General features: G+C 67.9%; 90 protein-coding genes and 2 pseudogenes. 36 read left to right on the plus strand and 56 right to left on the minus strand.

Annotated features, from left to right (window positions below):
* Both GVN21_RS10780 and GVN21_RS10785 read left to right on the plus strand, forming a co-directional pair.
* Window positions 1–277 (plus strand): beta/gamma crystallin-related protein (locus GVN21_RS10780; protein ID WP_166574747.1); only part of this gene is annotated, 277 nt, incomplete at its 5' end.
* 96 nt (window positions 278–373) lie between these two features.
* The gene (locus GVN21_RS10785) at window positions 374–1,357 is read left to right on the plus strand and encodes an endonuclease/exonuclease/phosphatase family protein (protein WP_166574748.1); all 984 of its coding nucleotides are present in this window, start codon (window positions 374–376) and stop codon (window positions 1,355–1,357) included.
* Here GVN21_RS10785 and GVN21_RS10790 read toward each other — a convergent pair.
* From GVN21_RS10790 to gyrA, 7 genes are all read right to left on the minus strand, one after another.
* On the minus strand, window positions 1,354–1,914 hold the full coding sequence (locus tag GVN21_RS10790) for a phosphohydrolase (RefSeq protein WP_166574749.1): 561 nt from the start codon (window positions 1,912–1,914) through the stop codon (window positions 1,354–1,356). The two genes, GVN21_RS10785 and GVN21_RS10790, sit on opposite strands and share 4 nt — an antisense overlap.
* Before the next feature lie 4 nt (window positions 1,915–1,918).
* On the minus strand, window positions 1,919–2,383 hold the full coding sequence (locus tag GVN21_RS10795) for a peptidylprolyl isomerase (RefSeq protein WP_166574750.1): 465 nt from the start codon (window positions 2,381–2,383) through the stop codon (window positions 1,919–1,921).
* Window positions 2,384–2,484: 101 nt separating this feature from the next.
* Window positions 2,485–3,336, minus strand: coding sequence for a peptidylprolyl isomerase (locus tag GVN21_RS10800; protein WP_166574751.1), 852 nt, complete (start codon window positions 3,334–3,336; stop codon window positions 2,485–2,487).
* 22 nt (window positions 3,337–3,358) lie between these two features.
* Window positions 3,359–4,216 (minus strand): peptidylprolyl isomerase, encoded by an 858-nt coding sequence (locus GVN21_RS10805; RefSeq protein ID WP_166574752.1) that lies wholly within the window; start codon window positions 4,214–4,216, stop codon window positions 3,359–3,361.
* Window positions 4,217–4,353: 137 nt separating this feature from the next.
* On the minus strand, window positions 4,354–5,406 hold the full coding sequence (locus GVN21_RS10810) for a hypothetical protein (protein WP_166574753.1): 1,053 nt from the start codon (window positions 5,404–5,406) through the stop codon (window positions 4,354–4,356).
* Window positions 5,403–5,897, minus strand: a complete 495-nt coding sequence (gene coaD / locus GVN21_RS10815) for a pantetheine-phosphate adenylyltransferase (RefSeq protein WP_276608508.1) — start codon at window positions 5,895–5,897, stop codon at window positions 5,403–5,405. The genes GVN21_RS10810 and coaD overlap by 4 nt, the downstream gene beginning before the upstream one ends.
* Before the next feature lie 51 nt (window positions 5,898–5,948).
* Window positions 5,949–8,720, minus strand: a complete 2,772-nt coding sequence (gene gyrA / locus GVN21_RS10820; RefSeq protein WP_166574754.1) for a DNA gyrase subunit A — start codon at window positions 8,718–8,720, stop codon at window positions 5,949–5,951.
* A gap of 113 nt (window positions 8,721–8,833) precedes the next feature.
* Between gyrA and GVN21_RS10825 the strand changes: the two genes are divergently transcribed.
* Window positions 8,834–9,379 carry a superoxide dismutase family protein gene (locus tag GVN21_RS10825; protein WP_166574755.1) on the plus strand — a complete coding sequence of 182 codons (546 nt, stop codon included), beginning with the start codon at window positions 8,834–8,836 and terminating at the stop codon, window positions 9,377–9,379.
* Between the two features lie 47 nt (window positions 9,380–9,426).
* Here GVN21_RS10825 and GVN21_RS10830 read toward each other — a convergent pair whose 3' ends face one another.
* Window positions 9,427–10,326 (minus strand): DMT family transporter, encoded by a 900-nt coding sequence (locus GVN21_RS10830; RefSeq protein WP_166574756.1) that lies wholly within the window; start codon window positions 10,324–10,326, stop codon window positions 9,427–9,429.
* 47 nt (window positions 10,327–10,373) lie between these two features.
* Between GVN21_RS10830 and GVN21_RS10835 the strand changes: the two genes are divergently transcribed.
* A complete protein-coding gene (locus tag GVN21_RS10835) occupies window positions 10,374–10,646 on the plus strand; it encodes a type II toxin-antitoxin system Phd/YefM family antitoxin (RefSeq protein ID WP_166574757.1) in 273 nt (90 codons plus the stop codon).
* Window positions 10,647–11,021: a PIN domain-containing protein gene (locus tag GVN21_RS10840; RefSeq protein WP_166574758.1), complete on the plus strand. Its 375-nt coding sequence runs from the start codon at window positions 10,647–10,649 to the stop codon at window positions 11,019–11,021. It abuts the gene before it with no gap.
* Between the two features lie 4 nt (window positions 11,022–11,025).
* On the opposite strand, the gene GVN21_RS21370 is transcribed toward GVN21_RS10840, so the two are convergent.
* The 9 genes from GVN21_RS21370 to GVN21_RS10885 all read right to left on the minus strand — a co-directional run bounded on the left by GVN21_RS21370 (window position 11,026) and on the right by GVN21_RS10885 (window position 19,327).
* On the minus strand, window positions 11,026–11,856 hold the full coding sequence (locus tag GVN21_RS21370; RefSeq protein ID WP_166574759.1) for a DUF4253 domain-containing protein: 831 nt from the start codon (window positions 11,854–11,856) through the stop codon (window positions 11,026–11,028).
* A 2-nt stretch (window positions 11,857–11,858) separates the two neighbouring features.
* Window positions 11,859–12,365, minus strand: a complete 507-nt coding sequence (gene ssb, locus GVN21_RS10850) for a single-stranded DNA-binding protein (protein WP_166574760.1) — start codon at window positions 12,363–12,365, stop codon at window positions 11,859–11,861.
* A gap of 156 nt (window positions 12,366–12,521) precedes the next feature.
* Entirely contained in the window at window positions 12,522–12,905 is a 384-nt protein-coding gene (locus GVN21_RS10855; RefSeq protein ID WP_166574761.1) for a hypothetical protein, read from the minus strand.
* Window positions 12,906–12,937: 32 nt separating this feature from the next.
* The gene (locus GVN21_RS10860) at window positions 12,938–13,630 is read right to left on the minus strand and encodes a hypothetical protein (RefSeq protein ID WP_166574762.1); all 693 of its coding nucleotides are present in this window, start codon (window positions 13,628–13,630) and stop codon (window positions 12,938–12,940) included.
* A gap of 64 nt (window positions 13,631–13,694) precedes the next feature.
* The gene (locus GVN21_RS10865; RefSeq protein WP_346764248.1) at window positions 13,695–16,430 is read right to left on the minus strand and encodes a hypothetical protein; all 2,736 of its coding nucleotides are present in this window, start codon (window positions 16,428–16,430) and stop codon (window positions 13,695–13,697) included.
* A gap of 66 nt (window positions 16,431–16,496) precedes the next feature.
* Entirely contained in the window at window positions 16,497–17,051 is a 555-nt protein-coding gene (locus tag GVN21_RS10870) for a GNAT family N-acetyltransferase (protein WP_166574763.1), read from the minus strand.
* Window positions 17,052–17,071: 20 nt separating this feature from the next.
* Entirely contained in the window at window positions 17,072–17,908 is an 837-nt protein-coding gene (locus tag GVN21_RS10875) for a flagellin (protein WP_166574764.1), read from the minus strand.
* 177 nt (window positions 17,909–18,085) lie between these two features.
* Window positions 18,086–18,370: a flagellar protein FlaG gene (locus GVN21_RS20855; protein WP_166574746.1), complete on the minus strand. Its 285-nt coding sequence runs from the start codon at window positions 18,368–18,370 to the stop codon at window positions 18,086–18,088.
* A gap of 126 nt (window positions 18,371–18,496) precedes the next feature.
* A complete protein-coding gene (locus GVN21_RS10885; RefSeq protein ID WP_166574765.1) occupies window positions 18,497–19,327 on the minus strand; it encodes a flagellin in 831 nt (276 codons plus the stop codon).
* A gap of 296 nt (window positions 19,328–19,623) precedes the next feature.
* On the opposite strand from GVN21_RS10885, the gene GVN21_RS10890 reads away from it, so the two are divergent.
* On the plus strand, window positions 19,624–20,706 hold the full coding sequence (locus GVN21_RS10890) for a TIGR03032 family protein (protein WP_166574766.1): 1,083 nt from the start codon (window positions 19,624–19,626) through the stop codon (window positions 20,704–20,706).
* A 260-nt stretch (window positions 20,707–20,966) separates the two neighbouring features.
* Window positions 20,967–24,230: an autotransporter domain-containing protein gene (locus GVN21_RS10895; RefSeq protein WP_166574767.1), complete on the plus strand. Its 3,264-nt coding sequence runs from the start codon at window positions 20,967–20,969 to the stop codon at window positions 24,228–24,230.
* 60 nt (window positions 24,231–24,290) lie between these two features.
* Here the strand turns inward: GVN21_RS10895 and GVN21_RS10900 are convergent, their stop codons facing one another.
* The 5 genes from GVN21_RS10900 to GVN21_RS10920 all read right to left on the minus strand — a co-directional run bounded on the left by GVN21_RS10900 (window position 24,291) and on the right by GVN21_RS10920 (window position 31,465).
* Window positions 24,291–24,977 (minus strand): MgtC/SapB family protein, encoded by a 687-nt coding sequence (locus tag GVN21_RS10900; RefSeq protein WP_166574768.1) that lies wholly within the window; start codon window positions 24,975–24,977, stop codon window positions 24,291–24,293.
* Between the two features lie 90 nt (window positions 24,978–25,067).
* Window positions 25,068–25,898: a flagellin gene (locus GVN21_RS10905; protein ID WP_166574769.1), complete on the minus strand. Its 831-nt coding sequence runs from the start codon at window positions 25,896–25,898 to the stop codon at window positions 25,068–25,070.
* A 230-nt stretch (window positions 25,899–26,128) separates the two neighbouring features.
* Window positions 26,129–27,046 carry an alpha/beta hydrolase gene (locus GVN21_RS10910; protein WP_166574770.1) on the minus strand — a complete coding sequence of 306 codons (918 nt, stop codon included), beginning with the start codon at window positions 27,044–27,046 and terminating at the stop codon, window positions 26,129–26,131.
* Between the two features lie 11 nt (window positions 27,047–27,057).
* Window positions 27,058–30,078 (minus strand): TonB-dependent receptor, encoded by a 3,021-nt coding sequence (locus tag GVN21_RS10915; protein ID WP_205690030.1) that lies wholly within the window; start codon window positions 30,076–30,078, stop codon window positions 27,058–27,060.
* Window positions 30,079–30,109: 31 nt separating this feature from the next.
* Entirely contained in the window at window positions 30,110–31,465 is a 1,356-nt protein-coding gene (locus tag GVN21_RS10920; protein WP_166574772.1) for a dicarboxylate/amino acid:cation symporter, read from the minus strand.
* A gap of 219 nt (window positions 31,466–31,684) precedes the next feature.
* Between GVN21_RS10920 and GVN21_RS10925 the strand changes: the two genes are divergently transcribed.
* Together GVN21_RS10925 and GVN21_RS10930 are read left to right on the plus strand one after the other, a co-directional pair.
* The gene (locus GVN21_RS10925; protein WP_166574773.1) at window positions 31,685–33,496 is read left to right on the plus strand and encodes an ATP-binding protein; all 1,812 of its coding nucleotides are present in this window, start codon (window positions 31,685–31,687) and stop codon (window positions 33,494–33,496) included.
* Window positions 33,496–34,851, plus strand: a complete 1,356-nt coding sequence (locus tag GVN21_RS10930) for a sigma-54 dependent transcriptional regulator (RefSeq protein WP_166574774.1) — start codon at window positions 33,496–33,498, stop codon at window positions 34,849–34,851. The genes GVN21_RS10925 and GVN21_RS10930 overlap by 1 nt, the downstream gene beginning before the upstream one ends.
* On the opposite strand, the gene GVN21_RS10935 is transcribed toward GVN21_RS10930, so the two are convergent.
* Complete coding sequence (locus GVN21_RS10935; RefSeq protein WP_346764249.1) at window positions 34,825–35,253, minus strand: NUDIX hydrolase; 429 nt, start codon at window positions 35,251–35,253, stop codon at window positions 34,825–34,827. The two genes, GVN21_RS10930 and GVN21_RS10935, sit on opposite strands and share 27 nt — an antisense overlap.
* A gap of 138 nt (window positions 35,254–35,391) precedes the next feature.
* Between GVN21_RS10935 and yghU the strand changes: the two genes are divergently transcribed.
* Window positions 35,392–36,291 carry a glutathione-dependent disulfide-bond oxidoreductase gene (yghU, locus tag GVN21_RS10940; protein ID WP_166574775.1) on the plus strand — a complete coding sequence of 300 codons (900 nt, stop codon included), beginning with the start codon at window positions 35,392–35,394 and terminating at the stop codon, window positions 36,289–36,291.
* A gap of 60 nt (window positions 36,292–36,351) precedes the next feature.
* On the opposite strand, the pseudogene GVN21_RS20860 reads toward yghU, so the two are convergent.
* Window positions 36,352–36,600, minus strand: a pseudogene (locus GVN21_RS20860) (hypothetical protein); the annotation flags it as partial.
* 553 nt (window positions 36,601–37,153) lie between these two features.
* Between GVN21_RS20860 and GVN21_RS10950 the strand changes: the two are divergent.
* The 3 genes from GVN21_RS10950 to GVN21_RS10960 all read left to right on the plus strand — a co-directional run bounded on the left by GVN21_RS10950 (window position 37,154) and on the right by GVN21_RS10960 (window position 38,779).
* A complete protein-coding gene (locus tag GVN21_RS10950; RefSeq protein ID WP_166574777.1) occupies window positions 37,154–37,642 on the plus strand; it encodes a hypothetical protein in 489 nt (162 codons plus the stop codon).
* 6 nt (window positions 37,643–37,648) lie between these two features.
* On the plus strand, window positions 37,649–38,236 hold the full coding sequence (gene pseH / locus GVN21_RS10955) for a UDP-4-amino-4,6-dideoxy-N-acetyl-beta-L-altrosamine N-acetyltransferase (RefSeq protein ID WP_166574778.1): 588 nt from the start codon (window positions 37,649–37,651) through the stop codon (window positions 38,234–38,236).
* Between the two features lie 69 nt (window positions 38,237–38,305).
* On the plus strand, window positions 38,306–38,779 hold the full coding sequence (locus tag GVN21_RS10960; RefSeq protein ID WP_166574779.1) for a hypothetical protein: 474 nt from the start codon (window positions 38,306–38,308) through the stop codon (window positions 38,777–38,779).
* Here GVN21_RS10960 and flaF read toward each other — a convergent pair.
* Complete coding sequence (gene flaF / locus GVN21_RS10965; RefSeq protein ID WP_166574780.1) at window positions 38,776–39,138, minus strand: flagellar biosynthesis regulator FlaF; 363 nt, start codon at window positions 39,136–39,138, stop codon at window positions 38,776–38,778. The two genes, GVN21_RS10960 and flaF, sit on opposite strands and share 4 nt — an antisense overlap.
* Entirely contained in the window at window positions 39,098–39,523 is a 426-nt protein-coding gene (flbT, locus tag GVN21_RS10970; RefSeq protein ID WP_166574781.1) for a flagellar biosynthesis repressor FlbT, read from the minus strand. The genes flaF and flbT overlap by 41 nt, the downstream gene beginning before the upstream one ends.
* A gap of 134 nt (window positions 39,524–39,657) precedes the next feature.
* On the opposite strand from flbT, the gene GVN21_RS10975 reads away from it, so the two are divergent.
* Both GVN21_RS10975 and GVN21_RS10980 read left to right on the plus strand, forming a co-directional pair.
* A complete protein-coding gene (locus GVN21_RS10975; RefSeq protein ID WP_166574782.1) occupies window positions 39,658–41,481 on the plus strand; it encodes a tetratricopeptide repeat protein in 1,824 nt (607 codons plus the stop codon).
* Window positions 41,482–41,531: 50 nt separating this feature from the next.
* Complete coding sequence (locus GVN21_RS10980) at window positions 41,532–42,014, plus strand: hypothetical protein (protein WP_166574783.1); 483 nt, start codon at window positions 41,532–41,534, stop codon at window positions 42,012–42,014.
* A 63-nt stretch (window positions 42,015–42,077) separates the two neighbouring features.
* Here the strand turns inward: GVN21_RS10980 and GVN21_RS10985 are convergent, their stop codons facing one another.
* The 4 genes from GVN21_RS10985 to GVN21_RS11000 all read right to left on the minus strand — a co-directional run bounded on the left by GVN21_RS10985 (window position 42,078) and on the right by GVN21_RS11000 (window position 47,893).
* Entirely contained in the window at window positions 42,078–42,686 is a 609-nt protein-coding gene (locus GVN21_RS10985) for a TetR family transcriptional regulator (RefSeq protein WP_166574784.1), read from the minus strand.
* 106 nt (window positions 42,687–42,792) lie between these two features.
* The gene (locus GVN21_RS10990; protein WP_166574785.1) at window positions 42,793–44,139 is read right to left on the minus strand and encodes an MFS transporter; all 1,347 of its coding nucleotides are present in this window, start codon (window positions 44,137–44,139) and stop codon (window positions 42,793–42,795) included.
* Window positions 44,136–45,329 (minus strand): CoA transferase, encoded by a 1,194-nt coding sequence (locus tag GVN21_RS10995; protein ID WP_166574786.1) that lies wholly within the window; start codon window positions 45,327–45,329, stop codon window positions 44,136–44,138. The genes GVN21_RS10990 and GVN21_RS10995 overlap by 4 nt, the downstream gene beginning before the upstream one ends.
* Window positions 45,330–45,499: 170 nt before the next feature.
* Window positions 45,500–47,893 carry a TonB-dependent receptor gene (locus tag GVN21_RS11000; RefSeq protein ID WP_166574787.1) on the minus strand — a complete coding sequence of 798 codons (2,394 nt, stop codon included), beginning with the start codon at window positions 47,891–47,893 and terminating at the stop codon, window positions 45,500–45,502.
* 227 nt (window positions 47,894–48,120) lie between these two features.
* Between GVN21_RS11000 and GVN21_RS11005 the strand changes: the two genes are divergently transcribed.
* From GVN21_RS11005 to GVN21_RS11020, 4 genes are all read left to right on the plus strand, one after another.
* Window positions 48,121–49,866 (plus strand): AMP-binding protein, encoded by a 1,746-nt coding sequence (locus GVN21_RS11005; RefSeq protein WP_166574788.1) that lies wholly within the window; start codon window positions 48,121–48,123, stop codon window positions 49,864–49,866.
* 11 nt (window positions 49,867–49,877) lie between these two features.
* Complete coding sequence (locus tag GVN21_RS11010; protein ID WP_166574789.1) at window positions 49,878–50,300, plus strand: MerR family transcriptional regulator; 423 nt, start codon at window positions 49,878–49,880, stop codon at window positions 50,298–50,300.
* Window positions 50,301–50,469: 169 nt separating this feature from the next.
* Complete coding sequence (locus GVN21_RS11015) at window positions 50,470–51,336, plus strand: MoxR family ATPase (protein ID WP_166574790.1); 867 nt, start codon at window positions 50,470–50,472, stop codon at window positions 51,334–51,336.
* A gap of 102 nt (window positions 51,337–51,438) precedes the next feature.
* On the plus strand, window positions 51,439–52,296 hold the full coding sequence (locus GVN21_RS11020; protein WP_166574791.1) for a hypothetical protein: 858 nt from the start codon (window positions 51,439–51,441) through the stop codon (window positions 52,294–52,296).
* Window positions 52,297–52,320: 24 nt separating this feature from the next.
* Here GVN21_RS11020 and GVN21_RS11025 read toward each other — a convergent pair whose 3' ends face one another.
* Window positions 52,321–53,235, minus strand: a complete 915-nt coding sequence (locus tag GVN21_RS11025) for a LysR substrate-binding domain-containing protein (protein ID WP_166574792.1) — start codon at window positions 53,233–53,235, stop codon at window positions 52,321–52,323.
* A 130-nt stretch (window positions 53,236–53,365) separates the two neighbouring features.
* Between GVN21_RS11025 and GVN21_RS11030 the strand changes: the two genes are divergently transcribed.
* Window positions 53,366–56,101 (plus strand): FG-GAP-like repeat-containing protein, encoded by a 2,736-nt coding sequence (locus GVN21_RS11030; RefSeq protein WP_166574793.1) that lies wholly within the window; start codon window positions 53,366–53,368, stop codon window positions 56,099–56,101.
* 2 nt (window positions 56,102–56,103) lie between these two features.
* Here GVN21_RS11030 and GVN21_RS11035 read toward each other — a convergent pair whose 3' ends face one another.
* Both GVN21_RS11035 and GVN21_RS11040 read right to left on the minus strand, forming a co-directional pair.
* Window positions 56,104–56,478: a hypothetical protein gene (locus GVN21_RS11035; protein ID WP_166574794.1), complete on the minus strand. Its 375-nt coding sequence runs from the start codon at window positions 56,476–56,478 to the stop codon at window positions 56,104–56,106.
* Between the two features lie 25 nt (window positions 56,479–56,503).
* Window positions 56,504–57,316, minus strand: coding sequence for a universal stress protein (locus tag GVN21_RS11040; RefSeq protein ID WP_166574795.1), 813 nt, complete (start codon window positions 57,314–57,316; stop codon window positions 56,504–56,506).
* A gap of 165 nt (window positions 57,317–57,481) precedes the next feature.
* Between GVN21_RS11040 and GVN21_RS11045 the strand changes: the two genes are divergently transcribed.
* From GVN21_RS11045 to GVN21_RS11055, 3 genes are read left to right on the plus strand one after another with little or no spacing between them, the layout of a single operon-like run.
* Window positions 57,482–58,057 (plus strand): HD family hydrolase, encoded by a 576-nt coding sequence (locus GVN21_RS11045; RefSeq protein ID WP_166574796.1) that lies wholly within the window; start codon window positions 57,482–57,484, stop codon window positions 58,055–58,057.
* On the plus strand, window positions 58,054–58,566 hold the full coding sequence (locus tag GVN21_RS11050) for a hypothetical protein (RefSeq protein ID WP_166574797.1): 513 nt from the start codon (window positions 58,054–58,056) through the stop codon (window positions 58,564–58,566). Before GVN21_RS11045 ends, GVN21_RS11050 begins: the two co-directional genes overlap by 4 nt.
* A 43-nt stretch (window positions 58,567–58,609) precedes the next feature.
* A complete protein-coding gene (locus GVN21_RS11055) occupies window positions 58,610–59,563 on the plus strand; it encodes an NAD regulator (RefSeq protein ID WP_166574798.1) in 954 nt (317 codons plus the stop codon).
* Window positions 59,564–59,567: 4 nt separating this feature from the next.
* On the opposite strand, the gene GVN21_RS11060 is transcribed toward GVN21_RS11055, so the two are convergent.
* The 3 genes from GVN21_RS11060 to GVN21_RS11070 form a co-directional block, all read right to left on the minus strand.
* Window positions 59,568–60,512 carry a sterol desaturase family protein gene (locus GVN21_RS11060; protein WP_166574799.1) on the minus strand — a complete coding sequence of 315 codons (945 nt, stop codon included), beginning with the start codon at window positions 60,510–60,512 and terminating at the stop codon, window positions 59,568–59,570.
* On the minus strand, window positions 60,509–60,913 hold the full coding sequence (locus tag GVN21_RS11065; protein WP_240902872.1) for a hypothetical protein: 405 nt from the start codon (window positions 60,911–60,913) through the stop codon (window positions 60,509–60,511). Before GVN21_RS11065 ends, GVN21_RS11060 begins: the two co-directional genes overlap by 4 nt.
* A 114-nt stretch (window positions 60,914–61,027) precedes the next feature.
* A complete protein-coding gene (locus tag GVN21_RS11070; protein ID WP_166574800.1) occupies window positions 61,028–61,552 on the minus strand; it encodes a porin family protein in 525 nt (174 codons plus the stop codon).
* A gap of 253 nt (window positions 61,553–61,805) precedes the next feature.
* On the opposite strand from GVN21_RS11070, the gene GVN21_RS11075 reads away from it, so the two are divergent.
* The 5 genes from GVN21_RS11075 to rutC all read left to right on the plus strand — a co-directional run bounded on the left by GVN21_RS11075 (window position 61,806) and on the right by rutC (window position 67,050).
* Window positions 61,806–62,927, plus strand: coding sequence for a beta-ketoacyl-ACP synthase III (locus GVN21_RS11075; RefSeq protein ID WP_166574801.1), 1,122 nt, complete (start codon window positions 61,806–61,808; stop codon window positions 62,925–62,927).
* A 55-nt stretch (window positions 62,928–62,982) separates the two neighbouring features.
* A complete protein-coding gene (locus GVN21_RS11080) occupies window positions 62,983–64,572 on the plus strand; it encodes an alkaline phosphatase D family protein (protein ID WP_166574802.1) in 1,590 nt (529 codons plus the stop codon).
* Between the two features lie 77 nt (window positions 64,573–64,649).
* Window positions 64,650–65,726, plus strand: a complete 1,077-nt coding sequence (gene rutA, locus GVN21_RS11085; protein WP_166574803.1) for a pyrimidine utilization protein A — start codon at window positions 64,650–64,652, stop codon at window positions 65,724–65,726.
* On the plus strand, window positions 65,710–66,444 hold the full coding sequence (gene rutB / locus GVN21_RS11090) for a pyrimidine utilization protein B (protein ID WP_276608510.1): 735 nt from the start codon (window positions 65,710–65,712) through the stop codon (window positions 66,442–66,444). Before rutA ends, rutB begins: the two co-directional genes overlap by 17 nt.
* Window positions 66,445–66,660: 216 nt before the next feature.
* A complete protein-coding gene (gene rutC / locus GVN21_RS11095) occupies window positions 66,661–67,050 on the plus strand; it encodes a pyrimidine utilization protein C (RefSeq protein ID WP_166574804.1) in 390 nt (129 codons plus the stop codon).
* 158 nt (window positions 67,051–67,208) lie between these two features.
* Here the strand turns inward: rutC and GVN21_RS11100 are convergent, their stop codons facing one another.
* The 3 genes from GVN21_RS11100 to GVN21_RS11110 are packed head-to-tail and all read right to left on the minus strand — an operon-like array spanning window position 67,209 to window position 72,967.
* Entirely contained in the window at window positions 67,209–68,609 is a 1,401-nt protein-coding gene (locus GVN21_RS11100) for an efflux transporter outer membrane subunit (RefSeq protein WP_166574805.1), read from the minus strand.
* Window positions 68,606–71,755 (minus strand): efflux RND transporter permease subunit, encoded by a 3,150-nt coding sequence (locus tag GVN21_RS11105; RefSeq protein ID WP_276608511.1) that lies wholly within the window; start codon window positions 71,753–71,755, stop codon window positions 68,606–68,608. The genes GVN21_RS11100 and GVN21_RS11105 overlap by 4 nt, the downstream gene beginning before the upstream one ends.
* A 12-nt stretch (window positions 71,756–71,767) precedes the next feature.
* Window positions 71,768–72,967, minus strand: coding sequence for an efflux RND transporter periplasmic adaptor subunit (locus tag GVN21_RS11110; RefSeq protein WP_166574806.1), 1,200 nt, complete (start codon window positions 72,965–72,967; stop codon window positions 71,768–71,770).
* A gap of 155 nt (window positions 72,968–73,122) precedes the next feature.
* Here GVN21_RS11110 and GVN21_RS11115 point away from each other — a divergent pair, with 155 nt between their 5' ends.
* Window positions 73,123–73,758, plus strand: a complete 636-nt coding sequence (locus GVN21_RS11115) for a TetR/AcrR family transcriptional regulator (RefSeq protein WP_166574807.1) — start codon at window positions 73,123–73,125, stop codon at window positions 73,756–73,758.
* A gap of 37 nt (window positions 73,759–73,795) precedes the next feature.
* Here GVN21_RS11115 and GVN21_RS11120 read toward each other — a convergent pair whose 3' ends face one another.
* The 10 genes from GVN21_RS11120 to GVN21_RS11165 all read right to left on the minus strand — a co-directional run bounded on the left by GVN21_RS11120 (window position 73,796) and on the right by GVN21_RS11165 (window position 82,112).
* Window positions 73,796–74,155, minus strand: a complete 360-nt coding sequence (locus tag GVN21_RS11120; RefSeq protein WP_166574808.1) for a hypothetical protein — start codon at window positions 74,153–74,155, stop codon at window positions 73,796–73,798.
* Between the two features lie 536 nt (window positions 74,156–74,691).
* A complete protein-coding gene (locus GVN21_RS11125) occupies window positions 74,692–74,856 on the minus strand; it encodes a hypothetical protein (protein ID WP_166574809.1) in 165 nt (54 codons plus the stop codon).
* A 47-nt stretch (window positions 74,857–74,903) separates the two neighbouring features.
* Complete coding sequence (locus GVN21_RS11130) at window positions 74,904–77,003, minus strand: catalase (protein WP_166574810.1); 2,100 nt, start codon at window positions 77,001–77,003, stop codon at window positions 74,904–74,906.
* 59 nt (window positions 77,004–77,062) lie between these two features.
* Entirely contained in the window at window positions 77,063–77,860 is a 798-nt protein-coding gene (locus GVN21_RS11135) for an RNA methyltransferase (protein ID WP_166574811.1), read from the minus strand.
* Window positions 77,861–77,873: 13 nt separating this feature from the next.
* The gene (locus GVN21_RS11140) at window positions 77,874–78,818 is read right to left on the minus strand and encodes a nitronate monooxygenase (RefSeq protein ID WP_166574812.1); all 945 of its coding nucleotides are present in this window, start codon (window positions 78,816–78,818) and stop codon (window positions 77,874–77,876) included.
* Complete coding sequence (locus tag GVN21_RS11145) at window positions 78,815–79,756, minus strand: formylglycine-generating enzyme family protein (RefSeq protein ID WP_166574813.1); 942 nt, start codon at window positions 79,754–79,756, stop codon at window positions 78,815–78,817. The genes GVN21_RS11140 and GVN21_RS11145 overlap by 4 nt, the downstream gene beginning before the upstream one ends.
* Window positions 79,753–80,394 carry a TetR/AcrR family transcriptional regulator gene (locus GVN21_RS11150; RefSeq protein WP_166574814.1) on the minus strand — a complete coding sequence of 214 codons (642 nt, stop codon included), beginning with the start codon at window positions 80,392–80,394 and terminating at the stop codon, window positions 79,753–79,755. Before GVN21_RS11150 ends, GVN21_RS11145 begins: the two co-directional genes overlap by 4 nt.
* Window positions 80,387–80,794: a hypothetical protein gene (locus GVN21_RS11155; protein ID WP_166574815.1), complete on the minus strand. Its 408-nt coding sequence runs from the start codon at window positions 80,792–80,794 to the stop codon at window positions 80,387–80,389. The genes GVN21_RS11150 and GVN21_RS11155 overlap by 8 nt, the downstream gene beginning before the upstream one ends.
* Entirely contained in the window at window positions 80,794–81,210 is a 417-nt protein-coding gene (locus tag GVN21_RS11160) for a DUF1330 domain-containing protein (protein ID WP_166574816.1), read from the minus strand. The genes GVN21_RS11155 and GVN21_RS11160 overlap by 1 nt, the downstream gene beginning before the upstream one ends.
* Entirely contained in the window at window positions 81,207–82,112 is a 906-nt protein-coding gene (locus GVN21_RS11165; RefSeq protein WP_166574817.1) for a haloalkane dehalogenase, read from the minus strand. The genes GVN21_RS11160 and GVN21_RS11165 overlap by 4 nt, the downstream gene beginning before the upstream one ends.
* 111 nt (window positions 82,113–82,223) lie before the next feature.
* Between GVN21_RS11165 and GVN21_RS21375 the strand changes: the two genes are divergently transcribed.
* From GVN21_RS21375 to GVN21_RS11180, 3 genes are read left to right on the plus strand one after another with little or no spacing between them, the layout of a single operon-like run.
* The gene (locus GVN21_RS21375) at window positions 82,224–83,396 is read left to right on the plus strand and encodes a DsbA family protein (RefSeq protein ID WP_166574818.1); all 1,173 of its coding nucleotides are present in this window, start codon (window positions 82,224–82,226) and stop codon (window positions 83,394–83,396) included.
* Between the two features lie 2 nt (window positions 83,397–83,398).
* Window positions 83,399–84,472, plus strand: a complete 1,074-nt coding sequence (locus tag GVN21_RS11175; protein ID WP_166574819.1) for an MBL fold metallo-hydrolase — start codon at window positions 83,399–83,401, stop codon at window positions 84,470–84,472.
* Window positions 84,473–84,497: 25 nt separating this feature from the next.
* Entirely contained in the window at window positions 84,498–86,150 is a 1,653-nt protein-coding gene (locus GVN21_RS11180; protein WP_166574820.1) for a sulfatase-like hydrolase/transferase, read from the plus strand.
* Here GVN21_RS11180 and GVN21_RS11185 read toward each other — a convergent pair.
* The gene (locus GVN21_RS11185) at window positions 86,147–86,845 is read right to left on the minus strand and encodes an anti-sigma factor (protein ID WP_166574821.1); all 699 of its coding nucleotides are present in this window, start codon (window positions 86,843–86,845) and stop codon (window positions 86,147–86,149) included. The genes GVN21_RS11180 and GVN21_RS11185 overlap by 4 nt on opposite strands.
* Entirely contained in the window at window positions 86,842–87,405 is a 564-nt protein-coding gene (locus GVN21_RS11190) for a sigma-70 family RNA polymerase sigma factor (RefSeq protein WP_166574822.1), read from the minus strand. Before GVN21_RS11190 ends, GVN21_RS11185 begins: the two co-directional genes overlap by 4 nt.
* Before the next feature lie 221 nt (window positions 87,406–87,626).
* Between GVN21_RS11190 and GVN21_RS20570 the strand changes: the two genes are divergently transcribed.
* The 3 genes from GVN21_RS20570 (at window position 87,627) to mdoH (ending at window position 91,717) form a co-directional block, all read left to right on the plus strand.
* Entirely contained in the window at window positions 87,627–88,844 is a 1,218-nt protein-coding gene (locus GVN21_RS20570; RefSeq protein ID WP_205690032.1) for an acyltransferase family protein, read from the plus strand.
* Window positions 88,841–89,524 (plus strand): DUF998 domain-containing protein, encoded by a 684-nt coding sequence (locus GVN21_RS20575; RefSeq protein ID WP_205690033.1) that lies wholly within the window; start codon window positions 88,841–88,843, stop codon window positions 89,522–89,524. The genes GVN21_RS20570 and GVN21_RS20575 overlap by 4 nt, the downstream gene beginning before the upstream one ends.
* Window positions 89,525–89,722: 198 nt before the next feature.
* Window positions 89,723–91,717, plus strand: a complete 1,995-nt coding sequence (gene mdoH, locus GVN21_RS11200; RefSeq protein WP_166574823.1) for a glucans biosynthesis glucosyltransferase MdoH — start codon at window positions 89,723–89,725, stop codon at window positions 91,715–91,717.
* Here the strand turns inward: mdoH and GVN21_RS11205 are convergent.
* The 5 genes and pseudogenes from GVN21_RS11205 to GVN21_RS11225 form a co-directional block, all read right to left on the minus strand.
* Window positions 91,714–91,897 (minus strand): annotated as a pseudogene (locus tag GVN21_RS11205) (hypothetical protein). The gene mdoH and the pseudogene GVN21_RS11205 sit on opposite strands and share 4 nt — an antisense overlap.
* Complete coding sequence (locus GVN21_RS11210) at window positions 91,894–92,430, minus strand: MarR family winged helix-turn-helix transcriptional regulator (protein ID WP_240902873.1); 537 nt, start codon at window positions 92,428–92,430, stop codon at window positions 91,894–91,896. Before GVN21_RS11210 ends, GVN21_RS11205 begins: the two are co-directional and overlap by 4 nt.
* 67 nt (window positions 92,431–92,497) lie before the next feature.
* The gene (locus tag GVN21_RS11215) at window positions 92,498–93,142 is read right to left on the minus strand and encodes an inner membrane-spanning protein YciB (RefSeq protein WP_166574825.1); all 645 of its coding nucleotides are present in this window, start codon (window positions 93,140–93,142) and stop codon (window positions 92,498–92,500) included.
* 3 nt (window positions 93,143–93,145) lie between these two features.
* Entirely contained in the window at window positions 93,146–94,075 is a 930-nt protein-coding gene (gene ftsY, locus GVN21_RS11220; RefSeq protein ID WP_166574826.1) for a signal recognition particle-docking protein FtsY, read from the minus strand.
* A 66-nt stretch (window positions 94,076–94,141) separates the two neighbouring features.
* On the minus strand, window positions 94,142–94,312 hold the full coding sequence (locus GVN21_RS11225) for a hypothetical protein (RefSeq protein WP_166574827.1): 171 nt from the start codon (window positions 94,310–94,312) through the stop codon (window positions 94,142–94,144).
* Window positions 94,313–94,385: 73 nt separating this feature from the next.
* Here GVN21_RS11225 and GVN21_RS11230 point away from each other — a divergent pair.
* On the plus strand, window positions 94,386–94,905 hold a 520-nt coding region (locus GVN21_RS11230), incomplete at its 3' end, for a trimeric intracellular cation channel family protein (RefSeq protein ID WP_166574828.1).

Genomic DNA, 94,905 nt, shown 5'->3' on the forward strand with positions numbered 1-94,905 from the left:
CGGCTGGGGCGGCGGCGGCAACGGCCCGGTCGGGCTGGTGATCTTCGCCGACCCCGATTACCGCGGCTACAGCCTGCAGGTTCGCGGCTCGATCGACAGCCTCTACGGCTCGGGCCTCGATGATGAGATCACTTCCGTCAGGGTGATCTCCGGCCGTTGGGAGCTGTGCAACAACGCCAACTTCGGCGGTCAGTGCGTGGTCGTCGATCGCGACACGCCGAACCTGAAGACCGTCAACATGAACGACCGGGTCAGCTCGATCCGCCGTCTTCGCTGACAATGTGAGGGCCGTGGTCTCGTGACCACGGCCCTTTCACCAAATCTGCACCGGTCCTGACGGACACCGGCGTTTCCCGATGGTATCGCCGATCCCGTGACCGCCTTTCTCAAAGCCCTCGCCGCCCTGACCCGTTTCGCCGGCTTCACCATGGCCGCCGCAGGGGTGATCGGCGCGCTCGCCGCGCAGGGTGGGCAGGTCAGCGATCGCCTGGATGTCTTCGCCCATTTCGCGCCGTTCTGGCTGCTGTTGGGCGTGGCCGGCCTCGTCGTCTGGCTGATCGGCGGCGGCCGCTCGCTGAACCGAACGACCCCGATCGTGGCCGCGGTCGCCATCCTGGCCGCCGGCGGGCTGATGCTTCCGGAACTGACCCGCTCGAAGGGCCCGCGCCCCCCGGCCGAGGGCGAGACGTTGAAGCTGATCCAGTTCAACATCTGGGGCCGGGCCGGCGATCCGGACGGCATCGTCGAGTGGGTGCAGGCTCAGGACGCCGACATCCTGGTCTTCGAGGAGGCCTTCGCCCGCAGCGGCGGCGTGGCCCGCGCCCTGGCCAAGGACTACCCCTACCAGACCACCTGCGCCGAGCCCCTCCCTTGCTCGACCATGATCCTGTCCCGCTACCGGCCAATCGCCCAGCAGGGGCTAAACGGATCGGTGTCGCGGACCAACCTGCAGGCCGCCTTGGCCACCTACCGCACCGCCGGCGGCGACTTCAGCGTCATCGGCGTCCACTACACCTGGCCCTTGCCGGCCGGGCCTCAGCAGCAGCAGACCCGGCGCCTGGCCGCAGTGATCGACACCCTGCCGCGCGGCTCGACCATCGTCTCGGGGGACTTCAACTCGACGCCCTGGTCCTTCTCCTTGCGCCGGCAGGACAAGCAGTTCGGCCTCCTGCGCCGCACCCACGCCCTGCCCAGCTGGCCGGCGGCGCCCTTCACCCGCCAGCACATCGCCTTTCCCTTCCCGTTCCTGCCGATCGACCACGTCTATGCGGGCAGCGACTGGAAGACGGTCAGTGTCAAGCGGGGTCCTAAGCTGGGTTCAGACCACTATCCCGTCGTGGTGACCTTGCGGCGTTAAGCCTCCAGCCCGGCGATTTCGCGGGCGATGTTGGCCCGCGCCTGAACTTCCAGACGGTCGCGGAAGGTCGGGTCGGCATACAGGACCGGCGCCTCCAGGAAGTGGCGCATCACCCGCGCCCGGCCGGCGCGGAAGGCGTCCTCCGGCACGTGGCCGTATTCGTGGCGAACCCCGGCAACGTAGGCGTCGTAGGCGGTGGTATCCGCGCCAAGGATCGACAGGTCGATGGACACCAGGAGGGCGCCCAGCCGATCACCCTGCGCCACAGCATGGCCCTTGGTCAGCAGGATCAGCCGGGCCACCTCGTCGATGTCGGCCTTATCGGCGCCCATCGCCGCCAGATCGCGGCGCGCCAACTCGGCGCTGACGTCTTCGTTGTCAGCGCGACGGGGGTCGTAGACAGCGTCATGCCACCAGATGGCCCAGTTCAGCAGCCGGCGGTCTCGTTCCGAAAGGTCCGGGACCGCCGCCAGCTCCCGCAGGCAGGCCTCGATGTGCGCCCGGCCGTGGTAGCGGCGGTGCGGTTCCGCATAGGCCGCTTCCAGGGCCGGGGTCATCGGATCAGACGTCCGCCGCGACCCGGGCGCTGACGATCTTGCCGGGGGTGCGCGGCGGTTCGCCCTTGGGCAGGGCGTCGACCGCCTCCATGCCGTCGATGACCTCGCCCCAGGCGGTGTACTGGCCGTCCAGGAAGGTGGCGTCGTCGAAGCAGATGAAGAACTGGCTGTTGGCCGAGTTGGGGTTAGACGAGCGGGCCATCGAGCAGACGCCGCGCACGTGCGGTTCGCGGTTGAACTCGGCCTTCAGGTCCGGCTTCTTCGAGCCGCCCATGCCCGTGCCGGTCGGATCGCCACCCTGGGCCATGAAGCCGGGGATCACCCGGTGGAATACGACACCGTCATAGAACCCTTCCCGGGCCAGCTCCTTGATGCGCTCGACATGGCCGGGGGCCAGGTCGGGGCGGAGACGGATCGTCACCGTTCCGGTGTCGAGGGTCAGGATCAGGGTGTTTTCGGCGTCGGCCATCGGAGGCTCCTTGTGATGTTGGGGCGCTATGTAGGGGTTCGGCCTCGCCAAGCCTAGCCGTGGATCGAACGAGAAGCGGCCGCGCCGGTTTCGTCGGCCGGCTATTTCACCTCCACCGGCAGGTCCAGGTCGCAGACCGAGAAGTCCGCGCCCTTCTCCGTTTTCACCTGGGCGACGTAGGCGGCGAACCAGGGGCTCTTGGCGTCGACGATGCGCACCTTGGGCCGCTCGGCCTCGGGGATGTCGGCGAGCACGCGGACGGTCTGCATGACATCTTGCGGCGCCTCGACCGGCTCGCCGGTCTTGATGGCGCGGATCACGTCCTGGCCGGAGATGACACGGCCGAAGGCGGTGTAGCGCTTGTCCAGCGAGGGATAGGCGTAGCGCATCATGAAGAACTGGCTGGTGGCGCTGTCGGGATTTTCGTCGCGCGCCATGCCGACCACGCCGGGACAGTAGGTGCCCCAGGCGGCGACCTTCTTGTCGGCGGTCATCTCGGTATAGCTGATGTGCTGGCTGATCACCGGCAGGCTGAGCAGCAGGCCAGTCTCCGTGCCCTGCGGGGCGTTCACCGCCACGAAGCGGCTGTCGGCGGCGCGGCGGAAGGTGAACTCGGCTTTCAGGGTCGGGACGGTGTCCTTGCCGTCGCCGGGACCGGGCACGTCGCCGGTCTGGACCATGAAGCGGTCGATGACCCGGAAGAAGGTGCGGCCGTCGTAGGCCTTGTCATGGGCCAGCTTGAGCATCTGCTTGACGTGCTCGGGGGCCACCTCCGGGACCAGCTCGACGACCACCCGGCCCTTGTTGGTTTCGATGACCAGGATGTTGGCCGGATCGGGCGTGCGCCAGTCTGTTTCCTTGGGCGCCGGCGGGACCTTCGGCGCTTTCGGGGCTGCGACGGCGGTCGAGGCGGCGATGGCGGCCGCGGCGGTCAGGACGATCAGGCGGCGCATGGCCCCTCCCCCAGAATGAACTTCAGCCGACCTTAGCCGGAATCTCGACGTCGCAAACGGTCAGCGCGCCGCCGACCCTGGCCTTCTGAGCGGCGACCAGAGCCTGGAAGCCCGGCGAGCGAGTGTCGACCACCTGGATCTTCGGCCGATCCTTCTCGGGCATGTCGGAGAGCAGCCGCACGGTGCGCATGACGTCGCGCGGTTCCGCCACCCGGCCCTCCTGGGGGCCGGTCTTGATCTTGGCCAGAACGTCCTGGCCGGCGATGACCCGGCCCCAGACCGTGTACTGGCTGTTCAGCGGCGGGTTGGTCTCGAACATCATGAAGAACTGGCTGTTGGCGCTGTCGGGCGAGCCGGCCCGGGCCATGCCGGCCACGCCTGGGCAGAACAGCCCCCAGCCGTTGGTCTTGCCGTCGATGGAGGCCATCATCTGCATCGCCGGCCCGGTGCGCACCGGCACCACGCCGTAGAAGCCGGTCTCGGTCACCCCCGTCCCGCCGCCGGCCGGCAGCCGCTCGTACAGCACGAAGGGATCGGCCGGGCCGCGCCGGAACTCGAACTCGGCCTTGAGGTCCGGAAGCTCCGAGCCGCCGGTGCCGTCGTTCTTCGGGTCGCCTGTCTGGGCCATGAAGCCGGCGATCACCCGGAAGAACTGATGGCCGTCGTAGAACTTCTGCCGGGCCAGGGTGCGCACCCGCTCGACGTGGGCGGGCGCAAGTTGCGGGGCCATCTCGAGGATGACGCGGCCCTGGCTGGTGTCGATGATCAGGATGTTTTCCGGGTCGGGCGTGCGCCAGTCGGACGCGCTGAGCGCCGGCGCCTGGGCAGAGGCTGCGAGCGGCGCGAGGACGAGGGCGGCGGCGATCAGGGCGGATTTCATGGAACCGGCGGTAGCGGCGGGTTGAGGCGATCGCAAGGCCGAAATGGCGCGCGTTCGCGAAGCTGAACGCCATTGTACCGTGGTCGGCGGGCTACGCATAAAGGCGGCGTCGGGGTTTCAAATGGCAATTTCGGTGCTCAGCGTCGCTTGGCGAACGGCTGGATTGTCCAGTCGGTGAGACGCCAGATGTAGCGCTTGTCCTTGGTCCAGGTCTGGCTGAACGCGGCTTCGACGGTCTCGTCTTCGCCGCGCTGTTCGGACAGCAGGCCGGTCACCGTGACGCCCTGTTTCGAGGCGGTGGCGGACTGGATCCACAGCCTGGCGCGGCCGGGGTTCTGCGTCCGCTTATGCCAGGCCGAGGCGACGGCGGTCGGCCCCTGCGACGCCGGTTGGTCCGGCCAGCGGACGGTCAGGTCGGGGGCCATCATGGCGGAGAGATCGTCCAGCGCCGTTTCGCCGGGGCGTGCGAAGACCCGTCCGCTGAGGCGGTTGTGGATCTCGGCCGCGTCGTAGGGGGTGTCGCCCATGAGCGAGGCGCAGGCGACCAGCCGGGTGCTGTCGTTGCGATAGAGGGAGGCGTCGAGCGCCCAGCAGCCGTCCTGGCCATTCAGGGCCGTCGTCGAAAGCAGGTAACCTCCGTCGAAGACCGGGTCGTCACCGCAGGCGGTGCGAATCCGGCGATGCACCCGCCCCGCGTCCAGCACCTCGGTGATCGAGACCCAGGCGTGGAGACACATCACCGGCGGCGCAGGCGAGCCGTCCGCCGCGGGCGGCCCATAGCGGCCGACCCGTTCCTCGGAGGTCCGGGTCAGGCGCATCAGGGTGCCGACCGATTCCACCGTCCAGCGGTTTGCCGGAGCGGTCATCACGCGGAAGCTGTCGCGGGTTAGCACGCGGGTCTCGAGGACCGGCGCGGCCGTCTTGTCGGCCCAGAGCACCGAGATCAGCGGCATGTCGCGGCTGTAGCCATCGACCATGAACACCCGCACGCCCTCGACGCCCCGGCCGGCCAAAGCTTCCGCCGGCTCCACCCCAAACCGTCTGCGGATGTCCGCGCGTACCGCCTCGTCGCAGAGGTCACGGCCATATTCGTCACGGCAGGCGCGGTCGAAGTCAGCGGGCGCCGGAGCGGGCTTGGCCTCGGTCGCCGGCGCCGCCAGCAGCATGGCCGCCAGCGCCAGGGCGATCATCCCTGCCGCACCTTGGCCATCAGTTCAGCCTCGATGCCCGGCGGCACGAAGGCGGAGACGTCGCCGCCGAGGCGGGCGATTTCCTTGACCAGGCGGCTGGCCACGGCCTGGTGGCGGGGGTCGGCCATCAGGAAGACGGTCTCGATCTCGCGATCCAGCTGCTGGTTCATCGCGGTCATCTGGAATTCGTATTCGAAGTCGGCCACGGCGCGCAGGCCGCGGATTATGATCCCGGCCCCGACCTCGCGGGCGAAATGCATCAGCAGGCCCTCGAAGGGGCGGATCTCGATCTCGGTCAGCGCCTTGAGGTGTTCGGTCTCGCGGCGGGTGATCTCCACCCGCTCCTCGAGGCTGAACATCGGCCCCTTGGTGCTGTTGATGGCCACGCCGATGACCAGCTTGTCCACCAGCTTCACGGCCCGGCCCATGATGTCCAGATGACCGTTGGTCATCGGATCGAACGTGCCCGGATAGAGTCCGACTCTCGCCAACCGCACCACCCCTCTGCGCATCCCGGCCAGCGGCCGGGAAGGGTTCAATTGTTACTCAGCGGCGGGGATCTCGTCGTCCCCGTTCTCGCCGTCGCTATCCGTATCGCCGCCGCCGGCTTCCGCCAAGCGTTCGACGCCGACCACATGCTCGTCCTTGCCCGTCCGGAACACGATCACGCCCTGGGTGTTGCGGGCGGCGATGCGGATCAGGGCCACAGGGCAGCGGATTAGCTGGCCCTGGTCGGTGACCAGCAGGATCTCGTCGGTCTGCTCCACCGGGAAGGCGGCGACCAGCTTACCGCCCTTGCGGGTCAGGTCCTGGGCCATCAGCCCCTGGCCGCCCCGGCCGGTGCGGCGGAAGTCGTAGGCGCTGGAGCGCTTGCCGATGCCCTCGGTAGACATGGTGAGGATGATTTCCTCGGCCGCCCCCAGCTCGGCGAAGCGTTCGACGCTGAGGGCGGTGTCGGAAACGGCTTCCTCTTCCTCCTCCGCCGCGACCTCGATGTCCTCGCCCTCCTCGCCGGCCTGGGCGCGCAGCATGGCGCGAGACTGCTTGAGATAGGCGGCGCGCTCGTCCGGCGTGGCGGAGACCGCTCGCAGGATGGCCATGGAGATCACATAGTCGTCGCCCAGCAGGCGGATGCCGCGCACGCCGGTCGAGCCGCGGCTCATGAACACCCGCACGTCGTCGGCCTCGAACCGGATGGCCCGGCCGCCGGCGGTGGTCAGCAGGATGTCATTGTCGCTGGTGCAGAGGCCGACGCCGACGATCGCATCGCCCTCATCCAGCTTCATGGCGATCTTGCCGTTGCGGTTTATCTGCACGAAGTCGCTGAGCTGGTTGCGTCGGACGTTGCCGCTGCGGGTGGCGAACATCACGTCCAGGGTATCCCAGGTCGCCTCGTCTTCCGGCAACGTGAGGATGGAGGTGATGGTCTCGCCCGGCTCGATGGGCAGCAGGTTGACGAAGGCCTTGCCGCGGGAGGTGGGCGTGCCGAGCGGCAGGCGCCAGACCTTCAGCTTGTAGACCTTGCCGCCGGAGCTGAAGAACAGCATCGGGGCGTGGGTGCTGGCGGAGAAGACGCGGGTGACCGCATCGTCGTCCTTGGTCGCCATGCCGCCGCGGCCCTTGCCGCCGTGGCGTTGCGAGCGATAGGTCGACAGCGGGGTGCGCTTCACATAGCCGCCGTGGGTGACGGTGATCACCATCTCCTCGCGGGGGATCAGGTCCTCATCCTCGATGTCGCCCTCGCCCTCGATGATCAGGGTGCGGCGGGGGACGGCGAAGCGCTCCTTTACCTCAACCAGCTCCTCGCGGACGACGCGCATGATGTTGGCCCGGTCGGAAAGCAGCTCGAGCAATTCGGCGATAGCGCCAGAGAGGGCGCCGGCCTCGTTGTAGATCTCGTCACGGCCCAGGCCCGTCAGGCGGGACAGGGTGAGCGCCAGAATGCCGCGCGCCTGTTCGTCGGTCAGGCGGATGGCCGGGCCATCCTCGATGACCGTGCGCGGGTCCTGGATCAGGTTGACCAGGGGCATCATGTCGCCAGCCGGCCAGGCCTTGGCGACCAGGCGCTCGCGCGCCTCGGCCGGGTCGGCCGAGCTGCGGATGATGTGGATGACCTCGTCGATGTTGGCCACGGCGATGGCCAGGCCGACCAGGGTGTGGCCCCGGTCGCGGGCCTTGCCGAGTTCGAACTTGGCGCGGCGAACGACGACTTCCTCGCGGAACTCGACGAAGCAGCGGATGAGCTCCTTCAGGCCCATCTGCTGGGGCCGGCCCTTGTCCAGCGCCAGCATGTTGACACCGAAGCTGGTCTGGACGGCGGTGAAGCGGTGCAGTTGGTTCAGCACCACCTCGGCGCTGGCGTCGCGCTTCAGTTCAATGACCACGCGCAGGCCCTGGCGGTCGCTCTCGTCGCGCATCTCGCCGATGCCCTCGATCCGCTTGTCGCGGACCATCTCGGCGATGCGTTCGATCAGGGCGGCCTTGTTCACCTGGTAGGGCAGCGAGGTGAAGATGATGGCTTCGCGATCCTTGCGGATCTGCTCGATGGTTGACTGGCCGCGCATGATCACGCTGCCGCGGCCGGTCATCAGCGCCTGGCGGGCGCCGGAACGGCCGACGATCTCGCCGCCGGTCGGGAAGTCAGGCCCAGGGACGATTTCCAGCAGGGTCTCGAGGCTGACGTCCTCATCGTCGACCATGGCCAGGCAGGCGTCGACGATTTCCCCTAGGTTATGGGGCGGGATGTTGGTGGCCATGCCCACGGCGATGCCGCCCGAGCCGTTGACCAGCAGGTTGGGGATGCGCGATGGCAGGACGACGGGCTCTTTTTCCTTGCCGTCGTAGTTGTCCTTGAAGTCGACCGTGTCCTTGTCGAGGTCCGCCAGGATGGCTTCGGCGGCCTTGGTCAGGCGGCACTCAGTGTAGCGCATCTGGGCCGGGGGATCGTTGTCGACCGAGCCGAAGTTGCCCTGGCCGTCGATCAGCATTAGGCCCATCGAGAAGGGCTGGGCCAGGCGCACCAGGGCGTCGTAGATCGATTGGTCGCCGTGCGGGTGGTACTTACCCATGACGTCGCCGACCACCCGGGCCGACTTGACGTAGGGCTTGTCCGGCGTGTGGCCCTGCTCGTTCATGCTGAACAGGACGCGGCGGTGCACGGGTTTCAGACCATCGCGCGCGTCCGGCAGGGCGCGGCTGACGATCACGCTCATGGCGTAGTCGAGGTAGGACTTGCGGAGTTCGTCCTCGATGGCGATGGGGCTTACCGCGCCCCGCCGGCTGTCATCGGGCGGCGTATTGGTGCTGTCGGTCAAGGGAGAGAAATAATCCCGTAGGAATCATGGGGGAACGTAGGGGCCATAGTTAGCATTCCAGTGCCGGTGGCGCCACCCGCGCGGCCGGTTTAGCCCTGTACGGAGCCCTTCCCATGCGCCTCATTCTGTCCGCCGTCGCTGTCTGCGCCATCGCCCTGCCCGCCCTGGCCCAGCCGGCCTCGGTCACCGTGCCGCTGAAGGGCGCCAAGGGCGAGGACATGGGTGCGGTGACCTTAACCGAGGCCCCCAAGGGGGTGTTGGTGAAGGTGGAGGCCAAGGGGCTGACCCCCGGCTGGCACGGGCTGCACTTCCACGAGAAGGGCGACTGCGGCACGCCGGACTTCAAGTCGGCGGGCGGGCATGTTCATGGTGCGGGGACGGTGGTCCACGGCCTGTTGAAGGACGGCGCCAACGAGGCCGGCGACCTGCCCAACCTGTGGGTCGGGGCCGATGGCGTCGGCAAGGCCGAGGTGTTCAGCCCGTGGACCTCGATGAAGGGTGCGGGCGGACGGCAGGCGCTGCAGGACAAGGACGGCTCGGCGGTGGTGATCCACGCGAAGGCGGACGATCACATGAGCCAGCCGATCGGCGGCGCTGGGGATCGGGTGGCCTGTGGCGTGATCAAGGGTGGGGACCACGCGGGGCACGCAGGGCACTAGCTTCTCAAGATCTACCGCTCACCCCGGCGACCCAAGGGGCGGTGCTGTCAGGTTGCGCTGGAAGCCTGACGCGCCGCTCGCCGCTCGGTCAGGGCCACCAGCGCCACGCCGACCATAGTGGCCAGGCCTCCGGCGATCAGCTGAGGGGTGACCCTGTCGCCCATGAGACCGACCCCGATGGTGCAGCTGACTAGCGGGGTGAGCAGGAACCAGGGTGTTACGCGGCCGGCCTCGCGCCGCTGGACCAGCCAGAACAGCAGGGCCGTCGCCCCGACTGTGGAGGCCAAGGCGGCGAAAAGCACCAACCCCCAGACGAATGGGGTCGCGGCCACGGCCTTATCGACCACGCCGGGCTCGAAGGCGAAGGAGGCGGCCAGCAAGACCGGGGCCGCGGCCAGGGAGGTGATAGCCTGCATCTTCAGCGGCCGGATGCTGGGCGCCTTACGCATCAGCACTGTCGCCCAGGCCCACAGGCCGCTGGCCAGCACGCCGATGGCAATGCCCGGTAGGTCGGCGGCGCCGTGTGGATCGAGGCTCATCCAGGCCACCCCGACAAAGGCGATCAACATGCCGACGACCGCGGGCCAGGGCATGGTCTCCTTGAGGACCAGCCAAGCCATCAAGGCGGTCATCGGGATCCACAGCTGCAGCGCCACCACGATGGGGCTGAGGTTGTGGACCATGGCGAAGGCTACATAGACGAGGCCGAAATGCAGGGGGCCGGCCAGCAGCACCAGCGGCAGCATCTGTCGCCACGGCGGCCACGGGGGTTTGAGGAACGGCAGCAGGAAAAGCAGCGCCACCAGGAACCGCACCCCGCCCATAAACAAGGGCGGCAAAGCCTCGGTAGCCAGCTTGGCGGCGGCGTTGTTAAGCCCCCAGACCAGGATGATGCCGAAGATCGCCGCCCATTCGGCGCCGGTGAAGGGGGAGCGAGAAGAGGTCACGATGCGGTTGCCTTGACATGTACATGTACCGAGGTCAACATGTACATATGACCAAGATCACGCTGACCGAGCTGCGCAAGGACCTGTTCCGGCTGGCCGACAGGGCGCTGGAAACGGGCGAGCCGGTGGTGATCGAGCGCAATGGCCGGACCATGGTGCTGATGGAGGCGGGGAAGCCGTTCGAGCGTGCGGGGAAACTGACCCATGCGGAGAAGGTGCGCGCGTTCTGGAAGACGAAGCCGCCCTTCCCTCCCATGAACCTGTCTCTGGAGGAGATGGAAGGCGGCGGAGGCTACGACTGGTCGCCGGACGACAACTGAGTGTTCCATCTCGACACCAATGTGGTCATCTGGATGGCGGACCGCGCCGTTGATCGCATATCGGGGGCCGCCCTGGCGGCCATCGAGACCGGGCCCGTCAGCGTATCCCCGATCGTTTTGCTCGAACTTCAGTACCTGCACGACATTGGACGCGCCACAACCAGCCCAGACAACATCCTCCTGGACCTCGCGGGTTTGGTCGATCTCACGATCAGCGACGTCTCCTTCGCAGCGGTCGTCAGCCATTCTCTGCGCCTGACCTGGACCCGTGATCCCTTTGATCGACTGGTCGTCGGAGCCGCGTTGGCGGAGCAGGCTCGACTGGTCACCGCCAACCGGCTCATCCGAAAAAACCTGCCGGGCGCTGTCTGGTAGGCTTTTAGTCCCACCAGAAGAGCCAGCTTTCGCTGACCATCAGCGCAGCTGCGTAGTTGGAAAGGGTCTCTAGGCCCTGGTCGATGGTGTCGTTGCAGTAGGCATGAAGCTCGCGGGCCAGCGCGAGCGCTTCCTCGCGCGTTGCAGGCCGTCGAGGGACACGCAGTTCGATGGTGTCGAAGGTGCAGGCGACAATCTCGGCGCCGTAGCGGTCGCGAAGGCTCCGCAGAGTCGCGACATGCGCTTGCGGCGGCGGGCAGCTATTGTAGCCGCCGAACCTAAGATAGGCCGGGACCTCGGTCGGATCGCTTGTGGGCAGCAGGGCGATATGAATGCGGTCACCAGGCGACATCGTCGGGTACCCACTCAACGCCTCGACCCCGTCGAAGGTGGGCGGCCATTCGCCTACCGCGGGGCCCGCTTCGAATTCATCCAGTATGGCTGGATCGATGCTCGGATCCGCCCGAAGCATCGCAAGCAGCTCGGCCCGCTCCGCCGCCCGATCAGCCTTGACGTCTTCAGGATAACGGAAGGTGGCGGCGGCCTTGAGAATCTCGGCCGGCGGAGCACCAGCGTCCGAAAGCGCCCCGGCAACGCGGCCGGCCGAGAAGTCGTCGCCGATCACCACCGGCCACCCTCGGCCCTCCCTGCGCAGCCGCTCGACCGTCTCCATCACGACGGCGCCGTAAACGGCGACTAGGGGGTAGGGAAAGGCGCCGAGGTCGAGCATTTCATCTTCCGCAGCCGACTGCCCAGCAACGGCAAACGCCGGCCGCAGGCCGATCACCGCCAGGACCGCACCAACCATCCCTGCGATCGAGCGGCGCGTGACCACGCCTAGAACGGAATCTCGTCGTCCAGGTCGGCGCTGAAGTCTTCGCGCGGACCCGACGGCTGGTTGCGCTGGCCGCCGCCGAAGCCGCCGCCGCTGCTGCCGCCGCCCGAGTAGCCGCCGTCGCCATAGTCGCGGTCACCGCCGGCCCCGCCGCCGTCACGGCCGCCCAGCATGGTGAGTTCGCCGCGGAACTTCTGCAGCACGATCTCGGTCGAGTACTTCTCGACGCCCTGCTGGTCGGTCCATTTGCGGGTCTGCAGGGCGCCCTCGATGTAAACCGTCGAGCCCTTCTTCACGTACTGCTCGATCACCTTGACGATGTTGTCGTTGAACACCACCACCCGGTGCCACTCGGTCTTTTCCTTGCGCTCGCCCGACTGGCGGTCGCGCCAGGTTTCGGAGGTGGCGATCGACAGGTTGGCGACGCGATCGCCGGAGTTGAGGGTGCGGATTTCCGGATCGCGGCCGAGGTTGCCGACCAGAATGACCTTGTTGACGCTGCCCGCCATGGGACCTTCTCCATCTCGCCCGGCGACCAGACGCGCCGGAATCTGAAGCCGACTGTTAGGCCGCGACCCGAGGAGCCGCAAGCCTGCGTTCCCCATATGTTCTGAATTCCGCCGGCTTGTCCACAGCAATCGTTAACGCCCGCCAGCAGCGCGGGATCAGTTGATCGGCATGGCCCCGGGCTGGGCCAGGCGCCCGTCGCCGGTGCGTTCCAGCATCAAGTACTGGCCGCCGTTCCACTTTTCGCGGCGGAAGATGCCGCGCGGGTTGGCGATCAGGTAGCTGCCCTGATAGGCGCCGATGAGTTCGCGATTGCCGCCGCCCAGGGCCAGGAACCGCTGGCGCATGCCCTCGAGTTCGGCGGCGCAGTTCTCGATCTGCGGCACGTTGGACTTGATCTTGTTGAACCGGAAGGTCTTGCCGCCGTCCTTGGTCACCGCGTGCCAGCAGACGCCCTTGTCCCAGGGCGCCTCCGGCGACTTCTCACAGGCGGCGAGCGGCAGAGCGAAGAGGGCCAGCAGGGCGAGGGCGTGCTTTGACATGCGTAGACCCTACCTCGCCTCCCCTGTCCGGCTCAACCCACCGGATCGATGACGCAGTCGCGGCTCTGGCGCGCCAGGGTGCGGAAACGGCGGTTGTCGTCGGAGATTTCGACCTTGCCCGGAACCAGGCGCAGGGTCTGCTGGCCCCACCGCCCATAGGTCGCACGGCCGCTGCGCTCGCATTTGCCAGCGTAAAGCCGCTGCACGCAGGCGCTGAGGCTCATGGTCTCCAGCTTCGTCCAGTTGGCCCCGGCATAGCTCCAGCAGGCGGCGCCGTCCGCCGTGGGCGCCGGGGCGGGCGTGGAAGGCGTGGCCGGGCCGGGCGCCTGGGTCGGGGCCTGGGCGATGATCGGGGACTGAGGTTCGCTCTGAGGCGGCAGAGGGGCGACAATGGCGCCGGTCTGGCCCGAGGCGGCCAGGGCGCCGGTCTCATCGACGCCGACGTCCAGCGCGCCGGTGGCGACGCCGTTGCGCCTGGCGCATTCGGCCAGGGTGATCTCGCCGACGAACTGGCCCTCGACGAAGCAGCGGATCGGCCGGGCGGCGTCCAGCTTGGTGTCGTCATCGCGGCCCTGCTCGACGACCAGGCCGCCTTGCGAGGCCGGCGGCGGGCCGTCCGGCTCGTCCGAGCCACGGGCGATGGCCAGGGCGATCAGCGCGCCCAGCACGATGGCGGCCAGGGCGCCGAGGCCCAGGACGACGCGGCGGTCCTTGAACAATTCCATGGCGATCAGCGCTACCGCGACAATGCGACGCTTTCAAGCACAGGAGCGGTGCAGGCGAGCGGCGTTATCCGCCCAGACGCTGCAGGGCGGCCTGATAGTTGGCCAACTGGTTGCTCAGGTACTCGGGGACCGGGCCGCTGGCGCTGGCATTGGTCACGGAGGCCGGCTTGGCGGCGGTTTCCAGGTCCCTGTAGGCGGTGCGGATGGAGCTCATCGCCTTGGACAGCACCAACTGGGCGTTGCGGACCGCATCCTCGCTGGCCAGGTTGATGTCCCCGGCCAGGTTCAGGCCGTAGACGTTGCCGCCGCCATTGGCGCTGACCGTGCGGCCGGCGTCGTTGACCTTGGTCAGCCGCACCACCCCCTCGGCCAGGCCGATGGATTCCAGCATGTCCTTGCCGTTCTTGCCGGGCAGGATCTCGACTTGGGCGTTTTCGTTGGCCGGGGTGATCTTCAGGCGGCGGAAGCCGGTTTCGCTGACGATCTCGACCTTGGCGCGGAAGCCGGCGGCGCGCTTGACCTTGGCCATCAGGGTTTCCAGCGTGTCGTTGGCCGCCAGGGTGACGGTGGACAGGGCGCCGCCCTCGCGGGTGCGGATCTGGAAGCTGTCGCCGGCCCGGGCTGAGGTGGCCGAGGTGATCATCTGGCTGTCGGTATAGGCCAGCGTCCCCTTGGGCAGGCCGAGGCGGTCGAGGGCCGTGGCGCCGGTGGCGTCGACTGCAATGGCGGTTGGGGTGACGTAGCCGTCCTTGCCGGTGATCCGCTGGGCAGAGCCGAAGGTCCCGGCCGCCACGTCCAGCTCGACGATGTAGCCGTCCTGCTTGCCGATGGGCTCGGCGCCGTCGGGCATGCCCTCGCCGGCCAGGCCGGTCAGCCAGACCTTGCCGCCGGCCACGGCTATTCCGGTGACTGTGTCTTCGTTGGCCCCGCCGTAGTAGGCCAGGGCGTCGGAGGCGGTGCTGGACAGGTCGGTCGACAGGCGGGCGGCGAAGCCGTCCATGCCGGCGCTGTAGGCCCGGGTCGGCGTCCCCAGGGCCAGGGCCCCGTTGCGGGTCGAGCCGCCGATATAGAGTTCGCCGCCGTCGATCTTCATCCCGGCCAGGGTCCCGCCCATCAGGTCGCCGAGGTTACGGGTGGCCCCGGCCGCGGCGACGCCGCCGGTGACGTCGAAGCTGCGCAGGACCGCCTTGTTGTCCTCCATCGAGCCGACGATCACCTGGTTCCCGTTGACCACCAGGTCGCTGACCGCCTCGTTGCCCGCCCCGCCGATCGCCTCGGTGAACAGGGTCTTGGGCGCGCCCTTGGCGTCGGTGGTCAGGGCGGTGAGGTAGCCGTCCCAGCCGCCCAGCCCGCCGGTCGTGCCCGGCATCGAGGACTTGGCCTTGCCGCCCACATAGACCGTGCCGTCGGCGCCGAAGGCCACTGCGGTGGCCTCGTCGTCCTGCAGGGCGCCGCGACGGCTGGTCCAGGTCTCGTCGCCCTTGGCGTCGAACAGGGTCACGAAGCTGTCGGTCAGCTTCGAGGTGGGGCCGGAGTTGATCGGGCCGTTGGACGCCCCTTCAAGCTGGCCGGTGATGGAGCCGGCGATGGCCACCTTGCCATCGGCCGAGACGGCCAGGGCGTTGGCGGTGGTCTCGCCGACGGCGCCCAGGGTGCGGGCGAACATCAGCTTGCCCTGGGAGTCGTATTTCAAAAGGGCGACGTCCTCGCCGGACTTGATCGCCTGACCGTCGATGTCGCCCGACACCTCGGCCAGCATGTAGACCGAGCCGTCGGGACCGATCTCCTGCGCCTTCACCGCGGAGATGGTCTTTTCCAGGCCGTTGGAGAAGACCTTGGTTCCAACCCCGCCGCCGGTCCCGGCCTCGGTCTTGGTCAGGCTGGACGCATAGACCGCGTCCTTGGTCTTGCTGTCCTTGTCGGGGTCGGGGTTGCCCGCCGTGGTCGCAACATAGACCGCCGGCTTGGCCGTCGAGGCGGCGAAGGTGACGGTCTCGACCGAGTCCCCAACCACCTTGAACGCGTACTTGTCGCCGGTGGCCGGCAGGGTGACCGTGGTGCCGCCGGTCTGCACGGTCTTGGTCTCGCCAGCCGTGCGGCTGACCTGGAACTTGGTGGCCACCCCGGCGGCCGACAGCTTGCCGTTGATGAAGGCGTTCACATTGCTCATCGAGCGGGTGGTCGCGCCCATCTCCGACAGGTCGATGCTGATCGTCTGGGTGGTGTTGAGTTTCTTGACCTGGATGTCGAACTGCACCGCCCCGCCGAAGGCCGCCACGGCCTCGGTCGAGGTTCCGGTGTGCAGGGTTGCGGTGGTGTAGCTGTAGTCGGCGCGCGGGATGCCGACCTTGGACTTGTCGGAGGTCATCGCCTCGCCGCGGGTCAGGCGAAGCTGCTCCAGCTTCAGGCTGTCGGCATAGGCCGTGGTCTCGGCCAAGCCCTTGGCGAACACCTTCTGGATCTTACTCTTCTCGGCGTCGGTGACGCCGCGCTCGCTCATGCGTTCGGCGAGCCCCGTGAGAGCGTTCAGCCCCTGGAACAGGGAAAACAGCTTCTTGTAGTCGGCGCTGGACCCCGGCAGGTCGAGCACCGCCGCGTTCTCGTCGATGAACCGCCGCCCCATCATGACCGACTCGACCAGGGCGCTGGCCCGCGGCGCCACCGAGGTGGTCGCCCAGGGGGCGGTGGGGGCATACTTGGTCTTGCCCGTGCCGGTGGACCCCGTCGACAGGCTGGACGCCTGGCCGGTTCGCGCCTGGTAGTAGCCCAGGAGAACGGAGGTATCGAGGGTGATCGCCACGGGTGGTCCAACGACGCGGACAGGCGTCCGCGCGCGGAGTATCGCGCGCCCGAGCCTTACAGGGGGTTAAGCGGCGATCAGCCGCGCCTGGACCAGGTCGCCGCGAGCCCGCTCACGGCGGCCGGACCAATCGGGGGCCAGGATGCCAAGCAGGACGACGTCGCGGCGCTCACCGCTCTTCAGAGCGTGATCCCGCAGGTAGCCTTCTCGGACGAACCCTGCGGCGGTCATCATCTTCAGAGCGTTGTCGTTGTGGGCCATGACCTCGGCCCAGACCTTGTCGAGGCCCATTTCGCAGAAGGCCTTGTCCAGACCCAGCACCTGGGCGGCGCGGCCGACCCCACGGCCCCGGGACGCCGGATCACCGATGAACCAGTTCCAGCTGGCGCGGCGATGGTGGCTGGCCAGACCCGTCAGGGTCATCAGCCCGGCCGGGGCGCCGTCGCGGAGGATCATCCAGCCACGGCCGTCGGCGCCGGCCAGCAGATCGACGAACCAGCGCTGGTGAGCCCCGCGGTCGGGCACGGCGGCGTCGGACATCCAGCGGTCGACCAGCGGGTCCTGGCGCCAGCGGTAAAGCTGCTCCTCGTCGCCGGGCTCCAGGTCGCGAAGGCTGATCATGCGGCCGGTCTAATTCAGCTTTAGCCGCCTTGGAACAGGCTCAGCACGATTTGCGGCGCCTGGTTGGCGATCGACAAGGCCTGGGCGCCGAGCTGCTGCTGCACCTGCAAGGCCTGAAGTCGGGCGCTTTCCTTGGCCAGGTCGGCGTCGACCAGGTTGCCGATGCCGCTGTTCAGCACATCGGTCAGCTTGGAGATGAAGGTGTTGTGCGCCTGGATCTGCTTGGACTGCGCGCCGAGGTCGCCGAGCGCCTGGTTGACGTTGGCGATCGAGGCGTTGATCTGGCTCATCACGCTGGTGGCCAGGGTGGCGGTCGAGATCGACGCGGTGCCGGCGACGGTCAGGATCGAGCCACCCAGCGACATGTTCTTCACTGACAGGGTGATGTAGGCATTCGCGTCGGCGTTGGCCAGGAAGCGGATGTTGGTGGTCAGCGAGCCGTTCAGCAGGTTCGCGCCGTCGAAGTTGGCGTTGGTCAGGGCCTGGGTGATCTGCTTCAGCGTGGCCTTGAAGTCGGCGTCCAGCGCCGTGCGGGCCTGGGTGTCGATGGACGGGTCCATCGCCGCGGTGACCTTTTCCTTCAGGGTGTTGAGCAGGTCCGAGACCGACTCACCGGCGGTGAGCGCCACGTCGGAGATCGAGGTCGCGCGGTCGAGGCTCATCTTGACCGCCGACAGGGCGCCGATATCGGCGCGCTGCGCCTGGGCGATGCCCCAGACGGAGGCGTTGTCCTTGGCGCCCTGAACCTTCAACCCCGTCGAGATGCGACCCTGGACGCTCTCCAGGTTGTCGTTGGTCTTGTTGAGGTTCTGCAGGGCAATCAGGGCCGACTGATTGGTATGGACGCCGATGGTCATGGACCGCCTCCCGGTGCGTCTTCGACGCGCGGCGTCCGCCGATTCGGCCGCCTGTTCCCTGACAGGCTAAGGGGGCGATGGTGTGCGTATGGTTAACGCCGCAGAAACCATGATGGCCGCCGTCGCGAGGGGCGACGTCGGTTAAAGTGTTCGAATCGGCGCCTCGGCCGGATGTCGTCAGTCCCGCGTGTCGACCACCATGCCCGGGTTGTAGTCGTCTGAAGTCATCGCCTTCAGGACGCTTTCGCGGGGCAGCTGCTGGACCACTTCGCCGGTGCGGCGGTCGAGGGTCTTGTAGACGAAGGCGCCGGTGGCCTCGTCTTCCTCGATCACCAGGCGAAGGTCGGCGGTCTGACCCTGGCGGGCCGGGCCGACGGTTTCAGCGGTGGGTTCGACCGGCCGGGCGATCATCGCCGCGACGGGCTCGGGAACCTGTCGAATTGAACCTATGCTGTTGCTCATCTCTCCCAAATCGCCAGGTCCTTGCGGATCGGCGTCTCCTGCCAAAGCGCCCGAGGTTTACGTCCCGGGCGAACGCGCATGGTTGGGGGCGAGCGCCGAGACGCCCGCCCCCGCCCATGGAGCCGTTTAGCGGAACAGACCCAGCAGCGACGAAGCCGAGGAGTTGGCGATCGACAGGGCCTGCACACCGAGCTGTTGCTTGGTTTGCAGCGCCTGCAGGCGCGCGCTTTCCTTGGCCAGGTCGGCGTCGACGAGGTTGCCCACGCCAGCGTCCAGGCTGTCCTGCAGCTTGCCGATGAAGCTGGCATGCGCCTCCAGCGCCTTCGAACCGGTGCCCAGCTTGGCCAGGGCGGCGGAGACGTTGGTGATCGAGGCGTTGACCAGGCCCAGCGCCGTGGCGGCGGTGGTGGCGGTGGAGAACGAGGTGGTCGCGGTGACCGTCACGTTAGAGCCGCCGAGGGCCAGGGACTGAGCCGCAACCGTCAGCTTCGAGGAGCCGTCGGCGTTGGCGAGCGCGGCGATGGTGGTGCCGCTGGCCTTGATCATGTTGGCGCCGTTGAAGTCGGCGTTCGAGACGGCCTTGCCGATCTGGTCGCGCAGGGCCTTGAAGTCTTCGTTCAGAGCAGTCCGGCTCGCGGTGTCCAGCGAGGTGTCGGCGGCCGCCAGAGCCTTTTCCTTCATCTGCGACAGCAGGTCGGAAACCGACTCACCACCGGCGATGGCCACGTCGACCACCGAGATCCCGCGTTGCAGCGAGTCCTTGACGGCGTTCAGGGCGTTGGAAGTGGCGCGCTGGCCTTGGGCGATGGCGAAAACCGCGCCGTTGTCCTTGGCCGAAGCAACCTTCTTGCCAGTGTTGATCCGGCTCTGGACAGTGTCCAGCTCACGGTTCGTGGCATTGAGGTTTTGCAGGGCGACCATAGCGCCCGAGTTCGTGTTAACGCTGTTCAGCGCCATGACGATAGTTCCTATTCAAGGTGTCCGACGTCGTTTTGACAGCCGGGAGCATTTTGCTCGGGTCGTTTGGCTGCAAGCGGCGGGCCACCGAGCCCGTCGCAGGGAAAAGCTCTAAGCGTTTGATTTTACGGCGTTATAGGTGTGTTAGGCATGCCGCCGGTCGGCAGATCTTGCCGAGCCCCATGCACGGCGGGCAAATTTTGCCGGGTGTAGGTGGGCAGAAACGCACCAGCGGCGCCGTGCGTTGACAGCGCGCGCGGCGGGCGGCACAGCCTGCGGCCGCAGGTCGCACCAGGATGAGTAACAGTATGTCGATGCCGCCGCCCCTACCCACCGCCCTGTCGGTGTCACGCGGCCTGGCCGGGTGGATGCTGCAGAACCGATGCAGCCTCGCCTTCACCTCCTACCAGACCGGCCAGCTTTTCCTGGTCGGGACCACACCGGCGGGGGTGGTGTCTTTCCACCAGCAGAATTTTCAGCGCGCGATGGGCGTGCACGCCCGTCCCGGCCGGCTGTATCTGGGCGCGTTGCACCAGATCTGGCGCTTGGAAAACGTACTGGGGCCGGCCCAGCTGGCCAATGATCACCACGACCGGCTGTTCGTGCCGCGCAACGCCCAGACGGTGGGCGATGTCGATATCCACGAGGTCGCCGTCGACCGGGGCGGACGGCTGGTGTTCGTCAACACCAAGTACAGCTGCCTGGCGACCGTCAGCCCGGTGCATGGCTTTCAGCCGCTGTGGAAGCCCAGCTTCATCTCCCGTCTGGCGCCGGAGGATCGCTGCCACCTCAACGGGCTGGCCATGGAGGACGAGGCCCCCGCCTACGTCAGCGCCGTCAGCCGCAGCGACGTACTGACCGGTTGGCGTAGCCGCCGGCACGAGGGCGGGGTGGTGATCGATGTGCGTACCGACCGCATCGTTACCGACCAGCTGTCGATGCCGCACAGTCCGCGCATTCATGACGGCCAGCTCTGGGCGCTCGACTCCGGCCGGGGCTACCTGATCCGGATCGACCGCCAGACCGGCGCAACGGAGAATGTCGCCTTCTGCCCCGGATTCCTGCGCGGCCTGGCCTTCCACGGGCCGTTTGCGATGGTGACCGTCTCACTGCCACGCCACGAGGGAACCTTCACCGGCCTGGACCTGGCCGACACCCTCTCCGCCAAGGACAGCGATCCGTGGTGCGGGGTCTTCATCATCGACACGCGCACCGGCGACACGGTCGAGTGGATCCGCCTTGAAGGCGCCATCACCGAACTCTTCGATATCGCCGCCTTGCCGGGTGTGGCGTGCCCGATGGCTGTGGGAATCGATTCGCCGGACATGCAGACGATGATCACCTTCGATCCGGAATTCGGGCCGCTGGCGCCTGCGTGAACACAAGCTTCCAAGAAAATTTTTCCTGACTAGGGAACAACCAGGCGTGGCGTCAGTTATGGGCGAGCGAACAAGAGAGTTGCCTCTTGTGTCGCAGACCCGACACAGTCGGCTACACTGCGTAGCCGGCTGGTATTTGTGTTCATATTACAAATATTCTGTTGTTGCTTTATTTTACGATTGTGGCGAATATTGTTGACGGCCCTGTTCAAACTATGGCCATACGGCGCTCAGTTATTGTGCTGTGAGGGCTTCCCTAAATGTTTGACTCCACCCGGCTGCGGCGGCGTATCGGCCTGCTCGCCTCCTCCTCTCTGGTCGCCGTAGGCGCCATCATCGGCGCGGGGGCTGTCAGCCTCGCGCCCTCCTCGGCCCTGGCGGCCGACGAATGCGGCGATCCCGCCGCCAACGGCCTGGCCGATGACGTTCTCGTCTGCGCGCCGGGGACCTACCCGACCGGAATCGTCTACCCGATCACCGCGGGCGACCTGACGCTGGCGTTCGACGAGACCGCGGCAGGAGCGGTTGTCACGACCACGGGCGGCGTTCAGGTGAACGGACTGCTGGGCGACAACATCACCCTGATCCGCACCCTGGGTCCGGCCGGCTCGGCTGGCACGGGTGACCTGACCGTCGTGAACACCGCCGGCAACGGCGTGACGGTGCTCAGCCCCGACAGCGACATCACCATCGACCTGACCGACGTCGACACCGGCGATACGGCCATGTCGATCACCGGCTCGACCAACGGCCTGGTGGCGATCAGCGGCGCGGGGAACGTGTCGGTCGTCCTGTCGAACGGCACGGTGACCGGACAGGCCGGCAATGGCGTGGTTGTCGCGGCCGGTCCGGCCGACGCGGCGGTCGTCAATCTGGGCGGCGCCACGGTCAACGCCACCAACACCGGCGCCGGCAACAACGCTTACGGTGTCTCTGTGACAGGCGGCACGGTCAACGTGACCGGTACGGGCGCGGTTAACGCCACCGCCGGCAACTTCGCCATCGGCGTCTATGCCAGCAGCCCGGGCGCGATCGTGGTCAACCAGACCGGTCCGATCACCGCTTCGGCGACCGGCGGATATGCTTGGGGCGTCTACGCCATCAACACCGGCGGCTCGTCGATCAGCATCACCACCGGCTCGGTCACCGTGACCCAGGCGGGCGGCCTGCTGGGTGGCGGCAAGGGCATTTCGGCCTACACCACCGGTGCGGTGACCATCAATTCGGGCGCCATCACCACCAGCGGCCTCTACGCTGACGGCATCTTCGTCGGCGGCGTTGGCGGCATTGCCGGCAACACGACGATTGTGGCCAGCGGTGCGATCACCACCACCGGCGCGGAAAGCGACGGCATCGACGTGGGCTCGCAGGGCACGGTGAGCATCACCAGCGCCGCGATCACCACCAGCGGTGCGAACAGCAACGCCATCGAGGCGGTCAGCGATCTGTCCACCGTCACGGTCACTACCAACGGCGCCGTCAACGCCACGGGGACCGGCAGCGTCGGCATCCTGGCCAGCGGCCAGACCGGCGTCACCATTACGACCGTCGGCGCCGTGACCGCCAACACCAACGCCATCAACAGCACGGTGACGGGGGCCGGCAACGGCCTGATCAACATCGGCGCGGGCTCCGTGGTCCGGGCTCCCGGAACCAGTGGCGCCAACGCGGCGGTGCAGGTCCAGACCCTGGCCGGCAACATCACCTCGATCAACAACGCCGGGACCATCCGCTCCACCAACGCCACGGTGGCGGGCGCGGCGGCCGACCTGGCCATCCAGGGCGGCGGCGGCAGCGTCAATGTGAACAACACCGGCCGCATCGACGGGCGAGTGAACTTCGCGGCCCTGACCGGGACCGACCGGGCGCAGATCAACCTCAGCGGCGCCGGCAACTGGCACTTCACCGGGACCTCCACCCTCAGCGGCGGCAACGACCTGGTGACCAATGGCGGCCTGATCGCCTCCTCGGGCACGGCGACGCTGGATTTCGCCGGCGACTCCGGCGTGGCTCCGCGCGATGTCTTCACCAACACCGGCCGACTGGTCGCCGGTGAGACCACGGGCGCCTCGACCCTGACGCTGAGCGGGCTGGAGACCTTCAACAACTCCGGTTCGATCTTCTTCGGCAGCCTGACCGGCACCAGCTCGGACGGCCAGACCAACGACCGCATCGTGATGACCGCCACCACCGGCGGCACGAGCTTCGTCGGTTCGGGGACCGGGACCCTGTTCATGGACGCCAACCTGGGCGTCACGGCCCAGGCCAACTGCGCCGCCGCGGTCACCGCCGACTGCCTCAGCATTCCGGGCGGCTCGGTCACCGGGACCAACCGGATCCGCATCAACAACACCAACACCGGACCGGGCGGCCTGAACACCGCCGGGATCGTGCTGGTCGATGCCGGCCCGACCGGTTCCATCGCGTCCGGCGCCTTCACCCTGGATACCGCCAGCACGGGCTACGTCACCCGCGGCGGCGCCGGGGCCCTGGACACCGGCTTCTTCTTCTACCGTCTGGCGCCGCTGGGCGCCGGTCAGGTGGGCCTGGTCAGCGCACCGGACGCCGAAGCGTTCGAGTTCGTCCAGTTCGGTTCGGCGGCCAGCGAAATCTGGCACCTGACCACCGGAACCTGGTTCGACCGCCAGGCGGACCTGCGGGTCTCCCTGGACTCCGGCGACCGTGGCGGTGGCTGGGTGCGGATGTTCGGCGACAAGATGGAGCGGGAGGAGAGCGCCTCCTTCACCTCCGGCACGACCACCTTCACCTTCGACACCGGCTATGAGCAGAACACCGCCGGGCTGGTCGCGGGCATGGACCTGATCGGCAACGCCGGTGAAGGTTCGGGCTGGCTGGTCGGCGGGAGCGTCGGCTACGTCGACTCCGACGTGAAGTTCAACGAAAGCGGCTCGCTGCTGAGCCTCAGCGGCATGACCGCCGGGATCTACGGCTCCTACGTCAGCGCGAGCGGCTTCTACGTCGACGGCAACATCTCCGGGAATTGGCTGGACGCCGACTACTCGGTCGGCAACCTTACCCCCGGCGTGACCTTCGCCGAGGCCGGCAGCGTCGATACCTGGGGTGTGCAGCTGGAAACCGGCTGGCGCTTCGGCTTCGGCGAGACGGCCTTCGTCGAACCGATGGCGACCGTTTCCTGGGCCAGCACCAGCTTCGACGACATGGACATCCCCGGTGGTTCGGTGGAGTTCGACGACATCGACAGCCTGCGCGCCAGCATCGGCCTGCGGACCGGCATGACGTTCCAGATGGCCGGCTTCCAGGTCCAGCCCAGCGTCTACGGCCGCTACTGGAACGAGTTCGAGGGTGATGAGGGAACGACGGTGAACAACACCGGCACGCCCCTGATCGTGCAGGACGACTTCGGTGGCGCCTGGGGCGATGTCGGTGGTCAGCTGAACGTCTTCAGCGACGGCGGCCTGACCGCCTTCGTCAACGCCGGCTACCGCTGGAACGACGACATCAGCGGCACGACCGCCAAGGTCGGCTTCCGCGTCCAGTTCTAAACGACCTCAACAGTCGTTCAGCAACGACCCCGCGCCGGGCAACCGGCGCGGGGTTTTTGCTTATCGCTCGTGCGGAAGCACCTTGAGGCCGAGCACCTCGGGATCGGCGGACAGGGCGGCCGCCAGGGCTGCTGCCTGGCGCTCGGTGAACTTCTCGACCGAGGCGCTGAAGCTTGCCGCCTCCTCGTCGAGCTCCACGCTGATCGGACCGGGCTTCAGCCCCTCTGCGGCAAGCGCAGCCCGGTAGCGCTCGATGCCCACGCCCGCGCCGCGACGAAAGCGGACCACCACATCGACAAAGGATCGCTGAGGGAGCCGGGATTCAGTGAGGCCAACGGCGGCCAGCACCGCCACTGTCGCCACCGTGCCGATTACGGCCAAGGCATAGAAGCCGACCCCGAACAGGATGCCCAGCGACGAGGTGATCCACAGGGACGCCGCCGTGGTCAGGCCGCGGATGTTGAACCCTTGCCGGAAGATCACCCCGGCCCCCAGGAAGCCGATCCCGGTCAGGATGCCGTGAGCCATGCGTACGGGGTCGATGCGGATGATCTCGTGGGGCGTGTCGGTCAGCCAGCGGATCTGATGCACGGCGGCCAGCATCAGCAGGGCTGACGACAGCGAGACCAGAATATGGGTGCGAAACCCCGCGGGGCTGGAGCGGTATTCCCGCTCGAAACCGATCACCGCCCCGGCGACGACCGAGCCGAAGATCGGCCAGAGGATGTGGGGGTCGAGCCAGTCCATCGATGGTGAACCGGCCTTGAAGGCGGTGGGTTCCGCCAAAAAGGTCTGCCGGGCGACCCCTTGTCGAAAGGGCCGCCCGGCGTCGCGACGCTAGCTACGGAACAGCGAGGTGATGGTCTGCGGGGTCTGATTGGCGATGGACAGGGCCTGGACCCCCAGCTGCTGCTTGGTCTGCAGAGCCTGGAGCCTGGCGCTTTCCTTGGCCAGATCCGCATCCACCAGATTGCCGACGCCCGCATCGATGCTGTCTTGCAGCTTGCCGATGAAGGCGCTGTGCATCTCGTAGGCCTTGGACTTGGTGCCGAGGCGCGCGAGAGCCGCGCTGGTGTTGGAGATGGAGGTGTTCACCGTGGTGACCATCGCCGCCGCCGTGGTGACCGTACCAATGGTGCCGGTCGCAGCGACAGTGACGATCGATCCGCCCAGCGCCATGACTTCTGCGGCCACGGTCAGCTTGGAGGAACCATCCGCGTTGGCGAGGGCCGCGATCGCCGTGGCGCCGCTCTTGATGAGGTTGACCCCATTGAAGTCGGCGTTGGCGACGGCCTTGCTGATCTGATCACGCAGGGCCTTGAAGTCCTCGTTCAGCGCGGTGCGGCTTGCGGAGTCGAGACTGGTGTCCGACGCCGCGAGGGCTTTCTCCTTCATCTGCAACAGGAGGTCGGAGACCGATTCGCCGCCGGCGATGGCCACGTCGATCGCGGAGGAACCACGATTGAGCGAGTCCTTGACGGCATTGAGCGCCCCGGACGTCGCGCGCTGGCCCTGAGCGATAGCCCAGATGGCGCCGTTGTCCTTGGCGTTCGCAACCTTCTTGCCGGTGTTGATGCGGCTCTGAGTCTTGTCGAGCTCCATGTTCGTCGCGTTAAGATTTTGGAGCGCAACCATCGCTCCCACGTTGGTATTCACCGACAAAGCCATCGGTAGTCCTTCCATTCTGGCAGGGAGATCCGGCGCTTTCGGCCGGTGGGCCTTCTGGCCCGTCACACGCATGGCAAGGGCCGCGCCACTCGCGCGCGCGCGAAACCCCGTTGAAATTGTTTGGTTAATCGGAAACTGCCGGTCGCGGACGAGCGGTCATTCCGTCGCACTGGGCAGGTCCTGCCCGGCGGACCGGGCAGGGTTGGTCGCGCTCAGATTGGGGAGCTAGCCTAGAAGGTTCGGGCAGGGTCGCCGGGATGGGCCGGGGGCTGACCGGCCAGCAGGCGGGCGGCCTCGGGCGCCATCAGCCGGTTCTGGTGATCGGCGCCGGGCACGTAGGCCAGCGTCCATCTGAAGGGGACGCCCATCGCCTTCGCCCGGTCGCGGCAGGCGCGGAAGAAGCGGTGGCCTCGGGCGAAGCGGTGCATCCCCTGCGCGTCGGCTTCCGGGGTGTGGCGCAGGGAGCGGTGGTTCGGGTCGTTGTCGGCCTCGCCGAGGAGAACCGTCGAAGGGCGGGCAAAGGCGGCGGCCAGGTCGGCGGCGCCGGGCGGCAGGCCTTTCAAGCCATAAGGCCAAGCCTGGGCGGGATCGGGCATGGTGTACCAGCCGGCGTTGGCCATCACCACACGGCCGGCGCGGGCCTTGGGGGTCAGGAACAGACAGCGGTGGACGAACTGCGAGCCGCCGGAATGGCCGTAGAAGCGGTAGGTCGTCTGGGTCGATCCCAGGCGGCGGACGATGTCGTCGAACATCGGCTCGATGGCCGAGAAGCTCCAGCGGTCACGGGGCAGTGGCGTGTCGTCGGGACCCAGCACCCGGCCCTGGCTGAAGTCCGACTCCTTGGGGAAGGCGGTTTTGTCGAACTGCGGGCAGAGGACGAGGAAGCCGCCGGCCGCGGCCAAATCCTTCCACTGGTCCCGATAGACATCGGCGTCGCGCTGGACTCCGTGGATGACGAAGACGATCGGGGTGTCGGGGCCGATGGCATCGGGGCCGGCGTAGAACACCCGCAGCGGCTCGCCGGCCCAGGCGTCGAACAGATAGTCCCCGACGGGCTCTGAAAACCCCGCCCCCCTCCCCCAGGCTGTTCCGGCCAGCATGGGCAGGCCGAGCGTGGCGAGGGAGAGGGTGCGGCGGGTCAGGGTCATGGGGGAGGCCCTTAGAAGTCGAGACGGATCTGGGCGTAGATGAAGCGCCCGCGGTTGTCGTGATACTCGGGATAGTAGCCGGCGCCCTCGTCGGCCAGCGGCGGGTCCTTGTCCTCGATGTTGTTGGCGCCGACGCGCAGTCGCACGCCGTCCAGCATGGGGGTCTTGAAGCGGTAGTCGGCGTACAGGTTCCAGGTCAGCCACTCGTCGACCTTCCAGAAGTCGCCGGTGACGTCATTGGTGGCGCTGGTGTCGTAGAACTCCCCAACATAGCGGAAGCCCAGGCCAGCGCCCCAATTCTCCATCCGCCAGGTCAGCGTGCCGGAGGCGCGCCATTCGGGATTGCCGTTCAGCTTGATGCGGTCGACCTGCTGGGCGGTGAAGTTAGGGCCGAGGATCGGGTCGTTGAGCAGCGGCTCCAGCGATTTGCGCTCCTGATCGTACCGCAGGATGTGGCTGGCCTCGGCCTCGAAGCCGAAGCGGCCGAAGCCCGTGCGCGGGCCACGCCAGGAGACGGCGAAGTCCAGGCCCTCGACATCGCGCGGGTCGAGGTTAAGGAAGCTGTCGATAACATAGTCGACCGCCCCGGCCGGCGCCCGCTGGTCGGTGGGGTTGGCGGCGTTCCAGGCGGCGAAGGCGGCGACGTCGTCCGGGGTGATCGCCTTGCGGATGACGTTGAGGTTGGAACTGCCCTGCTTGCGCAGCAGGAAGTCGAGGGCCAGCGCCTCCTCGACCCCGAAGTTGTCGATGACGTTCTCCTGGTGGAAAGCCCACCAGTCGACGCTGAACTGGAACTGGCCCACCGGGGTGCGGGGCGGCTTGATCACCCAGCCGAGCACCTTGGTGGTGGTCTCTTCGGACTCCAGGTCGGGGTTGGCCTGCCGGACCGAGCGCCGGTAGCCGACGCCGGTGTCATCGGCCAGCAGGGTGACGTCGGAGCGCCAGAAGTCTTCCTGGCCGAGGTTCAGGCGGCTGATGTCGCCGCGATAGAGCTGCACCAGATTGGGGGCGCGGAAGCCCTCGGCATAGGCGGCGCGCAGATAGGTCCATTCGGCGGGATACCAGCTGCCGGCGATCTTCGGCTTCACCACGAACTCGCCGGTGTCGGAGAAGCTCTCGGCGCGGGCGGCCAGCTGCATGTCCAGGCGGTGGACCAGCGGCACGTTCATCTCCGGGCTGACCAGCGGGATCAGCACCTCGCCGAACAGGGCGAAGACCTTGCGGTCGGCGTCGGAGTCGTCGGTGGGGCTGACGCCCACGATGTCGGAGCGGTTGCCGCCCAGGCCGTCGCCGAAGCGGATGGTGCCGTCCAGCCGGGCGTCGCGGTCGTCCATGTACCATTCGCGGCGGAAGTCGGCCCCGAAGGCCGCGCCGACGCCGCCGGCCGGCAGCTCCCACAGGTCCGGCGTGGAGATGCGGAAGTCGAGACCGGTGAGCGAGGTGGCGCCCTTGTTGGTCGACTTGATGCGAACCGCGTCCAGCGCCGCCTGGCTGTTGCCGTTCGGGCCGCCGAAGACGTTGTAGGCGTCGGGGGTGGTCAGGGCGAGCTGCTGGGCGAACAGGGTCTTGGACATGGTGTTGCCCTCGACGTCGGTGGTGTCTGCCCGGTGGTAGAAGAAGCCGGTCTCCCAGTCCCAGTCGCCCCACTGCCCGCGCAGACCGGCGACCAGGCGATAGGATTGCGACTCGGTGGTGATCTCGCGTGGGCCCTGGTCGAGGGGACGGTACTGGGTGATCAGCACGTCCAGGCCGGCGGCCGGGACAGGCGTGACCGTGCCCGTGGTGATGCCGGCAATGCGGTTTGGGCTGCCCACCGGACCGAAGGGATTCCAGTAGTTCTGCTTGGGCACGATGATGTAGGCGAGGCTGTCGTCGATCGGCTGGGCCGCGCGTTCGGAATAGGTGTCGGCGTCATAGAAGCTGAGCTCGCCGAAGGCCTCCACGCCATTGCCCAGGTCGTGGGTGACCTGGCTGAACAGCGTCAGGCGATCGACGTCGGGGGTCACCTGGCGCACGTCGTTGAAATCATAGAACAGCGAGCTGTTCTGGATGCCGTCGTCCAGGCCGATTGTTGGGTTGGCGGTCACCGCCGTGGTGCCGGCGTCGCCGACCGGCTGGATGTGGAATACCCCGCTGGTGTTGGTCACGTTCGGGCTGCCCAGCCGCACCCGCTGGCCGACGAACAGGCCCTGGGCGTTGACCGCGCCGGCCTGGTAGGTGCCCCAGGGGCTGAGGTTGGAGGTGTTGCGGAACTGGGTGTCGCCGGCCCAGTTGGGCGGCAGGAAGCGGCGGGTGTCGACGCTGGAGCTGTAGTCCCGCTCACTGGCCAGCAGTCCGTTGCGGGTGAACCAGCTGGCCACCACGATCACGTTGGTGCGGTCGTCGTTGAAGGTCAGGCCGCCGGCGATATCCACCGAGAACTGGCGCATCTGCGTGCCCTCGGAGCCGCCGTAGCGCGAGGTGAGCCGCAGGCCCTCGTAGTCGGTCTTGAGGATGGTGTTGACCACCCCGGCGGTGGCGTCGGCGCCGTAGAGGGCCGAGGCGCCGTCGCGCAGCACCTCGATCCGCTCGATGGCGCCGGCCGGGATTTCGTTGACGTTGACCACCTGGCGCGGGGACTCATCGACGTCCTGGCTGCGGGCGAAGGGGGTCATCCGGCGGCCGTTGAGCAGCACCAGGGTGTTGCCGGCGCCCAGGCCCCGCAGGTTGATGGTGGCCACGTCGCCGCGGGCCGAGTTGGGACCATCGCTGGTCTCGTTGAACTCCATGCCGCCGGCCTGGGGGATGTTGGCCATAATCTCGCCGGTGGTGTCGGCGCCGGCCGCGTCGATCTGGTCCTCGCCGACCGTGGAGACCGCGATGGCGCCGGTCTCGCCCGCCCCGGCGATGCGCGAGCCGGTGACCACGACTTCCGAAACATCGCCTTCCGGCGCGGGCTCTGCCGCCGGCTGGGCCAGGGCCGGCGTGGCCAGGACGAGGACGCCAAGGGCGGCGCCGGCGGTCAGGGCTTGGCGGAAGCTGCGGGTCTTCATGGTCATTCCCCCTTGGAAGTCTTCTTGGTTGTCAGTCGGCCGGGGTCTCGGCAGGGGCCAAGTCCTCGGGTTCAGGTGTTTGCGGCGGGTGTTTGCTAAGGGCCCGGCCGAGGGCGTCGCGATCGAGCCGGCCCTCCCAGCGCGAGACCACGATGGTCGCCACGGCGTTGCCGATGAAGTTGGTCAGGGCCCGGCACTCGCTCATGAACCGGTCGATGCCGAGGATGAGCGCCAGGCCCGCGACCGGCACGGTCGGCACAACGGACAGAGTCGCCGCCAGGGTGATGAAGCCGGCCCCGGTGACGCCCGCGGCCCCTTTTGAGCTGAGCATGGCCACGCCGAGCAGCAGCAGCTGCTGCTCCAAGGTCAGGTCGATGCCGACGGCCTGGGCGATGAACAGCGCCGCCAGGGTCATGTAGATGTTGGTGCCGTCGAGATTGAAGCTGTAGCCGGTCGGCACGACCAGCCCGACGATGGACTTCGGACAGCCCGCCGCCTCCATCTTCTGCATCAGGCTAGGCAGGGCGGCTTCGGAGCTGCTGGTGCCGAGCACCAGGAACAGCTCCTCCTTCAGGTACCGGAGCAGCTTGAAGATCGAAAACCCGGTCAGGGCCGCGATGGCGCCCAGCACCAGCACCACGAACAGGGCCGAGGTGGCGTAGAAGGTGATCACCAGCCCGGCCAGGTTGGCCACCGACTCGATGCCGTACTTGCCGATGGTGAAGGCGAAGGCCCCGAAGGCGCCGATCGGGGCGGCTTTCATGAAAATGGCCACCAGCTTGAAGAAGGCTTCCGCAGCCGACTCCAGCACGGTCAGCACCGGCTCTCCGCGCTCACCGATCAGGGCCAGGGAGATTCCGAAGGGGATGGCGAAGAACAGGACCTGCAGGATTTCGCCGTCGGCAAACGCGCCGACCACGGTGTTGGGAATGATGTTCAGCAGGAAGCCGACAATGCTCTGGTCGTGGGCCTTGGCGACGTAGCCCTGCACGGCGGCGTTGTCGAGGGTGGCCGGGTCGATGTTCATCCCGGCGCCGGGCTGAACCACATTTGCCACCACCAGCCCGACCAGCAGGGCGAAGCTGGAAACCGCCAGAAAGTAGCCGAACGCCTTGGCGGCCACGCCGCCGACCTTGTCCAGCTCGCGCATGCCGGCGATGCCGGTGACCACGGTCAGGAAGATCACCGGGGCGATGATCATCTTCACCAGCTTGATGAAGGCGTCGCCCAGGGGCTTCAGGCTTTCGCCGACTTCCGGCCAGAAGTGGCCGATCAGGGCGCCGGCCGTGATGGCGACCAGGACCTGGACATAGAGCTGGCGGTGCAGCCCCTTGCGCTTGGGCGCGTCGCCTTGGGCGTGCTCGATCACGTCGGGTTGGCGGATCATGGTCGTCCTGGTGTGCGTCGTCCCGCGGCGCGCCTCTGCGGGAACGCCGAGTTGAACTTTCGATCATCGGGCGCGATGGCGACAAGGATAACAACGGTTCGCCTAAGGTGTTGAATTTTCTCATCAACAGGCTAAGCCATGAAAAACAACGAGCAAAAATCCGCACACGTCATGGCGGATATGTGCAATAGTCCGCTCAAGTCGCCCACGGAGTGAGCCTTGGCCGAATCCGTCCTCAAACGCTGGGGCCCCTTCGCCCTGGCCAGCGCCGTGCTCGTTGGGGCCGCCACCTGGACGGCCGGCGAGTTGGCCGCCGACGCCGCCCGCGCCGACCTTGCCCGCCAGGCCGACGCGGCGGCGGCCCTGCACGCGGCGGTGCTGCGGAGCGAGCTGGAGAAGCACCGCTCCCTGCCCTTCGTCCTGGCCGCCGACGCAGATGTGGGCCACGCCCTCGCCGGCCGCGACCCGGCCGCCCTCGCGGCGCTGAGCCGAAAGCTGGAGGCGCTCAGCGTGCAGACGCGGGCGGCGGTGATCTATATCCTCGATGCCAAGGGCCTGACCCTGGCGGCCAGCAACTGGCGCCTGCCGACCAGTTTCGTCGGCTCCAACTACAACTTCCGCCCCTACTACGCCGAGAGCCTGAAGACCGGCTCGTCCGAACACTTCGCCCTCGGCACCGTCAGCGGCCGGCCGGGCCTGTTCCTCGGCCGCCGGGTGGGGCCCGCCGAGGCGCCCCTGGGGGTGGTTGTGGTCAAGGTCGAGTTCGACGCGCTGGAAGGCGAATGGCGGGGCTCGGGCGAACCGGCCTTTGTCACCGATCCGCACGGCATCGTCCTGGTCACCTCCGTGCCGGATTGGCGGTTCCGCACGCTGCAGCCGATGCCGGAGGCCGAGCGGGCCCCGCTGCGCGCCAGCCTGCAGTTCGGCGCCGAGAGCCTGGCGCCCCTGCCCCTGACCCCCGATCCCGACCATCCCAAGGAGCGGATCGGGGTCGCCCCCAGCTCGGACGCGCCGCAGCGGTTCCTGGCGGCCGACACCCCGGCCGCCTCCCCGGGCTGGACCCTGCATGTGCTGACCGCCGCCGACCGGCCGCTGCGGGCAGCGGAGACGGCGGCGCGGGCGCTGACCCTGCTGCTGACCCTCGCCCTGGTGGCCCTGGCCGCCCTGCTGCTGCGCCGGCGCCAACGGGCGGCCAGCCGCGAGGCCGCCGAGATCGCCGCCCGCGCCGAGCTGGAGGCCCGTGTCGCCGCCCGCACCCGCGAGCTCAGCGGCGCCAACCAGAAACTGACCCGCGAGATGGAGGAACGCCGCCGCGCCGAGAGCCATCTGCAGCGGGTGCAGGACGACCTGATCCAGGCCAACAAGCTGGCTACGCTGGGCCAGATCGCCGCCGGCGTGGCCCATGAGATCAATCAGCCGGTCGCCGCTATCCGCGCCTATGCCGACAACGCCGCCACCTTCCTCGACCGCGATCAGCCCGAAGCGGCGCGCGAGAACCTGGGCGTCATCGGCGGGCTGACCGAGCGCATCGGGCTGATCACCGACGAACTGCGCGCCTTTTCGCGCAAGTCGACCGGCCCTGCCGCCGCCGTGGTGGTGGAGGAGGCCATCGGCGGCGCCCTACTGCTGGTCGGCGCCCGGCTGCGCCAGCAGGGGGTGGCCCTGGAGCGGCTTGGCGACACCGACGCGGTTCTGGTCCAGGCCGACCGGATGCGGCTGGAACAGGTGCTGGTCAACCTGCTGCAGAACGCGGCCGAGGCCCTGGGCGACCAGCCCGATCCCCGTATCGCCATCACGGTCGAGGGCGACCGCCGCGCCGTCCGCATCGTGGTCGCCGACAACGGTCCGGGCCTGACGCCCGAGGCCGCCGAAGGCCTGTTCACCCCCTTCACCACCACCAAGGCCAAGGGGCTCGGCCTGGGCTTGGTGATTTCCCGCGATATCGTCGCCGAGTTCGGCGGGGAGCTCAGCGGCGGAACCGCGCCGGAGGGCGGGGCCCGGTTTGTCATCACGCTCAAGCGCGCGACCTGATGTTCGAGGACCTGACCCTGGTCGCCTTCGTCGATGACGACCCCGACCTGCGCGCCGCCCACAGCCAGAGCCTCAAGCTGGCCGGGCTGGAGGTCCTGGCCTTCGAGGGGGCGGAGGCGGCGTTGGCTCGGGTGGATGCCGGCTTCCCGGGCGTGGTGGTCAGCGACATCCGCATGCCCGGCATGGACGGCCGCCAGCTGTTCGCCCGGCTGAAGGACCTCGACCCCGACCTGCCGGTCATCCTGATCACCGGCCACGGCGACGTGCCCCAGGCGGTGGAGGCCATGCGCGAGGGCGCCTACGACTTCGTCGCCAAGCCGTTCCCGGCCGAACGGCTGGTGGCCAGCGTCCGCCGGGCGCTGGAGAAGCGGCGGCTGGTGCTCGACAACCGCCGGCTGATGGCCGCCAGCGGCCGCATAGAGGCCGACCAGGCCCTGATCGGCGAGACCCCCGCCATGCAGCGCCTGCGCGCCACCCTGCGCCAGATCGCCGAGGCCGGCGTTGATGTCCTGTTGGAGGGCGAGACCGGGGTCGGCAAGGAGCTAGCCGCCCAGGCCCTGCACCGCTGGAGCCGCCGCCGGCCGCATCCGTTCGTCGCGGTGAATTGCGCCGCCCTGCCCGAGGCCATGGTCGAGAGCGAGCTGTTCGGCCACGAGACCGGCGCCTTCAGCGGGGCGATGCGCCGGCGTGGCCATGTCGAGTCCGCCGATCGCGGGACCCTGTTCCTCGACGAGATCGAGAGCATGCCGCTGGCCGTGCAGGGGCGCTTGCTACGGGTTCTGGAGGAGCGGGAGATCACCCCGCTGGGCTCCAGCACAGCCCGGCCGGTGGACCTGCGGGTGGTGGCCGCCAGCAAGGCGGACCTGGCTGACCTGGCCGCCAACGGGGCGTTCCGCGCTGACCTCTACTACCGGCTCAACGTCGTGCGGCTGTCGATCCCGCCGCTGCGCGAGCGGCGGGACGACATCCCCCTGCTGTTCGGCCATTTCCTGGCCCAGGCCGCTGCGAAGTTCCGTCGCGAGCCGCCGGCCCTGACCGATCCGGTGCGCCGCCGGCTGATAGAGCACGACTGGCCTGGCAATGTCCGCGAGCTCAGCCACTACGCTGAACGCGTCACCCTTGGCATCGAGGAGCCGTTACCCGCCCCCCCGACCCACGGCGGCCCGGGCCTCGCAAAGCGCGTCGAGGCCTTCGAGGCGCAGTTGCTGAGAGAGGCGCTGGAGGGCCATGGCGGCGACGTTCAGGCCGCCCTGCGACTGCTCGATCTCCCCCGCCGCACCTTCTACGAGAAGCTGCGCCGCCACGGCATCGACATCGCCCGCTATCGCTCAGGCCGGGTCGAAGGCCAGGAGTAGGCGACTGAGTTCCGGCTCCTGCACCGCTTCAGCCGCCTCGGCCCGCGGCATCCAGCGCCGGTCGCGCTCGCTGGCTTCTGGCCAGTCGTCGCGGTGCGCCGTCACCTCCAGCGGATAGACCTTCACCCGGCAGGCCCGCAGCGCCCCGTCCTTGAGCCGCTTGTCATAGGTGAAGCCGCCGATGGGCGCCGTGGCGATCAGCCCCTTCACCCCCGCCTCTTCCCAGGCCTCGGTGGCGGCCGCTTCCGGATCGCTCAGGCCGGTCATCGGCCAGCCCTTGGGGATCACCCAGCGACGGGTCTCGCGGCTGGTGACCAGCAACATCTCAAGCCCGTCGGCCCCTCGCCGCCAGGGCAGGGCGCCGATCTGATGCGCGGGACGGGGCGATGGGGGCTGCGGCACGGGGCGCGGACCCTATCTCAAGCGCCGGTGATTGTCAGTCCCCGGACCAATCCGCCAGGGCCGCCGGATGACCTCTTCGCCACTGGCAATGTTGCGGTTAGCATCCCAATTAAAGACCGACCCCAACGAGGATCCGCCATGACCGACGAAGCCCCTCCCGCCAATCACCCCGAGGGCTACGTCCCCGCCAAGGTCTGGACCTGGACCAAGGGCAGCGGCGGCCGTTTCGCCAATATCAACCGCCCGATCGCCGGCCCCACCCACGACAAGGAGCTGCGCGTGGGCAAGCACCCGATGCAGCTGTACAGCCTGGCCACCCCCAACGGGATCAAGGTTACGGTGATGCTGGAGGAGCTGCTGGCGCTCGGCCACAGCGGCGCCGAGTACGACGCCTGGCTGATCAAGATCAACGAGGGCGACCAGTTCGGCAGCGGCTTCGTCGCCGCCAACCCCAACTCCAAGATCCCGGCCCTGGTCGACCACAGCGACCCGGCCAAACCCATCCGAGTCTTTGAGTCCGGCGCCATCCTGATGCACCTGGCCGAGAAGTTCGGCGAATTCCTGCCCACCGATCCGGCGGCCCGCGCCGAGACGATCTCCTGGCTGATGTGGCAGATGGGCTCGGCTCCCTATCTCGGCGGCGGTTTCGGCCACTTCTATGCCTACGCCCCGTTCCGCATCGAATACGCCATCGACCGCTTCGCTATGGAGGTGAAACGGCAGCTCGACGTGCTCGACCGTCGCCTGGCGGAAAGCGAGTACCTGGCGGGTCCCGACTACACGATCGCCGACATGGCCGTCTGGCCCTGGTACGGCTCCTTGGCGAAGGGGCTGGTCTATGAGGCCGGTGAGTTTCTTTCGGTTCAGGATTACAAGCACGTCCAGCGCTGGACCGACCAGATCGGCCAGCGCCCCGCCGTCAAACGCGGTCGCATGGTCAACCGTGTCTTCGGCGAGCCCTCCACCCAGCTTTGGGAACGCCACGACGCGTCCGACTTCGAGACCAAGACCGCGGACAAGCTGAACAAGCCCGACTGACCAATACGAAAAAAAAGGGAGCGGCCGAGCCGCTCCCCTTCCTCGTTGCTGATCAGCAGCCTACCAGCGGCGGCCGTCCCCGTCGGTCCGCTCATAGCGGATGCGGGCGCTCAAGGTGTCGAAGCGCCGGTCGAGGTCGTTCCGCTCCCAAGCCTGCAGCCCGCCCGTGCGGCGGTACTGGTCTTCCAACCGCGCTAGCGACTGGAACTCGCCGCGAAGCCGGACTGCCTCTGCACGCGTCAGGGTGCCGTTGCGGACGCCTCTGTCGATCCGCATGTCGAGATTACGCTGCCGCTGGTTGATGTTCTGCCAGCCGCGATCCTGGCCGTCGTTGCGATCCCAACGGACCCGCGCGCTCAGCACGGTGAAGCGACGGTCGAGATCAACCCGCTCCCAGGCCTGCAGGCCATCGCCGCGGCGATACTTGGCCTCCAGACGAACCAGCTCGTTGAACTCGGCGCGAAGGCGGCGCGCCTCGACCCGGGTCAGGTCACCTTGGTTGACGCCGGCGTCGATCCGGCGGTCCAGCTCGGCTTGGCGGGCGTTGATGTTCTGCCAGGGAGCGGCGAAGGCGGGCGCGGCAACGGCGGCCATAGCCGACGCCGCGACGAGGGGAAGCATGAGCCTCATGGGGCGATCCTTTCCAATGGCGCGCTGCGGGATGCGGCGCTTGCGGCGGTGGAAAGGCGCGACGGGCCAGGAGGTTTCGAATGTCGGCTCCCATACAGGTAAACTCTGACTGACGGGGTTGTGAGGGAACCAACCCCCCGGTTGAACGGTGCGACGGGCCTTCCCACGCCGTTCCGGCTGTGATTGGCTTCCCGTGAGGGCGAGGCGGAGGAAGTTCGAGATGAGATCCTGGATGATGGCAGCAGTCGTGGCGCTGGCTGTGGCTGCCCCGGCTCTGGCAGCGACCTGGTCGACGGTGCGGGATACCGAGGCGGGGTTTACGGTGCGCCTGCCGGGCGAGGCGAAGGTAACGCGCGGCAGCTCGGACCCCAGCGCCGGCAGCAATCCGCAGGTCCAGTATGAGATGGTGAGCGCCGAGGGCTGGTACCTCGTCACGGCCGTGAAGTTCGGGGTAACCCTGACGGAAGAGCAGCTGACCGGCGCCCTGGACCGCAGCATCGCCGCCGGGACAAGCGCGAATGGCAACGTCGAGACCGCCCGGAAAACCATCCGGGTCGGCGGCGTGCAGGGGCGAGACGCCGAGTTCAAGAACGGCGCAAACCGCGGCTGGGTCCGGGTGTTCTACCGGAACGGCTGGTTGTGCACGATGGTGATCACCCAGGAGCCGAGCATGCCGAACGCCCTGCCCCCGCAGGCGATCGCCAGCTTTACGCCGCTCTAGGCGCCGATGGCGGTCACCCTGAGGCCACTGGCCGCAGCCGACGGCGACCAGGTGCTGGCCTGGCGCAACAGCGAGGCGGTGGCGCCCTATATGTATGGTGACCACCACATCGGCGTGGCGGAGCACGCGGGCTGGCTGGCGCGGGCGATGGCGGGCGGCGACCGGCGGTTCTGGATCATCGAGCTGGGCGGAGGGGGTGTCGGCCTGGCCAATCTGGCGCGGATCGATGCCGCCAACAGCAAGTGCGAATGGGCCTACTACCTGGCCGACCCGGCGACGCGGGGGCGCGGGGTCGGCTCCCAGGTCGAGTATCTGGTGCTGAGCTTCGTGTTCGAGCGGCTGGGGCTCAACCGGCTGTGGTGTGAGGTGCTGGTCGAAAACGAGGCGGTCTGGAAGACCCACGAGGGGTTCGGCTTTACGCGCGAGGCCTATCTGCGGGCGCACGTCCGCAAGGGCGGAGTGTTCCGGGACGTGATCGGCCTGGGAATGCTGGCCGCCGACTGGCCGCTGGCCAGGGCGACGGCGCGCGAGCGGCTGGCGGCCCGCGGGGTGGACGTGGCTGGGCTGGAGGACGGACTGGCCGCGATGAGCTGACTGGCGCCTGGCGCCGCAGTTGCTTTAAGACTTCGTTAACCGGCGCCAAAGCCGGAGCGGAGGATCAGAATGGCACGGTGGTGGGCGGCTTTGGCGGTGGCGTTCGGCCTGGCGTTTCCGGCGGCGGCGGCCGACTGGACCTTGCTGAAGGCGGAAGACGCCGGCTTCTCCGCGGAACTTCCCGGGTCGGCGACCCACATAAAGTCCGGTGCCTATGAGCCGGAGCAATGGCTGCTGGTCGGGGACGAGGGCGCCTATGCCATCTTCCTGGTGCCGACCCAGGGAGAAACCGACGAGGCGCTTTTGGACAGCGTGTTGGACAGCGGCGTGGAAGCCATGTCCGGCCAGGTTCAACGGCGGTGGACCGATGGCCAGGTGCGCTGGGCCGATTTCGCGGGCCAGGCCTCCAGCCTTCCCATCGAGGGCCAGGCCATTGCCATCGCCCGTCCGGGCGCGGTGCTGGTGGCCATGGCGCTGACGCCGCAAGGGGGCGATCCGGCCGGGGTGGCGCGGTTCCTGGGCAGTGTGAAGCTGACCGACTAGGCCGCTTCGGAGCCGCCGTGCAGGCCCTGCATGATGATGCGGTTGATGTCGATCAGCGGGCCGATCTCCTCCTCGCGGCGGATCACGGCGCTGGTGTGCCGGCCGACCCACAGGGAGATCGAGATGATCTGGGCGCGCAGCGGCATGGGCAGGGAATTCTCCGGCTGCGAGCAGTCGGTCGCCAAGGCCGACCACAGCCGACGGTTCCAGTCGAGCGCGTCGACCCGCCCCTCGAACTGGGTGTCGGGAAGCTGCTGGGCCTCCATGAGCGCCCGGGTCACCTGGCCGAACAGCCGGTACTCGGCCTCGCGCGGGTTCTCAGCCCTCGCCGCCGCCTGCTGATACGCCTGAAGCCCCATTCCCCAGCCTTTCGTCCTCGTAGTCCACCAGTTTCCGGCAGAGCATGAGCGCCTTGTAGTATTCGCGCTCCATGATGTGCTTGGAAATGTTAACGCAATCCGACAGCACGGACGGGTTTCCGATCACATTCATGAACTCGGTCAGCCGCCGGACGAACTCGTCGTAATAGCGGTTCGCCCCGGCCTCATCGAGGTACATCATCATGACGGGGAAGTAGACATGGCGCGCCGGGGTGACCGCCTCGGCCTCCTGCATGATGTCCTTCTCGCGCAGGACGGAGGCCTTGTTCTGCAGGATCAGCACGCCCCGGCGGTCGCCGTTCTGCACGACGGCCCCGTTGAGGACGAACCGCTCGCCCGGCTTCAATGACAGCTTGAGTGGCACTTGACCTCTCCCCGATACCGGACTGACGGGTAACCGCTTATGGTTAACAGGGCCTTGTCACGCCAGCCGGTCTTAAGGCGGGGGTAACCATAACTGGGCAGGGTCCGGCCGACCGATCATCAGGCTGAAAACCCATGTCCCGCTCGTTGAAATCGCAGGTTTCCGCGGCCGCCCTGTCGGCCCAGGCGGGCCTGACGCCGGTGGTCGGCGAGGCGGCGGCGGCGCGGCCGGTGGAAGGAATCGTCGGTCAGGCGGGCTCCCCCGCGGCCCTGGCGCGGATGCTGGACGCCCTGGCGGAGATGAAGTCGGCGTCGGTAAATGGCCTGCTGCAACAGGCAGTTACAGCCCTCCAGGCCGACGATTTCAACACCGGCGGGGCTCTGGCGATCCGGGGGTTGGAACTGGACGAGCAGTCCGGCTTCGGCTGGTACCTGCTGGCCATCGCGCGGGAGCGTGCGGGGGATTTCGCCAGCTCGGTGCGGGCCTATGAGAAGGCCCTGATGCTGTTGCCAGATCATGCCGAAGTGGCCAACGACATGGGCCGCCTCGCCTACCGGATGGGGATGAAGGAGACGGCCGAAAAGCTGTTCGGACATTTCGTCGCGGCCCACCCCGAAAACACCGAGGCGCTGAACAACATGGCCTGCGCCGTGCGCGACCAGGGCCGCTATGCCGAGGCCATCGACATCCTGCGCCCGGCGTTGATGGCCCATCCGGCCGACGCCATGCTGTGGAACACCCTGGGCAGCGTGCTGGCCGAGCAGGGCGATCCGGCCGCTAGCGCCACCTTCTTCGACGAGGCCCTGCGCCTGCAGCCGGATTTCCCCAAGGCCCGCTATAACCGCGCCACGGCCCGCCACCTGCTGAGCGATGCGGCCGGGGCGCTGGAGGACTGCAACGCCGCCATGGCCGCGCCGATGCCGGCCGATGAGCAGCTGATGATGCGGTTGGCCCGCTCGACCATGCACCTGTCGCTGGGCCATGTGGCTCAGGGCTGGGACGACTATGAGGCGCGGCGCGACCCCAGCTTCGGCGACGTCACCCATTTCCTGGTCGATCGGCCGATGTGGACACCCGAGAGCGACCTGCACGGCAAGTCGCTGCTGCTGATTGGGGAACAGGGCCTGGGCGATGAGCTGCTGTTCGCCAACGCCATTCCCGATGTGCTCGAGGCCTTGGGGCCAGACGGCAGGCTGACCCTGTCGCTCGAGCCCCGCCTGATCCCCCTGTTCGCCCGCAGCTTCCCGCGGGCCCGCGTCGGCGCCCATGCCACCTTCAGCGTCGACGGGCGGACGGTTCGGGTCGTGCCGTTCCTGGAACCGGAGGACCTGGCGGCCATCGACCTCTGGGCGCCTCTCGCCTCCCCGCTGCGCCGGTTCCGAAGCAGCGCCGAGGCGTTTCCGGCGCGGGCCGGCTACCTGACAGCCGATCCGGCGCGGGTGGCCCACTGGCGGTCAGTGCTGGAAACGGCGCCGGCGGGACCCAAGGTTGGGCTGCTCTGGAAGAGCATGACCAGCAAGGGGGCGCGGCACCGCTACTTCTCGCCGTTCGAGCAGTGGGAGCCGGTGCTGCGCGTTCCGGGCGTGACCCTGGTCAATCTGCAGTACGGCGACTGCGAGGCCGAACTGGCGGCGGCGAGGGCCGAAGGAATCGACATCTGGGTTCCGCCCGGCATCGACCTGAAGCAGGACCTGGACGATGTCGCCGCCCTGACCTGCGCCCTCGATCTGACACTGGGCTTCTCCAACGCCACCCTCAATCTTGCCGGCGCCTGTGGGGCCCCGGTGTGGCTGATCACGCCCAAGGCCGGCTGGACCATGCTGGGGACGGACGCCTACCCCTGGTATCCGCAGGCGCGGGTGTTCAACCCGCCGGCCTATGGAGAATGGGGCGCGGTGATGGAGGAGATCGCCGGGGCGCTGGCTAGCGCGTTCGGGGCGGAACACAAGCAAACCTGAGGGGTTGATTCCGGGCGGAGAGAGGCTCCGCCAAGAGGAAACGGAACCCCATGTCCAACATCGACAATGACGCTGACCCGCAGGATCGCGCCGAGGTCCTGGACGAAACCAATCTGACGGCCGATGGCCGTAACATCGCCAATTTCGACGACGTGTCGGACGTCTATGACGCTACCTCGGCCGCCGACGATTCCGACATCGACGACCTGGACCCCGAACGCGACGAGATCGACTTCGAGGCCGCCGAATTCGACGACGGAGACTTGACCGAGGAACGCGATGACACCGGCATCCGCGCCGGGTCTGAAGACCGCAGCTTCGCCTTTGATGAGGATCGCATCGGCACGGACCAGGAGCGGGCCCGGAACTATGAAGCCTCCGGCGGCACGCGTGAAAACGACGCCACCCAGGGCGATCCCGGCGAGGATGCCGAGGACGAGAAGGATCCCCACGTTGACCGCCAGCTCGACAAGGGGCTGAAGGAAACCTTCCCGGCCTCCGACCCGGTGTCGATCAATCCCGGCGCCGACTGACCAGCCGTAACGGCGCACTGACATCCGCCCATCCCGGTCCCGGGGTGGGCGGATTTTCGTTGGCTACTCTCGCAACAGCATGCCGTTCAGGATCATGTTGCCGACTTCCCGGGCGTAGCGCTCCACGTCTTCCTGATCGGGCTCCGCGCCGAGGATCAGCTTCACGGTGATGCGGTTGGACGAGAAGTAGGACTGAGCCGCGCCGGTGATCATGAAATAGGCCAGGGCGGGGTCGATCGGGCGGAAGCGGCCCGAGGCCACTCCCTCCTCGATGATCGCCCGCTGGGCGTCGGCCAGGGGGGCGACGAAGGCGGCCTTCAGGGACTGGGCCGTCTCTGACGCCTCCTGGCGCAGCAGCAGGTTCAGCAGGTTGTTCAGGTAGGGATAGCGGGCGTAGTTGCGGATGATGCCGCTGATGTGAATCCGCAGCTTCTTTTCCGGCGGCACCGGCATGGCCACCAGTTCCTGCAGCTGCTCCATCGACCGGCCGGTGGCCCGTCGGGCGAGGGCCAGCAACAGGCCCTCCTTGCTGCCGAAGTGGTAGGTCACCAGGGGGGCGGTCAGGCCGGCCTTGCGTGCGATGGCGTGGAGCGACACGTCGGCCGTGCCCTCTTCGATCATCACCGCGCTGGCCGCATCCAGCAGATGTTCACGGCTGGATTTTTCGTCCACGCCCTCCCGTGAGGGCGTTTGCGCGCCCTTCCTCATTGGTCGGCCCAAGAATCCCCCCTCAGGCTCGCGCCATCATATAGCGCTGATCGCGCTGGCTTCCGCAACATCACGACACGGTCTCGGCCACCAGGTGGCGCCGGCCCAGCCAGAACAGACCACCGGCCGCGACCCCGAACAGACAGATGGTCACCATCGCCCAGCGCAGCCCCTCGGCCGGCCCAAGGGCCAGAGCGTAGAGGTCGCTGAGGATGCCGGCGATCAGCGGCCCCGTGCCCAGGCCGATCAGGTTGATCAGCAGCAGCAGCATGGCGGTGGCCGTGGCCCGCGAGCGGTCGGCGACAAGGCCCTGGACCGAGGCGTAGACCGGCCCGTACCAAAGCCCCTTGAGCACCGTCGGCACAGCCAGCAGAGCCAGGGCCGCCACGGCGGTCGGCGTCAGGAAGACGAAGGCCAGGATCGGCATGGCCAGGATGGTGGCAATGGCCGGGGCGGTCATGTAGCCGGCCTCGCCCTGGCCCTTGGCGGCGAAATGGTCGCCGAGACGCCCGCCAAGGACGGTGCCGAGGGCGCCGGAGACGCCCAGGATCAGGCCGAGCGACAGGCCAATCAGGCCGATGGGGCCGGAAAAGCCCATGCCGGTGGCCAGCTCGGTGATCTCGGCCTTGTGGTTGCGCAGGAAGAAGGAGCCGTAGAACGACTGGTGGGCGTAGCCGACCAGGCTGATCAGGCCGGCGCCGGAACCGAGATACCAGAAGGACTTCTTGCGGCCGAGGACGCCCAGCACTTCCTTGAACGTCTGGCGCGGTGAGGCCGCCTGGGCCGCCGCCACCATGGCCTTTCCGCGCGGATCCTTGACCGTAAGGACGGTCAGCAGGGCCAGCAGGATGCCGGGCAGGCCGACGATGAAGAAGGCCGTGCGCCAGCCCCAGTGATCGGCCACCACCCCGCCGATCACCATGCCCAACAGCGAGCCGATCGGCACGCCGAGGGAATAGAACGCCAGGGCGCGAGCGCGTTCGGTCTTGGGGGTGATCTCGGTGATCAGCGACTGGGCCGGCGGGGTGCAGCCCGCCTCTCCCACCCCGACCCCAAACCGGGCCAGCAGCATCTGGGTGAAGTTCTGGGCCAGGCCGCAGAGCACGGTGAAGGCGCTCCAGGTCGCCAAGGCGGCGGAGACGATCCACACCCGGTTCCAGCGGTCGGAGAACCGGGCCATCGGGATGCCCAGGAAGGTGTAGATGGCCGCGAAGGCCAGGCCCGTCATGGCTCCCATCTGCCAGTCGGCGAGGCCCAGCTCCTGTTTGATCGGCTCGGCCAGGATGTTGATGATCTGCCGGTCGAGGAAGTTCAGCGTGTAGATGACCAGCAGGACGGTCAGGGTGTAGCGACGCGCCGCGCTGGCCATCGGCGAGGCGGACTTGTTGGGGTCGAGAGCGACGTCGGGCGCGCTCATGCGACCGCTCCCGAGGCGCGGAAGCCGGCGCGCTCATCGGCGGTGAAGCCGAGTTGTTCCAGCACACTGTCGGTGTGTTCGCCCGGCGTCGGGGCCGAGCGAGCGATGGTCACGTCCTGGCCGTCGAAGCGGGCCGGCGAGGCGACCGAACGCAGGGTCGCACCGTCAGGCAGTGGCACGGGCGTGAAGCATCCGGCGGCCTCTGCCTGGGCGTCCTCGGCCACCTCGGCAGGGGTCTGGATCGGCGCCCACACCAAGTTCTCGCGGTCCAGGGCGGCGGAGGCGGCCTGGAAGTCCATTGCCCCGAACGCCTCGTCGAGCAGGGTGACCAGCTCCGACACATTGGCACGGCGCGCCTTGGCGGCGGCGAAGCGTTCGTCCTCGATCAGGGCCTCGATGCCGGCGGCGCGGGCCAGGCGGGGCCAGTCGCCGCTGCCCTGGCGCGGGATGATGGCGAACCAGCGCCCGTCGGCGGTGCGGAAGAAGTTGTTCATCGGGTTGACCGCCTCATGCCGCGCCCGGGTCGAGGCCAGCCGACCCATATGCAGCTGGATGCCCAGGTCGGAGCCCAGCACATAGGTCCCGGCCCGCAGCAGGGAGGTCTCCACCAGCCGACCAACGCCGGTCGTGTGGCGGTCGACCACGGCGGCCAGGATGGCGGCGGCGGTGGCCAGCGAGCAGACATGGTCGCCCACGGCCGTACGTGGCTGGCCGGGCTCCCCGCCCTTGACGGTCGAGGCGGCCATCAGGCCCGAGCGCGCCCAGAAGGCCGCGGTGTCGAACCCCGGCCGGTCGGCGTCATCCCCGGTCAGGCCATAGCCGGTGACCGAGGCGTAGATCAGCCTTGGGAAGCGGACGTGAACGGTCTCGAAGTCCAAGCCCGCGCGCTTCAGCGAGGCGGGGCGGATGTTGGTCAGCAGGATGTCGGCGCCATCGAGCAGGCGAGCGACGATGGCCTGGCCGCCCTCACTGGCGATATCGAGCACGACCGAGCGCTTGCCCCGGTTGTCGACCTCGAACACCGGGTTGACCGCTTCCTCCTTCCCCAGGCTGGCGAAGAACTGGCGCATCGGGTCGCCATCAGCCGACTCGATCTTGATCACGTCGGCGCCCCAGTCCGACAGGATGGCGCCCGCGCCTGGGGCGGCGACATACGTCGCCAGTTCGATGACCTTCAGTCCGTGCAGCATGCCGTCACCTCAGAAAAAAGAACGGCGGCGCGGCAGGGGCCACGCCGCCTTTTAGTGTCGGGCGGCCCAGGACAGGAGGACGCCGCTTGGATCGGCGGACCGGCGGCTGGCCGGCCCGACGGCTCGCCACGGACGCTAGGGAGGGGGTCCGTGGAGATCTGTGAACAGCCTTAGAACTGCATCCGCAGGGTCAGGCCGTAGAGCCGGGGCGACCCGACGAAGGCGCCGAAGCTGCCGGTCTGGTTGGGGGTGGCGAACGCCTGGTTGATGTACCGCTCGTCCGTCAGGTTCTGGACCCAGCCTTCCAGCGCCCATTTGTCGTCGATGTTGGCCAGGGTGATCCGGCCGTTGATCAGCAGCAGCTTGTCGCGGGTGGTGCCGGGGGTCAGGCTGGAGGAGGTGTTCATCTCCGAGGTGTATTTGCTCGAGAGGTTGAACCGCAGTTCCAGGTCGTTGCCCAGGTCATGGGTGTAGTCGGTCTGCAGCGAAGCCGACCACAGGGGCGCGATGACGATCCGCGAGTCCGCCAGTCCCGGCGAGACGCCGGGGATCCCGGTGAAGTCGCCGGCCTGGGTCTCTGCATAGGTGACGCCGCCGCCGAACCGCAGGCCCTCGACCGGGGTGCGCCAGGAGAAGTCAACCTCGACGCCGCGCGAGACGACCTCGGGCAGCGAAGTCACCACGAAGCTGGACCCGGTATAGACGTTCAGCTGGTAGTCGGTGAACGTCTGCCAGAAGACGGCGGTGTTCAGGGTCAGGGCGCGGTCGAACAGGGTCGACTTGGCGCCGACCTCATAGGCGTCGACGAACTCCGGCGAGAAGCTGGTGTCCGGATCGATGACCGTGGTGGCCAGGCGCTCACGGTCGATGTTGAAGCCGCCGCCCTTGTAGCCGCGCGAATAGGACGCGTAGGTCATGAAGTCCGGGGTGAACCGGTAGGCCACCTTGAAGGTGCCGCCCCATTCTTTTTCGGTGCGGTCCTGGCTTGTCGTGGCGTTGTTGAAGCCGCTGTCGAAGCTGGGTGCACAGAGGGCGGCGATCACGCCGGCCGGGATCACCGCGCCACCGGCGATCCGGGTCTGGATCGCGGCGCAGGCCGGAGCCCCGCCATTGTTGAAGAACACCGACTCCAGGCTGCGCTCGTCGTGGGTGTAACGCAGGCCCAGGGTCAGCTCGAGGCCCTCGGTCACCTGCCAGTTGACGTTGCCGAACAGGGCCGTGGTGTCGCCTTCCTGCAGGAACTGGTCCTGTTGGCCGAGGCCCACCGGGAAGTTTGTCCCGACCGGCAGCAGGGTGAAGTTGGAGACGGCGTTGGGGTTCAGCCCGCCCGACAGCTGCAGGCCCAGGAAGCTTTCCAGGTCACGGCCGTACTGCCAGGACTGGCGGTGGTCGATCTCCTCCTTGGCGTAGAAGATGCCGCCGACGTAGGTCAGCGGGCCGGCGGTCCCGGCCAGGCGCAGTTCCTGGCTGAACTGCTTGAAGTTGGTGCCGAAGTCGCCGTTGTTGTCGCGGTAGCCGATGTCGGCGCCGGAGTAGTCGATGTCGCTGCCCCGGACGATGTCCCATTCCCGCCAGGCGGTGATCGAGGTCAGGGTCAGGTCGGGGGTGATGTCCCAGTTGGCTTCCAGCGACAGGCCGCCCTCGTTGATCGTCTGGGCGTCCTCGCGGTTCGCATAGGCCTTGTAGTCGGTGTATTTCGGGGTGCTGTCGGTGCCCAGGCCACCGGTCAGGCTGTTGATCCGGCCGGCGTTGACCCCGGAGATCAGCGGCACGCCCAGGCAGCAGAGCTCGTCGCGATAGCTGTAGTCGCCGATCAGCCGGATCTCGAGATCCTCGTTCGGCAGATAGAGCAGCTGGCCGCGCATGGAGAGGTAGTTGCGGTCGTGCGAGTCGCTGCGGCGACGCGGGCCGCCGGCGGTTTCGACATCCATCCAGCCGTCGCGGGTGCGGGCGACGATGAAGAAGCGGCCCGCAAGCCTGTCGTCGAGGATCGGGCCATTGAGGCTGAGCGAGCCGCCGACTTCGCCATAGTTGGCGACGGTGGCTTCGGCCTTGATGGCCGGCTCGAAGGTCGGGCTGGCGGTGATCACATTGATGACCCCGGCAGAGGTATTCTTGCCGAACAGCGTGCCCTGCGGGCCGTTCAGCACTTCGATCCGCTCGACTTCGCCCAGGTCGCCGAAGCCGACGCCATTGCGGGGGCGATAGACGCCGTCGATCACCACACCGACCGACGACTCCAGGCCCGGGTTGTCACCGGCGGTGCCGATGCCGCGAACCCGGACGTTGGTGGTGGCTTCCGAGGAGGTGGACACCGAGTTCAGGCTGGGAACCAGGACCGTCAAGTCCTTGATGTCCTTCACGCCGGCCTTCTCGATGGCGGCGCCGCCCACCGCGGTGACCGAGATCGGCACGTCCTGCAGCGACTGCTCCCGCTTCTGGGCCGTGATGATGATTTCGTCGACGGTGCCGGCCGTGTCGGCTTCCGGCTCGGTCTGGGCCAGCGCCGGGGCGGCGATGAGCAGGGCGGCCATGGAAGACGCCGCGATGAGCATGGATTTCATATCTAACTCCCTCCCGAAACGACGGGGCTCAATCGCCCCTTTATGATTGTTCAGGATGGCTAGAGGAATTTTTCTGGTCGTTCAATAGGTCATCACATTCTGGATGCCGTCTTCGTCCATTTTCGCCGGGCAGGCGGAAATCGAGCGCTCCGGCCTCTTGACACGAGACACCGTCGAGGCATTTTTTCTTTACGTTTATAAAAATCACGATTTACCGGGAGACAGGGTTGTCAATTTCCTCCGCGACCGGATGGCCGGCGATCTCCGTCGCCGACGCCTACGCCAGGCTGACGGCGGCCGGTTCGCCGTTCGAGACCGCCTTGCGCCCCGTGCGCGGCCAGCTTCTGAAGACCTGGGCCAAGGGGCCGCAGACCATGCGCGATGTGCTGGGGCGGGTGCGCGAGCATGGAGACAGGACCTTCATCGTCCTGGAGGATGAGCGGGTTTCCTACGGCGACTTTCACAAGGCCGTGGCCCAGCTGGCGGCGGCCTTTGTCGAGATGGGCGTCGAGCCCGGCGACCGGGTGGCAGTGACCATGCGCAACCTGCCCGAATGGCCGGTCACGGTCTGCGCCGCCATCGCGATCGGGGCCATCGCCACCCCCCTGAACGCCTGGTGGTCCCGTGAGGAGCTGGTCTACGGCCTGAAGGACAGCGGGGCCAAAGTGGCCATCTTCGATCCCGAGCGCCTGGAACGGGTGGCCGGCGACCTGGCCGGCCTGCCGGATCTCGACCACGTAATGGTCGCCCGGGGCGAGGGCGCCGCGCCGCTGGAAACGCTGATCGGCCCGGTCGCCGGGTGGGCCAGCCTGCCGGACGCCGACCTGCCGCCCATCGACGCCCTCGGCGCGGAGATGGACCCCGACTCGGCGGCGACGCTGTTCTACACCTCCGGCACGACCGGCAAGCCCAAGGGCGCCGTCGGCTCCCACCGGGCCTTCACCTCCAACATCCTGACCCAGCAGTTCGTCGCCGCCCGGGCCTTCCTGCGCCGGGGCGAAACCATGCCGGCCCGGCCGGCCAACGCACCGCAGCGGGCCACCCTGCTGGCCGTGCCGCTTTTCCACGTCACCGGCTTCTCGGCCATCCTCACCCCCCTGATGTTCAACGGCGACAAGCTGGTGCTCATGCGCCGGTTCGACGCCGGACAGGCTCTGGCCCTGATCGAGCGCGAGCGGATCAGCACCGCCGGTGGGGTGCCGGCCATCGCCTGGCAGCTGGTCGACCATCCCGACCGCGAGAAGTACGACCTGAGCTCCCTGGAGCGGGTTGCCTACGGCGGGGCCCCCTGCCCGCCCGAGCTGTCGCGGCGGGTGCGGGAGGTGTGGCCCCATGCGGCGCCCTCGGCCGGCTGGGGCATGACCGAGACCTGTGCGGTGTTCGCCAACAACACCGCCGAGGACTACCTGGCAAAGCCCGACAGCTGTGGCCCGCCAACGCCGCTGGGCGAGTGGAAGGTGATGCGGCCGGACGGGACCGAGGCCCCCACAGGCGAGGTCGGCGAGCTGTGGGTGCGCGGATGCACCGTGGCCATCGAGTACTGGAACAATCCGGCGGCCACCGAGGAGACCTTCGGCGGTGGCTGGCTGAAGACCGGCGACCTGGCGCGGCTGGACGAGGAGGGCTTCGCCTACATCGTCGACCGGGCCAAGGACATGCTGATCCGGGGCGGCGAAAACATCTACTGCATCGAGGTCGAGAACCTGCTGGCTGAGCACCCGGCGGTGGACGAGGCGGCGCTGATCGGCCTGCCGCACCGTACGCTGGGCGAGGAGCCGGGCGCCATCGTGCGGCTGCGCGAGGGCGGGGCCGCCGACGAGGCGGAGCTGCGCGCGTTCGTCGCCTCGCGGCTGGCTGGGTTCAAGGTTCCCGTCCGCGTCTTCTTCGCCGGCGAGCCCCTGCCCCGCAACGCCAACGGCAAGCTGATCAAAGCCGAACTGCGCGAACGCTTCGCCCAGTCCGAACCCGCCTGAGAGATGGAACAATGACCGCTTCGGTGACCCCCATGAAGAAACACGCCGGCCTGGAGATCAGATCGGCCATGTGCCAGGTCCGCCAGCTGACCGGCATGACCCACCGCGCCCTGCGCCTCTATGAGGCCAAGGGGTTGATCCGGGTGGACCGCAACGCGCGTGGCCACCGGCTGTACGACCAGAAAACCGTCAGCCGCCTGTTGTTCATCGCCGAGGCCCGCCGCGCCGGCCTGGCGATCCAGGACATCCGCAAGCTGCTGGCGGTCGGGGACCGCGAGGGCGAGGCGCGAATGGCCGACGCCGCCCAGAGCAGCCTGATGGCCCGGCTGGAGACCCTGCGCGACCAGACCGCCGCCATCCTGCAGACCGCACGCAGGCTGGGCCTCTCCCTCAGCGAGGACGCGTCGGCGCCGCGCTTGGCGGCGGCGGGCTGAACCCCTCCAGCCTCACCCAAGGTGACCTTCCGGCCGTGCGTCCCATGGGTGCGCGGCTTTTTCACATTGGCGCGCGAAAAGGCTTCACAGCCCGGTTTGCGGCGCTACTGTCACCTTGATTGAAACGTTTGTTTGGAGCGCCGGGCGCGCTCCCCGAGGGGATAGCCGGATGACCACCCGCTTCGAAGGCACCGACAACTATGTGGCCACCGACGACCTGAAGGTCGCGGTCAACGCCGCGATCGCCCTGCAGCGGCCGCTGCTGATCAAGGGTGAGCCGGGGACCGGCAAGACGGTGCTGGCCGAGGAGATCGCCAAGGCGCTGGGCGCCCCGCTGATCACCTGGCACATCAAGTCGACCACCAAGGCCCACCAGGGCCTCTATGAGTACGACGCGGTCACCCGCCTGCGCGACAGCCAGCTGGGCGACGAGCGGGTCAAGGACGTCAAGAACTACATCAAGAAGGGCAAGCTCTGGGAGGCGTTCGAGCACGGCGGGCGCCCGGTGCTGCTGATCGACGAGATCGACAAGGCCGACATCGAGTTTCCGAACGACCTGCTGCAGGAACTCGATCGGATGGAGTTCTACGTCTACGAGACCGACGAGACCATCAAGGCCGTGGTCCGCCCGGTGGTGATCATCACCTCCAACAACGAGAAGGAACTGCCGGACGCCTTCCTGCGCCGCTGCTTCTTCCACTACATCAAGTTCCCGGAAGCCGAGACGATGAACGCCATCGTCGAGGTCCACTATCCCGGGATCAAACAGAAGCTGGTCGCCGAGGCGCTGCGCATCTTCTACGACATGCGCAAGGTGCCGGGCCTGAAGAAGAAGCCGTCGACCAGCGAGCTGCTCGATTGGCTGAAGCTGCTGATGGTCGAGGACATCACCGAGGACACCCTGAAGGAAAAGGATCCGACCAAGCTGATCCCGCCCCTGCACGGCGCCCTGCTGAAGAACGAGCAGGACGTCCACCTGTTCGAACGGCTGGCCTTCCTGGCCCGGCGCGAAGGGGCGACCCGCCCTGGTCAGTGATCCGACCGTCCAGTAGGCGGTTACGGCGAATTCACTGGATTGGAATGCGGCGCGGCCTCACCCTCACAGGTGAGGTCGTTGCTATTTCTAGGGCTGAAACTGATGAAACGAATGCTGATGACCGCCGTGGGCTGCGGCGCCATCGCCCTGACCCTGGGCGCCTGCGAGAGCCGGGCCGAGTACCGGGCCAAGCGGGATGCGCGCGAGGCGCTGAAGGTGATCTCGCGGCTGGACTGTCCCGAGACCCAGGGCGACCTGAAGCGCGTCAGCGCCGAGGCCGACGGCCAGACCTGCACCTACAGCGGGGCGGACGCCGAGGTGACCTTGAAGCTGGTGGCGGTCAGCAATGAGCCCGCCAAGGCGCTGGAGCCGATCGAGGCCGAGGTTCGCGGCCTGTTTGCCCCGGTCGCCGATCCGGCCGCTCCCGAGACCCCCGAACCCCCGGCCAAGCCGGCAGAACCGGTCGCCAGCGGCAAGACCACGAAGGAAACGGTGAAATTCCCTGGCGTCTCAATCGAGACCGAGGAAGGCGACGGGGTCGACAAAGCCCGGATCCGCGTCCCGGGTGTCAGCATCGACGCCGACGGCGAGAATGCCAAGGTCCGGGTCGCCGGCATGGAGATCACCGCCAACGAGGACACCAACGAGGTCCGCATCGTCCGCGAAAAGTGGCGTGACGGAGACGAGGGCAACATCGTGATCGATGGCGCCGACGCCCACATCGATGGAGACGGCTTCTCGATGGGCGGCAAGCGCAAGCGCGGCTTCCGGACCACCTTCGTCAAGACCGACGAGACCGCCGGCGCCGCCTGGACCACCGCCGGCTATGAAGCCCAGGGCCCGACGCGCGGCCCGCTGGTGGTGGCCGTGGTCAAGTCGAAGAAGCCGCGCGACGGGACGGGGTCGAACAGCCTGTTCAAGGACGCGACGGCCCTGGTGCGCCACAACTTCGAGAAATAGCGACCTTGATGGCGCGCCGCCCCTTCAGGCGGCCGCCTGAAAGTCGGTCGAGGCGAGCTTCAGCCGGTGCATCACCGCCTCGGCTGCCAGGCTGAGCGGGCGGTCGCGGCGGTGGACGATGGAGACGTCCCAGGGCGGGACGGCGGTGAAGGCCGCCGCGTGGACCATGGGGTCGTTGTAGGCCATCTCCTCGGCCATCTCCTGGTCGATCACCGCCACCGACCGGGCGTTGACCGCCATCAGCGCGGCGCCCCTCTGTGTCAGCACCTCCAGCCGGCTGCGGATCACCGCCGCCTCGCGGGCAAAGGCGTGGATGAGGGCGTCGCGATAGGGATTGGGCGGCGACAGCATGACCAGCTCGGTATCGACCAGGTCCGCCACCCCCACCTCGCTGCGATTGGCCAGGGGATGGTCCACGCGCATCACCGCCATCATGCGGCGGCGGCCCAATGGATGGTTGGCAAGCTGGGCCGCCGGGCTGAGCGGTCCCATCACCACCCCGAGGTCGACGGTCTCCAGGCCCACCCGGCGATAGGTCTCATCCTGATCGACCGCCAGGATGCGGAGGTTCAGCTCCGGCGCCTCGAGCGACAGCGCCGCGACCGCGCGCCCGACCAGGCCTTCGGCGTACACGGGCAGGGTGGCGATGCTCAGTTGCCCGCGCATGCCCTGGCGGATGGCTTCGGCGGCGATGGCGATCCGGTCCAGGCCGGAGAAACTGCGCCGAACCTCCTCATCCAGCAGCGCGCCCTCCGCTGTCGGCCGCATGCCGAAACGGCCGCGCTCGAACAGGGTCAGGCCGGTCCGGGTCTCCAGGGTGGCGATGGCCTTGGTGACCGCCGGCTGGGTCATGCCCAGGCGATCGGCGGCCAGGGTGGCCGAGCCGGTCTCGATAACCGCCCGGAATGCTTCCAGCGACTTGGGATCCAACCTGTTCATCACGCCCCCTAACGGTTCGGGACGTTATCCATAACCAGCAGGAATTCCAGCCGGGCAATTTGGAATTTGATCGATCACCGGCGTGGCCGCCAGGGTTGGGAGACTGTAACCGCTGCCGAGGCGTCGACCCATGCCGTTTCCCTCCATCATGCCCCTCACGTCACTGACCTCGCAGACGGGGCGTCAGATCAACGGCACGGCGGCGGGCGCAGAGTTCGGAGCCCAAGTCCTTCTGGAGGACTTCAATGGCGACGGATTCATCGACCTGGCCGTGTCGGCGTCAGGCGTTAACGGCTATGCCGGCGCCGCCTATGTCATCTTCGGAACGGCTTCCGGAATCCCGACCAACATCGGCTTGGCCGACCTCAATGGGACCAACGGCTTCGTGGTCACCGGTCGCACGACCACCGCGTTCGGAGCCGCCCTGGCCGCCGGGGATGTGAACGGCGACGGGATCCAGGACCTGTTGATCAGCGGTTTTGGGAGCGACGGTCTCGCAACGGTGGTCTTCGGCCAAAGCGGCGCCGTGGCGGCGACCAGGGCCTACACGGTCTTTACGGGCGCCAACGGCTTCAACTTCAATCGCCAGGACGCAGGGTACGACGTCAGCGCCGGGGGCGACATCAATGGCGACGGGATCGATGATCTGGTGGTGAGCCACCACTCCTCCAACGCCGGCGGGGCTAGTTCGGGGGCCGCCTATGTCGTGTTTGGAAAGACCTCAGGCTGGGCTTCGACTGGGCCGTTGAGTGGCCTCGACGGCTCGAACGGCTTCCGAGTGGTGGGTTCGGGCGGCGATTTTCTCGGCCAGTCTCTTGAGGTCATGGATATCAATGGCGACGGCATCGACGACCTCCTGATGGGAGCGCCTGGCGCGGTCGCTGGCGCCGCCGACAGCGGCGCGGTCTACGTCGTCTACGGCAAGACCTCGGGATGGGCGGCCAGCCTGTCGGTGGGCGACCTGGACGGCGTCAATGGCATGACGTTGACTACCAATCTGGCCGCCAACCTGGGCAGGGCCGTGACAAACCTCGGTGACATAAACGGTGACGGCCGAGAGGATGTCGGGATCATCAGCTCAAACACGACGACAAGCTACGTCCTGTACGGGCGGGCGAGCTCCGGTCCGTCGCTGCTGGCGCTCAACGCGCTCGATGGCTCTGACGGGTTCCAGTTCACGAACGCCTACACGGCGTCGGACATCGTCAACGCGGGCGATGTCAACGGGGATGGCTATGACGATCTGTTGGTCGGCTCGGCACCCTTCGCGGGGAGTGCTTATGTGTTGTTCGGCAGCGCCGAGGGCTGGGCGGCCGTTGAGGATCTGCGCTCGCTGAATGGTCAGAACGGCTTTACAATCATCGGCGAGGCGAACGGTGACCTGATGGGCCGGAACGTGTCAGGCGGACATGACCTGAACGGCGACGGCCTTGACGATATCGTCATCGGTGCGCGAGGCCATGACGCAGCCGGCTCGTTCTCGGGCGCGGCCTACATCATCTATGGCCAGCAGGGGAACATCAGCCGGACCGGCACGGCGGCGGCCGAGACCCTGACCGGCAATATCGCCAACGACACCCTCAGCGGTCTGGACGGCAAGGACCTGCTCTACGGCCTCGCCGGGAACGACACCCTGCTCGGCGGCGCCGGCGGGGACCTGCTGGACGGCGGCGCGGGGGCCGACGCAATGTCTGGCGGGACGGGGGATGATACCTACATCGTCGATGACGCCGGCGATCTCATCACCGAGCTGGGCGGTGAGGGCATCGACCGGGTGCGGTCCACCGTGAGCGTCACCCTGGCCGCCAATGTCGACAACCTGAACCTGGAAGGCAGCGGCGACATCAATGGGACCGGCAACAGCCTGGTCAACCAGATCACCGGCAACAGCGGGGCCAACCGCATCCTGGCCGGCGGCGGCGCCGATCTGGTCAAGGGTGGCCTGGGCAATGACGACCTCAACGGCGAGGCCGGAGCCGACCATCTGCTCGGCGAGGGCGGCGCCGACACGCTGAACGGCGGAGATGACAACGACCGCCTGGACGGCGGCGCCGGAGATGACATATTGAACGGCGGGGCAGGGCTCGACATCCTGGATGGCGGGGCCGACTCCGACACCCTCAACGGGGACGCGGGCGCCGACCAGCTTTCGGGCGGCGAGGGGGCCGACATCCTCAACGGCGGGGCGGACAATGACGTCCTTGACGGAGGCGCCGGCGCCGACAGCATGACCGGCGGGACCGGCGACGATACCTACACCGTCGACAATGCCGGGGACACGGTGACGGAGCTTGCGGCACAGGGGACCGACCAGGTGCGGGCCGGGATCAGCGTCACCCTCTCCGACAATGTCGAAATCCTCATCCTGACCGGGGCCGGGGATCTGAACGGGACCGGCAACGGCCTGGCCAACACGCTGAACGGCAATAACGGCGCGAACACCCTGGACGGGCTGGGCGGCAATGACCTGCTCAAGGGAGGCCTCGGCGCCGACACCCTGATCGGCGGCCTGGGCGCGGACATCCTGGTTGGCGGAGGCGGGGCGGACAGCTTTGTCGTGCGGCAGGAGTCGATCTACTCAAGCGCCAACCCCGCGGGCCGCGTCTTGGAAATCGACACCATCAGCGACTACGCCGCCGTCGAGAGCGACCGCATCGACCTGTCAGCGATCGACGCCATTGCCGGCGGCGCGGACGACGCCTTCCTGCTGGTCGGCGCCTTCAACGGCCAGGCCGGCCAGATGACGCTGTCCTTCGCGGGCGGCGTCACCAGCCTGTCGTTGGACGTGGATGGCGATGGCAGGGCGGACTATCTGATGAAGATCAACGGCAACGTCACCGGCCAGAGCGGCTCCTGGCTGCTCTGACCTCAGGCGACCGGCTGGACGTCGGTAACCTTGTAGGCCAGCAATCGCCCGTCTTCGTCGGCGACCGAGACATATTCGCCGACCGCGAACCGGTGCTGACCCAGCTTGTGGACGGCTTCGTCGTCGGTGTCCGTCTCTTCGTCATAGTCGAAGTACCAGTTGTCCCGGCGGCGGGCGAGGCGGCCGGTCGTAGCGTCTTCATCGGGGGCAAAGCGGCGGACGGTGCAGTCGGCCTTGGCCTTCTGGAAGGCGTCGAGATTGAGCATCCCGTCGTCCGTCAGGGGCGCGACGAGCGTGTAGCCCCGGTGGTCGTCTCCATCGGCGAACTCGGTGCCCGGATTGCGGGCAAGGCGCATGATGATGCGGGACAGGGTCATGCCTGTTTCTCCAATGTTGGGGGCGCTAGTGGGACAGGAACAGCGACGGGCCGTCGTTGTTCAGCAGGGTGCGGGTGGTGCCGCCGAAGATGTATTCCTGCAGGCGCGGATGGCCGAAGGCGCCAGCGACAAGCAGGTTGGCGCCGAGGCGCTGGCAGGCGGCCAGCAACAGATGGGCCGCGTCGCCGCTTCCCGTGAGGGTCTCGACCTCGGCGGTCACGCCGCGAGCGGCGAAGAAGGCCTGCAGCCGACCACCATCGAAATTGCGAGAGGACGCATCGGGCGCGCAGAGAATGACGACCCGCCCGGCCTTTTCCAGAAGCGGGAGGGCGGTGCGGGCGGCCCGGCTGGCCTCCTTGCCGCCGTCCCAGGCGACGGCAACAGTCCCCCCCACCGTCAGGCCGGGCCGGGCGACGATGGTCGGGCGCTGTTCATCAGCGACGGTCTGCTGGAAGGCCTCGGCCAGGGGGCCACGCCCGCGCGCGGCCTCGTCGCCGAACACCACGACGTCCGACAGCCGGCCTTCCATGGACAGACCGGCCCAAACGGGCGTGTCCAGCGGCACGAAGCGGGCCTTGCCGTAGCCGCTGGCGGCGACTGCGGCCTCGGCGGCGCGGCGGCCCTCCGCGGCGGCCTCCTTAAGGCTGTCCATGGCGGTGATCTGCACCCCGCCCATGAACCCCTCGCCCATCCAGGGCATCAGGTCCGCGACGTCGGCCGGGGCGTGCACCGCCGCCAGCTCAGCGTCAAACGGCGCGGCGAGCGCGGCGCCGGCCGCCAGGACGGTCTCGTCGGCTGCGCCGCCCGACAGCGGCGCCATGATACGGGCCCAGCTCATGAACTTATCTCCATGTTTGAACCAACGATTGTGGGGGATACCCCGTTCCGGTCGTTGATCTTTGTCAAGCGATGCTCCAGTTGAACCGTCCGATTGTCGAGCCAGGGGAACTACGCATTGGCCAAGGGGACGCGCAGCAAAGAACCACCCAGAGCCTGGCAGCGCATGCTGTCCGGCCGCCGGCTGGACCTGCTCGATCCTTCGCCCATGGATATCGAGATCGAAGACATCGCCCACGGCCTGGCCCGCGTGGCCCGTTGGAACGGCCAGACGATCGGCGAGCACGGATTCTCGGTGGCCCAGCACAGTCTGGTCGTCGAGGAAATCGCCCACTACATCGACCCGAGCCTGGAACCGAAATGGCGGCTGGCCGCCCTGCTCCATGACGCGTCCGAGTATGTGATCGGTGACATGATCAGCCCGTTCAAGGCGGCGCTGGGCGTGTCCTACAAGGACTTCGAGGAGCGGCTGGAGCACGCCATCCACGCTCGCTTCGGCCTGCCTGCGAAGACGCCGCTGGCCATCAAGAAGCTGTTGAAACAGGCCGACCGCGCCTGCGCCTATTTCGAAGCCACCCAGCTGGCCGGCTTCACGGTCGAGGAGAGCCTGGGCTTCTTTGGCGCGCCGCCGAACGGCTACCAGCTGACGATCCGGCCCGAGCCGCCCAGCGTCGCCCAGGCCCACTACGTCGCTCGGTTCCACGCCCTGTCGGAGGCCGCCGGCTTCGAGCGCAAGGCATGACCCTGATCGTCAGCCCGCTGCGCGACGCGCCGACGGTGATCAAGTGGAAGAAGCCTTCCCATGTGATCACCCTCCTCGAGGAAGGGCTGATGAGCCAGGCGCCGCGAGCGCTCTATCCCGACCACCACCTGAAGCTCAGCGTGCATGACATCTGGGAGGCCGCCGATGGCGAGACCCTGCCCGATGAGGGCCTGGTGCGGAAGATCCTCGACTTCGCCGAGGGCTGGGTGACCCTCGATCCAATGCTGGTGCATTGCTGGGCGGGGGTCAGCCGCTCGACAGCCGCCGCCTATCTGATCGCCTGCGCCCGCAACCCCGATGCGTCGGAGGCGGCGATCGCGCAGGCTCTGCGTAAGGCATCCCCGGGCGCGACCCCGAACCCGCTGATCGTGGCGCTGGCCGACGATGTCTTGGGGCGTGGCGGACGGATGGTGGACGCGGTGCGGGCGATCGGGCGCGGAACCTATGTCTATCCGGGCGCCCCGTTCGAGATGCCGTCGCGGTTCTAGGGTTCGCCTTCATACCCGTCCAAAAATCCTTTATCCCCTGGCCATGATCCTTTCCGTTGTCATTGGCCTGTCCGCTGTGATCGTCGCCATCCGCGACGGCGAGGCCGTTGTGCTGACGGTGCGGCCGGACCAGGCGGCGGGCCTGCCGTTCGGGCCTTTTGCGCCGGAGAAGGATCGGACATTCGAGCTGGCGTTGCGGGACTTCGTCTCCAGCCAGACCGGGTTCGAACTTGGCTACGTGGAACAGCTCTACACCTTCGGCGACCTGGGGCGGGACGCGCCGCGGGCCGAGGTCGGGGCCGGGCGGGCTCGGGTGGTCTCGGTGGGCTATCTGGCCCTAACCCCCTCGGCCAGCGGCAGCCTGGCGGCGGATACCGTCTGGGCCAGCTGGTCACGGTATTTTCCGTGGGAGGACTGGCGCAAGGGCCGCCCCGAACTGATCGACGAAGGGATCGCACCCGCCCTGATGGCCTGGGCCGGCAAGGATGCGGGCCGCGTTGCCCGCGCGCGCCTGGCGTTCGCGCTGGACGGTGCGCCTTGGAACGAGGAGCGGGTGCTGGAGCGCTATGAGCTGCTCTACGAGGCCGGCCTGGCGCCGGAAGCGGCCCGCGACGCCGCGCGCGCCGACGGCCGCGATCCGCCGGAGCCGGCGGCCATCTCGGCCGCCTTGGGCGAGCCGATGATCAGCGACCACCGGCGGATCCTGGCGACCGGCCTTGGCCGGCTGCGCGGCAAGCTGAAGTATCGGCCGGTGGTGTTCGAACTGATGCCGGCGGAGTTCACCCTGTCGGCGCTACAGCGGACGGTGGAGGCCATCGCCGGCATCCCCCTGCACAAGCAAAACTTCCGCCGGGTGGTCGAGCGCACCGAACTGGTCGAGGGCCTGGGCCGGATGGACGCCGACACCGGCGGGCGGCCGGCCGAGCTCTTCCGCTATCGCCGGGAGGCGCTGCAGGCGCGACCGGCGCCGGGCTTGAGTTTGCCGGGGCGGGGTTAGCGCTCTATTCCGCCGCCAGCGGGGGCGCCGGTTCCTTCGCCGCCTCTTGCCGCGCCAACCACTTCGCCTTCAGTGTCTTGGATGTCTCCCGCGAGCCGTCCGGGCTCCAGCCAGGCGGGCCGAACAGGTAGCCGAGCACTTCGCGTGGCGAGCGGGCCGTCATCAGGTCCTTGCCGATGCCGATCCACTCGTGGAAGGCCACCCGCAGGATGTTGAAATCGCCCAGATTCTTCACCAGGCCGTAGCGCGGCGGCTCCTCGTCGGTCTCGGGGATGAAGGTGCCGAACAGCTTGTCCCAGATGATCAGGATGCCGGCGTAGTTGGCGTCGAGGTAGCGTGGGTTGCGGGCGTGGTGCACGCGGTGGTGGCTGGGGGTGTTGAACACCGCCTCGAACCAGCGCGGCATCTTCCCGATCGCCTCGGTATGGATCCAGTACTGGTAGACGAGGCTGATCCCCTTCTGGATGGCGATCATCGCGGGGGGAAAGCCGATCAGCGCCAGCGGAAGCCACAGCAGCCAGGTGCCGGCGATCCCGCCGGTCCAGGTCTGACGCAGGGCGGTGGCCAGGTTGTAGTGCTGGCTGGAGTGGTGGTTGACGTGGCTGGCCCACCAGAACCGTCGCTCATGGCTGAGGCGGTGGAACCAGTAGTAGGTCAGATCCTCGAGGAAGAAAATCGCCACCCAGGCCCACCAGGCGGTCATCGGAATGTCGAAGATGCGGAACTGCCACACCCCCACGACCGCCGCGATGACTACGGCGCCGGTCAGCAGGCCAGCGATGTTGCTGCCCAGACCCATCATCAGGGAGGTGGCGGTATCGCGCGGCTCATAGGCGGCCTTGGCCTTGCGCAGCCGGCCCAGAATGATCTCGCCGACAATGGTGATCACAAACAGGGGGATGGCCAGGGTGACCGGGTCAAAGGCCGGCTTGATGGGGTCGAGAGTCATGCGGCGAGGTCCCGCTCGTGTTCAGGCGGCCAGGGGTTCACCCCGCTGACGGCAAGGTCGAGGCGCGGGGCGCCGCTGTCGGCAGTACGGATGCGCACCCGACCGCCACGGATCTCGCTCGCAAGGGCACGGTCCCACGGCAGGTCGCGCGAGACCCAGGAATCGCCCAGCCGGCCGATCACGAGCGCCAAGTCGCCGGACCGGGCGATGGCCCCTGCCCCATCAGCGGCCAACCAGACGGCGCCTACCGGATGGTCGGGGTATTCGACGGCGAGGATTTCCCGGGCGGCGGCTTCGTCGAGAGCCGGACAGGGCCTGGGGATTCGCGCCCAGGCGGCGATGCCGACCATCGCCGCGACGGCCACGGCCGACCCCAGCAACTGAATGACGATGGCGTTCAACCTGACGCTCCATTCCCCAAGGAATGGGAATTTCACCCTGCAGGCCCCGCCGTCAACGAAAAAGGCCCCCGCCAGGCGGGGGCCTCTCGTCGCATCGGATGCGATCTTGGAAGCTTAGAACTTCCGGACGTAGCCGATACCCACCACGTCGGCATCCCCATCATCGCTGTCATGGCGGGTCACATCGACGCGGATGCCGTCCTTCTCGGTGAAGAAGTACTGACCGCCGATGCCGTAGGCGACGCCGTCCACATCACCCGAGCCCGAAAGGCCAGGGATCGAGACGTCGAATTCCGACTTCGAGTAGCCGACGCGGGCGAAGATGTCCGCCTTCGGGGTCACCGGCAGGTAGCCGACCGCATAGACACCAGCCTGGTAGTTCAGGTCGACATTGGCGCGGGTCCCGGCAAAGCTGGTGGAGTCGTCGGACACGCCGGCCGACAGTTCGCCTTCGACACCGAGATACTGGCCGAAGCGGGCCCCGACGCGGCCCTGCACAGCGCCTAGATCAGCGCCTTCGGCGTTGATGAAGGCGCCACCGATCGTGCCGTAGCCGCTGGGGGTCATGTCCTGCGCCATGGCGGGCGCGGCAAAGCCGATAGCGGCGACGGAAGCGGCGGCAATCATGAGAGATTTCATTGTTTTATGTTCCTTAGTTCGTACCGTAGTTCAGAACCCCTCCTGCCCATGGTTAGGTATGAACCAAACGCGGCCACGCAACGGCAGTTCAGGGTTTTGAATGCGGCAGGTGCGTGTCGTTGCGACCAAAGCACACACGCTGTTCTGCGAGCACGAAACGTCATCGGGGGTGACGGCGGCGGGTTAAGTGCTATCTAGCAACCCAGCAAAAATAGACGGTCCGGGATCGGATCGCGTCGGGGTTCGAAAGATCGTGCATCAGGCTGTAATCGCCGCCACCGGGCTGTTCACCCCCGAACAGTCCATCTCCAACACCGAACTGGTCGAGGCCTTCAACGCCTACGTCGAGCGGTTCAACACCACCAACGCAGACGCCATCGCGGCGGGCGAGGTGGAGGCCCTGGCCCCGTCCAGCCCGGAGTTCATCGAGAAGGCCTCGGGCATCAAGGCCCGGTTCGTGATGGACAAGGCCGGCATCCTCGATCCGGAGGTGATGACCCCCCGCATTCCCGAGCGCCCCAACGAGGAGCTGTCGGTGCTGGCCGAGATGGCGGTCAAGGCGGCCAAGGAAGCCATCGCCGCTTGGGGCAAGGACGCCAGCCAGATTGACGCCGTGCTGTGCGCCGCGTCGAACATGCAGCGGGCCTATCCGGCCATGGCCATCGAGGTGCAGCAGGCGCTGGCAATCGAGGGCTTCGCCTTCGACATGAACGTGGCCTGCTCCAGCGCCACCTTCGGCATCAAGACGGCGGCCGACTTCATCGCCTCGGGCTCGGCGCGGGCGGTGCTGATGGTCAACCCGGAGATCTGTTCGGGCCACCTGAACTTCCGCGACCGAGACAGCCACTTCATCTTCGGCGACGTGGCCACCGCGGTGATCGTCGAGCGGGCCGAGGACGTCCCGGCCGGCCAGGGCTGGGAGATCCTCGGGACCCGGCTGAAGACGGTGTTCTCCAACAACATCCGCAACAACTTCGGCTTCCTGAACCGGGCCGCGCCGGAGGGTATCGGCGCCAAGGACAAGCTGTTCGTCCAGGAGGGCCGCAAGGTGTTCCGCGAGGTGGTGCCGATGGTCAGCGAGATGATCGTCGAACACGCGGGCGATATCGGCGTCGATCCCCACGGCCTCAAGCGGATGTGGCTGCACCAGGCCAACATCAACATGAACGACATGATCGGCAAACGCGTCCTAGGTCGCGACCCGACGCCGGAAGAGAACGTGATCATCCTGGATGACTACGCCAACACCAGCTCGGCCGGCTCGATCATCGCTTTCCACCTGCACAATGATGGGTTCGGCCCGGGCGACACCGGGCTGATCTGCAGCTTCGGGGCGGGCTATTCCGCCGGCACGGTGTTCGTCAGGAAGCGCTAGACTTCCAACTGTCACGCGGAGGCGGTATCGCGGAATCCTGACCGGGGATCCCGCCATGACCGACCTCTTGCGCCACCGCTTTTCCCTGTCGCGCCGGCGGCTGTTCCAGTTCGCTGGGGCGGCCGGGGCGGCGGGCTTCGCCCTGACCCTGGACGAGCGGCCGGCCCTGGCCCAGCCGATCTTCGCCGACTATCCCTTCCAGTTGGGCGTGGCGGCGGGCGATCCGGCCGCCGACGGCTTTGTCATCTGGACCCGACTGGCGCCCCGCCCCCTGGAGCCTGGCCAGGGCATGCCCTCCCAGGCGGTCGAGGTGGAATGGGAGGTCGGCACGGACGCCGGCTTCAAGGACGCGATCAAGGGCAAGGCCCTTGCCCGGCCGGAACTGGGCCACTCAGTCCACGTCGAGGTCGCCGGCCTGCTGCCCGGCCGGCCCTACTTCTACCGCTTCAAATGTGGCCGCGAGACCAGCACCATAGGCCGGGCCAAGACTCTTCCCGCGGCCGGCGCCCCGGTGGCCAAGGCGCGGTTCGGCGTGGCCGGCTGCCAGCACTATGAACAGGGCACCTACATCGCCCACCGCAAGCTGGCCGGCGAGGACCTCGACTTCGTCTTCTTCTATGGCGACTACATCTATGAGTACCGCGAGCAGCGGCTGCGCAACGCCGCCGGCGGCCCCTTCGAGAACCCGCGCCGGCATATCGGCGGCGAGATCTACGGCCTCGACGACTACCGCCGCCGCTACGCCCAGTACCGGATGGACGCGGATCTGCAGGCCAGCCACGCCGCCGCCGCCTGGTTCGTTGTCTGGGACGACCACGAGGTCGACAACAACTGGACGGGCGATCTGGACGCCGACGGCACGCCGCCGGCCATTTTCAACCTGCGCCGCCAGGCGGCGGCCCAAGCCTTCTACGAGTTCATGCCGCTGCGGCTGGCTTCGCTGCCGGTCGGGCCCTCGATCCAGCTCTACCGCCGCGCCGCCTTCGGCGACCTGATGGGCCTGCAGTTCCTCGACACCCGCCAGTACCGCAGCGACCAGCCCTGCGGCGACAAATGGGGCGTCTGCAACGAACTGGACCGCGACAACGCCGAGGTGCTGGGCCTGCGTCAGGAGAAGTGGTTGTATGAGGGCCTGTCAGCCTCCAAGGCCAAGTGGAACGTCCTGGCCCAGCAGGTGATGGTCATGGACCTGGACCGCGACGCCGGACCCGACTACTCGGCCAATCCCGACACCTGGGGCGGCTATCGCACCCCCCGCGCCCGCCTGCTGAAGGCGATCCGTGACCGGCGGGTGGCAAACCCCATCATCCTGACCGGCGACGAACATCAGAACTACGCCGGCGAGGTGTTCTTCGACAGCCGCAACCCGGAGGGCGCCCCGGTGGCCGCTGAGTTTGTCACCACCTCGATCAGCTCCAGCGGCGACGGGATCGATCAGCGGCCGGACATGGTCAAGGTGCAGGCGGCCAACCCGGCCCTGAAGTTCAACAACAGCCAACGCGGCTATGCCATCTGCGAGGTGACGCCGGAGCGGTGGACGACCGAGTTCAAGGTCATGGACCGGGTCAGCGATCGAGCCGGAACGCTCAGCACACGGGCGAAGGTGAGCGTCGAAGCAGGCTCTTCGAAGGTGGAGGTGGGCTGAGGCCCCCTCCCCCCCTTGCCAACCCCGGCGACGCGGCGCCTCATGCGCGCCCACAACCGTCAGGGGACTAAAGCGGCATGGACATCGGCGTCTTCATCCCGATCGCCAACAATGGCTGGATCATGTCGGCGACCTCGCCGCAGTACATGCCGACCTTCGAGCTGAACAAGCAGATCACCCTGAAGGCCGAGGCATACGGGCTCGATTTCGCCCTCTCGATGATCAAGCTGCACGGCTTCGGCGGCCAGACGGAATTCTGGGACTACGCCCTGGAAAGCTTCACCCTGATGGCGGGTCTGGCGGCGGTGACCAGCAAGATCCGCCTTTATGCCTCGGTGCCGGTGCTGGCGATTCCGGCCCCGATCGCCGCGCGGATGGCGGTGACCATCGACAGCATCTCGAACGGCCGGTTCGGGATCAACATCGTCTCCGGCTGGCAGAAGGCGGAGTACGACCAGATGGATATCTGGCCGGGCGAGCGCCACTTCCTCAATCGCTACGACTTCTGCGCCGAGTACGTGACGGTGATGAAGGAGCTCTGGCGCGACGGGGAGTCGAACTTCAAGGGTGAGTTCCTCACCATGAACGACTGCAAGCTGCTGCCCAAACCCCAGGCCGACATCAAGATCGTCTGCGCCGGCCAGAGCCAGACCGGCGTCGATTTCGCGGCCAAGCATGCGGACTACAATTTCTGCTTCGGCATGGGGCTGAACGAGCCGAAGAAGTGCGCCGAGGCTGTGGCCCGCAACGTAGCGGCGGCCAAGAAGGCCGGGTCCAACACCGGCGCCCTGCTGCTGTTCATGATCATCGCCGACGAGACCGACGAGGCGGCGATGGCCAAGTGGGAGCACTACAAGGAGGGCGCCGACCTCGACGCCATCGCCTGGATGAACCACCAGGGCGAGGCCGATCCGCGCGCGTCACTGGACGTCAGCGCCATCTACATGAGCCGCCCGCCCTCGGCGATGAACCTGAACATCGGCACGCTGGTGGGGTCGTACGAAACCGTGGCGAAGCTGATGGACGAGATCGCCGAGGTCGAGGGCGCGGCGGGCGTGCTGCTGACCTTCGACGACTTCCTGGTCGGGCTGGACCAATTCGGCCAGCGCATCCAGCCGCTGATGAAGACCAGAGCGAATGTCCAGACTGCGTGATCGACCGCAGTCGATGGCGGAGGCGCGGCCGGGCAAGCTGATGCTGCCGGCCCGGCCCGAGGCGGTGCCGATGAGCCCCGAGGATACGGCGCTGATCGTCGTGGATATGCAGAACGCCTATGCCTCGCCCGGCGGCTATCTCGATAAGGCCGGTTTCGACATCGGCGGGGCGGCGGCGGTGATCGAGCAGATCGCCCTGGCGACGCAGGCGGCCCGGGCCGCTGGGGTGCAAGTGGTCTATTTCCAGAACGGCTGGGACGCCTCCTACGTGGAGGCCGGCGGCGAAGGATCGCCCAACTGGTGGAAGTCCAACGCCCTCAAGACCATGCGCGAGCAACCGGAGCTGGAGGGCCAGCTGCTGGCCAAGGGCGGCTGGGACTACGCCCTGGTCGAAGCCTTGACGCCCCAGCACGGCGACATCGTCATCCAGAAGCCGCGCTACAGCGCCTTCTTCAACACCGGCCTGGACTCGGCGCTGCGGGCGCGGGGCATCCGCAACCTGGTGTTCGTCGGGATCGCCACCAACGTCTGTGTCGAATCGACCCTGCGCGACGCCTTCCACCTGGAATACTTCAGCGTGATGCTGGAGGACGCGGTGCACCAGGCCGGCCCGGCCTTTCTGCAGGAGGCCACCGTCTACAACGTCGAAAAGTTCTTCGGCTGGGTGAGCAACACAGCCGACTTCTGCGGGGCTATTTCGCAGGCACCGCCAAGCTGAGCTCCAGGGCATCATATGACCCTGCCCTCTTCCTCCGTCATCCCGGCCGCAGGGCGAAGCCCGGAGAGCCGGGACCCAGGTGTGCGTGATCGCGCTATCCAAGGCGGCTTGCCGGCCAGTGGGCTGCAACCCCTGGGTCCCGGATAAGCGCTGCGCGCTTTCCGGGATGACGGACTATTTTTGCAATACAAAGCTGCCCAGATCGAAAGGAAACCCATGCCCAAGACCGTCATAACCCCGCCCGGGACTGTCACCCCCATCGCCCCCTTCTCGCCAGGAACCCTGGCGGATGGCGTGGTCTATGTCTCCGGCACCCTGGCCTTCGACAAGGACAACAATGTCGCCCACGTCGGCGACGCCGAGGGCCAGACGCGGCAGGTTCTCGAAACCATCAAGTCGGTGATCGAGACCGCCGGCGGGACCATGGACGACGTGACCATGAACCACATCTTCCTGAAGGACTGGGCCGACTACGCGGCGATGAACAAGGTCTATGCGGAGTATTTCCCAGGCGACAAGCCGGCCCGGTTCTGCATCGTCTGTGGCTTGGTGCGGCCCGACTTCCTGGTCGAGATCGCCAGCATCGCCCACATCGGCGAACGCTGATTTCTAGGTGAAGTTGTCGTAAACCATACCCCAGACAAGGCGAAGGGGCGCACCGGGGGGGTGGTGCGCCCCTTCTTTTTGTCAGGGCGCGGGGGGATGCGCCGAGACGCCTGCCAGATCGGATTGGGGGGGATCCGGCAGGATTCTGTGGTTGACCATCAGCCGGGCGATCCGCCGCCCAACGCCTTGTAGAGAGTGGCCAGGTTCCCCGCCTGAGTCAGCTTGATGGAAATCAACGCTTGTTCAGCGCTGTATCTTGTTCTCTGGGCATCCAGCAAGACTAAATAGGAGTCTACCCCCTGATCATATCGTGATCTGGACAAAAGTTCCCCGTCGGTAGCGGCGACCAGCAGGCGAGTAAGGGCCCCCAATCGCCCATCAATCGAGGACTTTACCGCCAGGGCGTCGGAGACCTCACGGAAGGCGACCTGGACTGTTCTGTCATACTCGGCCACAGCGATCTGTCGATCAGTCTTGGCGCCCTTCAGGTTCGCATCGCGAGCTCCGCCGTCGAAGATCGGCAGAGAAATGCTGGGCGCGAAACTCCACGTCCCTGAGTTGCCGCCGAACAGCCCGGAGAGATCCGCGCTGGCGCTGCCCAAATTCCCGGTCAGGTTGATTCTGGGAAAGTAAGCCGCCCTCGCCGCCCCGATGTTGGCGTTCATGCCGATCAGCCGATGCTCGGCGGCCAGAACGTCGGGCCGCGCGCGCAGCACCTCCGAGGGCAGCCCCGCCGGAAGGTCGGATCGGATGGCGATGGAGTCGAGACTGGCCGGCATCAGGTCGGTCGAGACCTCCGCCCCCACCAGCAGCCGCAGGGCGTTGCGGTCCTGGGCCACCTGGGCGCCGAAAGCCCCGACGTCGGCCCGCGCCTGTTCGGTCAGGGTCTCGGCCTGGCGAACCTCCAGCAACGAGGCGGCGCCGGCCTCGTTGCGGCTGCGGGTCAGACGCAGGGCGTCCTCGCGGGACTTGAGCGTGTCCCGGGCCAGGCTCAGCAGGTCCTGGTCGGCGGCCAGGGTCAGGTAGGCGGTGGCCGTCTCGGCGATCAGGCTGACCTGCACCGCCCGCCGGGTCTCGGCGGTGGCCAGGTAGGACTGGAGGGCCGCCTCGTTGAGGCTGCGAACCCGGCCGAACAGGTCGAGCTCGTAGGCGGTGACGCCCAGCGACGCGCTATAGCTCTCCGTTTCGATGGCCGAGCCCGTGCCGGACAGATCGCCCGGGGTGCGACCGCGCGATCCGGACACGCCGGCGTCGACGGCCGGGACCAGCGCCGAACGCTGGACCCGGTACTGCGACCGGGCCTTCTCGATGTTCAGCACGGCGACCCGCAGGTCCCGGTTCTCTTCCAGGGCCAGGGCGATGACCGCCTGGAGCTTGGGATCGAGATAGACCTCGCGCCAGTCCAGGGCGGCCGCGCTCTGCCCCGCCTCCGCCGCCGCCAGGCCGTCCGGCCAGGCGCTGGATACGGCCAGCTGGGGCTGCTCGTAGGGCGGCGCCAGCGTGCAGGCCGACAGGGCGGTGGAGGCCGCCAACACGGCGGCGATCAGCGAACGGCTCATGCCGAGGCTCCTTCTTCGCCGGCGACCACCGGGGCCGCCTTGGGTTTGCGGGTGAAGGTCTTCTGCACCGTCACGTAGAACAGCGGCACAAAGATCAGGCCCAGCACCACGGCCGCCAGCAGGCCGCCGATGACGCCGGTGCCCACCGCGTTCTGGGCGCCGGAACCAGCCCCGCTGGAGATGGCCAGCGGCAGCACGCCGAACATGAAGGCGAAGCTGGTCATCAGGATCGGGCGCAGACGGAGACGGGCGGCCTCCAGGGTGGCGTCGATCAGGGATGCGCCCCTGGCCTGGGCCTCCTTGGCGAACTCGACGATCAGGATGGCGTTCTTTGCCGCCAGCCCCATGGTCGTCAGCAGGCCGACCTGGAAGTAGATGTCGTTCTCCAGCCCGCGCAAGGTGGTGGCCAGCACCGCCCCCAGCACGCCCAGCGGGATGGCCAGCACGACCGAGACCGGGATGGTCCAGCTTTCGTACAGGGCCGCCAACAGCAGGAAGACCACCAGGATCGAGAGACCGTAGAGGATCGGCGCCTGCCCGCCCGACTCCCGCTCCTGAAGGGAGAGGCCGGACCATTCGTAACCGATCCCCGGCGGCAGCTTGGCGATGATCGCCTCCATGGCCGCCATGGCCTCGCCGGAGCTTTTGCCGGCTGCCGCCGCGCCCTGGATGTTCATCGCGGGCACGCCATTGTAGCGCTCCAGTCGCGAGGGGCCGTAGGTCCAGCTGGTCTGGGCCACCGCCGTCAGAGGCACCATCTGACCGGCGCTGTTGCGCAGCTGGATCTGGGCCAGGTCTTCCGGCCGGCTGCGGTAGGCCGCTTCCGACTGCATGTAGACCCGCTTGACCCGGCCGCGATCGACGAAGTCGTTGATGTAGGAACCGCCCAGCACGCTGGCGATGCTGGTGTTGATGTCGCTGATCGACAGGCCGAGCGCCTGGGCCTTGGCCTGATCGACCGTCAGCTTCAGTTGCGGGGTGTCATCCTGGCCATTGGGGCGCACACCCTGCAGGTTGGGATCGCTGCCCGCCATGCCGAGTAGCTGGCCGCGCGCGGCCATCAGCGCCTCGTGGCCGACGCCGCCGACGTCCTTGAGCTGCAGGTCGAAGCCGGACGAGGTGCCCAGTTCCGGAACCGCCGGGGGAACGATGGCGAAGATCATCGCCTCGCGGATCTGGCCGAAGGCGGCCATGGCGCGGTCGGAGATGGCCGGCGCCTTCAGGTCCTTGCCGCCACGATCCTCGAAAGGCTTGAGGCGGATGAAGCCGATGCCGGCGTTCTGACCCGCGCCCGAGAAGCTGAAGCCGGCGACGGTGAAGATCGACTGCACCGCATCCTTCTCATCGACCAGGAAGTGGTTCTCGACCTTGCGCAGGGTGGCCAGGGTCTGGTCCTGGGTCGAGCCGGCGGGCAGCTGGACCTGGACCATCATGATCCCCTGGTCTTCGGGCGGCAGGAAGCTGCTGGGCAGGCGCACGAACAGCACGCCCATCACCACCAGGATGCCGAGGAAGATCAGGCCGTAGCGGGCCGTGCGGCCGAACATCGAGCCGACGAAGCTCTCATACTTGTCACGGCCGCGATTGAAGTTGCGGTTGAACCAGCCGAAGAAGCCCTTTTCCGTATAGCCGTGGCCCTTTTGGACCGGCTTCAGCAGGGTGGCGCACAGCGCCGGCGTCAGGATCAGGGCGACCAGCACCGACAGGCCCATGGCGGTGACCAGCGTCACCGAGAACTGCCGGTAGATCACCCCTTGCGAGCCGCCGAAGAAGGCCATCGGCACGAAGACGGCGGAGAGCACCGCGGCGATGCCGATCAGGGCGCCGGTGATCTCGCCCATCGATTTCTTGGTGGCCTCCTTTGGACTGAGGCCCTCCTCGCTCATCAATCGCTCGACGTTCTCGACCACGACGATCGCGTCATCGACCAAGAGGCCGATGGCCAGCACCAGTGCGAACATCGTCAGGGTGTTGATCGAGTATCCGAAGGTGAACAGCACAGCCATGGTGCCCAGCAGCACGATCGGCACGGCGATGGCCGGGATCAGGGTCGCCCGCCAGTTCTGCAGGAAGACGAACATGACGATGAAGACCAAGACCATGGCCTCGGCCAGGGTCTTGAGCACTTCCTCGATCGACTTCTTCACGAAGGGCGAGGTGTCGTAGCCGATGGCGTAGTCGATACCGGCCGGGAAGGTCTTGGCCTGGACGGCCAGTTCCGCTTCGACCCGCTCGGCGGTCTGCAGCGCGTTGGCGCCGGTGGCCAGGCGGATGGCGAAGCCGGCGGCCGGCTTGCCGTTGAACCGCGAAGAGGAAAGGTAGCTGTCTGCGCCCAGCTCGACGCGGGCGACGTCCGACAGCCGGACAGCCGAGCCGTCGGGGGCCGACTTGACGACGATCTCGCGGAACTGCTCGGGCGTGTTGAGGCGCGACTGGGCGGTAATGGTGGCGTTCAGCGCCGCGCCCTGGGCGGTCGGCGGACCCCCGATCTGACCGGCGGAGACCTGGGCGTTCTGGGCGCGGACGGCGGCGGACACATCGGCCGGGGTGACCCCGACGGCAGCCATCTTCACCGGTTCCAGCCAGATGCGCATGGCGTATTGAGACCCGAACAGCTGCACCTCGCCCACCCCGTCGACGCGGCTGATGGCGTCAACCAGGCTGGCGGCGGCGTAGTCGCCAAGGTCGGTGCTGTTCTTGGATCCGTCCGGCGAGAACAGGCCGACGACCATCATGAAGTTACGGGCCGATTTGGAGACCGTCAGGCCCTGCTGCTGCACCTCGGTGGGGAGCAGGGCGGTGGCGGCGGACAGTTTGTTCTGAACCTGGACCTGGGCGATGTCCGGATCGGTGCCGGCCTTGAAGGTCAGGGTGGTATTCGCGGCGCCGGACCCGTCGCTGGTCGAACTCATGTAGAGCAGGCCGTCCAGGCCCTTCATCCGCTGTTCGACGATCTGGGTGACGCTGTCCTCCACCGTCTTGGCCGAGGCGCCGGGATAGACGGCGCTGATCGACACCTGCGGCAGGGCGATGTTGGGGTACTGCGCGATCGGCAGGTTGAGGATCGAAAGGGCGCCGGCCAGCATCACGATGATGGCCAGAACCCAGGCAAAGATCGGGCGTTCGATGAAAAAGCGCGACAGCATTGTGGGGTGCTCCTAGCGCTTGCCGGCGGCCGGCGCGGCCGGGGCCTTACCCGCCGGCTGAGCGTTCACCTGGGCGCCGGGACGCACCGACTGCAGCCCCTCGACGATCACCTTGTCGCCGGGTTTCAGGCCGGCGGTGACGACCCAGCGGTCGCCCTTGGTCTGGTCGGCGGTGACGGGCCGGGGCTGGGCCTTGCCGTCGGGACCGACCACCAGGACGCTGGCGGCGCCCTTGGCGTCGCGCGTCACCGCGGTCTGGGGCACCAGGATGGCGTCGCCGGCGACACCCTGGGCCAGGCGTGCGCGGACGTACATCCCGGGCAGCAGCTGGCCGCCAGGGTTCGGGAATACGGCTCGCAGGGTGACCGACCCGGTGCCCGGATCGACCGTCACATCGGAAAAGGCCAGCTTGCCCTTGATTGGATATTCCGAGCCGTCCTCGAGGATCAGGGTGACCTCGGCGGTGGCCGCCTCGTCCAGCTGGCCGTTGGCGAACTGGCGACGCAGCTTCATCAGGTCGTTGGTGGACTGGTTGAGGTCGACATAGACCATGTCCAGCTTCTGGACCGTGGCCAGCGGCTCGGCCTGGGCGTTGGTGACCAGCGCGCCCGGGGTGACCGTCGACTTGCCGATGCGGCCACTGATCGGGGCCGGCACGCGGGTGAAGTTCAGGTTGATACGGGCGGCGTCGACCTGGGCCTTCTGGACCGCGACGGTGGCGACTGCCTGCCGGTAGACGGACTGGGCGTCGTCATTGTCCTGTTTGGAGACCGCGCCGGTCTCCGCCAGCTTGGCGTAGCGGTCGGCCTTCAGCTTCGCCGAATCCCGCGCCGCCTCGGCCTGGGCCATGCCGGCGCGGGCGCTGTCATAGGCGGCCTGATAGGTGGAAGGGTCGATCTGGTAGAGGGTCTGGCCGGCGCGGACGAGGCCGCCCTCGGTGAAGTAGCGGGCCTTGATCACTCCGCTGACCTGCGGCCGGACCTCGGCGACCAGGATGGCGCTGGTGCGGCCCGACAGCTCCTGGGTCAGCACCACCGGCTCGGCGGCGGCGACCATGAAGCCGACATTGGCGGGCGGCATGCCCTGCTGAGCGGCGGCGTTGCCGTCGCCGCAGCCGCTCAAGCCGATGGCGGCCAGCGCCAGGGCGATCGCCCCGGCCTGGAGGGTCCGGGGACGAATCGGGCCGACGGCCCGCTGGGAGGTCTGACGCATGGGGAGGAGGCCTTGCACTGAACACACAAAATGTGAGAATGAACGTTCATTCTCAGTTCAGGCACACCTAGATATGGACTGACCCGAAGTCAACCGGCCGATTGCGATAATGTCGCAGGAGCGGCCCGGAAAGTTTGGAGCTACATAGGCGAACGATGATCGACGCCCCGACCCAACGCCCGACCGTGGAGGACCGCCGCCAGCAGATCCGCGACGCCGCGGCCGTCTGCTTCCGCCGCTCGGGCTTTCACGGCGCCAGCATGGCTGAGATCGCCAAGGAGGCGAACCTCAGCGTCGGCCAGATCTATCGCTACTTCGAGAACAAGGAAGCCATCATCGAGGCGATCGTCGAGCACGACATCGCCGAGAAGCGGGCCAAGTTCGACGAGTTCTACGCCACCGAGGGCGACTTCTCCCGCTACATGGTCGAGACCTGCAGCCAGGCGGTCGAACGCTTCTGGGACCCGGCGCGCGCCGCTCTGGAGCTGGAGGTGATGGCCGAGGCGGCCCGCAATCCTAAGGTGGCTGAAATCCTCCGCCGCAAGGACGAGGCTGAGAAGCAGTTCAAGGGTCCGTTCAGTGAGCGGATCCGGCGCCCCGGCTGGACGCCGGAGGAGGCCGAGCAGCGCGGCGAGCTGATCGGCATGATGTTCGACGGTATGGCCATGCACTCGATCCGCTATCCGGATCGGTGCCCGAACGAACTGGCCCAGGCGCTGCGGAAGGTGCTGGCGGCGATCCTGGAAGTGCCGGACATCGACGGCCCGACAACAAAAACCCCCGACGCCTGAGGCGCCGGGGGCCAAGTTCACTCAAGGATGGTCGGCGCTACCAGCGCGGCCGGTAGTCGGCGTCGTGGCGCTCGTAGCGGATCTGGCTGGCCAGCCGATCGAGGCGACGGTCGAGATCGGCCCGCTCGAAGCGGCTCAGACGGCCGTCGTAGCGATAGCGGGCCTCGATGCGCTCGATCTCCCACAGCTGGCTATAGAGGTAGCGGGCTTCACGGCGATTGATCGTGCCGCGACGCTCGCCCTGGCTGATCCGCCAATGCAGCCGTTGCTGCCGCTCATTGACCGAACCGCCGTCATGGTAGCCGCCGCCGTAGGGCTGGGCCGCAGCGGGGGCCACGGTCAGGGCGGAGGCGCCGAGGGTCGCAGCAGCGGCGACCGCAATCATCAGGGTCTTCATCAGGATCACTCCTTGTCAGCCGCGCTGTCACCGCGACAACGCTGAGGGCAAGGAAACATTTCGTCCCTGAAACGAACCTGAGACGTTTGTTGTCGGCCGTTCATCCAGATGAACCGCCCAGGCGGACATGTCGAACGGCGCGGTGGACCGCGCTTCGAAGCGTTTCAAACTGAAGGGGGAAGGTGTCGGCTGACCCTGCTTCCGATACGGGGGGCTGGGGGGGCTGTTCAGGATCCGGACCGGTGCCGATCAGCCGACACTGATAGTAATGGAGGGACGGTGTGGCCGTGACTTGATCGGAATGGGGCGGTTTCAGGGCCTTTTGCCTGTCGCCCGGCGTGGTCGTCAAAGCACAGTCGCCGGGTTTCATGCGCCACAGGGTCCGGCGGCGGTTGCCCCGGGCCGCATTCCCGCCGCATAGTGTTCTCAACGGCGGTCGCCTAGCGGCCGTCGGGGCACGGGGACCTCCCTGGCGTAGGCCGGGAGGCGGTGAAGGCGGTCCTGGTGGACCGCCTTTTCTGCATCTGGGCTTCGGCTCAGCCGGTTTTCCGATTGATGTACTTCATCGCCATCGTGCCGACGAAGCCGATCAGGCAGATGAAGAAGGCGACCTTGGCCATCCAGCCGGCCACATCCACGACAAAGCCGAGGATGCCGGCGACAATCATCACGACGAGAAATAGTCCGGCGAGCTTGAGCATGTGCGCCTAACGGCGGCCGGACCCATCAGGTTCCGGCCGCCCTGGCATCAGGCCAGGAGACGAACGCCAGGCTCGCGCGCCCAGTGCCGCTTGCTGGCGGCCGGGACGAAGTCGGCGCCGAGACCGGTAACCCCCTCGTCCGGTTCGACCCCTGCCTTATCGAGCAGGGGTTTGGCCGCATCCGAGGCGCCGATCCCTTTCAGGTGGCCGAAGGCGTCCATGACGAACTGCAACGCCGCCGCCTCCTTCAGCAGCAGGGCGCAGCCGTCTTCCGACAGGACCACGGCAATGGCGTCGACCATCACAGAGGGCGTGCCGGCCAGCTGGCCGTCGGCCGGCAGGAGCGAGCCGTCGGACAGCTTGGCCCCGCCGATCTTGGGCGCGATGATCATCGGCTTCCCACCGGCCTTGGTCACCGCCTTCACCACACCGTTGACCTCGGCTGCGTCCGAGCCGTCGGCCACCAGCACCCCGACCTTTCGGCCTTCAAGGGTTTCGAACTCCAAAGCGCCACCGATGATCCGCAATGCCGGCGAGGGATCCATGTCCAGCACGGGAGCGGCGGTCGGGTTGGCCTTCGGAACAGGCATGTTAAGGCCCTCGGCGACCCGCTTAGCCAGGTCCGGATCGACGTTGACCAGGTTCCCCAGCATCCGCGTGCGGATCTCGGCGATCTCCACCTTCGACAGCTCGAAAACCAGGGCGGAGGCCAGGTGGGCCTGTTCGGCCGGATCGAGCGAGCGGAAGAACAGCCGCGCCTGGCTGTAGTGGTCGGCGAAGCTCTCGGGACGGATGCGCAGCTTCTCGCCCTGCTCGCTGGGCTCGGCCGCCCGGAAGCTGGTGAAGCCTTCGACCGGGCATTCACGCGGACCGCCGATCTCTCCGAACTGCGCCAGGCTGTTGGGCTCGTAGTTGGCGCGGCCCTTGGGCTGCAGCATCTGCATCTGGCCGTCGCGCTGGAAGTTCATCACCGGGCACTTGGGGGCGTTGACCGGGATCTGGTGGAAGTTGGCCGTGCCCAGCCGGCTCTTCTGGGTGTCGAGGTAGCTGAACAACCGACCCTGGAGCAGCGGGTCGTTTGTGAAATCGACGCCGGGGACGATGTTGCCCGGGCAATAGGCCACCTGTTCGGTCTCGGCGAAGAAGTTGTCCGGCCAGCGGTCCAGAACCATCCGGCCGATCGGACGGACGGGCAGCATCTCCTCCGGGATGATCTTGGTTGGATCGAGGACGTCGAAGGGCAGGCTGTCGGCGAACTTCTGGTCGAAGGCCTGGATGCCCAGCTCCCATTCGGGGAAGTCGCCGGCCTGGATAGCCTCGAACAGATCACGGCGTTGGAAGTCCGGGTCGGCGCCGGCGATCTTCACCGCCTCGTCCCAGAGGGTCGATTGCAGGCCCTGCTTGGGCTTCCAGTGAAATTTGACGAAGGTGGACTGGCCCTTGGCGTTGACCAGCCGGAAGGTGTGGACGCCGAACCCCTGCATGGTGCGCAGGGTGCGGGGGATGGTGCGGTCGGACATCGCCCACATGATCATGTGGGTGGATTCCGGCATCAGGCTGATGAAGTCCCAGAAGGTGTCATGGGCGCTGGCCGCCTGCGGGAAGCCGCGGTCGGCCTCCATCTTCACCGAGTGGACGAGGTCCGGGAACTTCATCGCGTCCTGGATGAAGAAGACCGGGATGTTGTTGCCGACCAGGTCCCAGTTGCCTTCCTGGGTGTAGAACTTGACCGCGAAGCCGCGCACGTCGCGCGGGGTGTCGACCGAGCCTGCGCCGCCAGCGACAGTGGAGAAGCGGGTGAAGACCGGGGTCTTTTCACCAGCCCGCTGGAACAGGTCGGCGCGGGTGATGTCGGACAGGGAATCGTAGAGTTCAAAGTAGCCGTGGGCGGCCGAGCCGCGGGCATGGACGATCCGCTCGGGGATTCGCTCGTGGTCGAAGTGGAATATCTTCTCCCGCAGGACGAAGTCTTCCAGCAACACCGGGCCGCGCTCGCCGCTCTTGAGCTGGTTCTGGTTGTCGGAGATGCGGATGCCCTGGTTCGTCGTCAGGTGCTCGGCGGTCTCGTGATCGGCGTTCTTGGCGACGTGCTGGTGGGTCTCGCCGCCGTTGCCGCGGTCAGTCTTGAAGTCGGCCTGGTCGGCCATGGGCAGCGCTTTCTCTGAGGGAGTGTGCGAACCCAACGGCGGCTGGTCGCGGTTGTTCCTCAGAGATTCGCGGTACGCAGGTGATACAGGCCTATGCCAGTGGCGGTGGCTACGTTCAGGGAGTCGAATCCGGCGGTCATTGGGATACCGACGGTGGTGCAGCGGGCCAGGATGGCGTCGGGCAAACCGGGCCCTTCGGCCCCGGCGATCAGGGCCGCGCGGGGCGGCGGCGCCAGCCGGGACAGGGGCGATCCCGCCGGGGACAGGGCGATCGGCTGAAGGCCATGGCTTCCCAGCAGGCCGATCAGATCGTCGGTTTCGCCAAGCCGGGCAAAGGGGATGTTGAGCACCCCGCCGACCGACACCCGGATGGCCTTGCGATACAGCGGATCGCAACATCCCGCGTCGAGCAGCACGCCGTCGACGCCGAAGGCGGCGGCGTTGCGGAACAGCCCGCCCATGTTGTCGTGGTTGGCGATACCGACCAGGGCGAGGACCAACGCCTTTGCCGGCAGCCGATCCAGAAGGGTGGCCGCGGTCGGCGGATCGACGCGGCGGCCGAGCGCCAGGATACCCCGGTGCAGGTGAAAGCCGGCGATGGTGTCGAGCACCGCCTGGTCGGCGAGATAGACCGGCACGGCGGCGGGCAGCTCATCGAGAATGGGCTGGAGCTTGGCCCGGCGTCGCGGATCGATCAGCACCGACACCGCCTCGAACCCGGCCTGCCGGACCAGCAGCCGCAGCACCACCTCGCCCTCGGCGACGAACAGGCCTTGGCGGCCGACGAGGTCGCGTTCGCGGATGTCGCGATAGGGTTCGACGCGTGGGTCGGCGGGATCGTGGATCGGGATCGACACGCCCCTCTATAGCCTAGGCGGCCCCGTACTTGCGTCCCAACTCTGCGGTCACCTCGGCGAACTCCCGCATGGTGTCAGCAATGATCTCCGCCACCGGCCGCACGCTATCGATCCGCCCGGCGACCTGGCCCGAGAGCGCGATCGAGGCTTCCATGTCGCCGCCGAAGTAGAGCTTCAAGGCGTTGGCGAACTCGGCCATCACGCCCCCTTCCGGCGAATCCTTCTCGTAGGCGGCGGTCTTTTCCGTTCGCAGGGCCCGCAACGCCGGCCCGGGGCCGAAGCGGTTGAGGAAGACGGTGTCGGTCTCCTTGGCCTCTACGATGGCCGTCTTCCAGTTCTCGTGCACCGGCGACTCGGCGGCCGAGACCATGCGGGTGCCCATCTGCACCCCTTCGGCCCCAAGCGCGAAGGCGGCGGCCATGGTGGCGCCATCAACGATGCCGCCCGCCCCGATGACTGGCACCCCGACTTTGGAACAGACCAGCGGCAGCAGGACCATGGTCGAGACGTCGCGCGGGTTCTTGAAGCCGCCGCCCTCCCCGCCCTCGACGATCAGGCCGTCGACCCCGGCTTCCACAGCCTTCAACGCAGCGCTGAGCGAGGGCACCACGTGGAAGACGGTCAGGCCCGCTTCCTTCAGCTGGCCGCAATAGCGGGTCGGATCGCCCGCCGAGGTGGAGACGAACTTGACCCCTTGGTCGATGACGAACTTGACGATGTCCGGGTCGCGGACGAAGGCCTGGGCGACGTTGACCCCGAACGGCTTGTCGGTGAGCCGCCGCATCTTGCCGATCTCCTCGCGAACCTCGTCGAGCTGGCCCGAGGACGTCTCGATGATCCCCATGGCGCCGGCGTTGGACACGGCCGAGGCCAGCTGGGCGCGGGCGATCCAGCCCATCGGCGCCTGGACGATGGGGTACTGGACCCCAAGCATGTCGGTGATGCGGTTCTTGATCATGGCGTTCCCTTTTCCCCCGTTGTCGCTCGTTTGACTGTGCGGAAACCAAGGTGGCTTTGTCCGGTGTCCGGCGGGCCCGGCTGTCGCGCCGCCGGCCGGTAGCGGAGGCAGAAGTTGTCGGCGCAGAGGTAGCTGCCGCCCTTGATCAGCCTCGGCGCGTCCGGCGCCGGGCCGTAGCGGCCGGAGGTCCATTCCCAGACGTTGCCCGACAGATCGAAGAGGCCGTAGGCGCTGGCCGGGAAGCAGCCGACCGGCGCGGCGCGGGCCTTGTAGCCGTCTTCGCCCGTGTCGACGGCGGGGAAGACCCCCTGCCAGTAGTTGGCTTTCGGCGTCTTCGAAGCCTCGCCCCATTCATAAGGCGCGCCGTCCAGCCCGGCGCGGGCGGCGAACTCCCACTCCTCCTCGGTCGGCAGGTCGCGCCCCTTCCAGCGGGCGTAGGCCAGGGCGTCGTCATAGGCGACGTGCACCACCGGGTGACGGCCGAGGCCTTTCAGGTCGCTGCCCGGACCGGTCGGGTGTTTCCAGCTGGCCCCGTCGACGATCCGCCACCAGTTGGCCGGATTGCCGTCGCCAAGGCCCTCGGCCCCGACGAACACCAGGGAGGACGGCTTGAGCATGCTCTTGGGCACACCCGGATAGAGGGCCGGATCCGGGTCGCGCTCGGCCAGGGTGACGTAGCCGGTGGCCTTCACGAAGGCGGCGAATTCGTCGTTGGTCACCTCGGTGCGGTCGATGGCGAAGGGGGCGACGGTAACCTTGCGCGGCGGGCCCTCGTCGCCGTGCATGCCACCGGCTCCCATCGTGAAGGTCCCGCCGGCCAAGGCGACCTCGCCGGTTGGCTGTGGCGGACAGACCGATTCGGGGACCGCGGCCTGCTTCTTGGACCCGCAGGCGGCGAGCGCCATCACCAAGGTCAGAAGGGCCAGGCGCCGGATCATTGGCCGATCGCCCTGAACACCAGTTCGGCCATGATCTCCTCGGCCTTGTCGTAGGTCTGCCCCTGGTCCAGCCGCAGCCGGCGCCAGGCGTCGAAGCTCATGGCCAGATCGACCATCTCCATCACCACCGGGTCCGCCTGGACCTCGTCGGGCAGCAAGGCGGTGGCGGAAAACCGCTGCAGCCGCACCAGATGGGCGTGCTCCTTCTGCAGGAACGAGGAGCGGGCTCGATGGGCGTCGGCGGCCACCTGGAAGGGCATCATCTCCTCGAACAAGCGCACCCGCCGGCGGATCAGGTTGCGCAGCCGTTCCCGCCAGTCCTCGCCCAGCACCGGCTCGGCGGCGATGGGGGCCATGCGGGCCAGCATCATGGCGTGCATCTCGCGGTACAGGCTGTCCATATCGTTGAACAGGCGGAAGACGGTGCGCAGGCCGACGCCGGCCCGTTCGGCCACCGCCTCAGCCGGCGGGGTCATGAACCCCTCGCTGATCAGCTCCAGCATGGCCGCGACGATGCGCGCCCGGTTGGCTTCGGCCCGCATGCGGCGGCCATCGACGGAAGGTTCGGGCGGGGTAAGCGCGGCCATCGCCTCCGCAATGGCAGCCGCCAGCGGGTTCTGTCCAGCCGCCTCAGCCATCCGTCCGCTTCCGGCGCCGCGCCAGTTCCCAGAGAAGGGCGGCGGCCAGCACGGCCATGGTGACCATCATTCCGGTCCGGCCGGGGATCTCGTGCGGGGGCGGCTTGGTCACGAAGGCGACGACCATGACCAGGGCGGCCTTGGCCGCTTCGATGGCCAGCAGCGCCACGGCGAAGGCGCGGAAACGCCAGGCGACGGCCAGGTCGATCAGTCCCGCCCCGATCTGGCCGACCCCGGTGGAGGCCAGCAGGAAGACGATGGTCTGACCGCCCTGGGCGAGGTCGAAGCCGGCGATGGAGCCGGCCCCGCTGTCGGGCAGGAAGACGTGGAGCGAGCCGCGGACCAGGTTGAACAGGCCCAAGAGGACCAGCACCCCGACCGTGATCCGCGACGGGCTCATCAGAGGCCGCCCGCCGGGCTGCACTGGATCAGCAGCTGGCCCTTGAGGCCCGCCTTGCGGTGATGGCTGATGGCGGCGACCTCCGGCGAGGTGGCGATGGCCACGAAGGCGGCGCGGCTGGGGTATTCCATGATCGCCGCGACATCCCACATCTCCCCAACCTCGCCGATCACCAGATGGTCGATGGCCGCCGAGAAGATGATCCGGCCGCCCTTGCCGGCGACGAATTCGCTCATCGGGGCGCCGTAGCGCATATAGGCCTCGCGGCCGCTGATCTTCGGCTCGTTGGGGTCGTCGTACTGCGCGACCTCGTGGAACGTCAGAAGGTTCAGCATCTGGATCGGCTGGTCGCCGCCCAGGCCCAGAAGGCCGGCCAGCTGTTCCTGGCGCGGCATGACTGCGTTTTCTACGTTCATGGTTTCCCTCCTCCGATGAACCTGTTGATGAGATCGGCGATCTCTTCCGGCTTGTCTTCCTGCAGGAAGTGGCCGCCGCCCTCGATGGTGACGTGGGGCTGGCCCTTTGCGCCGGGCACGCGCTCCTGGAACGCGCGCTCGCCGCCTCGGGTGACCGGGTCGCCGTCGCTGAAGGCGGTCAGGAAGGGCTTGTCGAAGGCCTCCAGCACCGCCCAGGCCGCCTTGTTCTCCTCCACCGACGGATGCTCCGGCGTCACCGGCACGAAGGTGGGGAAGATGCGGGCGCAGGTCTTGTAGCTCTCGTCCGGATAGGGCGCGTCATAGGCGGCGATCTCCGCCTCGCTGAGCGTGCGGCCGGAACCCATGTTGACGAAAGCGCCGGCCGGGAACACCGGCATCGCCTGGCTGACCTGCAGCCATTGCTGGAAGCCTTCGGTCATCCCCGCGCCGGTCGGCAGGCCGGTGTTAGCCACGACCACCCGCGCGAACCGCTCCGGAAACGCCGCCACCAGCCGAAGCCCGATCAGCCCGCCCCAGTCCTGGCAGAACAGGGTGATGTCCTTCAGGTCCAGCTTGACCAGCCAGTCGCTCATCCAGGCGACGTGCTTTTCGTAAGAGTAGTCTTCCTTCTCCGTCGGCTTGTCCGATCGCCCGAAGCCGATCAGGTCCGGCGCCAGCACCCGGTGCTGGCCCGACAGCCGGGGGATGATGTGGCGGTAGAGGTAGGACCAGCTGGGCTCGCCATGCATCAGCAGGACGGGCGAGGCCTCGCGCGGCCCCTCATCGACATAGGCCATCCGCAATGGCGGGCCGCCGGACGCCGTGACGTCCACATAGTGGGGCGCGAACGGGAAGTCCGGCAGGTCCTGGAAACGCTCGTCTGGGGTTCGCAACACAGCCACGTCGAAAGCCTCTCCTGAGGGCCGGCTTGACGCCGACGGATAATTTGGCATTAATAGTGCCAATAGTTTGGAGGGCGTCAAGCGCCCTCCGGGAAAATCGTGGAGGGGCGGGTGTCGGCGGGCGGAACAGTCCAGTATTTCCATCAGGCGGACGATCCCTACAGCCATCTGGCGGCCCAGCTGCTGGGGCCGTTGACGGCCGCCTACGACATCGACCTGGAAATCCATCTGGTCCCGCCGCCGGAGGAGAGCGCAGCTCCCGACCGCGAGCGGCTGGCCGACTGGAGCCTGCGAGACGCCGTGCGTCTGGCCGCCGCCCACGGCCTGCAGATGCCGGCGGCGCCCAAGCCCCCCTCCCCTGACCAGGCGGCCCTGGCTCTCGGCGCCCTGGCCGCGGCCCTGGGGTCCGACTTCGCCGAGCGCGCCGTGAAGATCGGCGCCGCCCTCTGGGCGGGTGACGACGCAGCCCTGGAACGCTTCCCCCTCGGCGCGCCCGGACCGGCCCTGGACCGGGGCAAGGCGCGGCGGCTGGAGCTGGGCCACTATCTCGGCGCCACCTTCCACTACGACGGCAATTGGTTCTGGGGCCCCGACCGCCTGCACTATCTGGAGGCCGCCCTGGCCGCCCACCGCAAACCGGGCGCCGCCCCGGTCGCGCGGCTGATGCAGGAGAATGCACAGGCGCAGGCGACCAGCCCGGTCACCCTCGACTTCTTCGCCTCGCTGCGCAGCCCCTACACCCACCTGGCCGCCAGGCGGGTTCGCGAACTGGCCGAGCGCTACGGCGCCACCTTCCGCCTGCGTCCCATCCTGCCGATGGTCATGCGCGGCCTGCCCGTGCCGCGCGAGAAGCAGGTCTACATCGTCAAGGACTGCTGGCGCGAAGCCATGCGCCAGGGGATCGCCTTCGGCCGGGTCTGCGACCCCGTCGGCCTGGGCGTCGAGCGGGGCATGGGGGTGATGCACCGGGCCATCGCGCTCGGAAAAGGCGTCGCCTTCACCGAATCCTTCCTGGCCGGCGCCTTTGCCGATGGGATCGACGCCACCACCGACGACGGCCTGTGGGCCATGGCCGAGCGGGCCGACCTGACCAAGGACGACGTCGCCGCCGGCCTGGCCGACGACAGCTGGCGCGCGGTCGCTGAAGCCAACCGCCAGGAACTGCTGTCTCTCGGCCTCTGGGGCGTGCCGTCGTTCCGCGTCGGAGACCTGCCCGGCCACTGGGGCCAGGACCGCCTGTGGGCGGTCGAGCAAGACCTCATCACCCTCGCTGGGAAGACCTGAACATGAAACGCCTGCTCGCCGGGATTATTGTCATCGGCCTTCTGCTGGGCGCCGTCTGGTACGCGCGCGGCCCCATCGCCTTGGCCATCACCGACCGGGCGCTGGACAAGGCGATGCGCGACGACGCGGTGGCGAAACTGCCCGACGGCCTGCACGCCTTCGTCTGCGGCTCCGGCTCGCCCCTGCCGGACAAGGATCGCAATGGCCCCTGCACGGCGGTGATCGCCGGCGGGCGCATCTTCCTGGTCGACGCCGGCGAGGGCGCGGCCGAGAGCTTTGCTCGCGCCGGCATCCCGGCCGGCCGGATCGAGGGCGTCTTCCTCACCCACTTCCATTCCGACCACCTGGACGGCCTCAGCGCCGTGGCTCTCCAGCGCTGGGTGGGCAAGGCGGCCACAACGCCCCTGACCCTGACCGGGCCGCCCGGCGTCGAGCGCATCGCCGCGGGCCTGAACGAGCTCTACGCCATCGACAACGGCTATCGCACCGCCCACCACGGCGCCCCGGTGGCCCCACCGTCGGGCGGCGGCTTCGCGGCCCGCGCCTTCGCCTTCCCGGACGGCCAAGACTCGCTGGTGGTGCTGAACGACGGCGGCCTGAAGGTCACCGTCTTCAAGGTCGACCATGGACCGGCCGATCCGGCGGTGGGCTACCGCTTCGATTACAAGGGCCGCAGCCTGGTGGTCAGCGGTGACAGCTCGGCCGCCCCCAACCTGGTCGCCAATTCCAAGGGCGCGGACCTGCTGATCCACGACGCCCTGCAACCAGCCCTGGTCCGCCGGATGGCGGCCGCCGCCAACGAGGCGGGCCTGAAGAACCGCGCCAAGATCCTAGAGGACATCATCAACTACCACGCCAGCCCCGAGGAGGTGGCGCGGCAGGGCAAGGAGGCGGGGGTCAAGGCGGTGCTGCTGACCCATATCGTTCCGCCGATGCCTCTGCGCGGGCTTGAGGTTCCGTTCCTGGGCGAGGCCCGCAAGACCTTCGGCGGCCCGCTGTGGATCGCCCGCGACCGCGACCTGATCAGCCTGCCCGCCGGATCGACCAAGATCGACCGCCGCCGGCTCGGCCGCTAGACAACAACACGACGGGGAGAGTGTCATGAAATCCAGAACCCTGATCAGCCTGGCGGTCGCCGCCGTGGTAGTGGGCGGAGGCGGCTACCTCGCCTTCCAGAACTTCAAGATCTACCTGCCCGGCATCATCGGCCGGCTGAAGAACCCCATCGGGCCCAACCAGCCGGTAACCTGGGCCACGGGGCCTGACGCGCCGCCGTCCTCTGGCGGCGCGCCGGCCGCCCAGCGCCCGCCCAACATCATCCTGATCGTGGCCGACGACCTGGGCATTAACGACGTCACCGCTACCGGCACGGGCGTCTTTGGCAAGGTGCCGACGCCCCATATCGACTCCATCGCCAAGACCGGCGTGCGGTTCGCCAACGGCTATTCGGCCAACGCCACCTGCTCGCCCTCCCGCGCCGCGATGATGACCGGCCGCTACCCCACTCGATTCGGCTTCGAGTTCACCGCCGTGCCCAAGTCCTTCGCCCGCGAAGTGACGCATGTGGCCGACGGTCCGATCAAGCCGGTCTTCTACGCCGACCGCGCCAAGGACATGCCGCAGGTCGAGAAGATGGGCGTGCCGACCGAGGAGACGACGGTCGCCGAAGCCCTGAAGGGCCAGGGCTACCGCACCCTGCACATCGGCAAGTGGCACCTGGGGGAATCCCCCGCCATGCAGCCGACCGGCCAGGGCTTCGACGAGAGCCTGGCGATCCTGGCCGGCGCCGGGATGTTCCTGAAGCCCAATGATCCCAACGTGGTGAACTCCAAGCAGGAGTTCGATCCCATCGACCGCTACCTGTGGCCCAACCTGCCCTATTCGGTGCGCTGGAACGGCGGCAAGCCGTTCGAACCCAAGGGCTATGTCACCGACTATTTCGGCGACGAGGCGGTCAAGGCCATCCAGGCCAATGCCAACCGGCCCTTCTTCCTCTACCTGGCGTTCAACGCCCCCCACACCCCGCTGCAGTCCACCAAGGAAGACTATGACGCCCTGTCGGACATTCCCGACCATACGGCGCGGGTCTACGGCGGGATGATCCGCTCGCTGGACCGCAACGTCGGCAAGGTCCTGGCCGAGCTCGACCGGCTGGGCTTGGCCGAGAACACCATCGTGATCTTCACCAGCGACAACGGCGGGGCCAACTACATCGGCCTGCCGGACATCAACAAGCCGTACCGCGGCTGGAAGGCGACCTTCTTCGAGGGGGGCGTCAACGTGCCCTTTTTCATGAAGTGGCCGGCCCGCCTCGCCCCCGGCCAGGTGGCCCCGTCGCGCGCCATGCACATCGACATCTTCGCCACCGCCGCCAGCGCCGCCGGCGCCCCGGTCGGCCCGAAAGTGGATGGTGTGGACCTGTTGACCCTGGCCCAGGGGAAGGGCCCGGCTCGGCCGCTGTTCTTCCGCTCCGGCCACTATCGCAGCGTGATCTTCGACAACTGGAAGCTCCAGACCTCGGAGCGGCCGAAGAAGACCTGGCTGTTCAACCTCGCCGCCGACCCGACCGAGCAGAACAATCTGGCCGGCCGCGAACCGGCCCGGCAGGCCCAGCTGGCCGCCCTGCTCGACGAACAGGACCGCCGCGCCGGCAAGCCCCTGTGGCCCGCCCTGGTCGAAGCGCCCTTCTTCATCGACCAGCCGCTCAACAAGGAGCGGAACCTGAAGGGCGAGTATGTGATGTGGGCGAACTAGCCCTTCGTCAGCGGCCCAACCCCGAGGATCGGTCCCGTCGGCGCGCCCGTCGGTGACCCGCCCTCGGGCTCCAGGGAGATAGCCAGGGCCCCGTCGGTCGGCGCGGACACCCCGGCGATCACCGTCGGCCCGCCGGCCTTGACCAGGCCCAGCGAACGCGGCGCCCCGCCGTCGGCCGGCACGACCCACAGCTCCAGCGATTTCGCCTGCTGCTCGGTCAGCGCCACCGGCGTCACTACGATCCGCTTCAGCTCGGTGTCGACCGTAACGGCCGCCAGGGCCGGGCCGCCGTCGGGCACGGAGACCAGGGCGACATACGGGCTGGCCGCCGTGATCGGAGGCGGCGGCGGAGCGTCGGGCTTCGGCTCTGGCGCGATCCACAGGCCAAGGCCGACTGCAGCGACCGTCACCGACGCGGCGGTCAGGCCGCGCCACACATCGACGCTGTCCCACCAGCGGGTCCGGGCGACGGGGGTCAGGCGGTCGCGAATGGCCGGCCAGACGCGCTCGGGCGCGGCGACCGGGGCGATGGCTTCGGCCAGGACGGCAAGGCGCAGCTCCCAGGTCTCGACAGCGGCGGCGAAGCCCGTGTCGGCCGCGGCCAACGCCTTGGCCTCGGCGAGAGGCTCGCCTTCGAGCACGCCAAGCGCCAGTTCGGCGGCGCGCAGATCTTGCGGATGGGCGGCGGCGGTCATGATTCGAGACAGACTTTCAGGTTCATCAGGCCCTTGCGGATCCAGGTCTTGACCGTGCCCAGCGGCCGCCCCGCCGCCTGCGCCAGGTCGCTGTAGCTCAAGCCCCCGAAGAAGGCCCGGCGGATCAGGCCTGCCTGGTTCGGATCGAGCCCCTCGAGGCATTGGCCAAGCCGGCGGGCTTCCTCGCCCTGCAAGGCCTGCGCCTCCGAGTCCGGCGAGGCATCGGCGATCTCCGCCGCCCCTTCCAGCGGACCAGACCGGCTCAGAACGCGCGCGCCGGACGCTCTCAACCGGTCGATGGCGCGGTTGCGGGCGATGGCGGCCAGCCAGGTGACCGGGCTGGCTTTGGTTGGTTCATAGCTGCCGGCCCGCTTCCAGACGGTCAGATAGACCTCCTGCAACACCTCTTCCGCCTCGCCCTCGTCCCGCAGAATCCGCAGGCAGACCCCGAACAGCTTGCCGCTGGTGGCGCGGTACAGCTCCCGCAGCGCGCTGGGGTCGCCCTGCGCCACGGCCTTCAGGTGCCGGCGTAGCCGCTCACGGTCCAGGTCGATGCTCATCACCCTCCCCCAAGGTTCGGAGTGGCTAACAAGGCCCCAGGACGGAGCCTCGCGACCATGGCGCGGCAGACTGGCGGCGTAGCTCATGGTCTTCAGATACGGGCCGAACCCGCGATCGGATTGCCGAAGATCGCTCGTCCGCCGGGCGGCCTGATCAACAGTGGCGCGGGCCCATTCTGGGCGGCGTGGACTTTTTTGTCCGAACCCATCATAGAGCCGGCGTGTCCGCCGCTCCGACATCCGCCCGCAGGGCAGACCTCGACTGGCTCCGGATCGTCGCCCTTGGGCTGCTGATCCTCTACCACGTCGCGCTGGTCTACACGCCCTGGGACTGGCACCTGAACAGCCAGCACCGGTTTGTCTGGATGGAGGAGGTGATCCTGCTCACCTCGCCCTGGCGGCTGACCTTGCTGTTCCTGGTCTCCGGCGCCGCCCTGCGGCTGATGAGCTGCAAGTATCAGGCCGGTGAGGTGCTCAAGCAGCGATTTGCCCGACTGGCCCCGCCCTTCCTGTTCGGAACCCTGTTCCTGATCACCCCGCAGTCCTGGGCCGAGACCACGGCCAAGGACGGTTACGACGGCGGCTTCGCGCACTGGTGGTTCAGCGAGTTCAGCCTGAAAGGCATCGCCGACGGCATCCCGATCAACCACCTGTGGTTCGTGCTCTACATCGCCGCCTACAGCCTGGTGGCTGTGGCCCTGCTGACCCGGCCCGACTGGATCGCCCGGGCCGAGGCGTGGCTGGAGCGCACCCTGACCGGTTGGAAGCTGCTGGTGCTGCCGATCCTCTACCTGGCGCTCGTGCGCCAGCTCCTGTTCCCCTGGTTCGGGCTGACCAACCAGATCCAGCACGACTGGTACAACCACGCCTCCTCGCTCGGCGTCTTCCTTTTCGGCTTCCTGGTCGTCGGCCGGGCCGGGGTCTGGGACCAGCTGGAGCGGCTGCGCTGGGTCGCCCTGGGCGCCGCGGCGGTGTCGGTGGTCGGGTTGATGGCGCTGCATGCCCACCCGGGCGGCAACGTCCTGTTCGGATCGGTCAAGAACACCACCTTCGCCATCAATCAGTGGACCACGGTCTGCATGGCCCTGGGTTTCGCCAGCCGACACCTGCGCGGCGCCGACGGGCCGGTGCGGCGGTATCTGAACGACGCCATCTTCCCCTGCTATCTGGCGCACCAGACCATCCTTGTGCTGGCCGTGTTCGTGCTGGCGCCCAAGGGGATGCCGGCCTGGATCGAGGCGCCGGTGCTGATCGCCATCACCTTCGGGGTCAGCCTGGCCATCTACGAAGCGGTCCGGCGCGTCGACCTGTTGCGGCCGATCTGGGGCCTCAAGCCGATGGGACCGCCACCCCCGCCCGAGCCGACCCCGGCCCGCCTGGCCCTGATCGAGGCGGTGCGGCGCGAGTCGGCCGAGCCGCCCAAGGTCCTGCCGGCGTGATTCTCGACGACCTCGGGGCCCAGTTCGCGCCCGGCCAGCGCTGGCGTCGGCGGCGTATCCTGCTGGCCATCGGGGTGGTGGCGCCGATCTTCGCCTTCCTGTCGGTGATCATGGCGGTGCTGGCCTATCCCGGCCACAACCACGCCACCCAGTATCTCAGCGACCTCGGTTCGGCGACCGCCAGATACCCCTGGCTGTTCAACGGCGGGGTGTTCATCAGCGCCTTCGGCGCGGCGGCGGCGGGGGTGGGGTTCGGCCTAGCTCTGGTCGCTCTGGGCGGCCACCGTATCGCAGCGGGCGGGGTCATGGTCTGCTTCGTGCTGGCCGGGTTCGGAATGGCGGTCAGCGCCCTGATTCCCTGGCCCAATCCCTGGCACCTGCTGATCAACCTTGGGCTCGGCATCATCCTGGCCCCGCTGTTCATGATCTGGGGTCTGTGGAACACCCCCGGCATGGGTCGGCTGAAGCTGTTCCTAGCGGCGATCAGCCTGGCGAACCTATTGATGGCCCTGATCACCAATCACCGCATCTGGTACGGCTTGGTGAACCCCGCCAACGTCGGGCTGTGGGAGCGCGCCTTCGCCATCCTGCTGGTCGGATGGACGGGAATCGCGGCCTATGCGCTTGAACGGCGGCTCTACAGATTGGCGCAAGAGCCGGCGCCCGAAGTGGCCTTCTGATCGGCCTGTTCGCCTCAGTTCGGTCACATGTGACCAGGGGCGATCAATTTTAGGGCGTTGGTCGCCCGGATGGCGATTTTCCGCTTCCTTCGCAGCGCAACATAACGTATCCGTGATAGCCACGTTACCAACCCCGACGGAGTCGTGCGAAAGCCGCCTCGGGGTTTCGGGCGGACCTACACGAACGGCGGATCCACCATGGACGGCACGACCAATCTGGCCCTGCGGTATGAGCCGGAACATGAGCATGCCTACGCTCCCCTGGGCGAACCCTGGCTGCCGTCCGAGCAGCCGTTGGACATGCCGCGCCAGGCGCTGAGCGCCGGCACGCTGGCCAAGGCGCCGGCCACCTCGCCCGCCAACATGACCGCCCGGCGGACCATCCTGTTCGCCGCCAGCTGGCTGCTGACCGGCCTGATCGCCCTGACCCCGTTCCAGCTCTACATGCGTGACGGCTTCACCCCGCTGGAAGGCGTGGCTCTGGCCCTGTTCGTGGTGCTGGTCGGCGCCATCTCGACCTGGTTCTGCAGCGCCATCGCCGGCTTCATGGTGCTGAAGAACCGCCAGGAAGACATCTTCGACTTCCCGGAAGTCGCGCCCAAGCCGCGCGTGCGAACCGCCCTTCTGATGCCTCTTTACAACGAGGACCCGGCCGCCACGCTGGGCCGCCTGGCCCGCATCGAGCGGTCGCTGGCCAACTTGGGTGTCGCCCACTGGTTCGACCTCTTCGTGCTCAGCGACACCACCAACGAGGCCATCGCCGCCCAGGAGCGGGTGCAGTTCTCGGCCCTGCGCGCCCGCAGCCGCTGCGCCACCTACTACCGCCGCCGGCCCAAGAACATCGAGCGCAAGGCCGGCAACATCGCCGACTGGGTGACCCGCTGGGGCGGCGCCTACGAACACATGATTATCCTCGACGCCGACAGCCTGATGAGCGGCGAGACGGTGATGAAGCTTGTCGACGCCATGGAGCGTCATCCGGGCATGGGCCTCTTGCAGACCACCCCGGTGATCGTCGGCGCCGAGACCCTCTACGCCCGCGCTCAGCAGTTCAGCGTGCGGATGTTCGGCAAGGTGGCGTCCGCGGGCCTCGCCTGGTGGACCGGCGCCGAAAGCAGCTACTGGGGTCATAACGCCATCATCCGGGTGAAGGCGTTTGCGTCCTGCGCGGGCCTGCCGGTGCTGCCGGGCAAGAAGCCGTTCGGCGGCCACATCCTCAGCCACGACGTGGTCGAGGCGGCGCTGATGCGGCGCGGCGGCTGGGCGGTGCATGTCACTCCCGCGCTGGACGGCTCGAGCGAGGAGACCCCGCCCTCGATGTTGGAATTCATGACCCGCGACCGCCGCTGGGCGCAGGGCAACCTGCAGCACCTGGGGTTGCTGTTCGCGCGCGGACTGCACCCCATCAGCCGGCTGCAGCTGTTCTTCGGCATGCTTTGCTACCTCGTCTCGCCGATCTGGCTGATGAGCCTGATCGTCGGGCTGGCCATCCAGGCGCAGATTACCCTGACCATGCCCGAGTACTGGCGCCTGCTGGCGCCGGTAAAATACGACCCCATCGTCTGGGCCTCGCTGCTGACCGTGGTCATGCTGATCGGCCCGAAGATCCTGGGCCTGGCCCTGACCCTGAGCCGCCCGGAAGAGCGGGCCAAGTTCGGCGGGGCCCTGGCCATCCTCAAGAGCGCCGCCTTCGAGACCGCCTACTCGGCTGTCATGGCCCCTGTGATGATGGTCGGCCACAGCCGCATCGTCTTCGAGGTGCTGTCAGGCAAGGACGCCGGCTGGACCGCCCAGACCCGCGACGGCGAGACCCTCAGCTACAAGGACGCCTTCCGCGCCCATCGCTGGGAGATCAACACCGGCCTGCTGTTCGCCTCCATGCTGCTGCTGGCCCCGCACCTGACCATCTGGTTCGCCCCGATCATCCTGCCGCTGATCGCCTCGCCGTTCATCGCCGTGCTGACCAGCCGCAAGGACCTGGGCGCTGCCGCCGGCCGCATGGGCCTGCTGGTCACGCCGGAGGAAGTCACTGAGCGGTCGGAACATCTGGGCGCCCAGATCCACCAGCTGTTCCCGCCGGTCAGCGACCGCCGGATTGCGGTGGATGAGGACGTGCCGGAGAGCTCGGTGTTCTGGCCCAGCCTGATCGCGACCCAGCGCCGGGCCATGCCGATCTCGGCCACCGTCCACTAGATCCCGTCAAAAACCCCGTCATCCCGGACAGCCCGAAGGGCTGATCCGGGACCCAGGGGCCTCACGCACACAATTGAAAGCCGGCCTTAGCCGCTGGCGGCCGCCGCCCCTGGGTCCCGGCTCTCCGCGCTACGCGCTCCGGCCGGGATGACGGGGGGTGGGTGGAAATTTGAGGGTCAGGCCGCCTTCGGCAGCTTGTCCTTCTTCTTCTTTTTCTTGTCGGCCTTCTCGCCCTTCACCTTCTCAGGCTTGGGCGCCTTGACCTTCTTGGCCATTGGCTCGCCGGCGGCCAGGATTTCCAGGGCCTCCAGCAGCGCCTCGCGCTTGCCCTTGGGCAGGAGGCCCAGCAGGGCGGCGTCTGCCGCCGCAGTCTTCGGCCCGATGCTGTCCAGGGCCTCGCGACCGGCATCCGTCAGCCGCACGGCATTTGCCCGCGCATCAAGCGCTGAGCGCTCCCGCGCCAGCAGGCCCTTGTCGATCATCCGGGCGACCATGTCGGCCAGCGTGGAGCGGTCGACGCCGGTGGCGGCGACCAGGTCGGCTTGGGCGGCGCCTTCCTTTTCGGCCACGGCGGCGAGCACGGCGTGCTGGCGCTGGGTAACGGCGCCGGGGCCGGCCTCGGCGGCGTAGAGATCGAGGGCCCGCTGGGCAGCCCTGTGCAGCAGGTGCCCCACCGAGGCGGCCGCCCGCTTGGCCGTCTTGTCCTTAGCCATCATCCCCTCCGGCCCGATTGAACCGAGGACGGACCTTAAACGCACTCCGCGTCGATTTGACGACAGATCATTCGACCAGCGGCGGCGGGGGCTTGATGTCCTCGGGCTCGACGTGCGGGCCGCCCTCTGCCTCAGCTTCCTTCATCCCCTTCATGATCAGGGGGGTCTGGGCCAGGGAGAAGACCAGGGTCAGGATGATCAGGCCGGGAAAGCGGAACAGCACCCAGACCTCGTCAGGCTGGGTGCGCCAGACCGCCTCGTTGAGCCCCGCCAGCACCAGGAAAAAGATGCCGTAGCGCAGGGTGAACACCCGCCAGGCCCGCCGGCTCATCACCAGGGCGTCGCCCATCAGCAGCTTCAGCGGGTTCTTGTCGAGCGCCAGGCCGACCAGCAGGGTCACGCCGAAGGTGACGTTCATGATGGTCGGCTTCATCTTGATGAAGATCGGATCGTGGAAGATCAGGGTCAGGGTGCCGAACACCAGGGCCGCGCCGCCGGCGATCAGCGGCATCGGCGCGATCCGCCGCTCGGCTACAAAGCCGATGAGCAGGGCGATGGCCGAGCCGCCGACCAGCCACCAGGTGGCGGCGACCAGGGGCTGGTCGATCTTCAGCTGGCGGCTGACCAGGAAGCCGATGAGGAAGGCGACGAGGCCGCCGTAGTCCACGGCGCTGCGCACCCAGGCCCGGGTCTTGGGGGAAAGCTCAGCCATCGGTTACGCGTCCAATCCGACAAGTGATCTGGAAAAGGCCCGGGCGTTGAAGGGTTGCAGATCGTCGATCCCCTCCCCTACCCCGATGAGCTTGATGGGGCTGTCGGAAGCCTGGGCGACCGGCACCAGCACCCCTCCGCGGGCAGTGCCGTCCAGCTTGGTCATGACGATGCCGGAGACGCCGATCTGGTTGCCGAACAGATTTTCCTGGCTGAGCGCATTGCGGCCGACGGTGGCGTCGAGGACCAGCAGGGTCTCGTGCGGGGTGTCCGGATCGACCTTCTTCAGGACGCGGATGACTTTGAGCAGCTCGTCCATCAGCCCCTGCTTGTTCTGCAGCCGGCCGGCGGTGTCGATGAGAACCACGTCATAGCCCTCGGCCTTGGCGCGGGCGACCGCGTCGAAGGCCAGGCCCGCCGCGTCGGCGCCGGTGGGACGGCTCATGAAGTCCGCCCCGGCCCGCTGGGCCCAGACGCCGAGCTGCTCGACGGCCGCGGCGCGGAAGGTGTCGCCGGCGACGATCAGCACCTTGGCGCCCTTGCCGGTCAGGTCGTTGGCGATCTTGCCCAGCGTCGTGGTCTTGCCCGAGCCATTGACCCCGATGAACAGCACCACATAGGGCTTGGGTCCGGACAGCGGGTCGAAGTCGCCCTGGCGGCTGACCAGCTCCTTGGCCACCAGGTCGGCCAGCGCCTCCTTGACCTCCTGGTCGGAGACCGACTTGCCGAACTTGGCGTCGCTGAACGCCTGGGTGATGCGGCCGGCGGCGTGGGGGCCGAGGTCGGCCTCGATCAGCATCTCTTCGAGCTCGTCCAGCTGGGCCTGGTCGAGCGGTTTGCGGAAGATCTCGGTGACCTGCTGGGTCATCGCCTGCGACGAGCGAGAGAGCCCGCTGGTCAGGCGCTGAAACCAGCCTTGTTTCTGTTCAGCCATGGGCGGGGTCTAGCGTGGCGGGGGCGTCAGGTCACGCGGCCAGTGATCCTCGCCGCCACAATCCGCTCAGCGGCCTTTCGGCGACTGGGCGATCAAGAGAAAGTCCTCGAGGTCGGCGTCGCTGTTGTTCTCGATGATGGCCTTAAGCGTGCGGTCCTCGAAGGCGTGGGGTTCGCCCGGGCGGCCGAGCATCGCGGCAAGTCGGGGCGCCCACTTTCGGATGCGAAGATCGATCACCTCGGCCATACGACAGGGTTGCGCGGGAACGGCGGTGCTTTCAAGCCATCGGTGAGCGCTTTAGGAGGGGCTGATGCCGCCCGAACTGCCCAACCTCGACCTCGCCTTCCTGTTGTTCGACTACGCCGCCGTGGCGGTGTTCGGGGCGACCGGGGCGCTGGCGGCGGCGCGGAAGGGGCATGACATCGTCACGTTTGCCTTCTTCGCGGCGATGACCGGGGTTGGCGGGGGGACGCTGCGGGACCTGCTGATCGGGGCGCCGGTGTTCTGGGTGAACCAGCCGGGGCCGTTGCTGACCTGTGTGGCGGCGGCGGTGGCGGTCTGGGTGGTCGGGCATTTCGCTTGGCGGAAGGTCGGGTCGCGGTTGAGCGCCCTGCTGTGGCTCGATGCGGTGGGGATGGCGGCCTATGCGATCGTCGGGGCGGCCAAGGCGCTGTCGCTGGGGGTGCATCCGATCTCGGCGGTGGTCATGGGGATGATGACCGCGACCTTCGGCGGGGTGTTGCGGGATGTGGTCGCCGGGGAGCCGTCGGTGTTGCTGCGGCGGGAGATCTATGTGTCGGCGGCGATATTGGGGGCGGTGGTGTTCGTGG

The sequence above is a fragment of the Caulobacter sp. SLTY genome, assembly GCF_009905535.1.
In the GTDB taxonomy this organism is placed as follows: Bacteria; Pseudomonadota; Alphaproteobacteria; order Caulobacterales; family Caulobacteraceae; genus Caulobacter.

Coding starts and splice junctions, on each gene's coding strand:
- GVN21_RS10910 (WP_166574770.1), bottom strand. CDS start 27,046: ATGACCCTGACCCGCCGCACCCTCTCCCTCGCCACGCTCGGCCTGCCC.
- GVN21_RS11025 (WP_166574792.1), bottom strand. CDS start 53,235: ATGAACAGGTTGGATCCCAAGTCGCTGGAAGCATTCCGGGCGGTTATC.
- GVN21_RS11185 (WP_166574821.1), bottom strand. CDS start 86,845: ATGACCGCCGCCGCCCATCCGCAAGATCTGCGCGCCGCCGAACTGGCG.
- GVN21_RS11050 (WP_166574797.1), top strand. CDS start 58,054: ATGACCCTGATCGTCAGCCCGCTGCGCGACGCGCCGACGGTGATCAAG.
- GVN21_RS10990 (WP_166574785.1), bottom strand. CDS start 44,139: ATGAGCGCGCCCGACGTCGCTCTCGACCCCAACAAGTCCGCCTCGCCG.
- GVN21_RS11080 (WP_166574802.1), top strand. CDS start 62,983: ATGACCGACCTCTTGCGCCACCGCTTTTCCCTGTCGCGCCGGCGGCTG.
- rutA (WP_166574803.1), top strand. CDS start 64,650: ATGGACATCGGCGTCTTCATCCCGATCGCCAACAATGGCTGGATCATG.
- GVN21_RS11015 (WP_166574790.1), top strand. CDS start 50,470: ATGACCACCCGCTTCGAAGGCACCGACAACTATGTGGCCACCGACGAC.
- GVN21_RS11020 (WP_166574791.1), top strand. CDS start 51,439: ATGAAACGAATGCTGATGACCGCCGTGGGCTGCGGCGCCATCGCCCTG.
- flaF (WP_166574780.1), bottom strand. CDS start 39,138: ATGGGGCTTCAGGCGTATCAGCAGGCGGCGGCGAGGGCTGAGAACCCG.
- yghU (WP_166574775.1), top strand. CDS start 35,392: ATGACCGACGAAGCCCCTCCCGCCAATCACCCCGAGGGCTACGTCCCC.
- rutC (WP_166574804.1), top strand. CDS start 66,661: ATGCCCAAGACCGTCATAACCCCGCCCGGGACTGTCACCCCCATCGCC.
- GVN21_RS11150 (WP_166574814.1), bottom strand. CDS start 80,394: ATGGCTGAGGCGGCTGGACAGAACCCGCTGGCGGCTGCCATTGCGGAG.
- GVN21_RS10855 (WP_166574761.1), bottom strand. CDS start 12,905: ATGTCAAAGCACGCCCTCGCCCTGCTGGCCCTCTTCGCTCTGCCGCTC.
- GVN21_RS10950 (WP_166574777.1), top strand. CDS start 37,154: ATGATGGCAGCAGTCGTGGCGCTGGCTGTGGCTGCCCCGGCTCTGGCA.
- GVN21_RS10810 (WP_166574753.1), bottom strand. CDS start 5,406: ATGATCGCCCTGGCGCTGGCGGCCATGCTGCTGGCGGCGCCGGCGACC.
- GVN21_RS11000 (WP_166574787.1), bottom strand. CDS start 47,893: ATGAAATCCATGCTCATCGCGGCGTCTTCCATGGCCGCCCTGCTCATC.
- GVN21_RS11060 (WP_166574799.1), bottom strand. CDS start 60,512: ATGACTCTCGACCCCATCAAGCCGGCCTTTGACCCGGTCACCCTGGCC.
- GVN21_RS11010 (WP_166574789.1), top strand. CDS start 49,878: ATGACCGCTTCGGTGACCCCCATGAAGAAACACGCCGGCCTGGAGATC.
- GVN21_RS11045 (WP_166574796.1), top strand. CDS start 57,482: ATGCTGTCCGGCCGCCGGCTGGACCTGCTCGATCCTTCGCCCATGGAT.
- GVN21_RS10790 (WP_166574749.1), bottom strand. CDS start 1,914: ATGACCCCGGCCCTGGAAGCGGCCTATGCGGAACCGCACCGCCGCTAC.
- GVN21_RS10890 (WP_166574766.1), top strand. CDS start 19,624: ATGAGTAACAGTATGTCGATGCCGCCGCCCCTACCCACCGCCCTGTCG.
- GVN21_RS10930 (WP_166574774.1), top strand. CDS start 33,496: ATGTTCGAGGACCTGACCCTGGTCGCCTTCGTCGATGACGACCCCGAC.
- ftsY (WP_166574826.1), bottom strand. CDS start 94,075: ATGGCTGAACAGAAACAAGGCTGGTTTCAGCGCCTGACCAGCGGGCTC.
- GVN21_RS10800 (WP_166574751.1), bottom strand. CDS start 3,336: ATGCGCCGCCTGATCGTCCTGACCGCCGCGGCCGCCATCGCCGCCTCG.
- GVN21_RS20855 (WP_166574746.1), bottom strand. CDS start 18,370: ATGAGCAACAGCATAGGTTCAATTCGACAGGTTCCCGAGCCCGTCGCG.
- GVN21_RS11105 (WP_276608511.1), bottom strand. CDS start 71,755: ATGCTGTCGCGCTTTTTCATCGAACGCCCGATCTTTGCCTGGGTTCTG.
- GVN21_RS10980 (WP_166574783.1), top strand. CDS start 41,532: ATGTCCAACATCGACAATGACGCTGACCCGCAGGATCGCGCCGAGGTC.
- GVN21_RS10825 (WP_166574755.1), top strand. CDS start 8,834: ATGCGCCTCATTCTGTCCGCCGTCGCTGTCTGCGCCATCGCCCTGCCC.
- GVN21_RS11035 (WP_166574794.1), bottom strand. CDS start 56,478: ATGACCCTGTCCCGCATCATCATGCGCCTTGCCCGCAATCCGGGCACC.
- GVN21_RS11120 (WP_166574808.1), bottom strand. CDS start 74,155: ATGAAGACCCTGATGATTGCGGTCGCCGCTGCTGCGACCCTCGGCGCC.
- GVN21_RS10960 (WP_166574779.1), top strand. CDS start 38,306: ATGGCACGGTGGTGGGCGGCTTTGGCGGTGGCGTTCGGCCTGGCGTTT.
- GVN21_RS10895 (WP_166574767.1), top strand. CDS start 20,967: ATGTTTGACTCCACCCGGCTGCGGCGGCGTATCGGCCTGCTCGCCTCC.
- GVN21_RS10920 (WP_166574772.1), bottom strand. CDS start 31,465: ATGATCCGCCAACCCGACGTGATCGAGCACGCCCAAGGCGACGCGCCC.
- GVN21_RS10860 (WP_166574762.1), bottom strand. CDS start 13,630: ATGGAATTGTTCAAGGACCGCCGCGTCGTCCTGGGCCTCGGCGCCCTG.
- GVN21_RS11175 (WP_166574819.1), top strand. CDS start 83,399: ATGAAACGCCTGCTCGCCGGGATTATTGTCATCGGCCTTCTGCTGGGC.
- pseH (WP_166574778.1), top strand. CDS start 37,649: ATGGCGGTCACCCTGAGGCCACTGGCCGCAGCCGACGGCGACCAGGTG.
- GVN21_RS10975 (WP_166574782.1), top strand. CDS start 39,658: ATGTCCCGCTCGTTGAAATCGCAGGTTTCCGCGGCCGCCCTGTCGGCC.
- GVN21_RS11210 (WP_240902873.1), bottom strand. CDS start 92,430: ATGGCTAAGGACAAGACGGCCAAGCGGGCGGCCGCCTCGGTGGGGCAC.
- GVN21_RS11070 (WP_166574800.1), bottom strand. CDS start 61,552: ATGAAATCTCTCATGATTGCCGCCGCTTCCGTCGCCGCTATCGGCTTT.
- ssb (WP_166574760.1), bottom strand. CDS start 12,365: ATGGCGGGCAGCGTCAACAAGGTCATTCTGGTCGGCAACCTCGGCCGC.
- GVN21_RS10875 (WP_166574764.1), bottom strand. CDS start 17,908: ATGACCATCGGCGTCCATACCAATCAGTCGGCCCTGATTGCCCTGCAG.
- GVN21_RS11125 (WP_166574809.1), bottom strand. CDS start 74,856: ATGCTCAAGCTCGCCGGACTATTTCTCGTCGTGATGATTGTCGCCGGC.
- rutB (WP_276608510.1), top strand. CDS start 65,710: ATGTCCAGACTGCGTGATCGACCGCAGTCGATGGCGGAGGCGCGGCCG.
- GVN21_RS11215 (WP_166574825.1), bottom strand. CDS start 93,142: ATGGCTGAGCTTTCCCCCAAGACCCGGGCCTGGGTGCGCAGCGCCGTG.
- GVN21_RS10870 (WP_166574763.1), bottom strand. CDS start 17,051: ATGATCAGCCTTCGCGACCTGGAGCCCGGCGACGAGGAGCAGCTTTAC.
- GVN21_RS11030 (WP_166574793.1), top strand. CDS start 53,366: ATGCCGTTTCCCTCCATCATGCCCCTCACGTCACTGACCTCGCAGACG.
- GVN21_RS11140 (WP_166574812.1), bottom strand. CDS start 78,818: ATGATCAAGAACCGCATCACCGACATGCTTGGGGTCCAGTACCCCATC.
- GVN21_RS11110 (WP_166574806.1), bottom strand. CDS start 72,967: ATGCGTCAGACCTCCCAGCGGGCCGTCGGCCCGATTCGTCCCCGGACC.
- GVN21_RS10915 (WP_205690030.1), bottom strand. CDS start 30,078: ATGAAGACCCGCAGCTTCCGCCAAGCCCTGACCGCCGGCGCCGCCCTT.
- GVN21_RS10795 (WP_166574750.1), bottom strand. CDS start 2,383: ATGGCCGACGCCGAAAACACCCTGATCCTGACCCTCGACACCGGAACG.
- GVN21_RS11130 (WP_166574810.1), bottom strand. CDS start 77,003: ATGGCCGACCAGGCCGACTTCAAGACTGACCGCGGCAACGGCGGCGAG.
- GVN21_RS10905 (WP_166574769.1), bottom strand. CDS start 25,898: ATGGCTTTGTCGGTGAATACCAACGTGGGAGCGATGGTTGCGCTCCAA.
- GVN21_RS10995 (WP_166574786.1), bottom strand. CDS start 45,329: ATGCTGCACGGACTGAAGGTCATCGAACTGGCGACGTATGTCGCCGCC.
- GVN21_RS11160 (WP_166574816.1), bottom strand. CDS start 81,210: ATGAACGTAGAAAACGCAGTCATGCCGCGCCAGGAACAGCTGGCCGGC.
- GVN21_RS10805 (WP_166574752.1), bottom strand. CDS start 4,216: ATGAAATCCGCCCTGATCGCCGCCGCCCTCGTCCTCGCGCCGCTCGCA.
- GVN21_RS11115 (WP_166574807.1), top strand. CDS start 73,123: ATGATCGACGCCCCGACCCAACGCCCGACCGTGGAGGACCGCCGCCAG.
- GVN21_RS11100 (WP_166574805.1), bottom strand. CDS start 68,609: ATGAGCCGTTCGCTGATCGCCGCCGTGTTGGCGGCCTCCACCGCCCTG.
- GVN21_RS10835 (WP_166574757.1), top strand. CDS start 10,374: ATGACCAAGATCACGCTGACCGAGCTGCGCAAGGACCTGTTCCGGCTG.
- GVN21_RS11180 (WP_166574820.1), top strand. CDS start 84,498: ATGAAATCCAGAACCCTGATCAGCCTGGCGGTCGCCGCCGTGGTAGTG.
- GVN21_RS11190 (WP_166574822.1), bottom strand. CDS start 87,405: ATGAGCATCGACCTGGACCGTGAGCGGCTACGCCGGCACCTGAAGGCC.
- GVN21_RS10885 (WP_166574765.1), bottom strand. CDS start 19,327: ATGGCGCTGAACAGCGTTAACACGAACTCGGGCGCTATGGTCGCCCTG.
- GVN21_RS11145 (WP_166574813.1), bottom strand. CDS start 79,756: ATGATCCGGCGCCTGGCCCTTCTGACCTTGGTGATGGCGCTCGCCGCC.
- GVN21_RS11155 (WP_166574815.1), bottom strand. CDS start 80,794: ATGAGCCCGTCGCGGATCACGGTCGGGGTGCTGGTCCTCTTGGGCCTG.
- GVN21_RS10900 (WP_166574768.1), bottom strand. CDS start 24,977: ATGGACTGGCTCGACCCCCACATCCTCTGGCCGATCTTCGGCTCGGTC.
- GVN21_RS11040 (WP_166574795.1), bottom strand. CDS start 57,316: ATGAGCTGGGCCCGTATCATGGCGCCGCTGTCGGGCGGCGCAGCCGAC.
- mdoH (WP_166574823.1), top strand. CDS start 89,723: ATGGACGGCACGACCAATCTGGCCCTGCGGTATGAGCCGGAACATGAG.
- GVN21_RS11055 (WP_166574798.1), top strand. CDS start 58,610: ATGATCCTTTCCGTTGTCATTGGCCTGTCCGCTGTGATCGTCGCCATC.